Here is a 104,232-nt window from a genome sequence, read left to right as displayed (position 1 = left end):
GGCGACGGTGGAGTTGGGACAGGCATCGCTAACAACCGTGGCAGTCTGAATACAGGGAACGGAAACGACAGGATCACCGGCACAGGTACTGGCGGCAATGGTGGCTTCAGTGGAGGTACGATATCTGGAGAGGGTGGAGTTGGGACAGGCATCAGCAACAGTGGCAGTCTCAATGCAGGGGACGGAAACGACGCGATCGTCGGCACAGGTACTGGCGGCAATGGTGGTCTCAGTGGAGGTGGAGCTGACGATAACGTCATAGTAGGGGCCGGCGGATCTGCGACAGGCATTGCTAATAGTGGCATTCTAAATGCAGGGGAGGGAAAAGACACGATCGCCGGCACAGGGAAGGGCGGCAATGGCGGCGATATCAACGGTGGTAGTAACAACGGTGGAGGTGGGACTGGCATCGCTAACAGTGGCAGTCTCGATGCAGGGGATGGAGAAGACACGATCACCGGCACAGGGAAGGGCGGCAATAGCGGTAGAAGCTTCCGCTCCCGCAGCGGCATGGGTGGAGTTGGGATCGGCATCAGCAACAGTGGCAAACTGCTCACTGGGGACAGACAAGACACGATCACTGGCATCGGTACTGGCGGCCAAGCCGGTAGCGTTATTAATAGCAGCGCTGGCAACAGCGGAGATGGGACTGGCATCGCTAACAGTGGCAGTCTCGATGCAGGGGACGGACAAGACACGATCGCCGGCATCGGTACTGGCGGCCATGGCGGCAATGGCATTACCGGCCAAGCTGGCAATGGGACAGGCATCAGCAACAGTGGCAATTTTAATACAGGGGACGGAGAAGACACGATTATTGGCACTGGTAATGGCGGCGACCAGTACGTGGACATCATCGCCGGTAACGACGCTACTGGGATCGGCATCGCCAACAGTGGCAATTTTAATACAGGGGACGGAAAAGACACGATCACCGGCATCGGTACTGGCGGCAATAACGGCATGGGTGGAACTGGGATAGGCATTAGCAACAGTCGCCAACTGAATGCAGGGGACGGAGAAGACACAATCATCGGCATCGGTACTGGCGGCATCGGCAACGCTCAGTACTTCACCAACATCATGATCGGTGGAACTGGGACAGGCATTAGCAACAGTGGCATTCTAAATGCAGGGGATGGAAAAGATACGATCGCAGGCACTGGTACAGGGGGCAAGGGCGGCACAAATCAATTCAGTAGCACCGTCAATGTCTTGGGCGGAAATGGGACAGGCATTAGCAACAGTGGCATTCTAAATGCAGGGAATGGAGAAGACACGATCGCTGGCACAGGTACTGGCGGCAACGGCGGTGTCAACACCACCATCTACAATATTCAGGGCATCGGCGGCAACGGCGGAGTTGGGACTGGTATCACCAACAGTAAAAAACTGGATACCGGAGACGGAGAAGACACCATCTTCGGCATCGGTACTGGCGGCGACGGCGGCAAGGGCGGCGATGTCGGCGATGTCGGCAATGGTGGCAAGGGTGGCGAGGGCGGTACTGGCACTGGAATTGCTAACAGTGGCATTCTAAATACAGGGGACGCAAAAGACGCGATCGCTGGCACAGGTACTGGCGGCAACGGCGGCATCGGCGGCGGCAGAGCCAGCGACAAGTACATTCCCCTCCTTGGCACTAACGGCAACGGCGGTACTGGCACTGGGATTGCTAACAGTGGCGAACTGAATACAGGAAACGGAAACGACACGATCGCTGGCACGGGTAATGGCGGCAAAAGCAGCGACGGCGGCTTCGTCGGCTACGGTGGTGCTGGGATCGGCATCCAGAACCTTAAAGACGCCACCATCACTACAGGGACGGGCAACGACACAATTACAGGTTATGGGAATAGTTCAGGAACAAATGCCAGCGCCTATGGCATCGTTAACGATGGAATTATTGATACTGGCAATGGTTCTGACAAGCTTACCGGACAGGCTACAGCAACAATTGGTGGTACTGCCTATGGCATTTATGGACAAGGAATCATTAAGACTGGCAATGGCAATGACGAAATTATCGCCACCAGTATCCTAGATGGAGTTCAACAAAAAGTTTCTATCGGTGGCGGCATCAAAATTGCTTTGGGCAGTGGCAATGACTACTTCCAAGGGTTCGGTGTTGCTACGGTGGATGGGGGGGACGGTTTTGACACTCTCGATCTTAGAGCTTTCAATCGCTCTGAACTGATCGTATCTGGTGTTATTTCTGGCAATACCCTTAACTCTGCCAACATCAGTTTCAACAACAATGGAAACTCCATTACCTTGTCTACCACTGGCTTTGATAAATTTATCTTTGCAGATAGCTCTTTCTCTTACAGCACTCTCACAAACGGGGCATAAGTTTCTTAATTCGCCTATGTGATGTTTTACCCGCTAATTGTCTAACTGGCGTTGTTTGCTCTAAAGTATCTACCAGTAGATATACTCTTAGCTCCAAACTTGCATAGATTTACTGGAACTCAGAGATTATTCGGGGATATGCAGTTTATATGTAACAACCAAGTGACGAGAATCACATATATCGATGATTAGGATCGTCTCCTTGCGATCGCTAACTAGGCATAATTAGTGACAACTGAACTCTAGCCGAGTCATTAATAGGGAACACACTTAATTGCCGACAGCCTTAATCAAGGACTGTCGGTTTTTTGTATCTATATGCCCCATACCCCAATACGCTTGGGTTAAGGATTGTTGGTATTGATTTTAGGCATATAGAGACGTTGCATTGCAACGTCTCCACAAAGGATTTGGGACTTAACTGAACTGTACTGCCCCATACTCCACATCTATAAAATTTCCCCACAACTGGTTGGTAACTTGACAAAGATTTTGCCAGAGCCACTACCAAATGTGGGGAGAGTATGATCAAATTGGGGATCTTATGCCTATTGAGCGATAATATCTTGCACTGACTTTAGTAGACCGCAAGTATACTCCGAGAACTAGCACACACTTTGTATTAAGACATCGCTTGAATGATGTAATCAAAGTAGGGTGCTGCTTCGGCAGCATCTTCCGCACTCAGTAAGCCAAGGGAGGCTGTTTTGAGGGAATTGATCGCTTCTACCATTCCAGGCACGGGAACGCCCAATGAATTGTACATTTCCCGCACACCAATCAAACCGATTTTTTCAATTGGCTCTTTGTCACCGGCAAGCACACCATAGGTAATTAGACGTAAGTACCAGCCAAAATCGCGGATACATAGAGAGCGTTGGCGTTCTCCATAAGCATTACCTCCGGGGGAGATAAAGTCAGGACGCTTCTGCCAAAGTTGCTTGGTTGCTTCCTGAACTATCTTCTTTTCGTTTTCGGCTAAGGTAGCCGCAATCCGCGTCCGTTGTACGCCGGTTTGCAAAAAGTCTTTGATATTTTTAAGTTCGCCACTGCTGGGATAACGCAGTTCGTCGTCGGCTTTGAGAATAACTTGGCTAATTACAGTCATGATGATTGAAATCACCTGAAATATTATCTGTTAGTTTAGCGAGTTGGAGGTACACAAGTGAAGGGTTCGGAGCTACTTATGTATTGAATTTATCTGTTTGGGGGAGTGGAGACACTTCGACAAGCTCAGTGCATCGCTGGGGAGTGGGAAGATGAGGGAGATGAGGGAGAAATCAATTCAAAATTCACGCATTCAAAATTAAAGAATTTATTTCTGCCTCCTGCCTCCTCTTTCCCAATACTTCTCTTCTTAGGCTGCGCCAACGGCAACTCTTGGAGACGCTCCGCGTAGCAAGATCCCCGAAGGGGTACGCTCAGTACAAGTGCCCAATACTTCTCTGCGAGAGGCTGCGCCAACGGCAACTCTTGGAGACGCTACGCGTAGCAAGATCCCCGAAGGGGTACGCTCAGTACAAGTGACCAATGACAAATGACAAATGACTAAAATAATTTGGCAACAGGGTGAATTAATTGAAGTGACGATCGCTAACCTGAGTGATACAGGCGATGGTGTGGGACGCGCTGATGAGCGTGTAGTGTTTGTCCCGGATACTGTACCAGGCGATCGCGCCATTGTCCGCTTAGTTCATGTTAAACCCAAATATGCCCACGGTAAGCTCCAACAGCTATTGTCACCATCCCCCCACCGGATTAGACCTAGTTGTATTGTGGCGGACAAGTGCGGTGGTTGCCAGTGGCAGCATATTAATTATGATTACCAATTAGTAGCCAAGCAAAATCAAGTTATCCAAGCTTTAGAACGCATTGGCGGTTTTATCCAACCACCAGTAGATCCCGTACTCGCCGCCCCTTCTGCTTTCGGCTACCGTAATAAATCTACATATCCTCTTGGCACATCGGCAACAGGACAAGTACAAGCTGGTTACTATCAAAAAGGTAGTCACCAATTAATTAACTTAAATCAATGTCCAGTCCAAGACTCACGGTTAAATCCCTTACTTGCCGAAGTTAAGCAGGATATTCAACAGCAGGGTTGGCAAATTTACGATGAACAGCGCCATCAAGGAAAAATTCGCCATCTCGGTTTACGCATTGGCCGACACACAGGAGAAATGTTACTGACTTTGGTAGTAAAAGACTGGAATTTATCAGGAATTGAAACCCAAGCCCAGGAATGGTTAAAGCGCTATCCGCAGTTAGTGGGAGTATCACTCAATCGCAATGGCGATCGCACAAATGCTATCTTTGGATCAGAAACCCGTTGCATCGCTGGAGTCCCCCACCTGTGCGAGAACTTTGCTGGACTGGAATTTCAAGTACGCCCAGATACATTTTTCCAAGTGTATACAGAAACAGCAGAGGCACTATTGCAGGTAATTCAATCAGAACTCAATCTTCAAGGGCATGAGTTGCTAGTTGATGCCTACTGTGGTATTGGGACTTTAACTTTACCCCTCGCCAAAAAAGTGCGGATTGCTACAGGATTAGAAGTGCAAGCAGCAGCAGTAGACCAAGCTATTTTGAATGCCCATCGCAACGGAATTGATAATGTGACATTCCAAGTCGGGGCAGTAGAGAAATTGCTTCCCAAAATGGGCACAATACCAGAAGTAGTAATACTCGATCCGCCACGTAAGGGGTGCGATGGCGCAGTCATCGAAACTTTACGGCAATTGAAACCATCTCGAATCGTTTACGTCAGCTGTAAAGTAGCTACCCTCGCCCGCGACCTGAAATTGCTTTGTCAAGATGGGCAATATACCATCACACGGGTACAACCTGCTGATTTTTTCCCTCAAACTGCTCATGTTGAAGCTGCCGCCTTTCTTGCTCTATCACATTTGGACAATGATACTAAATCCTTCAAAAAAACTGAAATTTGAAATTTGTAGTCGAGTGCATACTAAAGATGCTAAAATTGAATTAGGATAAAAATAGAAATTCATTTTTTTTAAATAAATTCAAGTTGCATAGGTTCTTAAAAATATGAAGTGAATTGTGTGAATTATAAATCGGCAACTAACTAGAGTATGCTAATACTCTCTTAAATTAACAGCATCTTTTTAATTTGCTGACATCATTATCAAACTTATTCGAGCCGATATATATAACCAATTCCAACTCATACTATAGAGCCAATGCTCCCTAGCATTTTCAAAATTTAGTTTTAAAGACGCAAGTTTGAAGGCAGCATGACCACCTCAAGTTTTATCAGGGTGACTGTAATAGCAAACTGATGTCTAGCTAACTGAAAGCTATGGGGTTTCTCTTGTGATTACTATCTCACTCCGTCCAGTTGGACGTTATTGGGGCACTATTAGTTTTGCCTCAACCCTCTACCTTTGTCCCATCTTAGATTTATTGTTGGCAGAAATTCCAGCAAAATTACAAGCAGAACTGCGGTTAGGACTTCAAGAAGCCCTTGTAAACGCAGCTAAACATGGCAATAATCTTGATCCCAGTAAAACAGTTGTAGTTCGTTTTTCCTTAATAGATAATCAATATTGGTGGATAATATCAGACCAGGGTAGCGGCTTTACTCCTTCATCAACTAGTGATGAAGAACCAACAGACTATTTACCGCCAGATGAGGCAGAAAGTGGTCGTGGTTTATGTCTTCTGCATCAAATTTTTGATCAGGTGCAGTGGAACCGCAAAGGCACAGAATTGAGGCTTTGTAAACAAATGGAAAATCGCCGGGGATTATCTCTGCGACGATAAGATGAGTTAAGAGAGACGCGATTAATCGCGTCTGTACAGGGGTTAGGAGTTTAAAACTTTTAACTCATCACTCCTAACTCCTAACTTTTTCCATGACTTGGACAGGGAGGCGCAGAAATGGAGCGATCTAACCAACCAACTGCTTGTTCTAATCTAGCTTGAGCTTCTTGTGGCTGATTCTTTAAAAGATACACAATAGCTGCTGCCACTTGTTCATTAGCGCGGGAATTGCGGTTAGACTTGAGGCGATGCCAATCGTCAGGGGAAATGCTCAACCTTTCCATTAGGGCTTGAGCTAGTTCCAAAGTACTAAGTTCATTCAGTTGACTGGTTTTGGGCAGCTGGGTAGATTGAGACATGACTATTGGCAAAATTGCATTTACTTCTACTGTACTACTTGTAAATGAAGCCGCCAAAACAATCCCAACCGCCAGGGGAAACTCCAGAACCAGATTTTGAACAAGAACTAGAGGAAGTAGAGCGATCGCTCCTCTCCTTAAAAGAACGTTACGATCAAGTGCAACGCGATCGCCAGCAACAGGCACAATGGCAACAGCGTCGGGATCAACTAAAGCACAATAAATCTCAGATGCCAGAAATCAAAGCAGAGTTACGGCAAATTCAACGACAGTTGGAAATGCTAGAACTCAACTTAGAAAGTCAGTTATTTTCTTGGCGTAGCCTGAAAAAACCTTTCTGGCAAGTCGTCCGCTTTGGTGGAATGGGCGTTATCATAGGCTGGATATTAAAGTCTTATGCTGGATAAATCCAATTTTGGACCTCGGCTTTGCTCGGCACAAGTCCCTCAGTCGAACGATTTGAGATTTTGGATTGGGTTAAATGGTTAAGATTCTTTAATATTTGTACTCACAACGTTGACGAAATATAAGTTGTAAAATATGGCAAATCGACGGATTGCAGAAATATTGCGAAGTGGCCAACCTGATGAGTCCCTCCAAGTGCAAGGCTGGGTGCGGACGAAACGCGAATCCAAAGGGTTTGCTTTTATTGAAGTCAATGACGGCTCATCACTAGCTAATTTGCAAGTCGTCATTAATCAGGATTTGCCAGATTATGAAGCTATATTGAAAAAACTAAATACGGGTGCTGCTGTCGAAGCCACAGGGGTACTAGTGGCTTCTCTTGGTAAAGGACAGCGAATTGAGTTGAAAGCCGAGACAGTGAAAGTTTACGGCGAAGCTGATCCCGATACATATCCTCTGCAAAAGAAACGCCATTCCTTTGAGTTTCTGCGAACTATTGGACATTTGCGATCGCGGACTAATTCTTTTGGTGCAGTTTTCCGCGTCAGAAATGCTTGTTCGGCAGCAATTCACCAATTTTTCCAAGAAAGAGGCTTTTTGTGGGTACACACACCCATCATCACTGCTAGCGACTGCGAAGGCGCGGGTGAACTGTTTAGCGTTACCAGTTTAGATTTAAAGAATATTCCGCGCACAGATAATCAAGCAGTAGATTACAGCCAAGACTTTTTTGCTAAACCCACATATTTAACAGTTAGCGGCCAGTTGGAAGCGGAAGTTATGGCGATGGCGTTTTCTAACGTCTACACCTTCGGTCCTACCTTCCGTGCAGAAAATTCCAACACTTCCCGCCACCTAGCAGAATTTTGGATGGTTGAGCCAGAAATGGCTTTTTGTGACTTAGAAGGCGATATGGATTTAGCTGAGGCATTTCTCAAGCACATTTTTAAATATGTGTTGGAAACTTGCCCAGAAGATATGGAATTTTTCAATGAACGCATTGATAATTCTGTGTTGATAACAGCCGAAAATATTATTAATAATCAGTTTGAACGCTTAACTTATACAGAAGCCATCAAACTTTTAGAAAAAGCTGATGTTAAATTTGAATATCCTGTGAGTTGGGGTTTAGATTTACAATCAGAACACGAACGCTACTTAGCTGAACAATTATTTAAAAAGCCTGCGATCGTTACAGATTATCCAGCGCAAATCAAAGCTTTTTATATGCGTTTAAACGACGATGAAAAAACCGTCCGGGCAATGGATATTCTCGCACCTAAAATTGGCGAAATTGTCGGCGGTTCCCAGCGCGAAGAACGCTTGGAAGTATTAGAACGCCGCGTGTTAGCGCAAGGATTAAACCCAGAAGATTTGTGGTGGTATCTAGATTTGCGTCGTTATGGTACTGTCCCCCATGCTGGTTTCGGGTTGGGTTTTGAACGACTCGTGCAATTCATAACGGGTATGGCAAATATTCGTGATGTGATTCCCTTTCCCCGTACACCCCAAAGTGCTGAGTTTTAGTTTAAATTTTAGACCTGGCCATTAGAAATGGCCAGGTTTTTTACTTTTGTGGATAAAGAAAAATCTAGCTAAAAACAAGGGAGTCCAGATTTTCGGTAACTAACGCCCAAAGTCGCAAACCTTCATTTCTAATAATTATTGCAGCATTAATATCCCTGTCATGCTGCTTTTGACAGTGGGGACAATCTACAAACCTTACGCCCAATGAATCATAGCCTCTTTGTAGTATTGGGATTGGTAGTAGAGTTTCGCTACAAAGTTGAGAAGATGGGAAGAAAGGTTAGTCGAGGATCAACATTCTATAGGATTGCTTAAGGCAGTGCGTCAGCGACACCGACGCAACGCCTCAAGATCGTTTGACATCTGGGCATCGACCTTAACTTGACACCAATGGCAAGATACCCACCCCACAATCACATTCAAAAAATATTAGTGCAAATTAAAGGCGCAACAGCTTACTAGTACGACACGGCGTAAATAAAGCAACCATTTTAAATAGCCAGAAAGCCTACAAAATAAGCATTCTTTCTTTTTACTTTTGCCTTTTTACTTTTGCCTTCTTGTACTAGTCTTCTCTTTCGCCAAAAACCGTCTGTAAAACCACTGGAATACCACCGTCTTGGTGATATTTATCTGCCCAGGCACGGATAACTTCATCCAATTCTTCCATAGCCTGCTCCATTTTTTCTGGCAGTATATCAAGTTCTTCCAGTAAGCGCATGGCATTTCGTCGCCGTTCTGCCCAATTTTTCATCATGCGGAAATACCGAGCGGTATCTTCTACCATGATGTAGGTACGTTCTTGATCGTCTGCTGGGGCATAAAAAGGACGGGTAAGAGCGTAGAAAGGCATTCCCCAAGGAGAATCAATGCGTGTTACCGTGCCTGAATAGAGTAGACGGCGCTTGATATGCTCACCCAAGGCTTCACTCAATGGCATTTGGTGTTCGGTTGGCAAGTCTTCTTGCGATCGCCTGTGCAAAAACTCAATCAAATCCAGAAACTCAAAGGAACTTACTAACTGGGCATCAGGTAGATTACTTGGTAGTTTCTGCTCAATTTGTCTTTTTTCTTCACTTGTCAGATTGCTACCAGGAACACGCGATCGCCCCGGTTGCCAAGGGTACTTCTCTAGCCAGACATAAGGCAATTGAATCAAATAACGAGGTTCCTGAGAACCCAGCATTTTTAACAACTTGCCTTCTGTTAGCGCCTGTCTGACTTCTTCTACAATAATTTTTACTCGTTTCGGCTCTAGGTGGTGCAAATGCCCTGTCATCCGCAGGTTTTGTCCCTGCTCAAGATAGGTCATGTAAATTGCACACTTTGCTGCTGTTGCGGCTGCGTCTAAAAATGCCCCATGCCTGTGCCCACTCGTCCGCATGGCACTAAAAGCCAGATAAAGCATGATCTGATCCATCGCACTGGGGTCAAGACGTTTGATCAGATCTATATCGTTACTCATATTACAGACAATTGAATAGCACGTTTACACAATTTTTAATCGAGTGAGAATTAGGTAGTAGACACCTGGCTGAAAGCGATTTTTCCACTTCAGATTATATTAGTATGCGATAACTATGAGATCGGCGGTAGCGCAAACTACCATTTTCGCATATTTTCTGGGACATAAGTAGATTTAGTATTATTACTAATAACTGTCCCTACATTTGACCCGAAAATTACAAACATCGCCAAGTCTAGCTGAGGGCGATTTACGTCCCAAAAGTCATCTATGTTGCAATTAATCTACAAAGCCTTTGAGTTTTCTGGGGTTTTTCTCATCTTTTAAGAGCAACAACATCAAACCGATTACACCTAATTATGGCATTATGCCGACTGGGAGTAAAAAAAAGTTTGCACGGTTCATCTGGGATATCTGTTATTAGAAAAAGATGGGTTTTTCAGCTTTGGCGAATTATTTGTACTACACAGGTGGCTAGAAATAATTGGGAGTGGTCTAAAAAGAAATCGCTTACCAGGTGCAGCCACATTTAGAGGTTGAGCCACACGGCTCTTTGTGAACTATCATCCTGTTAACATCCTCCGGTGATGTCTCGGCATTATCAGCCGTTGGCTTGAGGGAAGATAGTAGGCATCAAGTAGAGCGAATAATTCCAATTTCAAAATACCTGTTTCTTTTCAAATATTGTTTATTATCATATCATTATTTTTTGGTTATGAAATAAAATTCTATATTTTAAAGTTTATAAATCATGCGTATTTAAATAGTTTATATTCTGCTTAAATCAAGGTTTGATGATATTTCATGTTGACTATTAAATCCAAGTCTGATTTATCATTTCTTTTGATAATTTGACACAGAATACCGCGATTAATTCTGACTGAATCGCGTAGCCATAAGGCTTTGTTGCTTTTGCTAATAACGGAAATATTAGTTACTAGACATACATATAATAAAACATCTTGGATTCCATCTGATGATTATGTAGAGACTTTTTTCAATGAATTTATATTTTTTTCATGAAAGAATTTTAATTTTTCATGATTTAACTAATTCACTGGCTACTTTCAAGTAGGTTTTTACTTCGCTGTTTTATATATTTGGGAGACTTGAATTACGTAGATAGTTTGTTGCTATAAAAGCAGGATAATCCTCAGGCGACTACGATATAAGCTGCTTTTTCTGGGCATCTGGGCGATACCTACGGTGGGCTACGCCTACGCAGACCAAATTGACTAGTCAAGATCGGCAGAAATAAAGATACCATCTCACGAAACACAAGAGCATAGAAATGAGGAAATTTGAATTTCGCGTTACTCCCAGGGTTTTTCGTAGGATAAAGGTACTAGCTGTTTCACGGGCAATCGCTCCAAATATTCATGTATCTGCAACTTCTTGATCTCTTCGTTCCAAAATGTGCTGCAATGGTCTTAACTCCTTACCAATATCCTCTCTGAGCAAGTACTCAAGCTCAACTGCTGGAGTCAGTACGAGTAGTACTGCTTATATATACGTGTTTTCCCTACCTGTATCAGGCTAAATCCCTAAAAATATATTACAAACTAGCCAGCAAGCGTAGAGCTACGTCACTTTAGTGCTGAGATATAAGCGATTCGTGCGGTAATAAAGGCATTCAGAATTAATTTTTGGTACGGGGCGTGGAATAATACAGTTAGGAGAAAAGTAAAAGTAGTCCCAGCGGCAGAAGCTTAGGGATAGGGGGCATTGCAGTTTGTCCATTCTGAATTAATATCGGGAAAAGTAATGATTAAGGACATTTGTCCATAAAGTTACTAACTGTTATCTGCACCTATACAGCAGTCCGAAATCATTCGTAAAAACTTAGATCCCCGACTTCGTAAAAGTTGTCGGGGATCTTGTTGATCGCAGATGATTTAGCGTCACGATTCATGCTGAGGGTGATGGGAGATAAAGTAGCTCGCATCACACTTAAGCTGATTGAACTCGTCATTTAGTTTGTGGGACTAGAGGGTTTAACCTGATTTCGCATTGTTTCAAAGCTGAAAGCAGCTGCGCCGAAGGTTACAAATAACACTCCTAGAATTTGCACAATATCTAAATTTTCTTGAATAATTAGCCCAGCGAAAATCACCGTTAAAACTGGGATGCTACCACCGATGAGCGCCGATCGCGAGGCACCTAGTTTACTAATACCAATATTATTGAGCAAATAGCCGGCAAGAGTCAGCACACCCAAAATAAATGCGCTTAAAACTAGTTCCAGCATTTTCGAGGGGTCAACTACTACCAAGTTCCAACTACTTGGCAAAGGTAGCATCAAGCAGATAAAGCTCAATAACAACATGGTAGCGAAGTTAATTAAAGTAAAAGTCACCGGATGCAGTTTGCTGGCACAAACCCGCGTCAGAATTATGTAAGCAGCAAAAGCTACGCCCGAAAGAATGGCGGTGCTGCTTCCCATTGAAGTATTGCTGATACCGATATTGGGAGAACCGCCTAAAACCAACAATTCACCGCAGCAAATCGCGGCGATCGCACCGATACGGAAGATGGTAGGGCGATCGCGGAACAGAAACCACGACAATAATCCACTAACCATTGGATAGATAAAGAACAGTGCGATGGCCATTCCAGTTGGGACTTGAGCGATCGCAATGTAGATTAGCACCTGAGACAAGAACAAAAAGCACCCACTCACAATGGACAATATCAAAATCTGCTTCGTAGCGGCATTGGCAGGTGTGGGATTTCCTCGGACTGAAGCGGCCAAGTTGTCCAAGTCTTGCCATAATCTTGGATGCAATATAGGAGACAACAATACCATCAGTGGTACCACTACCATAAACCGGAGCGTCAAAATTAACAGAGTATTGCCCAAAGTCGGTGGTAGCAGCTGCTCTACCTCTAATACTCCAAAAATCTGGGAACCTTCGTGGAAAATCACCTTAATGGCTACGTTGTAAAGTGACGATACCACTACCGATGAGACAATCAACAAGAAACCGATTTGGAGTGTCGAGAAGCTAGAGGAATTAGGCGATCGCGATTGTGGGGGTTTTGCTTCCGGCTGCGGCTCTAGCTCAGTAGTCGGTGAGGATTTAGCTTTGCTCTCTGATACGTTCTTGCGGCGGACAATAAGTGGTTCATTAGGATTCTTTGGAGAAGGCCGCATTATTCTGGGCTGTAGCAAAGATGTAATGGGAGGCTCTGATGTCGTTTCGTTTTCTGATAAGTCATTATTGAGGACAGAAATTGGTTCGGTAGCATCGTCCTTTGGCGGCGGAACTACAGCCGAGTTCGGTTCTGATGTCGTTTCCCTTTGGGACAACTCCTGGCTGTGGACAGAAGTTGGGTTCGCGGCGTTTTCTCTAACAACAGTCGCTTCTGATGTCGTTTCCCTTTGGGACAACTCCTGGCTGGGGACAGAAGTTGGGTTCGCGGCGTTTTCTCTAACAACAGTCGCTTCTGATGTCGTTTCCCTTTGGGACAACTCCTGGCTGGGGGCAGAAATTAGGTTTGCGGCATTTTCTCTAACAACAGTCGCTTCTGATGTCGTTTCCCTTTGGGACAAATCCTGGCTGGGGGCAGAAATTAGGTTTGCGGCATTTTCTCTAACAACAGTCGCTTCTGATGTCGTTTCCCCTTCTGAAAATTTATTGGGAATCGGGGGAATTGGCTCAGGGGAACTTCTTGCTACTTCGCCAAACGGTGGTGGGGATGTCTCAAAAGAACTGTTTTTTTCTGGCTCCGTAAACTGCAAAACAGTAGGTATACCAGCTGTTGGTGGCTTGCGGGAAGTTTCTTCTATAGTTTTTTCTAGTTCTCCATGCAGGCGATTAACAAACTCCGTCAAAATCGTTTCCCCTTGCTGCTGCTGGCTGTACATCCGTGACAACTGTTGGGAAAGATTACTTTGATAGTTTTTCAACTCCTGCTGCAATGAGTTAAAGGTAACAGTAACGGTGTCATCGAGACTGTCAAACATGTGTTCGACTTTTTCATTGATTTCACCTACTACATTGCTGCTCACTTCAGCAGACTTTAGCGCCGCTTGTTCATAAGATTTGCCCTCTATATTTTGATTAGCTAAAGTTGCCAGAGAGGATTGCAGTTGTGAAGATATATGCTTTGCCAGAACTTCTGCCAGTTGACGAATTAACACTTGCTGCTCAGTGATTTGGCGCACTTGTTGTAAATGCTCTTTTTCCTCTACCAAGCTTTGAATTTCATCAGATAACCGGTTTTTTTCGGACTGAAGCCGCTTTACGTCTTCCTGCAAGGCTCTGAGGACATTCTGCTGAAGATTTTCTAAATCTTCAACTACAGCCCAAAGAGCATTTTCTGCTGCTCTGGATAGCTCGCCTCTAACTCTTGGGTTTTCTGGTTGCTTCTCGAATCGCCCCATTAGCTTCTAACCTCTAACACTTTGACGATAAAGCTGCTTCCCGTACACTTGCTTGGCGGTCATCCTAATTTCCTGTATTTTGTCAGATAAATTAAAAATTTTAACAGCACTTCCGCATTTCAACGTAATTCTGTCATACTAGACACAGGTTAGCAAAGCATCAAGCTTGTCCCACGGCTAATTACACTGTGTTCTCTTCACCATTGACAAGCACTTAGCCATTGGATTTTAGATTTTAGATTTGGGATTTGGGATTTATCGCTACGCCTGAAACTCGCTTGAACTGAGACTTTTTTTGTTTTTGTCCAGTTGAATTTTCACCAATTATTTGCCAATGAGATTTTTTACTTTTAAAGAAATCTCACTCCAAATAAATATTTATTCTTTTGCTGCCAATAATAATTGTGGAAGACTTACAGATGCCTGTGCGTAGGCGCAAAGCGACTTGTCGTTAGACATCGCCACAAAATTGTCAGACTTGCGAAATTAGCTGTAAATTTGTGTGGAATGTAACTTGTGTGACAGTTTACATATCTAAATGGAGATTAAAGTATCTTTCTGTGGAAATTCAAAGTTACGCTATCCCCTGCACTACATTCTAATAGAATCAGCAGCAATTCTGCAAAAGCACACTTTTTTGGCGTTGTTGCAGTCTAAGTTTTACATTCAATACTATTAAAATAATAAAATCCGGGCGATGCTAAAGATGGCAGCGCTAAGTCCAGCACTCACGGGGATTGTAATTATCCATGCGGCAGCAATGCCTTTTAGTGTTTGGAACTTAATCGACTTGAGATTTTGCACTAGTCCAATACCCACTACAGCGCCGACGAGAGCGTGGGAAGTGGAGACTGGTAAACCGAGCCGGGAAGCGATGAGGATGGTGGTAGCCGTAGCAAGTTCGGCACAAAATCCACTACTTGGTTGCAAGGCAATAATGTTTTCGCCGATAGTGGCGATGACTTTTTTACCCCAGACGGCTAAACCACCAACAATACCAGCACCACCAAGGATTAAAATCCAAAGGGGGATAGTAATACCATCGATAGGTACGCTACCAGTACGATTAATGTAAACGATCGCAGCTAAAGGAGCGATCGCATTTCCCACATCATTAGAACCATGAGCAAAGGCTACGAAGCAAGCACTCAGCAGTTGGAATCGGGCGAATAATTTTTCTACTCGATTGGGGATTGGGGACACTTCGACAAGCTCAGTGCATCGCTGGGAACTGGGGACTGGGGATTGGGAAGTTAGAAACACTTCTTCAGTCTGTTTTAACTGTCGCCAACTAATGATTGTGAGTCCAACTGCTGCTACTGCACCGGTTAATAGGGGGATGTCGTAACCAGGGATTGTAAAACCAACTTGCTCAATTACAAAATTGGTTAGCGGTTCTGTCAGCGATGGTAATACAATCACGCCAAATACACCTAGCAGCAGAGTACTCAACCAGGGAATCCATTCTTGTAACTGCACTATTTGATTGGGTTGATCCAAAATCCAGTGCTTGATTTGACTGTAAAATAAAGCTGCGATCGCACCACTAATTAACGGTGTTAAGATCCAGCCAATGGTAATCAAGCCAATTGATGACCAATCAATCGCACCTGCTCCTAAAGCTACCCAACTGAATCCAGCGATCGCACCAACAACCGCATGAGAAGATGACACTGGTAAACCGCGTGATGTGGCAATTTGCAACCACACACCACAAGAAATTAGTACCGTTACCATCCCAACAACGAATATTTGGGGTGTAGCTGCGAATAAGGCGGGATTAGCAATTTTCGTTGCTAGAGTTTCCGTTACCTCATGTCCAAACAATACAGCACCCGTAAACTCTAAAACCCCGGCTATGATTATCGCTTGTTTGAGAGTAACAGCTTTGGAACCTACAGAGGTTCCCATCGCATTAGCGACATCGTTTGCTCCGAGATTCCAGGCGACGTAGAAAGCTAGTAGAGCTACGAAAAGTAGGGTAATAAGCATTTTGGGGAGATGAGGGAGATGAGACAATACGGTTCGGATAAGGTTTTTTGATGACACGCCCTAGATTGTAGAGACGGCGATTTATCGCGTCTCTTGCCTTAAACGAACCGTATTGGGAGATGAGGAAAATGAGGGAGACAAATTGCTTCCTTATTACCCTCATTTCCTTTTACGGATAAATTAAGATTTTATAAGTATCCGGTGTGGGTGCGATCGCTTGCTCCACTGCTGCTGATAAATCTTTTAAGGGATAGCGATCGCTAATCAACGCTTTTACATCAATCCTCTGATTAAATACAATATCAGCTGATAGATTCTGAAGCCGATAAGATGAGCTATAACTACCGATCAAATCAATTTCCCGACGGTAGAGGATATTAGGGTTGATGGGAATTTCCACTTCATCAGGGAATTCCGCAAAAAACAAGATTTTACCACCTTTGCGGGTACTATCAAGTGCTTGAAAGAAGGCTTTCTCACTAGGAACAGCCAGTAAGGTAACATCAACACCCAATCCACCAGTTAAGGCAGAGATTTTGGCGGGTAAATCGGCATCACGCGCATCAAAAGCCGCCTCTGCACCGACACTCAAGGCTTTATCAATTCTAGAAGGTAGTAAATCGGTAGCGATCGCTTTTGCTCCAAAATACTTCACCAACATGATAAACATTAACCCAATTGGCCCAGCACCAGTAACTAATACAGTTTGTCCGGGAGCAATTTGAGCTTTTTTCACAGCTTTCAAGCAGCAATTAGTCGGTTCGACAAAACTCGCTTCTTCAAAACTGATATTTTCCGGGATGGGAATTAACCCGCCGTTTTCCACAATATGTCCAGGAACCTTGACATAATCGGCAAAACCGCCACCACTGGCGTTAAAGCCTGCGGTAGTGGAGATGTTTTTGTAAACATTACACATGGAGAAATTATCATTTAGGCAGTAGGTGCAACGCATACAAGGGATATGGTGCATCACTGCTACCCGTTGTCCAACTTGCCAACCTTTGACATTATTGCCTATTGCTGCGATTGTGCCGGCAGTTTCATGTCCAAAAATGCGCGGCGGTTCATAAAGTGGATAACGAATTTTTTTTATATCTGACTGACACAACCCCACAACCCGCACCTGTACCAGCACTTCATCTGGTTCCAGAGTTGGAACTGGGATATCTTCGTAAGATAGTTGATTAACGCCTCTAAATACCTGTGCTTTCACGTTGGTTTTTCCCCGCTTAACGATACTAGATGTAACATTTAGTGGTTCAGGTTAGGTTATTAAGTTTGGGATTTAATATTGCTTGTAAATCTTGGTGCTTCTCTACTGAGTAATTCTAGAAGCTCAAAAAAACTTATGGGTGGCTTTTTGAGACTTTGAGACTGTCGCTGTAATACCTCAATCACTTGTTGCGGATAGAGATTATATAATTCAGTTAAAAACTCATCTGGAGATTTGGCTTGGACTTGCCAAGGTGCTAAATCCTGATCTTGAAAATGCTTCAGGTTTGAGGTGACAATTATATTAGCCTTAGCTACCACAGCAGCAGCCAGAACATGGCGATCGCTAGGGTGATTTGTCATTAATTGAACAATATTATCAGGAACTACGCTTAGTGCTGTGGGAAAGGCTTCTTTAATTCTCCCTTCCAGTCTCATCGCTTGGGTAGTTGTGAGTCTACCTGTATTTACTAGATTACGAGTTGCGCCATCAAGTATTTCTTGCGACCAATGTGGTACATATAACCCAGCCTCAGACATACACAATAGGGTATCTCGTAAATACATAGGAAACAGTACACAAGAATCCAGCACAGCAAGATACATAATACTCAGTAAATCATGAGAAAACTCTACTCATAAAATCCTAACTCTTGGCTTTCGGCTATTAATTCATCTAGCAATTGTCTACGTTTAGTATCCCTTTGCTGTTTATATTTGATTAAATCCTCAAATTTTACCCGTCTATGAGTTCCTACCATAATGTAAGGAAGCTCATCCTGCTCTAATAATTTAATCAGATAGGGACGTGATACATTCAACAAATCAGCCGCTTGTTGTGTTGTCAGTTCGGGATTATGTGTAACTATAGATACATTTTTACCTGATCCCATTGCCTGCACTACTTGGCGTAATACACGAAATACAGAATCAGGAATAGTCATTTCTTCGCCATTTGCTGCGACTAGTTTCAGTTGACTATTTTCCTTATTCAGTATGTGTTCAAGTTGCTTAATGGCTTCAGTTTCGGCTTCTGTAAGAATACTGGAATCAGTAGGCAGATTTTGGTTAGATAGGAAGGTATTCATAAAGAGGGTTAGCTTGGTATTTTATTTTAATTGTATTACACAAACGCAATAAACGAAATACAAGTCAAACACCTGTCTATATTCCAGGGCAGAAGTGTTGAATGTTAAGAAAAATCCGATAAAAATAGCCCAAAATATATTTAGGCTTTGGAGACTTAGTGTAACTAACGAATGGCACTAAGAAAAGCTATAAGCTTTGCCCTAACTGGTTCCCAGCCTGGAGGCTGGGAACCATCTCTGAGAGGCTCCGCCTCCTCTTTCTTGATGAGAGGCAGCAGCCCATTCAGAATACATTCCCAGCCTCCAGGCTGGGAACGAGGCTACATAAGTCTTTGGGCTTTTCTTAGTGCCATTCGTGTAACTAACAATGTAAAGTTTTCTATCAGTATTCAACATTTCTGTATTTTATACGTTGAGATGCCCAAAAAGGAAGTTATTTATACCTTTCTTTGGCAACGGATATTAAAACTACCTTGTCTGATGTAGCCTAACTGGGTAGATTCCAGCGAGGTGAAGCAATGGTTAATCAGACATACACGGCTGATGTCTTAGTTGTCGGTGGTGGAACCGGAGGCACCGCAGCTGCTATTCAAGCGGCGGGACGGGGAGCTAAAACCATTTTGGTGAGTGAATTTCCTTGGTTAGGAGGAATGCTAACTTCGGCTGGAGTATCTGCACCCGATGGTAACGAATTAGAAGCCTTTCAAACAGGGTTATGGGGCGCGTTTTTGCACGAATTGCGACAACGACAACCCGGAGGATTAGATAATAGCTGGGTAAGCTTTTTTAGTTACGATCCCCGAATTGGGGCAGAGATTTTTGCCGATTGGGTGCAGGAATTGCCCAATCTGCATTGGATTTCTGGACAAGTGCCAATAGAAGTGTTCCGTCAAGGTGATTTGATTACTGGTGTGCGCTTTGCTGATTTTGCTGTCACAGCCCAAATTATTCTCGATGGCACAGAATTAGGAGATTTATTGGCTTTAGCTGAAATACCTTACCGTTGGGGTTGGGAATTGCAATCTGAGTGGGGAGAACCCAGCGCCCCAGTGAGTTTTAACTCTTTAACCCAGAGATATCCTGTGCAAGCACCCACTTATGTAGTGATTATGCAGGACTTTGGTGAAGCCATTGCCCCAGAAATTCCGGCTGCACCTAACTATAATCCATCCCAGTTTACAGGTGCTTGGGATGGCTATGGAGCAGAGACATTTTTGAATTATGGACGTTTGCCTGGTGGCCTATTTATGATGAATTGGCCAATCTGTGGCAATGACTACGGCGAAGGAGTAGAGCGGTTGATAGAGTCAGATGTATCCAGAGGTGCATTCATCCAAGAATCTCGCTGGCACAGCCAAAATTTTGCCCATTTTATCCAAAAACAGCTTGGTCGTCGCTATGGTTTAGCAAAAAAAGTATTTCCTCACACGCCTACAGCTTTTGCACTGCATCCCTATTACCGGGAAAGCCGCCGCTTAGTGGGGCTAACTACTGTCCGCGAACAGGATATTTTGCCGATCGCTAAAGGTAGAGTTGCATCTATATTTAATGATGCGATCGCAGTTGGTAACTACGCCAACGATCATCATTATCCTGGTGTTCAATTCCCACTGCAACCTAAATCTATCCGTTGGGGAGGACGTTGGACGGGGACTCCCTTTACAATTCCCTACAGTTGTCTAATTCCAGCCACAACAGATGGTTTCTTGGTCTGCGAAAAGAATATTTCTGTCTCTCACATTGCCAATGGCGCTACAAGATTACAACCTGTAGTTATGGGCATTGGTCAAGCAGCAGGGATGGCAGCAGCAATGTGTGTTGAGTTAAACTGCCAGCCGAGAGATTTACCTGTGAGGGCGCTGCAAACAGCTTTATTGGCAGATAATCGCTCAAAAGCGCTAATTATTCCTTTATTTAATCTTCCACCCAATCATTCGGATTGGCGGCACTGGCAACTGTATTACTTAGATAACCCACAAGCCTATCCAGTTAGTGGCGATCGCCCTTGCCAATCCGGGAATGATTACCCTAACTCTGCTTTTGACAAGGCATTAATTGGGAAAAGTAACTGTTTCAAAGGCATTTTTCACCACTTGTCACAGCAAGAATACAGATTCACTGTCACAGCACCAGCCGCATATCTTGGGCAAAATTGGCAGCTTGTGACTTTGCGATCGCATATCGACGAGCAATTACGCGCTTATCCCCACGAACAATTAGTTACATTGTGGGGTCGTCAGAATCACTCTGGTAATTGGTTATTAGTCGAACATTTAAACGGAGGATAAAAAGAGTTTATTTTCAGTAAAGCAGAATACTTTTTGATTAATTGTCCGGATATTCATCAAAAAGTTAAGTATCAGTGAAGTGGAGAGTTCCAAAATAGACATTTGCTATGCGTGCTGCCATTTCACTTTTAATATCGAGTCTGGTGTTCGGCCCCTTAGCTTCTAACTGCCAACCAATGGTCAATCAATTATCAGCAGGACTGTCTTCCACGCCTGCTTCAGAACAGTGGCTGGCGGCATCTGAACAAAGTCCAGATGATGCGCCACGTCATCGCGGTAGTGGGCGCAGAGAAGTGACACAAAAACTCCGAAATATCTATGCTGTGGTTTAACTACTGTAGGGTAGTGCCTCTTTTCCTAAAGAAACAGAACTACCAGAAAATAGGATGTTGTGCTAACATCTTTTACACAGCTTTTCTGGCAGAGATATATACAGTTGACACACGAAAATCTTCAGCGATCGCTTAGTATTTCAACTGCAAGCTTTGTATATATAGTTGGTGTCAATCCTACCGATCAAAACGCAAATCAAATTAAGTGTCTTGATCAACAGCATTCCCAACTCCTCAAAAGCTATACAACTGTTGCTCATATTCCTAGAAAGCTTTGCGTCTCAATCCTCAACGCCTCTAGAAATGGATGTTACTTAGGCTATCAGTTAACCTAAAGCACATCTAATTCAGACATTTTGCTTGTTGAGGAAACAGTCTTAAGGCAACTTCACTTTATTCCCCAATAGATTTTCTTCTCATACATTGAGTAGCTGATGATCTACCTCAGCAATTAATTGCTCTTTGCTCCGACACCTGTTTAGCGCTCTTCTATGACTCTGGAGAGAGAATAATTCAGGCGATTAGAAATCGCTTGCGGCTACACAAGCAAAGTCCGCCTGCGCGGACTAACGTCAAAATAGGGTTTCAAATTTAATCTGACGAGAGTATTTAACTAAAGGGAGTAGGGAGCAGGGGAGAAATTGCAGTCAGTTTTTCCCCTCTCCCCTGGGCATCTCTACCTTTTGTGCCCAATACCCAATACCCAATACCTTTTACACCGTTGTTTTCTTACGGTTATTTTCTCTTCCCTGGATGCCGTTGAGGAACATTGGCACAAACTTCTCGATAAAGGTCTGTGGATCTTGCTGCCAAGCTTTTTGTGCAGCCTGAATCCTCGTAAATTGCAACTCAGGCGCTAGCAAAGTCTGGGGTAAGCGTTCCATGAGGTACTGGGGACGTTGCAAAAGCGGCATGGTATTTGCCACTTCCACCAGGTTGGCAACTCGCCGTAGTTCTGCACCCAAGGTGATATCCATTCCTGATTCAAATGCCGCTTGTTCAATTGCGGTATATTTTCGCTTGGCTTGCTCTACTTTTTGCTGATGTTCTGGACTCTGACGCGCGAGTTCTCCTAGCCAACGATTACCCCACCGGACGTGTCCCACTTCTTCTGGGAGAATTTTTTCAATGGTTTCCCGGATTTTGATGTTTTCTGCGGTTTGCGCTCCTTGCTTGAGTGCATAAATGTGAGCAGAGAAATACTCACAGCCCCGTTTTTCGGTGACGTTAATTGCAGCAAGGGAAGAAATCACAAAATCATCAAGGTACTGGACTGGATCTTGTTGCTCGCGGTCGAGTAGGCGTTCAAATTCATTGATGTAGGAGGAACCGGGCGGCTTACCAATATCTGCTCCCAGTTCTGCCAATAAGTCAGTTAGCCACATGGCATGACGAGCTTCATCTGAGATGTGATGAGACAAATCCCGCACTAATTCCCGTGGCTGTCCATTCAGTTTTTCAATTAACTCAGTCAGGTCTTTGCAACTGTGTTGTTCACTATAACGGTAGCGGTTGAGGGTAATTAGATGGATTTCGCGATCGCATACCACCTGTTTCAATACATCTCTGGCACTTAAAACATTCTGAAATTTACGTGGGTAAGTAACTGTCATAACCTATGTAATTTTGTAAATCTTTGTAAATCTTTATTTGATCGTAACTTAGTTTTTGCAACTGCTGTCTTTGTACCGCTTCACCGAAAAAAGAGTAAAAATTACAAAAATTAATCACTTGAGTTGAACATATTGTCAGCAAAACCAAACATTAAGTTTTAAAAAAGTATCTTATGCTACAGAATTTTTGTTATATTAGTCTTGTGAGAAAAGAAAAATTAGATATTCACCAAGGTAGAGAGGGCTATAGTTATGTCTATCGCAGATAAATCTCGTGCATTAATGGTGCGTGAACATCAGCAAGTCAAGAATCGCCAACAATCAATATTGATGAGGGCTGCACAAGAACTTGGTCTTCCTGAAGAAGCATCCCACTACTGGAATCCGATTCAAGGGAAGGTAGATGCTAGCGCTCGGATGATTTATGGGCCAAGTCACGCTTCCATGAGCTAAGTTTTAATAATTTTAATTTTCTGAGTGAATGTCTCAACTACCAACTCTGGAAAAAAAGCCACCCTCTACTTTAGGGTGGCCAAACTTATCAACTTAGTTAGATACGGTACTTAATTAAGCATCGTAGTAGAGGTAAAACTCGTAGGGATGAGGACGTAGCTGCAACTGCTTGACTTCGTTGCCTAGCTTGTAATCAATCCAATTTCCGATAAAGTCTTCGGTGAAAACGCCTGATTCTGTCAAGAAGGCGTGATCTTTTTCCAATGCTTGCAACGCCAATTCTAAAGAACCTGGAGTTGAAGGAACCTTAGCCAGTTCTTCTGGGGAGAGTTCATAGATATTCTTATCTAAGGGTTCACCAGGATGGATTTTGTTCTTGATGCCATCGATACCAGCACAAAGCATTGCAGCAAATGCCAAGTAGGGGTTAGAAGTAGCATCTGGACAACGGAATTCTAAACGCTTGGCTTTGGGGTTAGTGCCAGATAGAGGAATACGGATAGAAGCAGAACGGTTTCCTTGGGAGTAAGCCAAGTTAACAGGTGCTTCATAACCAGGCACTAGGCGCTTGTATGAGTTGGTGCTGGGATTGGTAATTGCCAATAGCGCTGGTGCGTGTTTGAGAAGACCACCAATGTAGTACAAGGCCATTTCGCTCAAACCAGCATACTTATCACCTGCGAACAGAGGTTGTCCACCTTTCCAAATGGACTGGTGACAGTGCATTCCCGAACCGTTATCGCCAAAAATTGGTTTTGGCATGAAGGTGACGGTTTTGCCGTGTTTTTTGGCAACGTTCTTGATGACATATTTGTAAATCATCAACCAGTCAGCCGCTTCGATCAACTTCCCAAACTTGAAACCTAGTTCGCACTGACCACCAGTAGCAACTTCGTGGTGATGCTTTTCAATGGGTACACCTAATTTTGCCATCGTCAACAGCATTTCTGTACGGATATCTTGAAAAGAATCCGTCGGTGCGACTGGGAAGTAACCTTCTTTGAAGCGTGGTTTGTAACCTAAGTTGGGTTTTCCTTTTTCAAATTTACCGGAATTCCAAGCACCTTCTTCAGAGTCTAAGAAGTAGTAGCCTTCGTTGGCGGTTTGGGCAAACCTAGCACTGTCAAAGATGAAGAACTCAGCTTCAGGGCCAAAGAAGACTGTATCACCAAGACCAGTGGAAACCAGGTAATCTACTGCTTTTTGAGCAATAACGCGTGGACAACGGTTGTACCATTCGCCTGTGCGGGGTTCTTTGATGCTACAAATTATACTTAGCGTTGGGACTTCCATGAATGGGTCGATCCAAGCAGTGTTGGGGTCGAGTACCATCGTCATGTCCGATTCGTTGATCGCTTTCCAACCCCGGATGCTGGAACCGTCAAAAGGTACGCCATCAGTGAATGCAGTCTCATCGATTTGGTCTTGGAACAGTGTGAGGTGCTGCCAAGTCCCTACTGTATCAATGAATTTGAGATCAATCAGCTGAATTTTCTCATCTTGAATTCTCTTCAAGACTTCTTGCGGTGTTGTCATTGTTACTCCTTCTCTACCAATTTCCTAAAGTAATACCAGAATCTTCCAAAGCATCCTAACCCTGCTGATCTCAATCAAGCCGTGACACACCAGAAATATCTTAAATACTAGACATTAGGGGATTTTGTAGTCTGTGTTACAGATATCTGGATTATCAGGTTATATTAACCTTTCGGCGCTCATCTGTACAAAACTGGAAAGTTCATCACATCAGGGGTCAACTTTGGCATAAAATCCTTAAATAGCGGATAAATTGTTTTTGTGCCAAATCTATTTTAAATAGCACAAAAGTTTACTGGTGCATAAGTGCAGCCAAATAAATATCAAACCATAAATAGCAAGGATTGGGAGAAAAAGGAATGCGCGATGCGGTAACAAGTTTAATTAAGAATTATGACTTAGCTGGTCGGTATTTTGACCGGAATGCAATCGATAGTCTGAAGTCTTACTTTGACAGTGGTACAGCAAGAGTCCAAGCGGCGGCGGCGATAAATTCTAATGCGGCGGCACTTGTCAAGCAGGCTGCTTTGAAGTTATATGAAGAACTGCCAGAATTGATTCGTCCGGGTGGAAATTCTTATACGACTCGTCGTTATGCGGCTTGTCTGCGGGATATGGACTACTACCTGCGCTACGCCACCTATGCACTAGTTGCTGGAAATACAAATGTATTGGATGAGCGTGTGCTGCAAGGGCTGCGGGAAACTTATAATTCTCTAGGAGTGCCTATTGGGCCTACGGTTCGCGGTATCCAAATTCTTAAGGATCTGATTAAGGAACAAGTAGCAGCCGCAGGTGTGGTTAATACTGCTTTTGTGGATGAACCATTTGATCACATCACACGCGAGTTGAGCGAACAGGATATTTAGATTTTAGGTGGGCAAGGTGTCTGCCCCACAACAATTATAAATAGCGATCGCACTTTGGTTTTATAGAGCGATCGCTTTTTTATCAAATCTACCAGGCGTTGAGAAGGGCTTTATTCAAATTTTCGCCGCCAAAGGGCAATATCGCGCCTCTGTAAAATACTTTTGCTAGATTAAAGCTGTGTTTTTGGAGCTATCTTTCGACTAATGCCAGCCAGAGACATCTACCACGCCGCAGTCATTAAAGCACTTACAGCAGATGGTTGGACAAGCTAATTCTTAATAGCATAGGAATAAACCTAATTGTCTTTGACGAGCAACTAGAGAGGATTATCAGATGGATAAGCTAGCTCGATATCGTGAAATTATTCGTCAGTTGATATTTGACTATGCTACTCATAAGCCTGCTAACGGTCAAATAGAGACAGAAACCGTCATTGACTCGGAACGAGATCATTACGAAGTGTTACACGTCGGTTGGGATGGAGTGCGCCGCGTACATGGTTCGGTGGTGCATATAGATATTATTGGTGATAAAGTGTGGATTCAATATGATGGTACTTCCCAGCCAGTAGCAGAGGCATTATTAGAAGCAGGTATCTTGCGCGAAGATATTGTTTTGGGTTTCCATCCCGTTGAACTACGGCAATACACGGATTTTGCTGTATCTTAATTATCTTGGGGACTTCCAAGAAATAAATTATCCAAAGAAACGAACCACAGAGACACAGAGAACACAGAGAGAGGAGAAATAGAGAGGCTTTTGGGTCAGTTTTTAGGACATTTTTTTATTTGGAAGTCCCTTGACGTCGTGCATTCCCAAAGAATAAAAGAGGCAAATAGTTTTAATTACTGACGATCTGCACTCTTCTATCCCCAAAAGCTTTTGCCGTAATGTTGTTATTTAATAGAAATTGTGAAATTGTATAAATGATTACTCGGCCCAGAGCCGCCTACAATATAGTAATCACCTGTGTTAGAAAGACGCAGGCGAAAACTCTTACCTTCACCGTTAGCACCGGCGAAAACTGGACTTAAAGGTTTACCATTAACACCATAGAGAGTAACACTGGCACGAGCGCCTAAACTATTAACTTTTAAAGTCAATGTTTGTCCAGCTTTAGCTCTTAATATATAGATGTTATTTTCGGCATTTTCAATTGTGGTACTACTTTTTCCTCTAGCAAAAGCTACACGGCTTGTAGTCAGAGAATTCAAATGCTGTTTGACATTTGCAAACTGTGCCATTGAGGGAGCTGGTAAAACATAAGCTCCGGCAGTAAAAAGTAGGGTTGATAAACTAGCGATTAAGAGATGTTTCATAATAAAGTTGAAGTTTTTAGTATCTGTAATAACTACTCGTCTCAGAGGTTTGTTTACGGAAAAGTTGAGTGTTTTTCCCTGAATTGTGAGTGTCTATACAATTTTGTAGATCGAAACTTCAAACTATTCAACTGTAATTATGCTTAAATGTCCAAAATGAAAATCTCGGCTTATTAAGAGAAGGCATATAGGACTAGTATTTGATTTTTGAAATGCACGTAGTGGACTGTCTACGCAAAATAGTGCATTAGACTTTTGTTGGGTGGAGCGGAGCGCAACCCAACATCTATCAGGATGTTGGAGTTGGCTTTGGCAAAGCCTCCACCCAACCTACAATTTTTTTGCCACATTTTAGCCATGACAGTCCATTACAAGACTACCGAGATTTTTTCAGAAATCAAATATGATTCCTATATCTTGTTGAGGACGTTTTGAGGTTGCGGCAGTCTCTTATCTTCTTTGGCTACGCTAAATACTTTGTCAGTAGCGGTAATTCATGAATTACTGCTAGGAAAAACTACGAGTAAACTACAACCGCCATAAGCCACAATAGAAGTTGCGGATGTTTGATGCGTTGATTATGGAAGAATTATTCACTCTGAAAGACTTGCTTGTTAAGGGCGATGTTCAAGGAGCATTGATTATAGTTGAAGAATTAACAGAAATGAGCCGAAATGACATAATCAAAACGATTCGTAGCTATGCAGTGATTTTGCTGTTGCATCTGATTAAACAACAAGCTGAAAATCGCACGACTCGCTCTTGGGAAGTCTCTATTCGGAATTCGGTTCGGGAAATTCAACGAGAAAATAAGCGGCGCAAAGCTGGAGGTTATTATCTCACGCCAGAAGAATTGTTAGAAATCTTAGCAGAAGCCTATCTAAATGCTATTGATGAGGCTTCCTTAGAAGTAGAAGAAGGTCGTTATGAACCAGAAGAGTTAGAAAAAGTTGTTAACCGCGAAGAAATTATTAATCGTGCTTTGACTTTAATTTTATCAGGAGAGTCTAATTAATTGGCGAAACAGCGACTCGATACACTATTAGTAGAGTTAAATTTATGTGCTTCTCGCACCTTAGCACAGAGGTTAATTCAGGCGGGGGAAGTTACTGTTAATCAGCAGCTAGTTGATAAACCTGGTACAGAAGTTGATATTACTGCTCAAATAAATATTAAGGTGCGATCGCCTTTTGTTTCTAGAGGCGGTGAAAAACTCTCCAAAGCTTTGTCAGTATTTGCCATTCCTGTAGTAGAGCGCATTTGTTTAGATGGTGGGATTTCTACTGGTGGTTTTACTGATTGTCTTTTACAAGCTGGAGCAACAAAAGTTTACGGAATTGATGTCGGTTACGGACAAGTTGACTGGCGGTTGCGAAATGATTCGCGGGTGATTTTGCGGGAACGCACCAATTTACGCCAACTACGACCAGATGAGTTGTATGGCGAAAATGACCCGATTCCTGATTTGGCGGTGGTGGATGTATCGTTTATTTCTTTAACGAAAATTTTACCTGCTTTGTGGCAACTAACTCAAGCTAACCGAGAAGCTGTGTTGTTAGTCAAGCCACAGTTTGAAGTCGGCAGATCCCGTGTGGGTAAAAAAGGTGTTGTGCGCGATCCAAACGACCAAGCTGATGCCATTTTCCAGGTGTTGCAAGTAGCCCACGAATTAGGATGGAAATACAAAGGCTTAACTTGGTCGCCGATCACTGGCCCGGCTGGGAATATTGAATATCTTTTGTGGTTGGCAATGGAAAGTGAAACACCACCAACTGATTTAGAGGCAATTAAGCAGATCGCGCAATCAGCAACAACTGATTTACGTAAGAGTTAAACGTCGTAGATTAGACATTCTACGGAAGCTGGATGGCGATCGCAGTAATTTTCCAAAGAAGTTTTCTTTAATTTTGCTTGCTGTTGATCGGCTTTTTCAGCTTGTAGTTCTTCCACAATGTCCCAGGCTACGGCACAACCAGCAGAATTACTGCCATCTAGCTCACAAGTTGTACGCGCTTCAGCAATGGCTTCAATAATGGCTTCTTCAAGATTTGCCGCCCCAGCAGTTTCAAATGAGTTTAGGGTAGTTGTCATGATATTGTCACCTTTAATTTACACAGAGAGATATTAGGGGATGGAGGATAGTTTTATTTCCTATCACCTCTTCCCTGTAACCTGTACCCTCAATCTTGCATCCCAAATTGGGAATGTCAGTCAATTGTCAGAAGAGCTTGATAGAAGTTGATAAAGACTGATAAATGGTAACAATAGGGAAACAAATCTTATTGATTCTCAATATTTTATGCCTAACTCTTGTCGTAACCGATACAGAATTGTATTTTGGTCAACTTGAGAGAGAATTTCTTGAATGACGCTGCTAGCGCCCAACTGTCCCCAGGTGCAGCCTTTTTCGAGATACACCTGAGCGGCTTTGCCAACGGAATATGCGCCATAACCGGCAATACCAGCTTGAGCGATCGCACTGCCAGCAAAGGCAGTAATATTGCTGGGATTGTCACCACTGGTTAGTGCAGCAGTACTTTTACCCAAACCGAGAAGGAAACTACTACCTAATTCTCCCAGTAGCAAGCCACCAGAACTAAATAAAATCGTTTTTAAAATTTTCCCGGCTTCATAGCTAGTCATCGGCAAACCATACAATCTAGCAAGAGCGCGAATTAAAGCTAAATCGGCAACAGTTCCGCCAAGGATATCTAAAAAAGCAATGGGATTGAGCATGACTGCCAAAGCTTTGTATTTGGTAAATTGCCAAATGATCTCTTCGGCTTCTTTTTCGCGTAAGTCGATAGTTTTTTGAGCGATGGCGGCTTCTGCATCCCGTGCTTGGATGAGTGCATTTAAAGCTAAAAGCGATCGCCCTTCCCGATTCAGAATATTCAGAATTGTCTCTTTGAGTTCGTCTACTTGCGGTGGTGGTGTCTCCCATTCATAACTGACACGCCCATCAGGCCACTCAACCCGCACTTCCATTGCTGCTGGTTCCGCCGCCACCATGACAATTTCATCAGGTAGTAGAGGTTTCGCTTGGGGATTACCAGCACCCAGTTGTTGCAAATTTTGGTAAATCGCTCCCTGATCTGTATCTGGGTATAAATCTATTTTGTTAAATACCAAAATCAGGGGTTTTTGCGATCGCCTTAATTCCAGCAGTGCTTGATACTCAGTGCGCGTGATATCACCAGACACAACAAACAAAATTAAATCAGCCTGATGTACCACTTCTCGCGCCATATCTGCCCGTGACTCACCCTCAATTTCGTCTAATCCGGGAGTATCAATTAACTCTACTAATACCTTACCACCGGGCTGCCACCGCACGGAACGAGGCCATTGGGTGACACCGTTTAGTGGTCCAGTTTGCAGAATTTTCTCTCCCAGTAAGGCATTTAAAACTGCTGACTTTCCCCGACTCACCAAACCAAAAGCGGCAATTCTAATGACGTTAGAATCCAGCTTGTTGAGTGTGGCGTTCAAAGCTTCCAATTCTGGTTTCATCAAACCTAGCAATTCTGGGTTAGATGAAAGCTGTCCTGATTTGCGGAGATATCCATACCAAGACAGCGCTTGTCTGAGACTGGCGCGGGCACGATTTAAATGAGTTTCTTGCAGATTTCGCACAAAGTTAGGTTGATTCAAGGTTGGACAAAAAACAGGCTACATATCCATTTTGATCTAATTCCCGGACTGTTAACCTGTTTTGTCTTTCCTAGGCAATTGTTCTAATTGTTTGCATACCCTCTGAGTGCAATCTCCATTCAGAACAGAGGATTGTGTCTATCATCCCAACACTTGCGATCGCTCCAATTTCTGCCAGTATGTTCACATTCAGATGCATCATTTATCCAAGGAATCGATGTAGAGTGGTACGAGTTTCCAATGGAAGCGAATAAGCTAGCAGTGAGTAAGGTCAATAAAAAACATAAAATTATCACTGTACAAATTGTGAAGGTGATTAAATATCCTCCGAGTAGCAGAATGTTACTATTTTTCCAAAAAAATGTGCCTTTTTTATTATTTTTTTGGCGAGTTTTTGAACTGGTTTTTGAATTCGATAAAAGCATAATGCAACCCTATTAATGTCAGTTAATATAGCAATACCATTTGATTTGTCAAAGCCAAGCTGACTGAGAGCTAACCAGATCAGGTTTTGGCTCTCAGTATATTTAGCAATAATCAAATAGGAGTCCTATATGAGTACGAATTTTTACGTAATAACATTATTGAAGCGATATACTCTGATGTCAAATGTGCAAGTAGCTACTTCTTAGAAGTTTTAATCTTTGGGCGCTAAAAAATATTTTTAATGAAAATATGTTGAAGTTGTGGCGATCGTTATTGCGTAAATTCTCGCAAATTTAACTTACAACTTTTCGCCATTGATGCAGCAAAAATACTGATACAGGAGATTTCAACTTAATACCCCACCTGCGCTATCGCGCACCCTCCCCTTACTAACTATGATGTACACACAAGTCTTGGAGAGTTGCCCCACAGCCTTTTGATCCCCCCAACCCCCCCTTTTTAAGGGGGATTTAGGGGGATCTCAAAAACTTCTCCAAATCTTCCTTTTTAAGGGGGATTTAGGGGGATCTCAAAAACTTCTCAAAGTCCCCCAATTTATCGGGGGATTTAGGGGGATCTCCAACGGTTTTGGTTTTGTACAAAGATGTGTGTACACCGTAGCTTGCTAAGGGGGGATAGCATTAGGCGGGGGGTGAATTTTCTGACAATAACAGACTATCGAGTATGGGTGGAGTCGGAAGACAAATTTAACCTACAGCCTGCTACCGGCGATGCTGTAAAAACCACTCATACAACTCTGGATTATTATATGTCTGCGTCCACGAGTCGTGCTCGGCTTCTGGGTAAACTGTAAATTTTACATTTCCGTTGTGGGCTTTGAGTGCAGAAACCATTATTTCCGACTCGCTTAAGGCAACCATACGATCCTTTGCGCCGTGAAATACCCACACGGGAAGGTTTTTGAACTGATGTGCTACTTCTGGGTTGCCACCACCGCAAATGGGCGCGATCGCTGCAAATCTTTGGGGCTGTGCTGCTGCTAAATGCCATGTTCCGTAACCACCCATGCTTAAGCCAGTCAGGTAAACCCGATCTGGATCAACCGGATAGGATGAGATAACCTGATCTAGAAGGTAGTTCAATCGCTCTACATTCCAATCTGCACCGCGCGGACATTGGGGAGAAATGACAATAAAGGGAAAATCCGGTTGCTTCTCTACAATCTGAGCAACGCCGTGCTTTTTCACGTTATCTAAGTTAGAACCTCGCTCACCCGAACCGTGTAAATATAGGATTGTTGGTAAAAGTGGCTGTTGTGTTTTGTTGCGTAGGCGTAGCCCGTCGTAGACATCGCTTCCAGTCGGGCGTAACCCATCGGGCAAGAATAGCAGGTAGTTGTAGGTGTCGTTGGAAGTAACTTGCTGTTGTGTTGACGGTATATTATTCATAACTATTGTTAATAATAGCCGATATTAATTAGTATCTATGCTCCCATGACGATCGCCACTTGATATACAACCTTGCCACAGGGATTATGTGAAATCAACTCTGCAAAATATCATAGGCTAAAAAACATCTAATTTGCATAACTGAATTAAAAATAAGTCTTGTGAGGTGGGCAACATGAGCGCCCTAATTATGCAAATTTAATACCGATTAGCTTAATTACAGCTATTTCCAGGTAAATAGACAATGCGGTAGGGGCAATTCATGAATTGCCCCTACCGCGTGTAGTTTTGCCTAAAGAAGTATTACCAAATTCGATTTCCATTTTCGTCAACTCGTGCTTGCCGAATTACATCGGAAATCTCTTCAGCATCTTTAACGTGGTGGAGTGCCTTCTTTTCACCATTGGGTTCATCTACAACAAAGTAAGTCGGGACTGTGATTCTGTCGCCTGTAATATCTGGTACGTCATCAATAGCTGTCTGTTTAGCCTTCTCTTCAACTGATTGAGGCTCATCAGAAATTCTATCTCCTGGATTTGCGGTTAAGTTTCTTTCTTTCACATTTGGCTCGTCACGAGAATCCCGATCTTCGCTGACTGGTTGATGAATTTGATTTTCTTGATTATTACTCATGGCTGTTTCCGGTATTAAAAAATGTGACTTGACTAAAAACAGCTTAAAAAATCAAAGGCATAAAGAGTTCTTTCTCTGGAGAGAGTTTGAGGATAGATTTTCTGAGAAAAATATCTGGGATTATATTTTAGCTCCGAGGTTTATAAATAACCTCTTACTCTAGAAAGAATTAAAAAAAGCAACCTTTATGAAAATTAACCCACTAAAGCAATCCTAAATGAGTTGTGAAAATCGAGAGACTCAGATCCCCGACTTCGTAAAAGTTGTCGGGGATCTTATTGTTCACGAATGATTTAGGACTGCTATATTACAAAATCGACCTCAACCACTTTCTTTAATGCGATCGCACCGTAGTATATTAGTAGACATCTGTCGCTAAATCTAATCATCATGGAACATTCTTCTACTAATGGCAAAATTCCAGCGAGGATAAAAACGCGCCGGGATTTCTTAACCTATATGCTAGGTACTACAGTTGCATCAGTAGCGATGGGATATCTATTTCCCAAAGTCAGTCAAAGTCGTGAGATAGACCTAGAAACCCTTTGCTCACTTTATCCAAAGAATTCACGCTGTCAAAATTATCTTCCAGGATCAGTAGCACTGGCTAAAGACAACAAAGAAATTGACGCTAATACACTATTAGCAACCGCAAAGCCGGGAATTCCGATTTTTGTAAAAGGCTTACCAGACAATAGCGTTGATTATCTGATTATTCAAGAGGGGCCAAAGATTGCAGAGTACGCGATCAATCCAATCTGCACCCATTTAGGATGTACAGTTGAATGGGATCTTGAGAAGAATCACTTTATTTGTCCTTGTCATGGATCTCAATACGATTCTCAGGGTCGAGTCGTTCATGGGCCAGCTAACCGTTCTTTACCACTAATCACTGTAGTAGTCAAGCAAAACCAAATTCGTTTAGTCGATCGCAAACCTGCCGTAGATCCTCGTTAACCTACCAGGATCAAATCAAATTTAACAATACCACCATAGTTTTTCAGCAATTTATAAATGATAAAATACTAACAAAAATTACCCCATGATTTAAATTTGTCGGATAAGCTGACAACAGCAGTTTAATTCTCAAAACCATGACCGCAAGTAGCCCCAAAATTTTAGCCCTGGACTTTGATGGAGTGATTTGCGACGGATTAATTGAATATTTTGAGGTAGCATGGCGTACCTACTGTGAAATTTGGTCTCCTAGTAACGATACACCACCAGATGATTTAGCTTTGAGATTCTATCGCCTACGCCCTGTAATTGAAACTGGCTGGGAAATGCCAGTTTTAATCAAAGCCTTGGTAAATGGAATTCCTGATGAAAAGATTCTTCATGAATGGGGAAGTATCACCCCACAACTGTTATTAGATGACAAGCTACAAGCAAAAGAAATTGGCGCGCAACTAGATAATCAGCGAGATGAATGGATTACCAGAGATTTATCTGGTTGGCTGAATCTGCATAGATTTTATCCGGGTGTAGTAGAAAAAATAAAATTAACTCTTGATAGTGGAGTTAAGCTATATATTGTGACAACTAAAGAAGGGCGTTTTGTACAGCAGTTGTTGCAACAAGAAGGGGTGAATTTACCACCAGCGTCAATCTTTGGGAAAGAAGTGAAGCGTCCTAAATATGAAATTTTGCGAGAATTAATCAAGTCAGCAGTAGACAAGTCAGTTGATCTCTGGTTTGTAGAAGATAGACTCAAGGCATTACAGTTAGTCCAACAACAAGGAGACCTTGAAGATGTGAAACTTTTCCTTGCAGACTGGGGCTATAATACCCAACCAGAAAGGGAAACAGCCCAAAATGACCCGCGAATTCGGTTGTTATCACTTTCTCAGTTTGCCAAAGATTTCTCAGCTTGGCTTTAATATATTAAACCTCTGATGAAAAACAATGCAGAGACGTAGCATTGCTACGTCTCTACAATAGACTTCTTGCATAAATCAAAAAAAAGAACCCCACCCCGCCTTTAACTTACGTCAAAGTCTCCTCTCCCCGCTTGCGGGGAGGGGTGTTAGGGGACTTTTGCAAGAGGTCTAATATTTCTCAATAATAAGAAATTAGGAAAACTCCTAACTCCTAAGTCCTAACTCCTAACTCCTAACTCCTAAGTTACTTTTATGCTTGATCTAACAAAACTAGCGCGACAAATGCAGGGTTTAAGTCAGCATCTTACCTTAGAAGCTGCTGCCAGTCGTCAGCGTTTAGAATTGGCACAACAACATCTCAAAAATGCTTACGAATGTCAACAAGATTTAATCGATCGCCAGGAAAAATGGCGCGATCGCATTTCCTTTGCTAATGCTACCCCCATTGAGCCACTAGAAACCTGCATTGATATCCCAGTTCCGCCAAAAATTCATACTGTCATCGCTACCGATGGTTCCCAAATTGCCCCCAACCATCACGAAATTGCTTACTGTTATCTGCTAAATATTGGCAGAGTTGTCTTGCATTACGGACAAAATCGCCATCCGTTACTCGATAGTTTGCCAGAAGTATTTTACCGCCCAGAAGATTTATATATGTCTCGGCAGTGGGGAATTAGAACCGAGGAATGGATGAGTTTTCGCCGCACTGCATCAGAAACAACGGTGTTAGCAGAACTTGCGTGTGGTGTAGCCCAAGGGGGAACGCCAGCCCTAGCGATGGTAGATGGTTCGCTAATTTATTGGTTTTTAGAACAATTGCCGATGGATGCACGCGATCGCATTTTACCCCCGATCCTGGAAGCTTGGCAGCAGATGCGTGATGCTCAAATTCCTTTAATGGGCTATCTTAGCGCCTCTCGCAGCATCGAAACAATGAACTTTTTACGGTTGTTAGCTTGTCCCCATCCAGCGCCAGACTGTAAAAGTCATTGCCCAAATCAGCTAGAAAAAGTACCTTGTAAAATTTTTGAACAATTGCGAGATACTTCTGTTTGGGCTACCCGACTTAAACCAGGACAACGCAGCACCTTATGGCGCAGTAATTCCCCCATTCTCGAACTCTACGGCGATCAAACCATTTACTTTTGTTATGTCCACGTTGGTACTGAAATCGCGCGAATTGAAGTTCCGGCATGGGTTGCCGAGAATGCAACCATGTTAGACCAAGCACTGGGACTGATGTTAGCACAAGTGCAAAAAGGATATGGCTACCCTGTAGCGATCGCTGAAGCCCATAATCAAGCAGTGGTAAAAGGCGGCGATAGAGCGCGTTTCTTTGCCCTTCTGGAACAACAAATGATTAAAGCTGGTTTAAAAAATGTGGGAACTTCCTACAAAGAAGCCAGAAAGCGCGGGAGTATTGCTTAAATGAGAGTCTGAAGCGAGACGCTACGCGTAGCTTGCTTCCGTGCGAGGGTACAATTTTGAATTTTGAATTGTTAAGGAGCTTTTTATGCAAACACAGACAGAAAAACGCTACTACACCCGTGAAGAATATTTAGCACTAGAAGAAGCAGCCGAATACAAAAGCGAATATTTAGATGGAGAAATAGTCCCAATGGCAGGAGGTACAACTAATCATAACCATATCATCGTTAATTTAGTTGCTCATTTAAAATTTGCTTTAAGAGGACAAAATTATAATTTATTTACTAGTGATGTGCGTTTGTGGATACCAGGCTACAGAAGATACACATATCCAGATATTATGGCGATCGCCGGAGAACCAGTGTATGAGATTGACAGCACTACCACTGTTACAAATCCCTTAATAATTATTGAAGTTTTGTCAAAATCAACCAGAAGTTATGACGAATCAGATAAGTTTCGTTGTTATCGTTCGATTCCTGAATTTAAAGAATATATCCTGATTGACCAATATAAATTTTACGTTGAGCAATTTGCTAAAAACTCAGATGGGAAATGGGTATTAACTGAATATGAATCTGCCGATGCATTGTTAACACTAGCTTCTATCAATTTCCAAATTTCATTCAGTGATATTTATGAAATGGTAAATTTTTAGATGAGCGAGAAGTGAAGCATCAGGGAATACAAAAACCTTAATAATTGTTACATTTGTTAAGCGAGTAATTCGCTGTTTAAGGAAAAAAACAGATAAAAGTCCTGATTAATTCAGGTTACGTAACACTTCTTATCTTAAATTTAAGATATAAATGTTTACTTTATCGCTTTTTAGGGAAACCTTTATTTAGTAGAGAACAGAGTCAACAGCTAGCTAGTTTACTCAGTACCTACTATCAAGTTAAATACGTTTTGATTCGTCAGATCAACAGTCTTCGTCATAACTGAACTGACATTAGGCAGTCTCTAGCTGAAAATATTCAGTCTCAGCTAAAAACGTCTGAACTTATTTAACTCAGAACAAAAAAAGATTCATACCTAAAAAGCTGATGAAACTACTTAAATTCACTATTAATAAACAAAAGCAGAACGAGATAGCTCTAAAAAAATATATCCAAGAACTAGAAGCTTTTAGATTTGCCTTAAATGCCCATTCACTAGTAGCTATTACTGACATAACTGGAGAAATAACCTATGTCAATGACCTATTTTGTGAAGTTTCTAAATATTCTAGAGAAGAACTTCTAGGACAAGATCATCGTATTATCAATTCTGGATATCATACAAATGAATTTTTTGCAAATTTATGGAAAACTATTGCCCAAGGAAAAATATGGAAAGGAGAAATTAAAAATAAAGCCAAGGATGGCGCTTTTTATTGGGTGGATACTTTGATCGCTCCAATATTGGACTCAGATGGAAAACCCTATCAATATGTAGCAATTCGCACAGATATTACACAGCGCAAGCTTTCAGAATTAGCTTTATTGGAGCGATCGCGCTTATCAGTTTTGAGTGCAGAAATCAGTTTAACCTTATCTCAAAGTGGCGCACTTCCAGAAATTCTGCAAAATTGTACAAATACTATTTCCCAATACCTTGATATCGGCTTTGTTTGTATCTGGACTTTTGAACGACAGACAAACCAACTACAATTACAAGCTGGCGTTCATTGCACAGGTATTACCTGTAGTGCGTTGAATGATACCAAAGATTTTCCAGATCATATCCTTTTAGTCGATAATATTATTAGCTTAATCATTCAAAATCATCAAGCTATTTTTAACGAAGAAATATCAATTAATAATTCAGAAAAACTTCTTGATTCTACATTTTCAATTTCTCGATTTTCTGCTTATCCCCTGATAGTAGAGCAGCAATTAATCGGCATAATGGCTTTATTTAGCAAGCAATTATTTACCGAACCTACTCATAACCTATTAAATTGGATTGCTAATAATATTGCTGTGGCTATTGACCGAATATGGGCGCGAGAAGAACTCCTCAGTCGTCGGGAAGCCTTATTACTGCGTCTAGCTAGCCAAATCCGCAGTTCTCTTGACCTAGATATGATCCTAGAAACTGCTGTTAACGAAATTCGCAGCTTATTACAAATTGACCGTTGCTACTTTCTTTCTTACTTACCATACCCATCCCAACCAAGCCTGACTATTACCTATGAAGCGCGAAACCCTGATTTCCCAACTATGTTAGGTACTATTCCACTGCAAAAAAGTGCTTTTTTAACTGAAATACTTCTCTCTAAAGAGCTAATTTGCATAGAAAACATTAATAGTGAATCACATCTTGATGAAGATATGCAAGAACTTTTAACTGAGTTTGGTATCACATCTCAATTACTGCTACCAGTTAAGAGTAATTCTGGGGAGATTGGGGCAATTGTGTGTAGTCATTGTAGTGGCGATCGCATTTGGACTAAGAGTGAAATTAACCTGCTACAAGCTGTTTGCGATCAACTAGCGATCGCCATCGATCACGCACAACTTTATACCCAAAGTCGCTCTGCTACTTTAGTAGCTCAAACTCAAGCCGAAAAACTTACTGAAACCTTGCATAAATTGCAGCAAACTCAATCTCAACTGATCCAGAATGAAAAAATGTCTAGTTTGGGACAATTAGTAGCTGGAGTTGCCCATGAAATCAATAATCCAGTTAATTTTATTCATGGTAACTTAACTTATGCTAACGAATACTTTCAAGAGATGTTAACTCTCTTACGCCTTTATCAGCAACACTATCCCCAGCCTCAAGCAGAAATTGAAGATTTAGCGGAAAAAATTGATTTAGAATTTATTACTAGTGACCTTTCTAAACTGCTATCTTCAATGAATGTGGGTACTAATCGTATCCGTGAAATTGTTTTGGGATTGCGAAATTTTTCTCGTCATGATGAAGCAGACAAAAAACTAGTTGATATTCATGAAGGAATTGAAAATACGCTATTAATTTTACATCACCGTTGGAAAAATAATGGCATTGGCTTAGATATATGTATCGTTAAAGAATATGGTAATTTGCCCTTAGTTGATTGCTATCCTGGGCAGCTTAATCAAGTATTTATGAATATTTTGACAAATGCGATCGATGCTTTAGAAGAGTCAAATCTCAACATCAAAACAACTGATAAACCGCAAATTTTAATTCGTACTGAAATTTTCGAGAGTAAATTTGTTGTCATCCGAATTATCGACAACGGATTAGGAATAGCGGAAGACGTTAGAAAGCGATTATTTGATCCATTTTTCACCACAAAACCCATAGGTAAGGGAACAGGTCTAGGACTGTCCATTAGCTACCAAATTGTTGTAGAAAAACATGGCGGAATTTTGAATTGTCTATCAGAACCAGGAAAAGGCACAGAATTCTGGATTCAAATTCCAATTTAGGGACTTCCAAAGAAAAAAATATCCCAAAACTGACGCAAAAACCTCTGTATTTCTCCTCTCTCTGTGTTCTCTGCGCCTCTGTGGTTCGTTTATTTGCATAATTTATTTCTTGGAAATCCCTTAACAATACTCTGCATTTAAAAACGTCACGATATTCGTATAAATTTTGACCTATCTACATTCAAATTGAATTTTATGAACAAGTGCTTAGTAGCACCGCGGCTCCTTACTAGATATCGCTTATTTGGTAAACAGAACTTACCAACTTTAAGAATTGGGGTGCTACCGACGCAAAGCCGGACAGAGCAAGAACGGATGATTAAACCCCATAGCAGTAGAGCATAACACATTAAAATTGCCCACTGATTTACAAGGGGCAATAATCTAGAGCAATTATTAATAAACAATAGCTAATTTTAATAATTACAAATTATGAATTATTTTTCATTCTTTCCACAGTGCCACTTGCTGTTTAACTTCCCTCATATCCAAATAATCGTGAGCAAAAGCTTTCCGTAAAAGTGAATGAGGAATAAATTCATCATATTTTTGAATTTCTGGTGCTTCTGAAGTACTAACTAAATGTTCTGGGGTAATTCTTTGTTCACACAAGGAAGCGATTTCAGTATAAAGATGTTTAAATTTATCCTTGCCTAATTTAATTGTTAAATAATAGGGATTTACCCCGCCAATACTTGTAATTTCCAACGATTCCCGACAGTAGGAGTTGAGCAATCTTTCTAAGGTGCGATAAGCAACCGTACCCATCCAAGGAAAAATGCAGCATTTACCTTTTTCCAATGGCAAAATATTGTGCTTATCTAATCCAACCTGCTGCGCCAAATGGCGAACTTGACGTAAACGTTGCAAAGCATTTTTTTGCAAATAACTATACTCGATATTTTCAAATAAAACTTGCTGCATTCGTTGCAAAACTTTGCTATGAATAGTACCACCACCACCACGCCAATAAATACTAGCTTTACCCTCAGCTTGTTTCACAAAAATAGCCTTCTTTTTAAAGTCAACTTCTATGACTTCCCAAGTTCTACCAGCTAAAGCAAATTGATTGCCAACAGGAAGTGGCGTGACGATACTGCCAATTTCTGTTGCACCTTGCTTAACAATATATTCTTGCTGTTCAGCAAAGACAGCATAAAACTGAAATTTTCTCACCACCTTTTCTCCTGCCAAACCCAGGATTAATTTACCTTGTTCAGTATGTTGAATATGACCAATATCAATTAAATAACGCAGCAATAGTTGTAAATCTTCTTTGGAAATTGCCGCAAAGGGTGGCAGACTAAAAATCTGTTTCGCTAAGGTATTAGCTGAAATTCCTCCTGCGGCTGTTAAAATACTCATTGTCTGGTGATAAAGCAAGCTCAAAGGATATTTAATTGGTCTGATTGGTTCAATCCATTTTTCCTCTAAATAAAGTTGAATGATTGCGATACACTGCAAAAGTTGCCAGGGGATTTGCTCTGGGATAGAAGCTTCTGGTAATGGCTTATCTTCAGCGCAGACAAAGCGCATATCAGCAGCTTCACCTCTTCTACCACTGCGTCCCAAGCGCTGTAAAAAGCTAGCTACAGATAAGGGCGATTCTAACTGAATAACTCGCTCTAAATGACCAATATCTATGCCTAATTCTAAAGTCAGAGTGGCGGCGGTAACAGCTGGATTGTTGGGTTCACGCATCGCATTTTCAGCAGTTTGCCGCAAGCTAGCAGATATACTTCCATGATGTACATGATATATATCTGGTAGTCCTTGTTCTGTAGCAATTTGTCGCAAAGATGCAATTACAGATTCGGTACGGGTGCGATTATTAGCAAATATCAGGCATTTACGAGACTTGCTGAGGTTGAAAATATATTGTTCATCAGCTTTTACCTCTGATTCATCTACTTCATCGGTAATATAAAAATGTTCCACAGCTAGTTTTATTTGCCGTTTTATACTGTCAATTTTCGGTGTAATCACTGGTTTATCTGTTCCTGAACGCAACCAATCTTCAGCTAGTGAGTAATCACCAAGAGTTGCCGATAAACCAATACGGCGCGGTTGTGTTTGTGTCAATTTTGCTAAACGTTGTAATTGGCAAATAATTTGACAACCACGTTCTGAACCCATAAAGGCGTGAATTTCATCAATGATCACAAACCTTAAATCACCAAATAAGCGAACTAGGTCATTATTTTTGTTAATTAACAAACTTTCTAGAGATTCTGGGGTAATTTGGAGAATGCCTTGAGGATTCTTTAAAAGTTTGTTTTTTCGACTTTGAGAAACATCACCGTGCCAGTGCCAAACGGGAATATCTGCTTCTTTGAGTAAGTCATTGAGACGCTCAAATTGATCGTTAATTAAAGCTTTGATTGGACTAATATATAATGCGCCGATGGTGGCGGCAGGGTTGCCATGTAATAGAGTCAAAACTGGCAGAAAGGCTGCTTCTGTTTTACCGGCAGCAGTTGCAGCCGTAACTAGCAAGTGAGCATCAGTGTTAAATATCACTTGACAAGCGGCAATTTGAACTGGTCGTAATTCAGTCCACTGGTGATGGTAAATATATTCTTGGATAAAGGGCGCGAGTCGGCTAAAAGCGTCGCTCATATTTTTTATGGTAATTACAGTAGATTCCAGGTAACTAGAGTACACTAAATTAATTGCGTCCAAGTTTCAAAATGAACCCTTACTCTATCGACTTTAGAGAAAAATATAGTTTAAGCTTATGAATTTAGAAACACTTCGCTTAGAAAATAAATCTGCTGTAATAAGTAAAGAGTTTCCTTAATAGCGAACCAGTCTTTTTCACATAACAGAATTGTATTACTGCCATCGCCTTCAGAGGTTGTTTGAAAAGTCCTCTTCTTGGTAGCAAAACGTTCTAGATCCCCCTAAATCCACACCACTTGCTCTACTTGAAGTCTCCCCAAGCAGAGCAAGTGGCTCCCCTTAAGAAGCAGGGCTGATTCATTCCATTTCAAACAGGATTTGTCAAGATGGTTAGCAAGAAAATTGTAAGTAAGCGTGACGAAGAGATGAACATTTAAGCACTGAAATATCAGTAAAATAGTTGGTTTCATCGGGATGTCGGTAACAAAATAACTAATTTTTAATCGCTAGAACCCTCTAATCTGAGCGGTGCTGATTTGAGAGTTACTCGTATGGAGGGCGTTAATCTTGAAAATGCTAATTTATTGGAAGTTAACTGGCACGGCGCAAAAATGTATGGGGCTTATTTCTCTAATACCGTTATGCCAGATGGTGAACTCGTAACTGAACCAAACAGCTATGAATGATTAGTACAAATATACTCGACTTTGGCAGCAGAGATTGTGAGGAGTTACAAAGTCTTCTACACTGACTGAAATAGGTTTCACTTCTCTCTGTTAGGCTCCTCATGACGGTCAACGATTCTGAATACATCAGGCAAACTGAAGCCACTCGTGTACGTGTACTAAGCGAAGCACTACCTTATATTCAACAATTCGCCGGTCGCACTGTTGTTGTCAAATATGGTGGCGCAGCCATGAAAGATAGCACACTCAAAGACAAAGTTATCCGCGACATTGTATTCTTATCCTGTGTGGGCTTGCGGCCAATTGTTGTCCACGGCGGTGGCCCAGAAATTAACAGTTGGTTAGATAAGCTGGGCATCGAACCACAATTTAAAAATGGTCTGCGAGTCACTGATGCCGCCACAATGGATGTGGTGGAAATGGTTTTAGTTGGTCGAGTTAACAAAGAAATTGTCGCGTTAATTAACCAAGCTGGTGGATTGGCTGTAGGACTTTGCGGTAAAGATGGTAATCTATTTACAGCCCGTCCCCAAGGTCAAGAAGGCATCGGTTTTGTGGGGGAAGTCAGCAATGTCAATATCAAGATTTTGGATACCCTCGCTAGCAATGGCTACATTCCGGTAGTGTCTAGCGTCGCCGCCGATGAGACTGGGCAAGCTTATAATATTAACGCCGATACTGTAGCTGGAGAAATCGCTGCTGCATTAGGAGCAGAAAAGTTAATTTTACTGACCGATACCAGTGGAATTTTAAAAGATTACAAAGACCCATCTACTTTGATTCCGAAAGTAGATATCCGCGAAGCCCGCGAGTTGATTGCCAATGGTATCGTTAGCGGTGGGATGATTCCCAAAGTTAGTTGTTGTGTGCGATCGCTTGCTCAAGGAGTCCGTGCAGCACACATCATTGATGGTCGCATTCCTCATGCCCTATTACTAGAAATATTTACTGACGTTGGGATTGGAACAATGATTCTCGGTTCGCAGTTTACTTCGTAAGTGTTAGGAGTTAGGAGTTATCTGCTCCCTACTCCTCACTTTACTGGGGATAGGTGATGAAAACACGCGATCGCCTGCCGCTAAATGGTGTACGATGCCATGAATTATTGATAATCACCGGATTAACTAGGGTTGAGTCTCGAATTACTGGATTAATCGGTGGGGAGTTTCTCACGTTCTGCCTTACCTGGGGATAGGAATAATCGGGGTAATTAGTGCGTTGTGGCATTAATCCCGTTGCTGGCTCTACAGGTATAGGTGTGGGAATCGGACTACCATAAATAAAGGAACCAACAGCAGGCGATCGCTGGGCGGAAGTTGGAGCAATGCTTACCCCCATAACAGCTAAAGTCATGCCAGCTAGAAGCCAATTCAGTTGCCAATGCTTGATTTTTAACATATTTTGCTCACCTGCATTTGATACCGGAATTTTTGATCAGAAAATAGTCGCAGCTACTTAGTTAAAATTTTAGAAGTTTATCCACTTTTAGATTGCCAGCTTTTGAAAAGATTCCAAAAAGATTGCTGGCATTGGCAAAATTAAACAAAATTAAAATAGTGCTGATTTTTGTATAAGACGTGAGTGCAGAAAGTTTAGACATTGCTAAAACCCGCTACCAGGCTGGAAAAGTTGCCTTTGAAAATGGGCAATACCGCGAAGCCGTAGAAAATTTAGAAAAGGCCAGCGCCCTATTAGCTCATAATTCTCGCCTTGGGGGAGAAGTAGAAATTCATCTAGTGACAGCTTATGAAGCGGCTGAACGCACGGATGATGCGATCGCTCTTTGCGAAAGACTCAAACGCCATCCCCATTTTGAAACCAGCAAACAAGCCAGGCAGATGCTTTATATCTTAAAGGCACCAAAGCTGATCAGACCCAGCGAATGGATGACTCAAATCCCCGATTTGGGCGCACTTCCCGATAATGAACTCAAAATTTCTGTAGCTGCTAAACCGACTAAATCTTCTGTGCAGCAGAAGCCTAAACCTACAGAGCCAGAATTTGTTGACCTCAGTCAGGTCAATACCAAAGATAATCGCTTTATCTGGGTGGCACTAATTGCCATTGGTTTAACCATCTCGTACTTGGTTTGGTTGAGTTTTTCAGGAACTCCTAGCTGATATAAAAAACTCCATCCCCTTGTGGGTGGAGTTTTTAGTCATTAGTCATGAGTACCAATGAACGGGAGGATATTTCCGTGCTGTGTTCCTTCCTACCCTTCTAGTACGTCGGTCACTCAGCAATATAGTTCGCAAAACATCCCCCGCCTGCGGCAACCTCCATAAAAATAGCCCCCCTTAAAAAGGGCAGGGCTGTTTAATTCCGTTACTTAGTAAGGGTAGTATCAAATCGACCTAATAAACAATCTGGATAAATTAATTTAGCACAATAGGATACTCTAGCCCTCTCTTCAAGGTTATCCCAGGGCTACCAACTGCGCTATAACCCCTTAGAATCGATTATATGTTCGCTTAATTATTAGTACTTTGTCAAGCTTCTTCTGGAAACTAAATTTTAAATATCTCCTCTAGCACGAAGCACTCTCTACGACACTTGCAACAAATAGGTCATACAGTGCCCCATCAAAAAGTAAACTACCAGCATGGCAGCAGCAGCCAAAGCAACCAATGTACCAGCTAACATGAGAGAAAATTCTTTACTCTCATAGGCTCTTTCCATTAAGTGCAGCGACCACGCTACCAAAGCTACATCAAAAAGTAAAATAGGAAGCAACATATTTCTTAATATTTGTTAATACTTGTAAAATAATATTAACACCCTTTTAAGGAAGTGTGTCTAACCTCAGATGGATGTCATAAAACGGAAAATGTTGGATCAAAACAGTGTTCTTACTGGCACATTGCGATCGCGCAAATAATTTTTGATTTCCGCTACACTTAACTGTCCGTAATGTAATAGAGATGCCAGTAGTGCTGCTTCCGCTTTGCCTTCAGTTAGGGCAGTGTAGATATGTTCACAATTACCTGCACCACCAGAAGCAATGACGGGAATTTCTACAGCGTCAGCAATTGCCCGTGTGATCTCGATGTCATACCCGGCTTGGGTTCCATCAGCATCCATACTTGTTACTAGCAGTTCTCCGGCCCCACGTTTTTCAACTTCTTGTGCCCAAAGTAGGGCATCTAAGCCTGTATTTTCCCTGCCACCCCGCACATACACATCCCAACCTGGATTTTCCGGGTTATTTCGGCGTCGGGTATCAATAGCAACAACTATGCACTGATTACCAAAGCGATCGCTTGCCCGATTAATCAAGTCTGGTTCCCGCACTGCCGCAGAATTAATACTAACCTTATCTGCGCCGGCTCGTAACAAAGCTTTAACATTTTCTAAGGATTGAATGCCACCACCCACAGTCAATGGAATAAAGACCTGTTCAGCAGTTCGGTAGACCACATCTAAAATAGTAGCTCGGTCTTCATGAGTAGCTGTAATATCCAGAAACACTAACTCATCAGCACCGGCTTCGTTATAAACCTTGGCCAGTTCTACCGGATCGCCTGCATCTTTGAGATTGACAAAGTTAACTCCTTTTACAACCCGTCCCGCCTTCACATCTAAGCACGGTAAGATTCTTTTAGATAACATAATAACTTTTGTACTTCTGGGTAATTGACCGGAATTTAAATTTTAAATTGGAGCGGGTATTCTAAACCGAAAATTTTCACAGATATTGGGCATTGGTTATTCTTTCTCCCCCTGCTCCCCCTGCCTACCCCTGCTCTCCTGCCTCGCCCAGTCCCAAAGTCTCAGTTCCAAGTCTCCAGTCTCCAGTTCCAAGTCCCCTTAACAGATAGCTGAATTATGGCGATAATCTCCTCGAAAAAACAGCCTCCAGAACCCAACGGAGAATCAAAGCAGCTTCGAGAGTCGGTGAAAGCACCATCCACAGAAAATATTTTGAAGCCTGAAGCTGCTATTGATGAACAAGAACAGCAGGAAGAGGGTATTCGGCCAAAGCGATTTGCTGATTACATTGGGCAAAAAGATTTAAAGGATGTACTCGATATTGCCATCAAAGCAGCCAAGTCTCGTGGTGAGGTGTTGGATCACCTACTGTTGTATGGTCCGCCGGGATTGGGCAAAACCACAATGGCAATGATTTTAGCATCGGAAATGGGGGTAAATTACAAAATTACCAGTGCGCCAGCGCTAGAACGTCCACGAGATATTGTTGGGCTACTGGTGAACCTCAAGCCAGGGGATATTTTATTTGTGGATGAAATTCATCGCCTCTCGCGGATGACGGAGGAAATTCTGTATCCGGCTATGGAAGATTATCGCTTAGATATTACTATTGGCAAGGGTTCTAGCGCTCGCATCAGAAGCTTGCCGTTGTCAAAGTTTACCTTAGTGGGAGCTACAACCCGTGTGGGTGCTTTAACTTCACCACTGCGCGATCGCTTCGGTTTAATTCAAAAACTCCGATTTTATGAAGTTGACGAACTGACTAAAATTGTACTGCGAACCGCTCAATTACTCAAAACCCCTGTTACAGAAGATGGTGCCGCAGAAATTGCCCGTCGTTCACGCGGAACGCCACGTATCGCTAATCGACTACTTAAGAGAGTGCGTGATTATGCGGAAGTAAAAATATCTGGGGAGATTAATGAAAGCATCGCATCTGAGGCATTGCAACTATTCCAAGTAGATCCCTGCGGTTTAGATTGGACAGATCGCCAGATGCTAAGTGTGATAATTGAACAATTTAACGGCGGTCCAGTAGGGTTAGAAACAATGGCAGCAACAACGGGTGAAGATACTCAAACAATTGAAGAGGTGTACGAACCTTACCTCATGCAGATTGGGTATTTAACTCGGACTCATCGCGGGAGGATGGCGACAAAGGCAGCATACAAGCATTTGGGATTCACGCCGCCTAATGAACAGTTGTCACTATTGTAATTATGAAGAGTAGGCAGTGGGGAGTAGGGAATGGGGAATGGGTATGGTTATTGCCCTTGTTCCCCTTATCTGTTCCTCCTCCTGACTCCCTATTCCCTACTCCCCATCTTGAAGATAAACGCAGGTTAAACCTAGATGATTAAGTTGATTAGTATTTTTCTCAGTGTGTTAATTGTGTTTGGCTGGACTGCTCCAGTTATGGCAGAATCTCAACCGCCCATTACACCGATTACTCAAGAACAGTTAAAACAAGGTGATGAGTGGGCAAATCAAGCATTTACGGCGACGAATCAAGGTGATTTTGCGACGGCTGAAACTTACTGGACAAAGATTATTGAGCAATTTCCCACTAATGCGGGGGCGTGGAGTAACCGGGGAAATTCGCGGGTGAGTCAGAATAAGTTACAAGAAGCTCTGACAGATTATAACAAAGCTATAGAACTAGCGCCGAATGTTACCGATCCATATTTAAATCGGGGGGCGGCATTGGAAGGGTTGGGAAAATGGGACGATGCGATCGCAGATTATAATCATGTTTTAGAACTCGATCCTAAGGATGCGATGGCGTATAACAATCGGGGAAATGCCAAAACAGGTTTAGGAAAATGGGATGATGCGATCGCAGACTACAAAAAATCTAATGAGATCGCCCCAAATTTTGCCTTCGCCCGTGCCAATTACGCCCTCGCTCTATATGAAACAGGTCAAAAAGAGCAAGCAATCCGCGAGATGCGAAATATTGTCCGTAAATATCCCAGGTTTGCTGATGTGCGTGCCGCCCTCACAGCAGCATATTGGGTAAATGGAGAACAAGGCGAAGCCGAAAGTAACTGGGTATCAGCTTATGGGCTAGATAGCCGTTATAAGGATATCAACTGGGTAAAAAATATCCGCCGTTGGCCTCCGAGTATGGTAATAGCTTTAAATAAGTTCTTGAAAATCAAGTAGAGGCATTGACTATGACTCATTTTGGCATCATCTGTCCTGGTGCAGCAACTGGCCCGCTCAACACTATGCTTCCCTTGGGGCAGGAACTTCAACGGCGTGGGCATCGCGTCACCCTCTTCGGAACACTCGATACTCAATCTAAAGCACTAGCAGCAGGAATAGAATTCCAACCAATTGGTGAAAAAGATTTTATCCCTGGCTCAACAGCAGAATCCTTTAGCAAGTTAGGTCAACTGCGTGGATTAGCTGCGTTTCGATACACTATTGATCTGCTGAAGCGTGTTTCATCTGTGACACTCCAAGATGCTCCAGCAGCAATTAAAGCAGCAGGCGTAGAAGCTTTGCTAGTAAACCAAAGTTCAGTAGAGGGAGGGACAATTGCAGAATTTCTCAAAATTCCTTTCATTACTGTGTGCAGCGCTGTGGTGCTAAATCGAGAACCTAGCATTCCTCCTTTTTTCACAACTTGGAAGTATAGCCCAGCTGCGTGGGCACGCTTACGCAACGAAATAGGTAATACATTACTTAATAGCCTCGTCAAACCACTTGAAGATTTGATCAATGAATATCGTCGAGAGTGGAAATTACCCCTGTATTCTAGTCTTAAAGATAGCTACTCTCCACTGGCTCAAATAAGTAATGCACCTGCTGAGTTTGAATTTCCCAGGGAAGAATTAGCTCCTTGGTTCCATTTCACGGGAAGCTACCATACTTCAGCCAATCGAATACCTGTTTCTTTCCCCTATGAAAAATTGACGGGGAAACCGTTAATTTACGCTTCGATGGGAACATTACAAAATCGTCTGATTTGGGTTTTTCAGACTATTGCTTCAGCTTGTGAAGATTTGGATGCTCAGTTAGTGATTTCTCTGGGAGGTTCTGCTAAACCAGAATCACTGCCAGACTTGGCAGGAAATCCTTTAGTAGTTGAGTATGCACCTCAATTAGAAGTGCTGGAAAAAGCCACCCTCATGATTACTCATGCGGGAATGAATACAACAATGGAATGTGTGAAAAAAGGAGTGCCAATGGTAGCGATTCCAGTTGCTAATGACCAGCCAGGAGTAGCAGCCCGGATTGCTTGGACAGGGGCGGGTGAGCTTATCACCCTTAAAAAACTGAATGTTCCCAGATTGAAAAATGCTATCAGGCGGGTGTTGACAGAAGAATCTTATAAACAGAATGCCCTCAGATTACAAGCAGCGACTCTCCGTGCTGGGGGGGTAAGTCGAGCCGCTGATATTATTGAGCAGGCTGTTTCTACGGGTAAGCCTGTCTTGGCTGAAACACAATAATAAGAATGAAGTTGATGATGAACTCGTTTTATCCGTTCCAATTTCCTGACCGGATTCTTTGAACATCCTTATAAATATCTGACTTAAACTCGTATCCTAGTAGCTGTTTTAGTTTAGGGGTAGCACGATCTATAACTTCTTGCTGCATATCATCCAATGGGTTTTTCATGGGACGTACAAACTTCGGAGCATAGTTGCCCAAAATCGATACTCTTGGCTTTTGAGAGTAGTTGACAGATGTATCATGCCAGCAAAGACCGTGGGAGATTACTCCTGAGCCAGCTTTTCCAATTACTTTCTCAGCAATTTTTGAAAAGTGTGCTAAGTCAGGGGGACTACAAAGCTTCTGGCTACCAGGAGCGAAAACAGGAGCGCCATTCTCCTGTGTGAAATCCTCAACCATCCAAATTACTTGAATTTCCAGCACAGGATAAGCTGGAAAAGGTGGTTTCATTGTCCAATAGGGGTAGTCTACATGTACCCCCATATTTGTTGCACCAGGGTTAAGGATATGAGCCGAGAAAGTGCCAAGAGTCATATCTTTTCCTACAATGGTTTCAATGACTTCGATGACTGTTGGGTGCTGCACCATTAACTCGAAGATTTTCCCCTTGTAGAGTAAACCGTATATTCGTTCTCTTTGGTCATCAAGCAATACTTTTCCTAAAGGCTTTTCTTTCTCAGCAAGTTCAAGAACAAGCGATCGCGCTTCTTGGGCTTGTGTTGGACTTAATAATTCAGGAATCAGCACATAACCTTTTCCTACAATGATTTCGTCTACCATATCTACAATATCTTTCATAGTAAATGCCTCCCTGGTAAGCTGCATTCTAAAACTCTTTAAACGGAAGTAGAGCTAATCTGAAGGATCGGCTGATTTTGAGGACCCTTTCCCTTCACCACCATCTTCACACCACCTGCTGGGCTAAATAGCAAACCCTTACGTACTGGTTGCACAGGGTTGCTATCAGCCAGTTCCATCTCCCAGTGAGATAGCACTTTTGCCAACACCAGTTTCATCTCAAACAAGGCAAATGCCATACCAATACAGCGACGGTTCCCGCCACCAAAGGGTAAATACTCATAAGGAGAAAATTGCCGTTCCAGAAAACGCTCTGGCTTAAATTGCTTCGACTCAGGATATAAATCTTCTCGATGATGGGTCAAATAAATAGAGGGATTGAGCAAAGTCCCAGGCTCAAAGTTGTATCCTCCAATTTGTAGCGGTGATTTGACCACTCGATTTAGTGCCGATACCGCCACTGGGTAAAGACGTAGCGTTTCAGAACAGACAGCATTCAAATAAGGCAATCGGAAAATAGCATTAGGATCTGGTAGTTCACCTAACTTATCTAGTTCTTGCAGCAGTTTTTCACGCACCTGTGGTACATAATGAATCCAGTACAGCGCCCATGATAAGGAAGTTGCAGTAGTTTCGTGACCCGCCACTAATAGCGTCATCAGTTCATCACGTAATTCCAAGTCTGTCATCGCCTCTCCCGCTTCATCACGAGCAGCCATCATCAAAGATAGAATATCAGTTCGAGATGGATCTGGTTGTGCTTTGCGTTCTCGAATCTGGGCGTAGATGAGTTGATCGATTTGCTGCCGTAAACGTAAGTATTTCCCCCAAGGACTCCACGCTCCTAAATCCCGTCGCATTGCTGGGAAAAGAAGCAAAACTGTTCTTAAGATAGAGATTTTGGGATTCAGGATTGTAATCAGGAGTTCATTGAGTTTCTCGTAACGTGGCCCATCTTCTAGACCAAATACAGCCTTCAAAATTACTTGAAAAGAGATTGCTTGCATAGACGGCAGAACTGCAAAGGTTTCTCCAACCTGCCACTGATTAGTCACTTGCTCAGTGATGTCGCAAATTAATTCACCATAAGCTAGCATTCGTTCGCCATGTAAGGGTGGTGTCAACAGCTTTCGTTGTCGCTGATGAGGCTTTCCTTCCAGCGCTAGTAATGATTGCCTTCCTAATAAAGGCGATCTAATCCCTGCTGGCTCACCAGAGTCTAACTGTTTGGGATCTGTAGTAAAAATCTGTTGAATCGCTTGAGGATTGCTAATGAAAACTTGAGGAGCAACATTTTGTCCGAGATGAAGGGTGAAGATATCACCATAGCGTTTAGCACAGTCTTCCAGGTATTCTAAGGGATTAGTCAGCCATTGATACGTCTGTACCCAAGGGTGAGTTTGAGGGCCGTTAGGCAGTTGAAATGCAGACATTTTTATTAATCTCCCATTAAACCAAGATTGTTATCAGCAAGTTATTCATACACCCCTAGCTTGATTAATCTTAGACCACAGATTGGGCAGATGAACTTACCAATTCTTGAATCTGCTTTGGAGTCAATTCCTGCACATTACGCAAAACTACTGCTGCTCCTGCTGCTATTAGTGTCTCACTGTATGCATCACTACGCGGTGCTGTTTCCTGGACATGAGGCGGTAAAACCCCCACTCCAATCCAAGTGTGAGCAGAATCTAGATTCCGCGCTTTCTCGACGGTATACATATCTGCTACCGTATCTCCTACATAGACGATCGCTAATCTTTGCTCAATTCCATTATCTAACTGACGAACTGTGGCAAAAAGCCCTGTGGGATCAGGTTTACCTGGCGCATCTTCCATCGCAATCAACACCGGAGATTCTAAGCCGAGGCGTTTTTGCAATACATAGTTAGCAGAAGCACGAGTTGCACCGCTAAAAAATCCCCAAGCAATCCCGGCTTGGGTAAGTTGTTCTAAATAGCTAGGTTGTAATAATAAAGGTTCATTACAGATATACCCAGTAAAATTATTTGGGTCTATCCCACGGTAGCGTGATTGAAAAAAAGCCACGATCGCACTGTAATCTAGTTGCAGTTGTTCGCGGCTCTGTTTTTGGGTTTCAAAGTAGCGATAAATTAATTCTTGGGATGCTTCCCAATCGTTATTCCACAAGCCTTCAGACTTGAGTTGGTCAATATCTAGTGGGGTTGGCCGATATGCTTGGGTAGTAAAATATTCTACGGTATCTGCGAGCGCCCGGTGATAGGAACCGCTAACATCGCGCACAACGCCATCAATATCGAAAACAACGATCGCTTTTGCAGAAATTGGTTGAGTCATGGGTAGAGAGGAAAAGAGTTTTATAGAACCCATTTGATATCTGTCAACCCCAGATTATCACCAAAATCCAATTTGAACTCTCAGCCAAACCATCAAAAGCTGAAAAAGAAGCTACTGGAAAATCTGGCTTTGTGTGAGGCGAAACTGCACTAAGTTGGTTCGGACAATGAACAGTTGGCGATGGCGTAAACTCTGCACTTACTCCACCAGGGTTTTGGTTTGATTGGGTGCATAGGTAATCTTGCCACCATTAAAATATTTGTCTTCCAGCGCTTTAATATTCTCCGCCGCTTTATAAGCTGCTTCTAGAACCTGAAGGTGCCTACGATTTAACCATTGATTCCATTGATTAAGATTGAGTGGATTGAAATTCATATTGTTTAGGTTAAAATTCTATCTAGTACAACAAGGCAAAATTAAAAATTAAATAAGTCGGAAGGACGCTCTCTACGAGACGCTGTGCGAACGCGGACTCGCTACCGCTGCGCTAACGGAAGTACAGTTTTGTAACGGGGATTTAGAACAAGACTTACATACTTGCTTATTTTTTGAACCGGGGGACTTAAACCCACCGAATTTGGTAAAAAGTAAAAAGAAAGAATACTTAAACCACGTTTATTTTGAAACCTATAGTTCTTCGGTGATGAAAAGGATTTGCCCTCATCCCCCAAGCCCTTATTCAAAATTTGGGATTCGGGGAGCGAATTTCAAAGTCCCTCTCCCAAGCTTGGGAGAGGGATTTAGGGTGAGGGCGAAAACTACAGTTCTCAACTTAGATAACGCGATGTGCAACTTATCCTTGGAACCCCACTTCCATTCCTCTCCCCCACTCCTGAGAGGCTTTGATTCTTGCTCCCCAACGCTAGTAGGGAAGGGGTTGGGGGTTAGGTCTGAGAGAAAGTTGCACACGGCGTTAGATAAGGTTTAATTATTTACGAACTAATCCTTGGGGAAATCCTGGTGGTAGCGACATGACGAAATAGACCTTGACTGGTTCATCCCGATTTGAGTTCTTCACATAAGATGTACTTAGAAACGGACGATATTGAGTCTGGTGAGCAAGATATACTTTCATGAAAGCTGTAGTAAAAGCCTGAAGATGAATGCGTCCCAATTCTGGGTCACGTCCAGAGAAACTGTTAGAAGATGGTAAAATTACGCTACTGACACCAGCAATCAAGTCAAAATGAGTTCCTTTGTCACCAATACCCAAATACTTGTCTTTGGTAGTCAACCAGGAAAATGCTTGTACTTGTTCCAACAAGACGGGAGTAACCGTGTCTGAGGCTCCACCAGCAATGACTACAGGAATTTCGATTCGGCTCATACCTGCTTGCCCAAGAATACTACTAGTAATTGGATTCAGAGCAATCACAGCTTTAACTCGGCGATCGCGTAAATCTAGGTTACTTAAGTTTTGTTGTATCTGTTCATAATCAGGAGAATTTTTTCCCAGTGCTAAAGCACGACACTGCAACAACAACGACATATTGACCGAATCAGATTCAGATTTACAATCTTTGTGCAACTGATTAATATTGATGCGTGCGCCAGCTAAGACTAAGGCTGTGTAACCACCGAAAGATTGTCCAATCACACCGACTTGTTGAACGTTGATTTTTCCTTGTAGCCAGGGATCAGATGTTGAACGCTGTTCTAATTGATTAAGTACAAACGTTACGTCTAAAGGTCGGTCAATTAATTCTGTGTCTGCAAATACTTGTTGGCTTTTCCCTGTGAGTAGTGCTTCCATTTGGAGAGAATCACTACCAGGATGGTCAGGAACAACAACAGCAAATCCATATGATGCTAAATTTTCTGCCAAGTAAGCAAAGCTATCGCGATCGGAACCTAGTCCATGAGAAATGACTACAACTGGTGCAGGTGTTTGACTTTGAGGTAAATAAATATCGGTTTGAATGACTCTATTTTTAATACTTCCAGTCAGGGATTTACGATTAGTATCCACAAAGGCGATCGTTCTTTTTTCCCAAGAAAACGATCCTGACTTGTTGTATAACTCCGGTAATTTTGAGATATCTACAGGTGGTTCAGTCGATGCTTCTATATTAGACTCTTGCTCAATTACAGAGAGAGCTTGACTTGTCTCCTTGTTCAGAGTAGAAAGTTTATTCATCAGTGCGAAAAGCTCTTGGGAGTTAATCCGAATACTCTGTGAAGGGAAGTAGCGCATCGTATTCAGGAGTGTTAATCCCTCTGGATCAGCCGCCGCTAGAATCAACGCCGCACGAATTGCATAAAAACCGTTTTGTCTGGAATCTGTTTGAATCAATTCACCCGCAGATTTTAACATCGATTCTCCAATTTCTGAATAGAGAAATTGAGAGACTGCTACGGGACTTAATTTTTGTTTTTCAGTCAAAACCTGACGTAGTTGAGCAATATCCTCTGGTTTGAGGTACTTTTTATAAGATGCTAGTTGACTGCTAATTTTACCTTCTTGAGCATAAGTTTTTAAATCAGTAACAGGAAGAGAAAATTCTAAAAGACTGTAAGAAAATTTTATTTGTTCAGCACCGAGAGCTGGCATCATTCCTATACTCAACAGCCCGATAGTGGTACCGACCCAAGAAGGAATTTTAAGTTTCATAGCATCGTGTGAATGAGTAATATGAATCACAAACAGACTCGTGTCTTCTAAAGCACGAGCAGTACTTGTATAGAAATGGTATTGGAAATCAAGCTTGAGAGCGATCGCATCCCAATCGCTTTCAAGAAACAAACCAGTACAACACGGCGTAAATAAACCAACCATTTAAAATAGCCAGAAAGCTTACAAAATAAGCATTCTTTCTTTTTACTTTTGCCTTCTTGTACTAGTAGTCCACCACACCAACTTTGATGGGTGAATAAGTTCGTAGTTAGGACTTTAGTCCTTAATTTGAGCGCTTTAGCGCTCACTACAAACCAAGCATTGTTGACTTGGCGGACTACTAGAAGGAAAAAGGATTTGACTTGTTTGTTTCATTTGTAGCGTGTGGTGCGCCGCTCTCAAACAGTTAAGCAGGGGCATCTCCCTGAAACTTGACGACTGTTCCTTGACTCTTTCCATTCAAAGAGGCTAATTCCCCAGATGGAGTAGGTTCAGGCGATTGGGGTGGCTTACCTTTAGAGCCAAAGTCTGTGAGGTTTTTGACCACTACATAAAGGACAGGCACCAGCAGCAGGCTCATGATCACGGAGATAAATAACCCACCAAACACCGCCGTACCAAGGGACGAACGGCTAGCTGCACCAGCTCCAGATGACAGTACTAGGGGAAGGAACCCACAGAGGGCGGCAATTGTGGTCATTAAAATCGGGCGGAACCGTTGTTCAACTGCATGGAGTGCAGCCTGGGTGATCGTCATTCCTTTCTCTCGCGATTGGTTGGCAAATTCTACAATCAAAATCGCATTTTTACTCGCCAGACCAATCAACATCACCAATGCCACCTGACAGTACAAATCGTTGACCAATCCGCGCACTGAGACGAATAACAGAGCGCCTAAAATCGCAAAGGGTACGGTCAGCAAGATGATGATTGGGTCGATGTAATTTTCGTACTGAGCCGCTAAAATCAGAAACACGGCCACAATACCGAGACCAAACAGCAAGATGGCTTGTCCGCCAGATTTGGTTTCTTCGCTGGAAATCCCTGTCCAGTCGTAACCCAGACCGGGCTGCTCAATCTCCTTAAAGGTCTGCTGCATCGCCGCAATTGCTTGCCCAGAACTGTAACCGGGGGCAGCATTGCCTTGAATTTTGATCGAGCGGAATAAGTTGAAGTGGCTGATTGTTTGCGGCCCTGTAATGGGAGTCACTTTTGCAACTTCATTCAGTAGCACCAGATTACCACTTCGGGAACGAACATTAATTTGACCAATATCGTCTGGAGAGTTCCGAAACTGTTCATCTGCTTGGATATATACCCGGTAGCTGCGCTGGGAGAAGATAAAATCGTTGACATACTGCCCGCCCATGTAAGCGCCCAGGGTATTCATTGCCTCACTAAAATCGACATTGAGGGCTTCTAAGCGATCGCGGTTAATGTCAATCTGGTACTGGGGGGTGCTGGCGGTGAATTGAGTGAACACTTGGTGTAAGGCGGGGTTCTGATTGGCTTTGGCAATTATTTGTTGCGCGATCGCCAGAAATTGATCGATACTCAGTTGTCCGTTGGTGCGGTCTTGAAGTTGAAATTCAAAGCCACCCGTTACCCCATAGCCAGAGACGGCGGGTAGGTTGGAGGTGAAGATCAACGCATCTTGATTTTGGCCAAAGATCCCATTCAGCCGTTGCACGATCGCCTTCACCGAATGTTCCTCACCCTGGCGCTCTTTCCAATCTTTCAGCTTAAAGAAAAACGTCCCCTGATTGGGTCCATTGCCATTCAGACCAAAGCCGGCAATGACGAGAGAGGTTTCCATCTCCGGCACTTCTTTTTGCAGGGTTTGAGACACAGTCTTAACAACTTTTTCGGTGGAGGCCAGGGAGACACCATCGGGAGCCTGAATCAAACCGACAATAATACCTTGATCTTCATCTGGCACAAATCCACTGGGGACGGAAATATATATAAACGCCGTTGCTGCCAGTCCGAGGATAAATAGCCCCAGCACGAACATCCGGATGCGGATCAGGAACTTGGTCAGACGCTCGTATTGCTCCAGTACCCAGCTAAAGCCCCGGTTGAACTGACGAAAGAACCAGCCTAGCGGACCTCGCCCTTCACCTTCGGTATGATGCAAGAACAGTCCAGACATACTGGGGGTAAAACTCAGGGCATTGAATAAAGAAATGCTGATGGAGAAGATAATGACCAGTGCGAACTGCCGATACATGATACCGGTCGCCCCTGGAAAAAAGGACACCGGGATAAATACCGCTATCAACACCAAGGAGGTGGCAATCACTGCCCCTGAAAGCTCCCCCATCGCCTCAAAAGCAGCTTGTCGTCGGTCTAAACCTTGTTCCATTTTAGCAGCAATCCCCTCGACGACGATGATCGCATCGTCTACCACCAAACCTGTTGCCAGTACCAATCCAAACATGGTCAACGTGTTGAGCGAGAAGCCCAGAAGATAGGCAAAGGCCAATGCACCAATCAGGGATACAGGAATAGCGATCGCCGGAATGATTGTCGCCCGCCAATCTTGCAAAAAGACAAAAATCACCAGCACCACTAAGGCGATCGCTTCCATCAGCGTCTTGACCACTTCTTCAATTGAGACTTCGACAAACTTGGTGGTGTCGTAGGCGATGACGGCTTTCAACCCGGGCGGAAAGTTTTTCTCTAGCTCTGCAATCTGGGCTTCTACGGCTTTGGCAGTATTTAGCGCATTGCTGCCGGGAAGTTGATAGATCAACATGGCGGCACCCGCTTTGCCCTGTACCAGTGCCGAAGTTGTATAGTCCTGTGCGCCTAACTCGGCTCGTCCTACATCCTTAAGTTTAACTAGCGTCCCGTCAGTTTCGCTCTTCAGTACCAGGTTCTCGAATTCCTTAACATCTTTTAATCTACTATTGATGCGGAGCGGGAAATTAGATTTCTGATCCGTCTTCGTGGGCGCTTGACCAATGGAGCCTACCCCCACCTGAACATTCTGAGAAGTTAGCGCACTGCTAACATCTGTTGCTGTCAAACCCCTACTGGCTAAAGCATTTGGGTCAAGCCACAACCGCATCGCATACTCGCGTTCCCCAACCAGTCTGGTATCTCCTACACCAGGGACGCGCTTGATGGCATCGGTGATGTAAAGGTCAACATAGTTACTCAAAAAGATGTTGTCATACTCGCTATTTTCGGCATAGAAGCCATAAACTAGGAGAATGCTGTTGGAACGCGCTAAGGTAGTTAACCCAGTTTGCTGCACAGACTCAGGTAGCGTTGGTTCAGCGATCGCAGCTCGATTCTGCACATTAACTTGGTCAATGTTGCGGTTACTCTCTGGGTCAAACTGAGTTGAAATGGTGCTGGAGCCGTCATTACCACTGGTTGAAGTCATGTACTGCATCCCCTCAACCCCGTTTACTTGCCGCTCAATCACGGTTGATACAGTATCTTCAACGGTTTGGGCATCTGCACCAATATAAGTGCTGGTGGTTTGCACCTGAATGGGTGCAATTTCCGGTAAGTTGTTGATCGGCAGCAAGGGAATACAGATACCACCAATCAGCAAGATTAAGAGGGTGCAAACCGTTGATAAAACAGGTCGCTTGATAAAGGTGTCTGCGATCGACATGATGATTAACTCTCAAGAAATACAGGGAATGGGGAGTAGGGAGTGAGGAGTGGGGGAAGAAAGATGTTTGTTTCACTCCTGGCAGGTGGTGCGCCGCCTGTCGGCCGCTTCTAAGGTTGTGGTTGAACGGGGACACCATCGCGCAGTTTGAGAATGTTAGATACCGCTAGGCGATCGCCTGGTTTAATTCCTTCTAAAATGGGATAAGCATCGCTTTGCACTTCACCCAACTTCACAGGTTTTTGATGCACTACGAATTGTGGTTTTTGTTTTGACTTGTCTTCTTCCACCACCTTTTTCTTTGACTTGTCTTCTTCCACCACATAGACAAAACTCTGTCCACCAATGCGATTCACCACTTGAGTCGGAATCAAAATCCCCGCCTGCTGGCTCCAGATAATCCGGGCGCGAACATATTGCCCATCTCGCAATTTGCCATTTGAATTAGCAAATCGGGCTTTGACTAAAATAGATTGGGCAGCTGTAGTTACTTGCGGCGAAATAAAGTTAATACTGCCAGTAGTTAGACGCTTACCTGTGTTGGCATCCAGTAGCTCTACAGGTAATCCCCGACGCAGTTGAGCCGCATTATTGGACGGCACTGAAATTCGCATATCCTGGATATCGTTTTTGGTAATCGTGGTTAAGGTTCCCCCAGCACTCACGTAATCGCCTACTTTGACTAAGAAATCGCCAACGATCCCATCAAGCGGTGCAAGCACCTGCTTCTGCTTCAGATTCACTTGATTTGAGGCAACTTGAGCCTGGGCTTGCTGGACGTTCGATAGTGCCTGATTGACACTTGCTTGGCTCGCATTTACCTGCTTTTTAGCAGCATTTAGGGTGGCGATCGCTGCATCTATGTTATTTTTAGCAATATCGAGTTCTTGCCTTGCCTGTGCGCCTTCTGTTACAAGCATCTTGGTTCGCTGGAACTGCACTTGCTGTAATTTCACATCTGCGGCGGCTTTAACTTGATTGGCTTGTTGTTGTTCAAGTTGTGCCTGAGCGGTTACTACAGCCGCCCGATTGGAGTTAACCGTAGCAATGGCGCTGGAGACATTGGCTGTAGTCTGATCCAAACTTAAAGATAGAATCGGCGTTCCCTTGCTGACGCGATCGCCACTGGCTACAAATATACGTTCGATTCGCCCTTGAATTTGCGGCTGAAGCGAAACGCGTTCCTGGGCTTCTAATGTGCCAACAAACTCGGAGGTAGATTGAACTTGACTCGATTCAACAGTCTGCACCTTAACCGGAAGAGGCGGTGGCGCTTTTGCTGGTGGGGCTTTTCGGTTGCCTAATAATTGCCAGCCCACAAAGCCCCCACCCCCAATTAGCAGAACTGCCAGTATGACCCAAAGCCATGTCTTGCGCTGTACCGGGGGTTTAGAAGCGGTTTCTTCAGTATTGATCGGATCTGTTGAGACTGTTGCTAAGACTGAACCAGAGACGTTTGCAGCACTGTTTTTCAGATCAACAGTTGGCTCAGAAGATACAGATTCAAATGGGCGATCGAGTGACATAAGATATTCAACTCCGTCAGACAATTTTAGATTTTGGATACTTCGACTTCGCTCAGTACAAGTTTTGGATTTTGGATTGACTATTAAGGAATCATTGGTCAAGATTCGTAATTCAGATTAAATCTGGGTTTCCAGGTTTGAATCTGTCGCAAATATTTTTCAAATTGGTATAAATTACACAATTTTCTGACTTACAGAAATGAAGCTTTAGACAATTCTTGACAGGACTTTAATCTCTGCGTTCAGCCGTCATTTGCCAAATTCTTTCTAAGGTTTGAATTTGCCGTAGCCGAATTGCTATTGGTTTATGATGTCTTGTATGCCGTCTGCCAACCCCAACTCCTATACAGAAGAAGATTGCTGCAACACAAAGACAAGCTACAAACAAAAGGTTGCCAGACAAATTATCAACCTGGTTGGGTGAATAGGTGAGGTCAACTTGATCAAGTTGTTCAGTAATTGGAGTTGCAAATTGAGGGCTTGCTGTGAGGTCCGCTGAAGAGAACCTGTTCATACTAGTATGCTTCTCTTAATAATTAGTATTACCAAAGGCTGAAGTTTGCTTTATAAAGTAGTAATCCGCTTCAATATGTCCTCGGTAAACCATCCCGTCCGGTTGATAAAGTTGCGGGCTGGAGTCGGCATGAGTTCGAGATAGGTTGCGAGGCGAATTGCCTGACCCAACTGGCCTTTGATTTCGTAGCGATCGAAGATTTCCACAGCGCTCTGGTGCAGTCCCAATTTCATCAACGTACCGCGCAGATTGACAGTTGCAGGGGTAGGAGATTTCCCAGCAATCAGTGCCTTGATATTATGAGCGATCGCGGCTCCTTGTTGATAGGCAACCTGAGCGTTAGCGGGCTGGAGATTCGACGGATCGATTGTTATGCAGCAATGCATCATACCGGGGACAGATTAACTCCAGTTTGACTTCGCTACTGAGCAGTTCATACAGCAACGGCTTAAAGACGAAGTTCCACGATTGGTCAATCAAAATAATCGGACAGGAATGTAAATCTCTCAGATGCAGTGCTGTGAACAATCCAGCAAAACCACCCCCTAGAATCACAATCGGTAGATCATTATTTGTTTCATCAATCTGTGCTGGCGATCACATAGTTCAACCTCCCTGGGAAAAAATTGGAAAATGCACAATCAGGTGAAATTGTTAGAGATGAGAATCAAATGGCACTAATAAAAGCTCTAAGCTATGCCCTAACTGGTTAAGAGCCTCCAGGCTAGGAACGAGGCGACATAAGTCTTTGGGCTTTACAAGCGTGCCATTCAGCTGAGAATCATTTCGATTTGATTAAATGCTCGTTAGTTGATGTTAGTAATGATGGCTCTGTCAAAAAACACCACAGAGCCTCATTTTGGTTTCGGCTGAGTTAGTCATCAAATACGAAACAGTTTCGTCTTGTCTTAACTTTATCCAAGATAAACAAAACAGTTTTGTCTTGTCAAGGGGGTATGATAGAAATCAGTCAATAGTTGGATGCCCAGCAAACCAGGAAATTAAGTGATGAGTAACCTTAAGAGTGTTGAGCGGGAGTTATCGCCCGAAAAAACTGAAGCGATTCTGCGGGGAGCGATGCAGGAGTTTATCGAGCATGGCTATGCAGGAGCCAGGATCGATAAAATTGTGGCCGCCGCAGGGGTTTCTAAAGCCACAGTTTACCGACGCTTTGCCGATAAGGAGACATTGTTTACCGCCCTAATCCAACGAATGGCAGAGAAAGTAAACTTTTTTGAGCAACAAGACTTTCCCTCATGCGAAGAAGAACCCGTTGTATTCTTGAAACTTCATGCTACAAAAATGCTGAACTGTGCTGCCCAAAACCCGCAAGATATAGCACTTTTCCGAATCGTCATTGGTGAATCAGGTCGCTTTCCAGAACTAGGACGCGCTTTTCTCCAAAATGTTGAGAAACCAAATCTTGATTTTCTCACCCAATACTTTGCTACTCATCCTAAACTTCAGCTTACCGACCCAGAAGTTGCAGCCCGAATGTTTATCGCAACGCTGCTCCATATTGTGACTACGCGAGATTTGCTGCATGGTGGAGATATTATGCCAATAGAGAGCGATCGCCTCATCAATGGCTTGCTCGATCTGATTATTCATCCAAGCCAGAGCGTGAGATGATGACTTCAGCACTCATGAATGTTTGGTCATTTGATAGAGTATTGCGTTAAAATAAGCGATCGCTATCCTAGTTAAGTAATGCCCGGAAATTCCCGGAGGTGTGATTGACCAAGTTTATTTTGAAAATTCTGTGGTTAGACGAAAACGTTGCTCTAGCAGTCGATCAAGTTGTAGGCAAAGGCACCAGTCCTTTAACTAAGTACTTTTTCTGGCCTAGAAATGATGCCTGGGAAGAGTTAAAGAAGGAATTAGAGTCCAAACATTGGATTACTGACGTGGATCGTGTCGAGTTGCTTAACAAAGCGACAGAAGTGATTAACTACTGGCAAGAGGAAGGCAGAAACCGTCCAATGGCAGAAGCTCAGTTGAAATTTCCAGAAGTTGCCTTCACAGGTAGCGCCTGATATGACAAAATTAGCGATCGCGCTGTTCTACAAGCTGCCACAATTTGATAGTCTTGTCCCGGCTGCCACTTGCAATTAATTGTGTAACTTTGCTTACAGCAACAGCAGATACTGAGTCTACATGACCAGAGAGAGTAACAATCTCTTCTGCTGTGCTTATCCTCCAAAGTTTAACTGTTTTGTCGCAACTTGCACTTAGGAGCGTTTCGCCATCGGCACTAAAAGCCACAGCCACCACAGACCAAGAATGGCCTACAAGTGTGCAAATTAGCTGACCAGTGTTTACCTCCCACAATTTAATAGTGTTATCATCACTACCGGTCGCCAAAATTTGACCATCGGGGCTAAAAGCGACTGTCAAAACCGCCCATGCATGACCCGAAAGGGTGCTTAACAAGCTATAGGATGGGCGGTTTTGAAGTTCTTTCTGGGAACTTTCTAATGCAGGTATTTGCCACAAGCGAATTGTTCTGTCATAACTAGCGCTAGCTAAAAGTTTTCCATCGGGACTAAATGCTACTGAATTTACCTGTAATTGGTGTCCAGCTATGGTAGCAATTTCTCTGCCAGTATTTACATCCCAGAGTTTGATTGTCTTATCCCAGCTACCGCTAGCAAGAATCTGCCCATCTGGACTAAAAGCAACTGATTTCACGGCGTGGGAGTGTCCCAATAAGGTGCAGATTTCCTCTAATGTTTCAACCTGCCACAATTTAATAGTTTTATCGTCGCTAGCTGTTGCCAGAATTTGACCATCAGGACTGAAGGTAACTGATTTTACAGCTTGGGAATGTCCTGAGAAGCTAGCTAGGACTTTTTTGGTATTTAAATCCCACAATTTGACGATTTTATCATCACTACCACTGGCCAAAGTGTGACTGTCAGGACTGATGGCAAGGGTGTTCACACTACTCAATGTCCCAGAATGTCCAGTTAGGGTGTGTAAGCATCGCCAAGGAGAATTTGGGATTTTGAGATTTTGAGTTTTACATTCCATACCCATTGCTTGCATAACTTCATCAGCCGATTGAAAGCGGCGGTTAACAGCATTTTGCAGCAGCTTGTCGAGGATTTGCGCCAAGCGTAGACTCTTTGAGTCTTGTCGCCAGACATCGCTAACTTTGGTAGTAAGATATTGTTGCCAGACCCAACAATCATTTGCAATATCAAATAAATCAAAGGGAGGAATCTGGGTAAGTAAGTAAATACAAGTAACACCCAAGCTATATAAATCACTAGCAAAAACTGCTTTTCCTTTCGTTTGCTCTGGTGCAGCGTATTCTGGACTACCGATATTGGTTGCAAATGTTAAGCGATCAATTTCTGTGACGATTTTCGCAGTGGTAAAATCAACTATGACCAAATCCCCCTTTTTGGTAATTGGGGATCTACGGATGATATTGTGGGGTTTAATATCGCGGTGGATGATGTGGCGATCGCTAATAAACTCCAAAACGGGCAACACATCTTCTAACAGTTGCCAAATCTGAGTTTCATTAAAAGCGCCTTCCTCTTCAACCACCTGAGCTAAATTAGTCCCGACAATAAACTCCTGCACTAAATAAAAATGCCCATTCTGTTGAAAATAAGCCAACAAAGTGGGAATTTGGGGATGATTCCCTAATTCCTCTAACTGTTGCGCCTTTTGCTCAAAAGTTTTAAATGTTTCGGATTCGGGCGATAATTCTTGAACGACGCAAGGAATTGGCGGAAACTCACCTTCATCTACAGCCAGGAAGGTTTTGCAGAATCCCCCTTTTCCAATCTGCTTGAGTAAACGATAACGTTCTTGTAACAGCAAAATTTCTCCGCCAGAGTTATAGAGTGGGCATCGTACCATTGGTGTCAAGTTAAGATAAAACGCCTTTAAAACCTCGTTTCCAGTCAGAGACTGGGAACGAGATCATCTTTAAGACAATACGGTTCAGTTAAGCATTTCTTTGTTCTCTCTGCGTCCTTGGCGTTCTTGGCGGTTCGTTAAAAAAATTTACTTTGACAAAGAGTTTTAGCCTTAACCCAAGCGTATTGATCTTTAAGAAGCTTGTTCTAGGCTGGCTTTCACGTTAAGTTGACACCAATGGCATCCTACCCACTTTACAAAAACAGAACTTACGGAAACAATAGCCGAAAAGAATTATTTTCAGGTAGGGGCAATTCATGAATTGCCCCTACCTGATGTTGCTAATGTTGCTTATCCACGGGAAAATTCAGAACTATCGGTGGAAGACCGTTTTCTGCGGTTGGTTCTGCTTTGCTAATTACTGGTTGTGGATGCAAAGGCGTTGGTGTCAATTCACCCTTACCAGCTTGATTCCATAAAATCAGGGATAGTAGTCCATCTACTAAGCCGTTATTGCTGCCGTTACCGTTAACTAAGACATCTGGAATCAAACGGACATGGCGATCGCCGATAATTTGCATCAGTTGCATTGCTGTATAACCTTGGGAACCCAAAGCTTCCACCCCAGCACTGTATGTTTCAGCTTTGGCGTTACCCGTAGCTCGAATCCCTTCAGCCTCAGCCATTGCCCGAAGTTTTGTACCCTCAGCTTCACCGTTCGCCTGCTTAATTTGGGCTTGGGCTTTCAAGTCAGCAATATGTACACTCTGCTCTGATTTCACCATTTCTTGCTGAATATCAGCCAGTGCGGTTTCCCGGACAAGTTGCTGCCGTTGGGTTTGTGCCATCTGCTGGACTTCATAAGTCTTGCGTTCTTCTTCGGCAATTTTCCGATCTGTCTGTGTCTGCATTAGTGATGCTGGTGGCTGAATATCACCAATGAGGGTGTCGATCGCTTGCACGTCATAAGCCCGCAATGCTGTTTTAATATACTCAGCAGCCTCAGTTTGTCGCTCACTCCGAGCAGTCAGAAAGTCTAGTACAGTACAGTTTTGGGCTGAGTTGCGGAAATAATTACCGATGGTCGGTTCTAATACATGGTCTACCAGATTTTGCATTGCACCAACGCGAGAAATTACCTTCGGGGCATCTAAAGCACCCACATGGATAATTTGGGCTACTTCCAAATCAAAGGCAAACCCATCACGCGATCGCACAGTTAGAGAAGCCAGTTTAGCATCATAGCTGTGGCGTTCAGTACGAGCTGACCAGTTTAAGACAATGTTGGTCGTTGGCACTAGTTCAATCTTCATAATCCGGGAGTTAATCGGGTGCTTACCAGGATATAGCGGTTCGACCCACACACCCTTATGTCCCTGATTCACCAAGTTCCCGTGGGTGAAAGCTGCACCACTGACATCTTGATGTGCCTTACCCACGAAAGAAATCACCACACCCACATACCCAATGGGAATTTCTGTCATCGGTACTTGCTCAACCTGCACAAACCAAGGATTCAAGTTCCAAGAACCAGAAAGCAAGGTCTGCTCTTGTAAACCTCGCCGCCCACCTCCATTAATAAATTTCTGACCATTTTGGAAGTTGTCGTGTTCGTCAACTATGGGGCCTGCGAGTTCACCAGCAGAAATTGGTACACCATCTAAAGTAGTAACGATGCCAACTTTGTCAGATGCCAAACTGTACACCCGCAACTGTTCTGGAGTCATGCCATGAGCGCTGGCATTTGATGCCATGATGACTTTAAACAGGGCAGTATTCATCCGGTAGGTACCAGCCGTGAGAAAACCCATTTGCCGCCCTTTTTCCCCGCCTTCGGTGAGGAATTTCCGAGCATCTTGGAAGTTGTCACAACCCACAATTTTACCTAAAATCCGCTCTGGTGGGTTGGATGCTCCATCTGCCGCCACAATCAAAGCGATTTCCCCTTGAGGAACGACAATTACTGATTCTTTCTTTACGGAATATTGCCAAGGCCAGTAGCCCCAGTGCCAACCAGGAGCTAAAGTGTCTGCCTGCAAGCCAGCTTCACCGTTGAGGGCAATCAAACTGCCGGCTGGGAGTCCACGCCCGGAAAGGGTGAATTTCCTCACCACAATGCCAACTTCACGTTCGCCAATAACCACCAGTCCGCCAAAGAATAGGGGGACAAATATGACTAAACCGCCGACAAGTAAGACCGGAACCAGTACAACAGGATTAATTCCAGCAGCTTGATATTGAGTCCTGCTAGTTTGTAACTGGGCAATATTTGGTGTAGTCTGATTTAGCTGGACTGATGCCGAAGTGATTTCTTTGGGAGTAGTTATGTTTACAGAAGTAGCATTAGCAGAGTGAACACTACCAGCTATCGCTAACATTGCTACGATAGATGCTGCAAAACGAGCTACCTTATTTTGTTTACAAGTACCAAGGGAAGAAGAAAAGCTTTTCATAACTTGTGCCCATTTGGGCAACTAATTAGTTAAGTTAACACTTCACCAGGGCAAGCCTTGATTTCTTAAACTTGACGTAATTTTTTTTTTAAATTAATAAACAATTTGTAGGTTGGGCAGTGTCCAACCTACAAAGTTGAAATAGAAAGTAAAATTTTAGACCAAACCGCCAGCCGCTTGAAACCGAGTGCGGGCGCGTTTGAAGGCTTGGGTTGCCTTGATTTGGGCTTGGCGATCGTCTCCTGAAACTTGATTCAGACTTGCTTCTGCTTGGTTGTAAGCAGCACGAGCTTCATCAAGGTTAATTTTGTCGCCACGTTCAGCGCCGTTAACCAGAATTGTCACTTCATTTTCTTCGACTTCGGCAAAACCACCCGAAAGAGCGATCGCTTGCCAATTCTGATTTTTAGCGGCGCGGACTCGCATCACACCAATATCCAGGGCGGTCAAAAGTGGTGCGTGTCCAGTTAGGATACCTAGTTGACCAGTAGTGCTAGGCAAAACGACTTCTTCAGCTGGGGCATCCCATACTGTTTTATCTGGGGAAATTACACGAACGGTTAATGTCATTTATCTTTTGTCCTTTATCCTTAGCCATTAGCCATTAGCCATTAGCCATTAGCCATTAGCACTTGAACTAATGACCAATGACCAATGACCAATGACTAACCCTTCATTTTTTCAGCTTTGGCGATCGCTTCGTTAATATCGCCAACCAAGTAGAAAGCCTGTTCTGGCAAAGCATCCAACTCACCAGACAGAATTTTTTGGAAGCCTTTGATGGTATCTTCCAACTTCACGTACTTACCAGGAGAACCGGTGAATACTTCTGCCACAAAGAACGGCTGAGACAAGAAACGCTCAACTTTCCGGGCCCGCGCTACGATGAGACGGTCATCTTCAGACAACTCATCTAGACCAAGAATAGCGATAATGTCTTGGAGTTCTTTATAACGTTGCAGAGTTGATTGCACCGCCCGTGCCGTATTGTAGTGTTCGTCACCAACAATGTTGGGCTGAAGCATGGTGGAAGTGGAATTAAGCGGGTCAACTGCGGGATAAATTCCCTTCGATGCCAAACCGCGAGACAGCACTGTTGTACCGTCTAAGTGGGCGAAGGTGGTAGCAGGTGCGGGGTCGGTGAGGTCATCCGCAGGTACGTATACTGCTTGAATGGAGGTAATGGAACCCTCTGTAGTCGAGGTAATCCGCTCTTGCAATTCACCCACGTCGGTTCCCAGTGTAGGCTGATATCCTACTGCAGAAGGCATCCGACCTAGTAGCGCCGATACTTCCGAACCTGCTTGTACGAACCGGAAGATGTTGTCAATAAACAACAGCACATCCTGCTTGCTCACGTCCCGGAAGTATTCTGCCATTGTCAATCCTGACAGACCAACCCGCATTCTCGCTCCAGGTGGCTCGTTCATTTGACCATACACAAGAGCAATTTTGGAATCATTGAGGCTCTCGTTATTGATTACCCCAGATTCGATCATTTCGTTGTAAAGGTCATTGCCTTCACGGGTGCGCTCACCCACGCCAGCAAAAACGGATACTCCACCGTGCTGAGTAGCGATGTTGTTGATCAACTCCATCATGATCACGGTCTTACCAACACCAGCACCGCCGAATAGACCAATCTTACCACCGCGTCGATAGGGAGTCAGAAGGTCAACAACTTTAATCCCAGTCTCAAACACTGAAGGTTTGGTTTCCAGGTCGGTGAATTTGGGAGCAGAGCGGTGGATGGGTAGAGTTGTCTCAGCATTTACAGGACCCCTGTTGTCCACAGGTTCGCCAAGGACGTTGAAAATCCGACCCAAAGTGGCTTTACCAACTGGTACGCTGATGGAAGCGCCTGTATCGGTGACTTCAAAACCGCGCACTAAGCCTTCGGTGGAACTCATCGCCACAGTCCGCACCTGGTTGTCGCCCAGCAGTTGCTGTACTTCAACGGTGATGTTGATTTCCTGTCCAGCTTCGTTGGTGCCTTTGATTTTCAAAGCGTTGTAGATTTGTGGCAATTTCCCGCCGGGAAATTTAACGTCTACAACTGGCCCAATGATTTGGGTAATGTAACCAATGTTTGTTTTTTCTGCGGTTGTGACCATGCTGCGCCTAATGAGTGAAGCTAGATTTCAGATAAGGTCGGAGAAGACATAATAATAAGCAATGTCACCTTTCAGATTAGCACTGAACGCCCCCACCTTCGCCTTAAATTGATCCTTAAGACTGGGACTTGGGGATCAAAATTAGGCTAGGTTCCCAAACTGCTTAGGAGACTCAAAATCAAAAACTGCTGGATCTTGCAACAACAGACACAGCAGTTATCAAAATAGGTTAAAAATGAATTTTAGGCTTTAAATGCGGCTTTGTGCTGTTGTTTGCGTTTTCGGAGCGAAGTTGCACCGCAAGCACCGAATGCAATTAAACCTAATATAGATCCAGGTTCGGGAACTGACTTACTTGCAGGAGTTAAAAAATATAAGTATTATTACTTAAATTTACCAGAATTTTACAAGAGTAATTTGTATATTTCTAAAACAGACAAACTGCCAAAAGCCTAATTCTATAAAGCTTGTATAGTGATTTTCAGGCTATTAGATTAATAATAAGTATATAAAAACTGTATAAAATTATAGTAAAGTTATATATGGTAATATAACTAAGTGTTATGTTATGTCCTTTGCATAGGCGCAGCCCGTCGTAGACATCGCAGATACAGCATTCACTAAAAGTTAGTTGGCGGTGATTGTAGTTATACTCTAGTCAATATCGAAAATATACACTGACCTATTTTTATACCCTGAATAGATACACATTATGAAAGCTATGTACAAACTACATTTCTAAAACTTCTGAATATCCCTAAGATAAAGATAGATACAAAAAACTGCTTTTAGGCAAGCCGCGATGCCTGAGTTGGGCGTAGCTGCGGCTTCATCCTCACACTTCCACCGAACAATAGCTTATGAATTTCTCGTCAGCGCGACAATATTTTTATCAGGAGATTCAGCAGTCTGACGAGCACATTGACTTAGCAAAGGCAGCTTTGTATATTGCACTAGAAGAATATCCCAACCTAGACCCAGAGGAATATCTCAACGCCCTTGATACAATGGCATGGGAGTTACAAGAACGTCTACCTTCTTCAAGATATCCTTTGCGGATAGTTCAAAGTATTAATCAGTATCTCTACGATGATTTAAAGTTTTCTGGTAATAAAATTGACTATTATGATCCCCGCAATAGCTTTTTCAATGATGTAATTGACCGCCGATTGGGGATTCCCATTACCTTGGCGTTGGTTTACCTGGAGGTTGCTAGACGGATTGATTTTCCGATGGTGGGTGTGGGGATGCCAGGACATTTTCTGATTCGCCCAGATATTCCAGATATAGAGATTTTTGTGGATGCTTTCAATGGCGGTGAAATAATATTTGCCCAAGATTGCGAGGAACGGCTTTCTCAACTTTATCAGCAAGCGGTGATGCTGCAACCAGAATTTTTAGCTGTAGTTGGTAATCGGCAATTTTTGGCACGGATGCTGACAAATTTAAAATTTATTTATATGAAACAGCAAGAGTTAGAAAAAACGCTAGCAGCAATTGAACGAATTTTGTTACTGTTTCCTGGTTTAACTTTAGAAATGCGCGATCGTGGTTTGATCTATTATCAACTCGGTTACTACCCCCAAGCCGTAGACGACTTACAAAATTATTTAACAAAAGTTCCTGATGCCCACGATGCAGCTGTGATTCGGCGGTTACTTACCGAATTAGGGAGTAGGGAGTAGGAAGTGGGGGGGTGAGGGAGATAGGGGGATAATCATGCTCGATTACGAATTACGAATTACGAATTATAGTTGTTCTTCTGCGACTCGTTTGAGGCGGCGCAGTTGGGCTTGCATATCTTCTTTTGTCCAAGATGCGGCAAAGGTGTTGAAGCCCCAACTAACTAAAGGGTTAGGGATATCGTACTCAAAACGGTTGAGTAAGAGTGTTCCCTTTTCCGTGGGTTGACATTCCCAGCGATCGCGCCCTTGAAAAAATCCCTGAAATTCCCAGACTACCAAACCGGGTTGTCGTTCTACAACTACGCTGTTCAAGGTGGGTTTCAGTAGAGGGATTTGAATGATAAAACGGCTTTTACTGCCGATATCGGTACTCCAAGCTTCGCCCACAGGTTCGCAACGGAGGACGGGATTGAGCCAACGGTGCATGAGAGTTAAATCGCTAATACAGCGCTCCACCACCGTAGCTGTAGCATTAATTTGAATCGATTGTGACAAAACTTGGGACATTCCACATCTTTGGTGCTGTTGCTGCAATTAGAGTAACGCAAAATTTAGGGGAGTTAGGAGAGACGCGATTAATCGCGTCTGTACGTTTGGAGTTAGGAGTTATTCTCCCCCATGCCCAATGCCCAATGAATTGATATATATGTATGTGTTTACTGGTAAATTGATAGGCAAAACACTGACTCAGTGTTTGCGGCGAATACTTAAGCATAATTCCCGAAAACCATGAACACAACTTGGCAAGGAATAACCCAGGTGATAGAAGTTGATTTGCCCATAAGGGTGCAGCAATTTTTGGCACAATCACCGCCCAGCCTGCAACCGATACAACCAACAGTGAATCAAGGAATTGCTGATGTGCAAGGTATTGTTCAACAGTTGATTCTGTTTACGCCTCGTATACTAGGGGCAGTGGCAATTTTGTTAGTAGGTTGGCTAATTGCAGCGATCGCAGCAGCAGTAACGCAAGGAGTTCTCAAGCGCACAAACATCGATAACCGCATTGCCGCAGGGGTAACGGGTCGTCAAGATGTTCCCCAAGTTGAGAAGTTAATCTCCAGCTTAGTCTTTTGGAGCATTATCCTGTTGACGGCGGTAGCTGTTTTACAGACATTGGATCTAGAGGTAGCCTCTCGACCCCTGAATAGTTTTCTCGATCAACTTATTGGCTTTTTGCCAAAGTTGGTTGGTGCGGGAATCCTTTTGGCAGCTGCTTGGTTTTTAGCGACCATTGTCAAGATTATCACTGTGCGCTCATTACAGGCATTCAATCTGGATGAGCGTTTGAATCCAGAACCAGAAGACACAGTACCTAGCCTCAATCAGTTGTCTCTGAGTGAGACCATTGGCAATGCTCTGTATTGGTTTATATTTTTACTGTTTCTCGCCCCAGTTTTAGATACTCTCGGACTGAGACAGGCTCTACAACCAGTACAAGCTCTAATTACCCAAGTTCTGCTAGTTCTGCCGAACATTTTAGCGGCGGCTTTAATTGCTGTAGTTGGCTGGTTCATCGCTAATGTAGTACGGCGGATTGTGACGAACTTGCTGGCGACAACTGGTATCGACCATTTAGGTAGTCGGTTGGGATTATCTGCAAGTGCGGGGGTGCAACCTCTGTCGAGTATTCTCGGCACAGTTGTCTATGTTTTGATTTTGATTCCTGTAGCGATCGCAGCCCTCAATGCTTTGCGAATTGATGCGATATCAATACCTGCGATCGCCATGCTGCAACAGGTTCTCAACGCCCTACCTGCCATCTTTACAGCCGTAGCAATTTTGATTGTGGCCTATTTCATCGGGCGGTTTGTCGCGGATTTGGTGACAAGTATCCTCACCAATTTAGGCTTTAATAACATTTTCACTATTTTGGGTCTGACAACACCCAGTAGACGAATCGTAATTTCCACAGAATCAACAACCCCCCAGACTCCCAGCCGCACTCCATCGGAAATTGCAGGCATTGTTGCCTTAGTGGGTATCATGTTGTTTGCAACGGTGGCGGCGGTGAATATCTTGAATATTCCCGCCCTGACAGCATTAGTGTCTGGTATTGTGATTGTATTCGGGCGGATTTTGGCGGGATTGGTAATCTTTGCCATTGGCTTATTTCTGGCAAATCTGGCTTTTAACATCATTACCAGTTCCGGCGATCGCCAAGCCCAGATTTTGGGTCAGGTGGCGCGGATTGCCATCATTGGTTTAGTCTCGGCAATGGCACTGCAACAGATTGGCGTTGCTAGTGATATTGTGAATTTAGCCTTTGGACTTTTATTAGGTGCGATCGCAGTTGCTATTGCCCTAGCCTTTGGTCTTGGGGGACGCGATATTGCACGAGAGCAAGTTCAAGAATGGCTAAACTCTTTCAAAGGTAGAAACTAAAAGTTGACGAAGGTGCAATTTCCTTTGTAAATCTCGGGAAGTGCAGCCCCAAGCATCAATAGTCAAAAAAATCTATCGGCAATTGTGCTTAAAAGGTTGAAAATTAGAGTTTAGAAGCTCGGAGTTTAAGTGTAAAACTTGACGTTTCAAGTTCTACACTCAAGTTCCGAGTTCTGAGGTTGAAGTTCCAGGTTAAGAGTCGCACAATCTCGTTTCCAGAATATTTTTTAAATTAACATACACAAAAGATATAAACCGATTACTATCTCTTTAAAAAATTCGCAAGTAAATTCATTATTAATGCTGAGGTGATTATCAGTTTTAGAAAGAGAAACTGGAGCAAACACTTCACACCAGAAATGAAAGGTTAGTGACATACTCCACACACTCCCCTTCTCTGCGAGACGCTACGCGAACGGGTGAGTGTGGGCTTCTCAACGACTCTTCTATGAAGACATTAGTTGAGCTTTAAGATCGTGTGTCCCACGATTCTTTATATTTATACTTGCGTTTAGATCCCTACACAAACTAATTTTACAATTAGGACAATTGTGTATTCTTTCTGACAGAGGTTTCTTTACCTTAGTCCCACAGCTAGAACACTTTTGGCTAGTACCTCTTGGGTTTATAGCTATCACTTTTAAACCAGCATTTTCGGCTTTGTTTATTAGTATTGTTATAAATTGTCCCCAAGCTGCGTCATTAATACTTTTAGATAACCATGTTTGAGTGAGTCCTTTGATATTTAGTTTTTCTACTGCGACTACATCATATTTTTTGAGCAAGTTATTAGCAGTTTTAAAATGAAAATCTTTTCTAGTGTCACATACTTTTTTATGTTGTTTCCTTAATTTTTTAATAGCTTTTTTACGTCTGTTAGATCCTTTCTTCCTTCTAGAAACTCTACGTTGTGCTGATTTTAGTTTTCTCTCAGCTTGACGTAAAAATTTAGGTGCGACTATTCTCTCATTATCTGAACTAACTTTTTGCTACGCATAAAATTAATAAAAATGATGTTGAGTTTTTACCTCGTATTCATCCCACACTCCGTAAGCGTGAGTGTGGGGCTTCTACTGTTCAAGCTAAAAAATGGATTTTATCAACCAAGCACATAATTTTGCAGATAGTGTTAATACTTAATCGAAACAATGATGTTTTGTAGGATTTATTGAAGTATTAAGGTATGACATTTTGAAGTACGGAATGTGCTAGACACTCACTCCATGAGCGCAGCAAAGTCAATCTCCTAAAACCAGAATCACAAAAGTACCAGGGATAATAGAAGGTCTAGATCGCACCTGTCCTGGGACGGGGGTAGACGTTGCTTGAAACTTAGCTGTAGCCAAATATAACTTATGCGTCTTCAAATCTAACGCCATTGTCCGCGCTCCCGGCTCGGTGACGACGTTATTCACAATACTAAATTTGTCGGCAGAGTCCTCATGTACAACTGTCAGCGAACCTGAGCCGTTGGAGCTGAAAGCTAATCTAGTCACTGGGTCATAAGCGATCGCATCTGTCCCCTTACCAATTGGCAGTGTCGCTTTCATACTGAGAGTGTTTGCATCCACTACAGTCATGATTTGGTTTCTACAACCAATAAACAACCGCCGATGCTCTTGATCTATATCGATTCCAGTTGGTTCTGAGCAAGGTTTGAGCGGAGAATGTTTCTCAACTTTGAGGTTACTAGCATTTATGGCTACGATTTCGCTTTTGTCCTCTAAGTTCACGTCAATTCGCCCTAAGCCATCAGCCACCGCAAATTCTGGTTTACCATCCAAGGCAATTGTCCCCAAGACTTTCGTAGTTTTAGCATCAAAAACAGTTGCTGAGTTGCTCAAACCGTTAAAAGTGAACACTTTTTGGGACACAGAATCATAGACGATGGCATCTGGGTTAGAACCAGTTTTAACTTTTCCTATAACTTTTAGTGTCTTTAAATCGAAAATAGTAGCTGTTGCTGCCTTACCATTACTGGTAAAACCACGATTCAATTCTGGGGCAATGGCAACACCATGTACTCCTGGAGTATCACCAATTTCCCCCACAACCAGCCCAGTGTCAACATTTAATACTATTACCCTTGTGGAGCGCGTAATGTATAGGCGACGAGCAGCACTATCCAATGTCAGGTAATCCCATCCTCCTTCTCCACCCAGAGGAATTTTTTTGACTACTTGGTAGTTGGGAGTTGGTGATGTGCCACTAATTACCGCATTGTCAAAGCACAAGCTAGAACCAGTGATTAACACAGAGGCAATAACTGTGCCAATCCTATGATTAATTATGGTGTTCAAAAATATATTCCTTTTTTGTTACAAGTATTAGAGCAGAGAGCGATCGCACCCTATATCTTCTAATTAGGGGGCTTTGGGTTTGACAAACTTAAGAGTCATACGATCGCTCTCTCCAATGGTGAGGAAGCGTTGCCTGTCCTTTTGACCTTGGCTCAAGGTTGGAGGTAGTGTCCAAACTCCGCCCGGATAGTCCTTGGTATCTTTTGGGTTGGCGTTAATTTCTGATTTGCCCACCAATTTGAAGCCTGCTTTCTCCACAGCAGCAATTACCCCGTCTTCAGACATATAGCCAGTTCTGATACTCTCTTGTAAAGAAGTCCCCACTTTGGCGCGGTGTTCTTCCACTCCCAAGATGCCCCCTGGTTTGAGTGCTTTGTAAGCTGCGGCATAAACCTGCCCGTCATAGCCAGCTTTAACCCAGTTGTGAATATTGCGGAAGGTAAGAACTAAGTCTACAGAATTGTCTGGGGCTAGGGTAAGTTCATTTGGGGGATTGATTTGGGCTACTTTGACCTTACCAAAAACCTCTGGATTAGCTGCTAGTTTCTCTTGAAAAGCCAAAGCGGGTTTACTTGTGCTAGGAGCAAAGTTAGTAACTATGAGTTGTCCCTTTGCCGCTAGAAATGGGGCTAATATCTCAGTATACCAGCCGTTCCCTGGCCACAATTCAACTACGGTCATATTTGGGCGCAGACCGAAGAATTCGAGGGTCTGGGCTGGGTGGCGGTACTTGTCTCGGAGGCGATTTGGCTCTGAGCGATGACTGCTCTTTAGTATGGTTTGGAGTGTAGTTGTACTGTTGAATGTCGCTTTTTCGCTTTCGTTGGCTAGAACAGTTGGGGGCATTACAGATGCCAATACAAGGATTGCTAGAGTCAAGGCTTTCAGTAAGCCTTGGCGGTGGGTGAGATTTTGTGCAAATTTCATAACTGTTGTTTTTACTTTCCGCTTTAGCATAGGACAAATAGTGTTCTCATAAATGGGTGCATTACCCGAACGCATAGAGCGTCTCCAAGAGTTGGGTTTGTCGCAGACATCGCTCACTCCAGTTTTGCGGGAACACAAGATAAAAACTGACAGTAAGAGTGTGTATTATAATACCTTAATTTTATTAGGAGTGAAAATTACCAAACTATTTTTTGCTAGTATAATTGCTCTCGCTCCCAGCGTAGCTATAGCGCAAAATCAGTTACCTCAAGTTATTAGTGTCAGTGATGGGTTTTTATGTTTGAACAACAAAGAGAAGATTTACGATTTTATGTCAAACAGTTAGCAAGCGTTGCTTTACAAAAATCAGAACCATCGGCATGGTTTGAAGTTTTATATTCCAAAGCTAAAGGTGATACAGCAAAAATTCCTTGGGCAAAGTTAACTCCTCACCCTTATCTACAAGATTGGTTGACGAATCATCAACTGTTCGCTTCTGGGCAAAAGGCACTAGTCATTGGTTGCGGCTTGGGAGATGATGCCGAAGCTTTAGCAAATCTGGGATTTGAAGTAACTGCTTTTGATATTTCACCGACAGCGATGTCTGACGACAAGCTGCTTCGCATCTACGCTTGGTGTCAAGAGCGATTTCCCGATTCGACTGTTAACTATGTAGTTGCAGATTTGTTAGCAATTCCCCCACAATATTCACCACTCTCTACCATCTTCCATAGTGTCTCCCTCCGTAGAACCCTCTTCCAAATCCGAAGTTAATGCCAAAAGTAGGATAGGGCGACCCATAGATGGCATAAGGGTTGTAGACGTAAGGGTAAGGAGGTGCTGGGGTATAATAACCATCTCCGTTACAAACAGTAGCAGTATGTTGTACAATTGTTTTCGGTACAACAGTCTCTTGCCCAGCATAAGGTAGATTAAAGTACCCATCCTCAAAACCACGGGCAAATTCACCTCCCACAGCCCGAGGTTTATAAGCAACTCTATTCCGAGCGGTTTGTTCTCCTTCTCGATAACCATCTGCATAAGCATGCGGATGATCCGCCGCCGATTCTTTGATCACCCTGTTGTAAGTAACAGGATAACAGGAAACAATAGGATCAGCTTTAGCGGCTTGGGTAAAAAGTAAAGATGTTGAGCCAGCGATGAAGCTGAATATTGCAGCAACAACTATTTTCTTCACAGCCTTTAACCTCATTTATGCTTAATACTCTAAGCCCTTTAACTTTAATTATAAAACCTGAATTATCAGGTGACATGAGCCAAAAATCATAAATCCCCTGTCAACACCCCTAGCCTTTAGGAATGGGTATTCTAGCCTCAAGTCTTAGGAATACCACGGCGCAATAGTTTATTGTTCCGGTTCCGGTTTCAAAGAATGCGATCGCCTAACTGCACTATCTTCTTCAACAGCAGAATAGTTGGTTGATTATTATTGATATTAATAGTTATTATTCTGGTTTGCCGAACCGCAACATTAGAGTAAACCGTAATCTTTTTTTAGTTCTACTTAAGTGCGGTAATCACCATATTATTAGGTGATGAGAACCGAATTTACAGAAGTTTTAACCATACTTATTATGAATACATAAGCACTAAACCAAGTGCAAAAACGATTAAACAAGAACTAATTAATGCGAGAAAGAGTTATGGCACTAGTTCGTTACAACCCCTGGCAAGAATTGAACGCTTTAGAACGTCACATCAACGGCTTACTTGGAGATACCAGAGTAGCACCTGCACGGTTTGACAGAGATTTTATCAAAGTTCCTGCTGCTGAGTTGCACGAAACTGATGATGCGATTCATCTCAAAGTAGAACTGCCAGGACTGTCAGCTAAAGACCTAGATATTCAAGTCACCCAAGATGCTGTTCACATTAGCGGTGAGCGCAAGTCTGAAACTAAAACCGAAAACAATGGCACTACCAAGAGCGAATTTTACTATGGTAAATTCCAACGTGTAATTCCTTTATCTGCTAGGGTTCAAAATGCTAATGTCACCGCAGATTATAAAGACGGCATTTTGAATTTGACACTGCCAAAAACTGAGCAAGAAAAGAACAAAGTTGTCAAAGTTAATCTGGAACAACCTGCTGCATAGTGCGAAACTACGAATCCTCCAATAATTGATTGAGATAGTTAAGAGCTTGGTTATGAGATGACCAAGCTCTTTTGTAGCAATTGCCTGTGAGGGAGCGATCGCTCAGAAATTTTCCTCTAAGAATAAAGAGCGATGTCTCCGACTGGCTACGCCTACGCAATCAAATTACTTTGCCTAATACTGTCTCTAAACGGCTGGTGAATTCAACAGGAGCGTCGCCAGTGTTAATCAAACAACGCTATGGCTACCAAGAATTTCACTCCCAACCCGAGCATTGGAAACTGGTGGGTTTCCTAACCTTCCCATGCGCCACTATTACAAAGGTCATAGTATAAATCATGACTTTTAGCTCATTCAGTTTTGATCATAGATTCCTATGATGATGACATACACAAAAAGCAAATTTACCTCTAAAGTATGATGAAACTTAATAAGTTCATGTCTGTTCTTGCAAGTCTTGTAGCAGTAAGTGTTGTAGCAGTTCCCTTTATTGTTAAAGCAGATGCGATTCATAATGGACAGCCATTGCTAGCACAAGCTCAACAAAATTCTCACAAAAAAGAAGGCGGTCGCTGGGCAAAATTAAATCTGACTGACGCGCAAAAACAACAGCTGCGTCAAATTGAAAAAGATAGCAGGCAGCAAATCGAAGGTGTTTATACACCACAACAACTTGCACAGCTGAAAGCAGCAAGAACACAGCATCAACAAGGGCAACATACTAATCGTCGTGATGTCATGAAATCTCTAAATCTAACTGACAGTCAAAAGGCTCAAATCAAGCAGATTATAACAGCGCAAAAAGCGAAGATGGACTCTGTTTTCACTCCCGAACAGAGGCAGCAACTCGAACAGCAACGCGCACAATGGCAGCAACAGCATCAGTAAGAAGTAAAAAGTAAAAAGATAATCCCCATAAATAAATTTAGGGGATTTGACAAGGACGTATTAATCCCAAACCGTTTACCAGAAAAATCTCAAAATTCTTTGTAGGATACCTTTGTGGTGGTGACGTGGTTCGTAGTACTCTAACTCACGACGATGACCTTCTTGATGGTGGTGATTTTGTCCGTGGTTGTGTCCGTGATTTTGTCCGTGGTTGTGTCCGTGGTTGTGTCCGTGATTTTGTCCGTGGTTGTGAGACATGATATTAACCCATATATTTATTGATTTGGAATACAAGGCTAGTGGCACAGATTTCGGAAATTGTATATTGCCAATATATTCTGCATAATCAAGAAAAGATATCTAGCAAATGTCACCACTTAAACATGACTAAAGTCACTAAGCGCCCCATCACTCCCCATCCCTAACTTGGAGTTGATAAATCTTCATTGATGGGTGTTCGTCCATCATCCGCCAGTAGTAGCCCTGGGGCGGCATTGTTCTACCACCACAGCGATACAGAAAAACTGGCTCACAAGAGTACATAGCTTTCTTGATTACCTTCTCTACACTGGGGTCTGGGTTGTCGCTGTTGTACCAAATTAAATGTGACCTGCCAAAGTACCCAGCATTCAGCAGACTTGCAAATAGCCATTCCATCAGCGATTGAATTTGCTCTTGGCTAACGCCGCAGCCTTGTTGCCCGTAACTGTCAATTGTTGGCTGTGCTGGTTTGGGTTTGAGGAAATTCAGGATTTTCATGATGTTGGGGAACACAACTATTAATAGGGTTCCCATTTGATGGGGTGGGGCGTAGTTTACCGCCGTAGGTCTTACCCTGAGCCTGCGCCGTACCCCGGAGGGGAAGCAAGCTACGCGGAGCGTCTCTAAGAGTTGGGCATCGCTGGTAAATTATCCTCGCTTGAATTAGAGCGATTGCACCCCTGAACAAGAGAATTACCCAATTCGCGTTAGCTTTGGGGCTTGGTCTAACCCGGATTTTTCACCCCTATGATAGATACATTGGCGAAAGTAAAGTTAATTACAAACAATAGTTAGTGGTCAATAGTCAACAGTTATTGACTGTTGAGGACTCTTTGACTTTACTATAGGCCAATTATTACTTATTTTCAAAAGGGAGTTGAGTCAAATGTCAGATCCAAATTTTCCAGAGCAAGCAGGGGAGTTCGGCGTTGATGCAGCCATCGACACAACCGCAGATAACCTGATCAACCCAATTTTTGACGGTGTAGCTTCTCACGTTCCTGGCGCTGAGGGATTTGAGCAAATGCTAAACACAGAAGTTGACCAAGTTATCAATAACGAGATCAATACTGAAGTTAACAAAGGCTTCGGTGGAATGATCCAAGACTCTGAAAATCTGTTTAACAGAGAATAAGTGTGAACTACCCCACGGATAAATCTGTGGGGTAGTTCAGTTAGTTAAAAAGCGTACTAGTACTCCACGTAAACCCGCACCAAAAACCGCTTAATTTGTGATTTTTCTACTTTTTTGCTTTGCTTCTTCTCAACTCAGCTTCTCTGAGTTATTTTGTGCTTCTTAGTCTAAAGTCCAGTTATTAAACTAAAAGTCTTGCGCTGCCTGCTTGTTTGACGGGAGGCAGCAGCCCACCACAAGAGCATTACAAGGCAGCAGCCCAGGAACGAGAGGTTATTCACAGTTGGCTGTCTCTGTCAATGCGTAAGTCCTACAAAACTTGGTTGATGTCTGAATCCCCTTCCAAGTTTTCCCAGTCCCCAGCGATGCACTGAGCTTGTCGAAGTGTCCCCAGTCCTTTTTCAATCTATCAAAATAGTGAATTTATTTAATAACTAATGACGCAAAAACTTCTATCTAGAGATCGATATGGCTAATCAGCCAAATGAAGTAAAAATAGTATACTAAATCACAACGAGATTGTATTCTATGAAATTGAACTATGTTACCAAACAGCTTTCCACAGTAAAACGCTGGATGGCTACAACACTGTTTTGTATGTTAGCGATCGCTTTCCTTTGGCAAGGTGCATTTTTCTCGAACACCTCAGCAATGGCTGATCCGGCTGCAACCTTGATCGCATCATCAGACGCAGGCGATCGGGTTCAAGAAAAAGCCAGTGAAGATGCTGGACGAGCCAAGAATTTCATCCAAGATGCGGCAGATAAAGTTAAGCAAGCTGCTAAGAGTAATGCCAATAAAGTTGACCAAGCATCAGACAATGGTAGCTTTTTTGAGCGCAAAGCCAAGAGAGATGCGGCGACAATTCAGAAAAGAGCAAACGAAGATGCAGATCGGACTCAAAAAGCAGTAGATAAAACCAAAAATGCTGTTGAACGCACTGTTGATAACATCAAGGATGCTTTTGGTAAATAGAGAATAGATATAGAAATTCTATTTGGTGAGAATTTTAACCCGCAGATCCCCGACTTCGTAAAAGTTGTCGGGGATATTTTTGTTTAGTTGCGATCGCTCACAAAATTAGCTGCTGTTACCGAAGAATAGAAGAAACTATTGTTAAATATTTCCCAGTAATTATGCTAGATATATAGTTAGAAATGAGATATTTAACTTTCTTTTGTACTAACTTTAAAAGGCAAAAGTGAGTAATTTACTTAGGAAACTTCCGCAGCTTGCTTCATGAAAACTTGTTTTTCTATACCGACTACAGACTATTTTTAAGTAGCATCACTAATTGACAAATGTGTTATAACTTTAACTGATTGTAACCTGATTTGACGAATTGTGAATGGATGACAAATTTTTCACCATTATCAATTAAGAAGTTATACTTTCCACTACAACTTAGTAACAATGTAAGAGTTTGATTCTGTGGACAACCCGACCGTGGGAAAATCAAAATACCGAAACTCGAAGTTAGAGAGGAAAACCTTATAATATGCATCTGAGCGAAATCACCCATCCTAATCAGTTGCACGGTTTATCTGTTCGCCAACTGCAACAGATTGCCCGTCAGATTCGAGATAAGCATCTCCAAACAGTAGCAGTTAATGGTGGACACTTAGGGCCAGGGTTGGGTGTTGTCGAATTAACACTAGGACTTTACCAAACACTGGACTTAGATCGGGATAAAGTAATTTGGGATGTAGGACACCAGGCTTATCCCCATAAACTGCTTACAGGACGCTACGATCGCTTCCACACCCTCAGACAAAAGGACGGAGTTGCAGGTTATCTCAAACGCAGTGAAAACAAATTTGACCACTTTGGGGCTGGACACGCTTCTACAAGTATTTCAGCCGCATTAGGTATGGCTTTAGCGCGAGACTTAAAAGGGGAAAAATTTAAAGCCGTTGCTGTGATTGGCGATGGGGCACTAACTGGAGGTATGGCTTTAGAAGCCATCAACCATGCCGGACACATGCCGAAAACTAATCTGTTAGTTGTTCTCAACGACAACGACATGTCTATATCTCGCAACGTCGGCGCGATTCCCCGCTATCTTAACAAAATGCGCCTCAGCCAACCGGTGCAATTTATTAAAGATAATCTTGAGGAACAGTTGAAGCAAATTCCCTTCGTGGGTGAATCCCTGTCTCCCGAACTCGGACGCATCAAAGAAGGGATGAAGCGCTTGGCTGTTCCCAAAGTAGGCGCAGTTTTTGAAGAACTTGGCTTTACCTACATTGGACCAGTGGATGGGCATAATCTCGAAGAATTAATTGCCACCTTCCAACAAGCACATGAGATACCAGGCCCAGTCTTGGTACACGTAGCAACAGTCAAGGGCAAAGGCTATGAAATTGCCGAACTAGATCAAGTTGGCTACCACGCCCAAAGCCCCTTCAACGTAGCAACTGGTAAAGCCATTCCTTCTAGTAAACCTAAACCCCCAGCTTATGCCAAAGTCTTTTCTCATACTCTAGTGAAACTTGCCGAACAAAACCCGAAAATCATCGGCATTACTGCGGCTATGGCAACGGGGACAGGCTTAGATAAACTCCAAGCAAAACTGCCCAATCAATATGTTGATGTTGGCATTGCTGAACAACACGCAATTACCCTAGCAGCAGGACTTGCAACCCAAGGGATGCGCCCCGTTGCTGTTATTTATTCTACCTTCTTACAACGCGCCTACGACCAGATAATTCATGATGTCTGCATTCAAAACCTGCCAGTATTCTTCTGCTTGGACAGGGCAGGAATTGTTGGTGCTGATGGACCCACCCACCAAGGTATGTATGACATTGCCTATATGCGTTGCATTCCCAACATAGCAATAATGGCACCCAAAGACGAAGCAGAACTGCAAAGTATGATAGTAACTGGTGTTAACCATACCAGTGGGCCGATCGCCATGCGTTATCCTCGTGGCAATGGCTACGGCGTTCCCTTGATGGAAGAAGGTTGGGAACCTTTGGAAATCGGTAAAGGCGAAATTCTGCGTACAGGCGATGACGTGTTAATCGTCGGCTATGGCACAATGGTTTATCCAGGAATGCAAGCTGCGGAAATTCTCAGCGAACATGGCATTGAAGCAACTGTAATTAATGCCCGTTTCGTTAAGCCTTTGGATACCGAGTTGATTTTGCCTTTAGCTAAAAAAATTGGCAGGGTTGTCACTTTAGAAGAAGGCTGTGTGATGGGTGGGTTTGGTAGTGCGATCGCTGAAGCTTTACTGGATGCAGATATACTAGTTCCTGTCAAGCGATTCGGTGTACCAGATGTATTGGTAGATCATGCTGAACCCAATGAATCTAAGACAGAACTAGGCTTAACTAGCGATCAAATAGCAGAGAAAGTGTTGCAAGCTTTCTTTAAGCAGCAAGTATCTGCTGTGGTTTAGTTAATTCTTTGTATAGGATTACTATTTGATTTTTGAACAACACGTAGGGTGTGTTATCGCCGAGAGTACGGCACCATTTTCAAGGGTTTGGTGCGTTAGACTCAAGTCATAACGCACCCTACAAATACTTAATTTTTTTCAGAAATCAAACCGGATTCCTATAGAATAAATCGGTAGGGGCAATTCATGAATTGCCCCTACTAAAAATCATTATTTTCGGCTATTGTTTGCGTAAGTCAATCAGGATTGGTAAGACATCTAGGAAACTTTTCGATCTACTGAAAGTCAGATAGTTGGTTCCTGGTATTTGACTCCTCGTTTTTGATGACGGTCATTAGCAACAATCGGATAAACAATGCTGCGTAACCGATTAATCGCACCGACAGGACGATGCACTGCTAGACCATTCCCAGGAGAAAAACTGAGATTTTCCCCAAAGTCATTATCTTTAGCAGAATTAACCTTCTGATGCTTAACTGTTAGGCGACCAACTGTAATGAAGGGTGATTCCTCTTCATTCCAAACAATGGTGGTATCATCAATAGACATTTCTGGGCTAGTTTGAAATTGAATTTGAAAGTCCCAACTATATTCAGCATCAGGCTTTGCTAAAGCTTGAATGATATCCTCTCGGTAGTAGTTGTCCTCTGAACCTGAAGCTTTGGCACGCTGAAGCTCACTTTCTGGTCTGGATTCGAGAGGAAGTTGTTGATGAGGTGGTTGACTAGAAACTGGAGTAAATGCATATTTAATCACAACCGGATATTCCACAGGAACTCGACCTGGTTGGGATGGGTCAAAATCAGATTTTAGTCCCAAAGAAAACGCTGAAGCACTCCAATAGCGTTCTCTGAGCAAACTCTTGGGAAAGCGTTTGAAACTGGTTTGCAAAAGAGTGGATTCGTAGGGATGCAACTTTAGCCAAAAAAGCACCAACAGCTTAAAAAGCGGAAACAGCCCTGCTCGATAAACCGTCAAGAAAAAGCTGTGGAAGTCTTTGATGGTTCTAACAAAAAAGAATTCGGTATTGTGGGTGATAATATCTTGGGTTTTTAATTCGTGACTTTGCGGTAGTCGTTCTCCTTCTACCCCGATCACCTTTACGGCCATGGAGCGCGTATCTCCTTCATAATCATTCTTGACTGAAAACGCACCATTTGCAAATCGTAGCCAAACCGGATATTGTTTGGGTTTGGCAAATAAACCTTGTTTTAGGAAAATGGCTTGAAGTTGAGCTTCAGTTAATGAGGTGCGTTTGCTCAATTCTTGCTTAATTGCTGCTTCATCAAAGTCAAAGATTTCTAGAGTTCCTTGTACAGCAGCGTTGGTTTTAGAGTGGGTATCTCTCTTTGCAGTTTTTTTCTTCTCACCTCCATAAAGATTTTCCATGTTCTTTTTGACTAGCTCACTCATGAGAGCGGAATATTTAGCTTCGTCTTTTTCTGGATACTCGGTAAATAGATTCATTTTTTTTAGTAGGATTAATTAATCAATTGAGTTTATTTGAAGGCGCGTAGACATCGCTTGTTTGCTGTTATTTTCCAGTCAACATTGAGTGACAGATTGAAAAGTGTCCACATAACACATCAACTTTGACATTACCCCCCCAACCCCCCTTGTAAAGGGGGGCTTTAAGAGGCTATTTGCCCCCCCTTGTAAAGCGGCACTTTAAGAGGCTATTTGCTCCCCCCCTTTACAAGGGGGGGTTGGGGGGGTATTAGACTTTTGGTAACAAAAATAGCTTTTCAAACATCCTCTTAGGGTGCGATCGCACTAAAAGCCAGTGTTTATTCAAGGTAAAAAGTAACTTTGTACTTTTTGTCTGATGGCGGAACATTACGATTAACTAAATCTGAGACAGTGTTGGTATTTTGAAGAATTTCCCAACCTACAGGAGAAAAAGTCTCTTTGTTGTAGATATTAGGTGCTAGTAAAGGATTAGTTAGCGCCTGAGAAAAGGCATCAATCCCAATTAAGCGTGCTACTAGGGAAGGAATAGTTGAATTTTTCCGCCCATCCTCGGCGTAAAGTCCTACAAAGAATTCAATATTATCCACATGACCATATAATTCTTTGAGTTTCTCTTGAGCAAATTCATTACCAGTAACTTGCTCAAACCTCGTCACTCTAGGGAAACCACACATTTCTCGATAATCGTTGTAGCTTGCTAATTGCAGTTTTCGTCCCAATCTAATTGAGGGTAACTCAGTTAACTCAACCAATATCTCAGGTGTGTTAAATAAACCAATTTTTGTACCCGCTTGAGAACAAGTTTCTTCCATCAATGCACCTAAACCTCGATCGATAAACATCTTATTGTTCCAGAGGGATGTAGCAATGTTGGTAGGTTTGCCGTTATAGTTAAAAGTTTCTGGAATCGCACTATGCCAGCGATAAACCAAGTCAAACTCAATTGCCATATAGTTGGGACGATGCCAACTTTCTTTAGTAAAAGCTTCGGGATCAGCAAACAACTTAAAGTGATAAGGAGTGATGTGGTTAATGTACTCTTGCATAATGATTTTGAGAATAATCGCCATGAGAATATTTCTCGATGTTTGGAAGAGGCGTTCATCATCCCAATCTGGATAATTGCTGGCTAATTCATCACAAAGACGATTATGCTCACGCAGACATAGAGTATTGAGCATTACATAGCCAATTTGTACATTGGCTCGTTCTACTCCCATCGCAAACAGATATTGTTTTCTCTCTGGGGGCAGTCTTTTTTCATCATTCAGGGGTTGATAAAGACCGTCAAATTCCGGCTTAACTTTACCCTCTGCTGGATCAGCATAATAAAACAAGGGATATTCTTCTTCTACGCCATCTTGACGTTTGAGTTTCTGAGTTTTTAATTTACCTCCTTGAAAGCTTCTTAAAAGATGTGACTGTTTTCTGGTTAAACCATAAACATTACACAAATCAATCTCATGGTTGGAAGTATTTTTTAGTTGATTGTAGTGATCGAGGCGGAGAAAGCTATCTGTAAACCACTGTACCCAATAGGGAAACAGCATAGTTGATTTGGGAGAATAAATGGTTTTACCATCTCTTTTACGGAATAAAACAGCTAAGTCTTCAACTTTTGGTAGATTGCCCTCAGCGTTGAATTTTGGATCGGGTGGTAGATGTCGTCCTGTATAAGTGCGATCGTTGAGTGATTCCCAGGAAGTATAAGTATCAGTTTTTTTAGGAATTTCCGTATCAGGAATATGCTCATCTAGAGTCATCATACTGAAGCGATTAGGACGAGTCGGAATTTTATAGATCAGGCTGTTAATCAAAGCTTTATTAACTTTACGGGCAATTGATTTATTACTTTGGAGAAGTTGCCAAATCGGTTTAAAATTTGTTAAAACGAATGTTTGAAGTTTGTTCTCAAAACCGTCTTTGGATGTGTCTCTTTCGGCAGCCATAATTATTTTTCCTTTCTTTTTCCAAGTTCTGTATTCTATGCGCCCTCAATTTCTCTGCTTCGATTCCCCAAAGTAATTCAAATTAATCCAGTTTGGAGATAATCTTCTGTAGATTTTTGGGTCGATAGTCTTTCCGACTTTTCAAACGCTTGATCGTGCTTTCATGAATATCTTCAATCACATCGCCGACATCACGAAGCTTAATTCCTGCTAATTTAAAGAATCCCGCATCGTTTTTAAAGTCGCATTCATAATTAGGGTTGATACCTGTGGGAATCACACTTGGATCTAAGTCAAGTCCTAATCCTAGTACACCGATGGAATCAATCATCCACTGTAAGGCAGCATCCGATAACCCACTGTGTTCTTGGGTTCCACCGCCAACGCAACCGTGTACACCTGGAAACCACTTTTGAATCACCCTCTGATTTTCAACCTCAGGATGCTTTGTCATGGGAGTGACATCAAAGATTTCACGAATTTCGTCGATGGCCATCGCGTGCAATGCATTGGCAATACATTTGTTTAAAGTCGTGTCATGAAATCTGTAGCGCTTATTCAGTTGCTCACTCAACCGACTGAAGGCGGGTATTCCAGGAATTCCCAGGGCACCAACGGTGTCAAAACAACCAAGTAAGGTGATGGGGACGCGATCGCCATAAGTTTCACGGTATTCTACTGCTGTATTATCCTTGGGTTTAATACCTCGGTTACGATAAAGCTCGTAGGCTTCATGTGCTTTGGTAACGTGGGGGCGATCTAGAAGACCGGAGCAATAGATCATCCCTGCTAAACTTCTAACTGTGTAAGCTCCGCGACTGAAGCCGAATAGATAAATTTCGTCACCCTCAACATAGTTGAGACTCAGAAATCGGTAACAATCTTCTATATTTTTATCGATTCCTAGTCCGGTAGCTCCGCCTAAAACCTTTTGATTCTCAGTTCCAATACCCTCGTCATAAAATATTATTTGTGTAACCCCGTCACTGGCGGTTGATTTCACAGATTGAGCCAGCTTAACCACATTGCTTGGATAAAGACTCGTTAACTGTTGCCAAGTTCCATCACAGCAAATAACAAGACGCTTCATAGTTTTGCTTCAACGGTTTTGAGTAATTCAATCAACTTTTTCTGAAAATGTGGGTTCGTCCAAAGGCATCTAATATCTCAACATATATCTAGTTTCATCAATGCGTTAGCAAAAATTGCTTAAAATTAACATGGACATCCTCTCACTTTCTTAATGAGAAGGCAAGGACAGTTAAGACAGTTAAACAGGAAAAATATTAAGTTTTAATAAGGCCATCAAAATGTAAACTGAAGATAAATTAGGGCAATGGCCAGAAAATAATTAGGAAAGGGATTTTGGAAGAGAAGGGCTTGTGGTTAAACATTGCTGCTAGGCTAACAACTTTGGTCAGATTTGCTTAGGGATTTCCAAGAAATAAATTATCAAAATAAACGAACCACAGAGACACAGAGAACACAGAGAATAGAGAATAGAGAGGGTTTTTGGGTCAGTTTTGGGACATTTTTTTATTTGGAAGCCCCTTAACTTGGGCAAAATTGAAAAAATCCAATGTCTTGAGAGATATAGATTTCAGGGTTTGCGATCGCAGTTTTGCTAAATGCATAAAGTCGATCTTATGGACACAGTATTTAACAAAATTTGTTTTTATGAAATACTGAAGTAAGGCTATGATATTTCTGGCAAATTTTTTGTGCCAGTTAAGTATGCCCATGTACTAACTACCTTTTTCTATGACACATTCCCCAAACCAGGTTTATCCCGTTATTTGGCACAACAACTCAGTGTCATTAATCGATCAAACGCGCTTACCAAACGAATATGCATTTGTAGAAATTCATCGTAGTGAAGATATGGCGCGGGCAATTAAAACCATGATTGTGCGAGGTGCGCCGGCAATTGGTGTAGCTGCGGCTTATGGAATGTATCTGGGGGCGAGGGAAATTGAGACAAGCGATCGCACCGAATTTTTGCAACACTTAGATAAAGTAGCCCAGTTGTTGCGTTCTACTCGTCCAACGGCGGTAAATTTATTTTGGGCAATTAGCCGGATGATCAAAACTGCCTACGAAACACTGGGAACAGTAGAAGATATCAAGCAAACCCTTTTGCAAACAGCCGAAGCAATCAACGCTGAAGATTTGCAAACCTGTCAAGCGATCGGCGACAATGGTTTGGCAGTGTTGCCCACTACCCCAGAAAAGCTAACGCTACTTACTCACTGTAATGCTGGGGCGCTAGCTACGGCTGGTTATGGCACTGCTTTAGGTGTTGTGCGTTCGGCTTGGAGAGAAGGACGTTTAGAACGTTTATTTGCCGATGAAACCCGTCCCCGCTTACAAGGTGCAAAACTCACCACTTGGGAATGTGTGCAAGAAGGTATTCCAGTGACATTAATTACTGATAACATGGCAGCCCATTGCATGAAACAGGGTTTGATTCATGCTGTAGTTGTGGGTGCTGACCGAATTGCGGCTAATGGGGACACTGCTAATAAAATTGGTACTTATGGTGTGGCGATCGCCGCTAAAGCTCATAATATCCCCTTCTTTGTCGCTGCACCCCTTTCCACCGTTGATTTTGAATTAACTGATGGCAGCAAAATTCCTATTGAAGAACGCGAACCAACAGAAATCTATCAAGTTGGTGATACCATTCTCACACCTGCGGGTGTGGATTTTTACAACCCAGCCTTTGATGTGACTCCGGCTGAGTTGATTACAGCCATTATTACAGAAAATGGAGCGATCGCACCTCATCATTTAGTAAAATCACAGCTAAAGCAAGTAGTGTAATTGACACTCTCCGGTCTAAAGACGCAGAAATTATGATTTTATCTTGGTGATGCAAAACTGTGGCTACAAGAACCCTTAAGAAGACGTTTCCTCATCGGCAACGACCAAATCCACTCGACACCTTGTAGCCGCTTCCGCTAGCCGAGTATCAATTGTTGCCAATGGCAATCCCAACCGCAATGCTAATTCTAAATAAGCTGCGTCATAAGCTGCTAAACCTTCCTGTCGCCCTAGCACTAGGGTTGCAGTTGCACCCAATGCGTTTGCATCTGTAGCAATATCAACCTGGATTAATAGTGACTGTAACAAAGTAATAGCTTCCTCAGATTGTTCTTGAGTTATGCGGTTACGCCGTTCAGCCACCAGTAGAACATTAGCAATCTCCAATGACCAGATTCCCGGTACAAATGCTTCAGCATCCGGCATTATTGCTAGTATGGCATTTGCAGTCGGGTTATTTTCATCCACCAAACACCAGCTAATTGCTACAGAACAATCCAAAACAAACTGCATTAAAATCTTCGCCCCTCTTCAATCATGGAGCGGATTGACGTTTTATCCAATGCTACTTCTCGCCGCAGTTGTTGCATCTTGGTAATTGTATTTCTTATTGATTGTTTTGTTGTGGGTTTTCCCCAAGCGTTATATTGTGGTTTCGCTTCCTCAGATGTTACAACTTCTGCATCAGCTAACGGCTGTATAACTACCACTACCTCAACAGAAGTATCTTTTAAATCAGTGGGTGTATGGATTTGTAATATCCCATCTGCCCCAATATGCGATCGCAACTTCATCGTTTTCATGTCCCCATCCAGTAACTCATACTTAATAATTTTGGGAAATACCTTAATTATGCTGCTACTCATAGGGGAATTATGAAGCAACTAGGGCAAAGAAAGCATCAACAAGGGGGAACCACCCACAAGGGGTGGTTCTGGAATCTTCCTCCAAAAATGTCAAAACTGCTACGTTAATACGAGCTAGAGGATGTAGAAACCTCTAGCTTAGGAGTTCGTGCAGCGTGTCGCAGACAAGCCAGCTAGAGATAGTTCATCCAAAATGCTGAATAATTGCGTCGGCAAATTCCGAACATTTTAAGGGTTCAACTGGCGGTTCTAGCAACCGAGCTAAATCGTAGGTGACTTGACTATTTGCGATCGCATCGCTTAAACCTTTCTTAACTAAGTCTGCGGCTTCTTGCCAACCCAGAAATTCCAGCATCATCACCCCAGATAAAATCAGTGAACCGGGATTAATCCGATCTAAGCCGGCGTGTTTGGGGGCGGTGCCGTGGGTAGCTTCAAATATGGCACTAGCATCGCCAATATTTGCCCCTGGTCCCATTCCCAATCCCCCAACAATGGCAGCAGCAGCATCAGATAAGTAATCGCCGTTCAAGTTCATTGTCGCCAAAATCGAATACTCATCCGGTCTGGTTTGGATTTGTTGAAAAATACTGTCAGCAATCCGGTCATTTACCAAAACTTTCTCTTTCCATTTACCATCGCCGTGGGTTGCCCAAATTGTGTTAAGAACAGTTTCAACTTCCTTGACAACTTGCGCTTTCTTGTCTGGAGTCAGACTATCAAACCCAGGTTCAATCTGGCGGGCGTTTTCTTCCAAGGAAATATTCGGATTTTTTTCCTTGTTACTCAAAATCCAAGATTCTTGTTCTGTAACAGTTTCTTGGCGAAATTCACTGGTTGCTAGTTCATAACCCCAATCACGGAAAGCGCCTTCGGTGTACTTCATGATGTTGCCTTTATGCACCAAAGTCACTTGTTGCTTGTTTTTGGGCAATAGCAAAGCGTGTTTGATGGCACGTCTAACTAGGCGCTGGGAACCAGTTTTGCTGATGGGTTTGATACCAATACCAGAATCCAGAGGAATGCGTTTTTTCCCATGTTCTGGGGTGGCGGGGATTAGTTCTTCGTTAAGAATCTTAATTAAGCGATCGCCGATTTCGCTACCTTGTCGCCACTCAATGCCTAGATAAATATCTTCCGTATTTTCCCGATAAACAATTACATCCAGCTTTTCGGGATTTTTGTGGGGTGAGGGTGTACCTGCATAGTAACGGCAAGGACGCACACAGGCATACAAATCAAAAATTTGCCGTAATGCCACATTTAAAGAACGAATTCCCCCCCCAATGGGAGTAGTCAAAGGCCCTTTAATAGCTACACCATATTCTTCAATTGCCGTGAGAGTGTCTTGAGGTAAATACTGATAAGTACCGTATAAATCACAAGCTTCGTCTCCAGCGTAAACCTTGAACCAGCTAATTTGACGCTGACCCTTATATGCTTTGGCTACAGCAGCATCGAGAACTTTTTGGGTAGCAGGCCAGATATCTATACCTGTGCCGTCGCCGCGAATAAAGGGGATAATTGGATTGTCCGGTACGATTGGTTCACCATTTTTGAAGGTGATTTTTGCTCCGGCTGTGGGGGGGGTAATCTTTTCGTACATCGTTCACACACTCCTAATCGATACGCTGCTAGTCAAAAAATCTTTATGAGGCAGGCTTGTATATTTTGCTATGTCTTTTGTTCACCAAGCCAGAAGGCACAGATTTTCCCCCTATTCCCCTTGTACATTATTTGGGGATTAAGTGTGGGATTTGAGTGAAGCGATCGCAATTTTGTACGATCAAAAATAGTAAACTACTTTTCGCTATCACTGCTTCACCTTGGAGAATCCCCGATAGCTTACCGCTCTTTCACTGACCGCTAAAACGAGAATGGCATGACAGACCCAATGATTTTATCAGGCCCTGCTAATGACATCGACTCCTTGCGACGACCGTTAATCGCTGGGTCTGAAAAAGTCCAACAGCAGATAATCCCACAGTTAGCTGAGTTGGGTAATGAGGGATTAGACGTGTTGATGGAATTTTTACTGAAACGACGTGAGAACCCAGCTACTTGGATTGATGGCAAAGCTTACCAAGTCCTTTATAACTCTGATGCACCCCAAGCCAAAGAATTTTTGCGCTCTTCTTTTCCTGAAGGAATTGTACCTCTAAAATCAGAGTGCGGGATTAACTATAATTCTTTGCAACAGCTACTTGCAGTTCAAGACTTCCAAGCAGCCGATCGCGTCACCATCGAAAAAATGTGTGAACTATCAGGGACAACGGCTGTACAACGAAAATGGTTGTATTTTACTGAGGTAGAAAAGACCTCGGCTGTTGACTTGCAAACCATTAACAACCTTTGGTTAGTCCACTCGGAAGGTAAATTTGGCTTTTCAGTGCAGCGAGAAATCTGGTTAAGTTTGGGTAAAAATTGGGAGAATTTCTGGCCAAAAATTGGCTGGAAAGCAGGTAATACCTGGACGCGATACCCCAACGAGTTTACCTGGGATTTGAGCGCCCCTAGAGGTCACTTACCCCTCTCCAATCAACTTCGGGGGGTACGAGTATTTGCTTCTTTACTCTCTCACCCTGCTTGGTCGAAGAATCCAGAAAAATGATTTGGAGTCTACGTATAAAGAGATTATGATCAATCCCAATAACCGAGAATTCTACGTCATCATTGAACGGGATGAAGATGGCTACTATGTCGGAGAAGTCCCTCAGCTAAAAGCCTGTTACAGTCAAGGAGAAACAATTGATGAGTTGATGGTCAATATCAAAGAAGTAATTAAACTTTGTTTAGAAGCAAAAAGTGATGAAGAAATACCAGAATTTAGAATTTATAGGTATTCAAAAGGTAGTAATCTAATAATTCCATGAAGTTTGAGTGGGACGAAAACAAAGCGGCAATAAATCTTTTAAAATATCAGGTTTCCTTTGAAGAAGCCAAAACTGTTTTCGATGATCTGCTCTATGTTGACTTCTACAATCCAGACCACTCTGATGATGAGGAGCGTTACCTTATTATTGGAGAATCAAATCGGGGACGCTTACTAATCATGTCGTATACAGAAAGAGGAAATTCGATTCGTCTCATTAGGGACTTCCAAGAAATAAATTATCCAAATAAACGAACCACAGAGACACAGAGAACACAGAGGAATAAGGAGGAGAGAGTTTTTTGAGTATTTTTTTATTTGGAAGTCCCTTAGCGCCAGAGAAGTAACGCGATCCGAGCGAGAAGTCTATGAATAAGGGTAAGCCAGAAATGGAAGATGATTTGCGATCGGAGTATGACTTAAAGAGCCTAAAAGTCAGAAAGTTTGGTTCTGAACGAAAGAGCTTTGGTAAGACAACAATTCGTTTAGAACCTGATGTTGCAGAGGTTTTTCCTAATGCCGATGCTGTCAATGAGGCTCTAAGATTCCTGATTAGAGTTGTGAAGTTTCTGCACTTGCAAAGCAGCCTCACAGTTCCTCTGAGGGGGCGGATCAAACCTCCTAGTGCTGAGTTGGAAGTGCCGCAGATCCAAAACTGAAAATATCAAATTAGATAATGGCAAACGTTCGTCTAGAAGATATTAAGCGTAGATTCAATAATGTCACCGCCATTGAGGATATTACCTTTGAAATTCCTGATGGCGAGTTTTGGGTTTTAGTGGGACCATCGGGTTGTGGTAAATCTACGATTTTGCGAACGATCGCAGGTTTAGAAACCGCTACATCAGGTAAACTCTTCATTGGCGATCGCTTGATGAACAATATCCCCGCCAGACAACGGGATGTGGCGATGGTGTTCCAAAACTACGCCCTCTATCCTCACATGAGCGTGGCGCAAAACATCGGCTTTGGCTTACAGATGCGAAAGGTTGACCGCAAAATCATTCAAGAACGGGTGATGAATGTGGCGCGATCGCTTTCTCTGGATCACCTGCTGGATCGTAAACCCAAACAACTTTCTGGAGGACAGCAACAACGGGTAGCATTAGGGAGAGCGATCGCTCGTGAACCTCAAGTGTTTTTACTTGATGAACCTTTATCTAATTTGGATGCCCAATTGCGCGATGATACCAGGGCAGAATTGAAACAACTACATCAAGAATTAGGGATTACAACTGTTTACGTCACCCACGATCAAGTTGAAGCCATGACTTTGGCTGATAAAATTGTCGTGCTAAATCGCGGAAGGATTCAACAAATCGGCGATCCCCAAACTATTTATGCAAGTCCTGCTAATCAGATGGTGGCAAGTTTTTTAGGTAGTCCACCAATGAATATTTTGCCTGCAATCTATGAAAATAACGGTTTTGATGTGAGTGGACAGTTATTAGCAATTCCAGCAGATGTGAAAGAAAAATTACGGTTGCGTCACGGACACAGTTTTGATTTGGGGATTCGACCAGAGCATATAAAAATTAATCCTGACTCAGAACCGGGTGAACAACAGCTATCCGCTAACAGTACTCAAAACTCAGGATTGTTATCCGTTGAAGTTAAGGTGGTGGAACCTTTGGGAAGGGAAACTTTGATTCGTGCTAGTTTACCTGGTTCGACGGTGGGATTGAATATTCAAGTGGGTGGGGATGTGCGTTTGCGTCCAGGCGATCGCCTTTCTCTACAACTCGATTTAAATTACTTGTTTATATTTGATCCCAAAACTGGGGACAGAATATTATAAGCGCTTCGGAGTGTAAAATATAATTGTTTTGTGTGCGATTGTTGTAATTGGTGGCGAGGGATAGGTTAGCGATCGCATCCAGAATCATCACCACACCGCCGTTAATCCAATTTTTGACCGTAACTCTGACCTTGCCCTTGCGTCGTGCGATCGCGGTCATTTGTTAATCAAATAGCGAAAATTTGCTGTATCTCTTGCTGAGTAAGAACCTTGGCGGGTCAATGCCGATTTACTTTCACCTTTGGCCGCTACACCCCGTTAACTCTTAATTTTCAGGTTACAGCGGTGAGAAGTGTTTATATCCATAATCAGGATGAAATAATGATTCAATCACTACAAAAACTATTTACATTTGATGAATACTTTGAGTTTTTAGAAACACAACCGGAAAACATTCGTTATGAATTACACGATGGAGATATTATTCAAATGCCGCCACCATCAGGGAAACACGAGCAAATAGTAGCATTTTTAACAATGATGTTAGGGTATGAGTGTCTTCGTCTTAAACTTTATTACGGCATACCTAAAACCGCCACAGTGAAGCCAGAAAATAAAATGTCAGGGTACTATCCTGATGTTTTATTAATGAATTTTTCTAACTTGGATAATGAACCATTATGGGAGAAACAATCTATCCTTAGTAAACCAGCTTCAATTCCATTAGTGATTGAAGTCGTCAGTACTAACTGGAGAGATGATTATCATAAAAAGTTTGCCGATTATGAAGAAATGGGTATTCAAGAATATTGGATTGTGGATTATGCTGCTTTGGGTAGCAAGGAATTGATAGGCGACCCCAAACAGCCAACAATCACAATTTACTCTTTAAGTGATGAGGGTGAATATCGTGGTAAACAGTTTAGAGGAGACGACCGTATAGAGTCGCCAACATTTCCAGATTTAAATCTAACTGTTGAACAAATTTTTTCAGTGCGTTATTGATGAATTAGACCGTAACCGCCACAGGCAAGGTACTGAAAGATGCTCTAAAAATCCTGTAAAAAATAAAGAATCACACCAGTACTGTCTAAAATCGTCACTAGGCAGTTATAAGTCACTAAAGGTGCGATAATATTTGAAAGTTTTCAATCGGTTTCTGAATTTTAGTATGAAACGTAACTTAGTACTGGTAAAAGCTATATTAGAAGCTTTTGAAGATGACGAAGATAGTATTATTGCATTTTTGGTGGTTGGGTGCGAACCTATGATTAGTTGTAAAAAGATAGTTTAAGTAAAAATACATAATGTTTTGAATGTTAGTACTTAATATTACAAGTATAAAAAAAGTTTCTTAAACTGCCAGCAATAATCGCCAATTCCCAATTTTTTGTAGCCAGAATCTAAGAAAATGAAAACTGCAATAGAGAGTTAATGGATTCGCTGCAAAAACTTATATGACTATTAATCGACGCCATTTCTTGTTCTTACTCGCATCAGGTGCTGGTGCTTTTGCGTTAGATGCTTGTGCATTGGCTGAGAAATCTCCTGATGGAAACACTGCAACTCCCAACACAACACCAAATACAACACCAGAGAAAACAGGGGCTATCCAACTACCGCCTTTACCTTACGCCTACGAAGCATTGGAACCACACATCGATGCCAAAACGATGCAGTTTCACCATGATAAACACCATGCAACTTATGTGAAAAACCTGAATGCTGCTTTAGACAAACACCCAGAACTCAAAGGCAAAACTGTTGAAGAACTGTTGCAGAAACTTGACAAAGTACCACAAGATATTCGCAAAGTAGTACGCAATAATGGCGGTGGTCATGTAAATCACTCAATGTTCTGGCAAATTATGAAGCCGAAAGGTGGGGGAGAACCAACAGGAGATATAGCCTCCGCGATTAATCAAAATTTTGGTAGTTTTGCAGCTTTCAAAAAACAGTTTAACGAAGCTGGTGCTGGTCGTTTTGGTAGTGGTTGGGTTTGGCTAGTACGTAACAAAGGTGGCAAGTTGGAAGTGGCAACTACAGCCAACCAAGATAGTCCCTTAAGTGAAGGCAAATATCCTATCCTGGGTAATGACGTATGGGAACATGCATATTATCTCAATTACCAGAATCGCCGCGTCGATTATTTAGATGCTTGGTGGAACGTGGTTAATTGGGATGAGATTAACAAGCGATTTGCAGTAGCCAGTAAACTTGCTTAAACTTTGAGACAGGCAAAGATAGAAAAAATAAAAAGTTTATCTTCCGCTACTGTCAAAGTAATTCGTAATTATAATAAGTGTGGGCTGCTGTACCCTTTATAATTACGAATTACAAATTATAGGACTCATATTTGATTTTTGAAATATACGTAGTGGCGTGACAAGGCTAAAATGTTGCAAAAAAATTGCTTTGTTGGGGAGCCACTGCGTTGCGCGGGTTAAGAGCGTTGTAGCAAGTGGCGTTGGAGGCTTTGCCAAAGCCAACATATATCAGGATGTTGGGTTGCGCTCTGCTCCACCCAACCTGCGTCTAATGCACAATTTTTTTGCTTGCCACGCCACTACACATATAGGACTTACGCACAGGTAACGGAAAACGAACCACAGAGGACACAGAGGTCACGGAGGAATGAGAGTTTAAGAGGGTTTTTGCGTAAGTCCTAACATACTTAGATTTTTTCATAAATCAAATCGGATTCCTATATATCATGTCCGCATAAATAGTTATGATTCCCACAGTCATTGCACCCCACCCCCAACCCCTAAGAGCTTGTGGGGAGGGTAGACAAAGCGTAGCTTTAGCGGGGTGGGGTTCTTCGGGTTTAATAAGTAATCAAGCGGACATGATATTACGAATTACGAATTACGAATTAGTTAAAGAGGCTTTTGAGTAGGTATACCAATAGCACGAGGAAACTCAACTGGTGTGGTGGCTACCTTACGCAAATACACACAATGTCGGATGCTGTGACTCAGAGGTGTTGTAAATTGTTCGATTGATTCAATAACGCCACCTAACTGGTTCACAGCATTTTGTAAAGCAGTTGTTTCATCCTCTGTCCAATTACCGCGATAAATTATGGCTAAACCTCCCTGTTTGAGCAGTGGTAGGGTATACTCTGCACAGACAGAGGCTGCCCCTACAGCACGGATCAATGCAATATCGTAAGCTCGTCGATGTTGGGGGTGCTGACCGATTTCTTCAGCCCTACTAACAATAGTTTTGGCATTGGTAAGGGTAAGTTCAGTTAATATATTGTCGAGAAAAGTAATTTTTTTTCGAGTGGAATCGAGCAGAGTAATTGTGCAATTAGGTACAGTAATTGCCACTGGAACACCGGGAAAACCTGCACCTGTACCAATATCAATGAGAGTAGGGGAAGCAGGGGAAAAATTTGCTGATAACAGAGGTGCAATTCCTCGCAGAGAATCCCACAGATGTTTTTCCCAAAACTCTTGGGGGTCAGTGATGCGAGTTAAATTTAGTTGGCGATTACCTTCTAGGATTAACTCATAAAGTTTTTGAAATTGCGCTTGCTGTTGGACATTTGGTTGCCAATTGAGAGTTTTCTGCCAGATTTCTACCATCTCAGGCAATAAGTTTGTCATTGGGTATTGGGCATTGGGCACTTGTACTGAGCGTTCGCGTAGCGTCTCCAAGAGTTGCCGTTGGCGCAGCCTCTCGTAGAGAAGTATTGGGCATGTGGCATGGGGCATGGGGCACTTGTACTGAGCGTACCCCTCCGGGGATCTTGCTACGCGTAGCGTCTCCAAGAGTTGCCGTTGGCGCAGCCTCTCGTAGAGAAGTATTGGGCATGGGGCATTTATTCTTTCTTCCCCCACTCCCCACTCCCCACTCCCCACTCCCTACTCCCCCTTTCATACTGTTGGTAAAGGTTCTTTAACTTTGGCTTCTAGTGTCTTTGGGTCTACTGATTCTAGTTCACCGTGGTTGAGTGTCCAACAACGATCTGCGATCGCTAACAGATCCCCAGCATCGTGTGTCACTATCAACAGTGTCCAATCTTGTTTCAGTTTCGCTAATAAATTTACCAGTTGCCGACGCATTGACCAATCTAAACCAGCTGTGGGTTCATCTAATAACAGTAAATTTGGTTGGCGAATCAATTGCACTGCCAAAGCTAAACGTCGTTGCTGACCACCACTCAAAGCATGAGGGGCAGCAGATAGCGATAAATGCTCTAATCCCACCTCACTCAGCGCCTGCCTGACTCGTTCTGACCCTAACTCAGGATGTCCTAAACGCAATTCTTCTAAAATCGAACCGCCGCAAAAATGCCGCTCTGGAAACTGAAATACCAACCCAGCCAATTGTTGTAGCTGTTCGGCTATCAGTTCTTGTTCCCGCCAGAAGAGTGCGCCGGTAGTAGGTTCAGCTAGTCCCGACAAAATTTCTAGTAAGGTACTTTTTCCCGAACCACTGGGGCCAATAATCAAACCTAGCTGCTGGGGTGCTAATTCCAAGTTGACCGATTTGAGAATCGCTGTTGGGCACGCTGTGGGATGATAATTTACATTTCTGAGATAGAGCATTTGTTAAGATTACCAAAAAGTCAGCAAATTACTGATTAACTACACTGAGAGTACTGAAAAATTCTGGAAAAATTTCTAGCGCATTACCTGGATTAACACCTTAATCTAGCAGCAAGAATCATTTACTTTTTCTTCATTGTGGCAGACTCACCCTTAAAACTTTGGCTAGAGCAAGCCTGGAAACATGAAAAAATTACCAATAATATAAGAAAATTTTGCTTGAAACAGAGGCAAGTTAACACTTCGACTCCTTTCGACTGCGCTCAAGGCAAGTCGCTCAGTGTAAAAATTGACCATTTTTGCATTCTAAATAACACATACGACTATTTCAACCGCAAACATTCTGAGGGTTCAAATGACTAAAAGGTTTTCTTCGCCTCGATTAGTAGTGTCTGCTAAACTCACTACCCTTGCTCAGACTGCTTTTGCTGTTGCGATCGCCTTTGGCATTGCCCCTTGGGCAATCGCACTTAATTTAGGGGTGAATCCCTCCCTGGCTGGCGATCCCTTTCGCAGTAGCGAACCTCATCAAATTGGCGACCAAACAGAAGCAGCTTTTAAAGCGATTTTCCAACAGGGTAACTATCCAGCAGCAGAGCGTTATCTAGAACAAGCAATATCCAAAGAGCCAAATGAACCTCTAGCTTATGCCATAAAAGCGTCTTTAGCATACGGAAATAAGGATTGGGCTAAACTAGACACTTACAGTCAGAAAACTCTAGAAACCGGACAAAAACTGATTGCCAACGATCCATTGCGTGGTAATTTATACACTGCTGTTGGTCATTTTTTAGAGGGTGCAGTAGTTATCACCCGTAAGGGTACTGTCAACGGAGTGCCAGAAGCCTTTAGTCAGTTGCGGCAGGTTTATGAATATTTAGACAAAGCCGAAACAATTTCCGCCAACGATCCAGAACTGAATTTAATCAAGGGTTACATGGATTTATTGTTAGCAGTTAATTTGCCTTTTGCTAGCCCAGATCAGGCAATTGGACGGTTAGAACAAAATGCTGCTCCTCAGTATCTAGTGGATCGAGGTGTTGCTCTTGCTTACCGCGATTTAAAACGGTATTCACAAGCACTAGATTATGTCAATCGGGCGATCAAAAGCACATCCGATAATCCAGAAATTTATTATCTCAAAGCCCAAATCCTGAAAGAACTGGGGCAAAAAGAAAAAAGCCCACAGATGATCCAAGAAGCGATCGCTAATTTTGACAAAGCATTGACTAAAAAATCCCAACTTCCAGGTGATTTAGTCAAACAAATTGAAGGTGAACGCAAAAATGCTATTAGCCTGAAGAATCCTGGATAATTGGGCATTGGGCATTGGTTATTAATTCATCTCCCTCATCCCCCCATTCCGCATTCCCTATGCCCTACTTTGATATGCTTATTTGCAGAAGAGTAATTGAGATATTAGACCAAAATGGAGATTCAGTTCCGCGAAATTAATCCTTTTGATGTGTGGATCTGGCTGAAATTCAGCACAAATCCTTCTGCGCGTGAAAAGCAGTATGTAGAAGAAGTTTTCAATTCCTGGTTTTATCTGGGTAAATTGGGTGCATTTAATGCAGAGAATCTTCAGGTGCAGGACACTGGACTCGATATCAACTACATGAATTATGATGCACAAGGGTATGATAAAAGCTTGCTAGCACTGATGCACAACATCGGTGAGTTTGAATATGAGGGTCAGTGGGGACGTTGTTGGTTTGACTTAGGAACCAGTGATGCGATCGCATTGGATATTTTAATCAACGCCCTCAGCCAGCTAAGTCAGGAATATGTCACCATTGAAGAATTGTACATCGGTGGCGAAAATTCCGATTGGCCTATTGAGGATAGCGAAAGTCGCCCTCAGTCTATCTACGATAATTAACAAAAATGAATAAAGCAGGAGAAATTCGGGTAATAGCCTTGGGACTAATTCGCAATGGCGAACGTATATTTCTTTCTGAAGGCTACGATCCCGTAAAGCAAGAAACATTTTATCGTGCTTTAGGCGGTGGTGTTGAATTTGGCGAAACCAGCCGCGCCGCCTTAGAACGGGAGTTTCAAGAGGAAATTCAGGCAGACTTAACGAATATTAGATATCTCGGTTGTATAGAGAACCTGTTTATATTTAATGGTAGGCAAGGTCATGAAATTATTCAGCTTTATCAATGTGACTTTGCTGATTCAAAATTTTATCAACTAGAAAGTTTAATTTTTTCAGAATCACAACATCATAAACATAAAGCGTTATGGATAGATATCTCTCGCTTGAAATCTGGGGAATTCAAATTAGTACCTGAAGTCTTTTTTGAATATTTATAAATCATCTGGAAATCGCACTCAACAAAGACACAATATATTGGTTGAGACTAACGCCTTCCCGTTCAGAAGTCTCAGCTAAACGTCGATGTAAAGATTTTGGCATCCGTAGTAGTAGTTTACCGCTATAGCTATCATTATTACTTGGTAAGGGAATGCGATCGCTCTCAATAGCAGAACTAGCAGAGTTTGAGACAGTTCTACAATAAAAGCAAAGACGTTGAGGTTGAACTAACCTAATGGGTGTACCTGAAATAAACCCGAAGATACCAATGCTTTCACCAAGCCTGCTTAAAAATACTTACCTAAACCTGCCTAGACCTGTTTAGAGATTTCTTCTCCCTTCAACCAAGGCAGTCGGCTGCTTCTTGTCCAGGAGCGT

At 42.8% G+C, this 104,232-nt stretch carries 96 protein-coding genes and 2 pseudogenes; 46 read left to right on the top strand and 52 right to left on the bottom strand.

The genetic code is table 11. The features are described 5' to 3' along the window. A partial coding sequence (locus V7K97_RS26470) for a beta strand repeat-containing protein (RefSeq protein WP_442938928.1) occupies nt 1-2,352 on the top strand: 2,352 nt, incomplete at its 5' end. A gap of 622 nt (nt 2,353-2,974) precedes the next feature. On the opposite strand, the gene V7K97_RS26465 is transcribed toward V7K97_RS26470, so the two are convergent. Then, nucleotides 2,975-3,460, bottom strand: coding sequence for an allophycocyanin subunit alpha-B (locus tag V7K97_RS26465; protein ID WP_012407637.1), 486 nt, complete (start codon nt 3,458-3,460; stop codon nt 2,975-2,977). Between the two features lie 436 nt (nt 3,461-3,896). Here V7K97_RS26465 and rlmD point away from each other — a divergent pair, with 436 nt between their 5' ends. After that, a complete protein-coding gene (rlmD, locus tag V7K97_RS26460) occupies nt 3,897-5,303 on the top strand; it encodes a 23S rRNA (uracil(1939)-C(5))-methyltransferase RlmD (RefSeq protein WP_334803948.1) in 1,407 nt (468 codons plus the stop codon). A 388-nt stretch (nt 5,304-5,691) separates the two neighbouring features. Beyond that, nucleotides 5,692-6,141 carry an ATP-binding protein gene (locus V7K97_RS26455; protein ID WP_334803947.1) on the top strand — a complete coding sequence of 150 codons (450 nt, stop codon included), beginning with the start codon at nt 5,692-5,694 and terminating at the stop codon, nt 6,139-6,141. Nucleotides 6,142-6,221: 80 nt separating this feature from the next. Here the strand turns inward: V7K97_RS26455 and V7K97_RS26450 are convergent, their stop codons facing one another. Continuing rightward, nucleotides 6,222-6,500, bottom strand: coding sequence for a DUF6439 family protein (locus V7K97_RS26450; RefSeq protein WP_334803946.1), 279 nt, complete (start codon nt 6,498-6,500; stop codon nt 6,222-6,224). A gap of 44 nt (nt 6,501-6,544) precedes the next feature. Here V7K97_RS26450 and V7K97_RS26445 point away from each other — a divergent pair, with 44 nt between their 5' ends. Both V7K97_RS26445 and asnS read left to right on the top strand, forming a co-directional pair. Next, on the top strand, nt 6,545-6,907 hold the full coding sequence (locus V7K97_RS26445) for a hypothetical protein (RefSeq protein WP_334803945.1): 363 nt from the start codon (nt 6,545-6,547) through the stop codon (nt 6,905-6,907). 133 nt (nt 6,908-7,040) lie between these two features. Beyond that, a complete protein-coding gene (gene asnS, locus V7K97_RS26440) occupies nt 7,041-8,432 on the top strand; it encodes an asparagine--tRNA ligase (RefSeq protein WP_334803944.1) in 1,392 nt (463 codons plus the stop codon). A 64-nt stretch (nt 8,433-8,496) separates the two neighbouring features. Here the strand turns inward: asnS and V7K97_RS26435 are convergent. The 8 genes and pseudogenes from V7K97_RS26435 to V7K97_RS26400 form a co-directional block, all read right to left on the bottom strand. After that, nucleotides 8,497-8,709 (bottom strand): annotated as a pseudogene (locus V7K97_RS26435) (zinc ribbon domain-containing protein); the annotation flags it as partial. Nucleotides 8,710-8,997: 288 nt separating this feature from the next. After that, nucleotides 8,998-9,897 carry a heterocyst differentiation master regulator HetR gene (hetR, locus tag V7K97_RS26430; protein WP_334803943.1) on the bottom strand — a complete coding sequence of 300 codons (900 nt, stop codon included), beginning with the start codon at nt 9,895-9,897 and terminating at the stop codon, nt 8,998-9,000. Nucleotides 9,898-11,725: 1,828 nt separating this feature from the next. After that, on the bottom strand, nt 11,726-11,869 hold the full coding sequence (locus V7K97_RS26425; RefSeq protein WP_334803942.1) for a hypothetical protein: 144 nt from the start codon (nt 11,867-11,869) through the stop codon (nt 11,726-11,728). Continuing rightward, on the bottom strand, nt 11,870-14,284 hold the full coding sequence (locus V7K97_RS26420) for an EamA family transporter (protein WP_334803941.1): 2,415 nt from the start codon (nt 14,282-14,284) through the stop codon (nt 11,870-11,872). It lies immediately after the preceding gene. Nucleotides 14,285-14,959: 675 nt separating this feature from the next. Beyond that, entirely contained in the window at nt 14,960-16,276 is a 1,317-nt protein-coding gene (locus V7K97_RS26415; RefSeq protein WP_334803940.1) for an inorganic phosphate transporter, read from the bottom strand. A gap of 169 nt (nt 16,277-16,445) precedes the next feature. Next, the gene (locus tag V7K97_RS26410) at nt 16,446-17,492 is read right to left on the bottom strand and encodes a zinc-dependent dehydrogenase (protein WP_334803939.1); all 1,047 of its coding nucleotides are present in this window, start codon (nt 17,490-17,492) and stop codon (nt 16,446-16,448) included. 59 nt (nt 17,493-17,551) lie between these two features. Next, nucleotides 17,552-18,058, bottom strand: a complete 507-nt coding sequence (locus V7K97_RS26405; RefSeq protein ID WP_442936897.1) for a PIN domain-containing protein — start codon at nt 18,056-18,058, stop codon at nt 17,552-17,554. Nucleotides 18,059-18,123: 65 nt separating this feature from the next. Further along, on the bottom strand, nt 18,124-18,579 hold the full coding sequence (locus tag V7K97_RS26400) for a helix-turn-helix domain-containing protein (protein ID WP_334803937.1): 456 nt from the start codon (nt 18,577-18,579) through the stop codon (nt 18,124-18,126). A gap of 518 nt (nt 18,580-19,097) precedes the next feature. Here V7K97_RS26400 and V7K97_RS26395 point away from each other — a divergent pair. The 3 genes from V7K97_RS26395 (at nt 19,098) to V7K97_RS26385 (ending at nt 21,534) form a co-directional block, all read left to right on the top strand. Then, nucleotides 19,098-20,867: an FAD-dependent oxidoreductase gene (locus V7K97_RS26395; protein ID WP_334803936.1), complete on the top strand. Its 1,770-nt coding sequence runs from the start codon at nt 19,098-19,100 to the stop codon at nt 20,865-20,867. 107 nt (nt 20,868-20,974) lie between these two features. Beyond that, nucleotides 20,975-21,199 carry a heterocyst-inhibiting protein PatX gene (patX, locus tag V7K97_RS26390; protein ID WP_334803935.1) on the top strand — a complete coding sequence of 75 codons (225 nt, stop codon included), beginning with the start codon at nt 20,975-20,977 and terminating at the stop codon, nt 21,197-21,199. A 59-nt stretch (nt 21,200-21,258) separates the two neighbouring features. Then, nucleotides 21,259-21,534 carry a hypothetical protein gene (locus tag V7K97_RS26385; protein ID WP_334803934.1) on the top strand — a complete coding sequence of 92 codons (276 nt, stop codon included), beginning with the start codon at nt 21,259-21,261 and terminating at the stop codon, nt 21,532-21,534. A gap of 378 nt (nt 21,535-21,912) precedes the next feature. Here the strand turns inward: V7K97_RS26385 and V7K97_RS26380 are convergent, their stop codons facing one another. Next, nucleotides 21,913-22,812 carry a ferritin-like domain-containing protein gene (locus V7K97_RS26380; protein WP_334803933.1) on the bottom strand — a complete coding sequence of 300 codons (900 nt, stop codon included), beginning with the start codon at nt 22,810-22,812 and terminating at the stop codon, nt 21,913-21,915. Nucleotides 22,813-23,064: 252 nt separating this feature from the next. On the opposite strand from V7K97_RS26380, the gene V7K97_RS26375 reads away from it, so the two are divergent. After that, nucleotides 23,065-23,265, top strand: a complete 201-nt coding sequence (locus tag V7K97_RS26375) for a hypothetical protein (protein ID WP_334803932.1) — start codon at nt 23,065-23,067, stop codon at nt 23,263-23,265. Between the two features lie 114 nt (nt 23,266-23,379). Here V7K97_RS26375 and glnA read toward each other — a convergent pair whose 3' ends face one another. Next, nucleotides 23,380-24,801 carry a type I glutamate--ammonia ligase gene (glnA, locus tag V7K97_RS26370; RefSeq protein ID WP_334803931.1) on the bottom strand — a complete coding sequence of 474 codons (1,422 nt, stop codon included), beginning with the start codon at nt 24,799-24,801 and terminating at the stop codon, nt 23,380-23,382. A 359-nt stretch (nt 24,802-25,160) separates the two neighbouring features. On the opposite strand from glnA, the gene apcB reads away from it, so the two are divergent. Together apcB and V7K97_RS26360 are read left to right on the top strand one after the other, a co-directional pair. Continuing rightward, nucleotides 25,161-25,670 (top strand): allophycocyanin subunit beta, encoded by a 510-nt coding sequence (apcB, locus tag V7K97_RS26365; RefSeq protein ID WP_334803930.1) that lies wholly within the window; start codon nt 25,161-25,163, stop codon nt 25,668-25,670. 334 nt (nt 25,671-26,004) lie between these two features. Then, nucleotides 26,005-26,340, top strand: a complete 336-nt coding sequence (locus V7K97_RS26360) for a XisI protein (protein WP_334803929.1) — start codon at nt 26,005-26,007, stop codon at nt 26,338-26,340. Between the two features lie 227 nt (nt 26,341-26,567). On the opposite strand, the gene V7K97_RS26355 is transcribed toward V7K97_RS26360, so the two are convergent. After that, nucleotides 26,568-26,990 (bottom strand): hypothetical protein, encoded by a 423-nt coding sequence (locus tag V7K97_RS26355; RefSeq protein ID WP_334803928.1) that lies wholly within the window; start codon nt 26,988-26,990, stop codon nt 26,568-26,570. Between the two features lie 580 nt (nt 26,991-27,570). On the opposite strand from V7K97_RS26355, the gene V7K97_RS26350 reads away from it, so the two are divergent. Together V7K97_RS26350 and V7K97_RS26345 are read left to right on the top strand one after the other, a co-directional pair. Beyond that, entirely contained in the window at nt 27,571-28,005 is a 435-nt protein-coding gene (locus V7K97_RS26350; RefSeq protein ID WP_334803955.1) for a DUF29 family protein, read from the top strand. Further along, nucleotides 28,006-28,824: a TlyA family RNA methyltransferase gene (locus V7K97_RS26345; RefSeq protein WP_334803927.1), complete on the top strand. Its 819-nt coding sequence runs from the start codon at nt 28,006-28,008 to the stop codon at nt 28,822-28,824. On the opposite strand, the gene V7K97_RS26340 is transcribed toward V7K97_RS26345, so the two are convergent. From V7K97_RS26340 to V7K97_RS26325, 4 genes are all read right to left on the bottom strand, one after another. Further along, nucleotides 28,821-29,081, bottom strand: coding sequence for a Calvin cycle protein CP12 (locus V7K97_RS26340; protein WP_334803926.1), 261 nt, complete (start codon nt 29,079-29,081; stop codon nt 28,821-28,823). The two genes, V7K97_RS26345 and V7K97_RS26340, sit on opposite strands and share 4 nt — an antisense overlap. Nucleotides 29,082-29,279: 198 nt before the next feature. Next, nucleotides 29,280-30,626: a GTP-binding protein gene (locus tag V7K97_RS26335; RefSeq protein ID WP_334803954.1), complete on the bottom strand. Its 1,347-nt coding sequence runs from the start codon at nt 30,624-30,626 to the stop codon at nt 29,280-29,282. A 1,166-nt stretch (nt 30,627-31,792) separates the two neighbouring features. Then, entirely contained in the window at nt 31,793-32,479 is a 687-nt protein-coding gene (locus V7K97_RS26330; protein WP_334803925.1) for a prolyl oligopeptidase family serine peptidase, read from the bottom strand. Nucleotides 32,480-32,782: 303 nt separating this feature from the next. Continuing rightward, the gene (locus tag V7K97_RS26325) at nt 32,783-33,112 is read right to left on the bottom strand and encodes a hypothetical protein (protein WP_334803924.1); all 330 of its coding nucleotides are present in this window, start codon (nt 33,110-33,112) and stop codon (nt 32,783-32,785) included. Between the two features lie 390 nt (nt 33,113-33,502). On the opposite strand from V7K97_RS26325, the gene V7K97_RS26320 reads away from it, so the two are divergent. From V7K97_RS26320 to V7K97_RS26300, 5 genes are all read left to right on the top strand, one after another. Next, nucleotides 33,503-34,069: a Rieske 2Fe-2S domain-containing protein gene (locus V7K97_RS26320; RefSeq protein ID WP_334803923.1), complete on the top strand. Its 567-nt coding sequence runs from the start codon at nt 33,503-33,505 to the stop codon at nt 34,067-34,069. A 137-nt stretch (nt 34,070-34,206) separates the two neighbouring features. After that, on the top strand, nt 34,207-34,992 hold the full coding sequence (locus V7K97_RS26315) for an HAD family hydrolase (RefSeq protein ID WP_334803922.1): 786 nt from the start codon (nt 34,207-34,209) through the stop codon (nt 34,990-34,992). Nucleotides 34,993-35,244: 252 nt separating this feature from the next. Beyond that, the gene (locus tag V7K97_RS26310) at nt 35,245-36,423 is read left to right on the top strand and encodes a DNA double-strand break repair nuclease NurA (protein ID WP_334803921.1); all 1,179 of its coding nucleotides are present in this window, start codon (nt 35,245-35,247) and stop codon (nt 36,421-36,423) included. Nucleotides 36,424-36,508: 85 nt separating this feature from the next. Further along, complete coding sequence (locus V7K97_RS26305; protein WP_334803920.1) at nt 36,509-37,081, top strand: Uma2 family endonuclease; 573 nt, start codon at nt 36,509-36,511, stop codon at nt 37,079-37,081. A gap of 388 nt (nt 37,082-37,469) precedes the next feature. Beyond that, nucleotides 37,470-39,827: a GAF domain-containing protein gene (locus tag V7K97_RS26300; RefSeq protein WP_334803919.1), complete on the top strand. Its 2,358-nt coding sequence runs from the start codon at nt 37,470-37,472 to the stop codon at nt 39,825-39,827. A 444-nt stretch (nt 39,828-40,271) separates the two neighbouring features. On the opposite strand, the gene V7K97_RS26295 is transcribed toward V7K97_RS26300, so the two are convergent. Further along, on the bottom strand, nt 40,272-42,446 hold the full coding sequence (locus V7K97_RS26295; RefSeq protein WP_334803918.1) for a DEAD/DEAH box helicase: 2,175 nt from the start codon (nt 42,444-42,446) through the stop codon (nt 40,272-40,274). A gap of 524 nt (nt 42,447-42,970) precedes the next feature. Between V7K97_RS26295 and V7K97_RS26290 the strand changes: the two genes are divergently transcribed. Further along, nucleotides 42,971-43,135, top strand: coding sequence for a pentapeptide repeat-containing protein (locus V7K97_RS26290; protein ID WP_334803953.1), 165 nt, complete (start codon nt 42,971-42,973; stop codon nt 43,133-43,135). A 101-nt stretch (nt 43,136-43,236) separates the two neighbouring features. Beyond that, complete coding sequence (argB, locus tag V7K97_RS26285; RefSeq protein WP_334803917.1) at nt 43,237-44,133, top strand: acetylglutamate kinase; 897 nt, start codon at nt 43,237-43,239, stop codon at nt 44,131-44,133. Nucleotides 44,134-44,173: 40 nt separating this feature from the next. Here argB and V7K97_RS26280 read toward each other — a convergent pair whose 3' ends face one another. Then, nucleotides 44,174-44,533 (bottom strand): hypothetical protein, encoded by a 360-nt coding sequence (locus tag V7K97_RS26280; protein ID WP_334803916.1) that lies wholly within the window; start codon nt 44,531-44,533, stop codon nt 44,174-44,176. A 179-nt stretch (nt 44,534-44,712) separates the two neighbouring features. On the opposite strand from V7K97_RS26280, the gene V7K97_RS26275 reads away from it, so the two are divergent. Then, nucleotides 44,713-45,255, top strand: a complete 543-nt coding sequence (locus V7K97_RS26275; protein ID WP_334803915.1) for a hypothetical protein — start codon at nt 44,713-44,715, stop codon at nt 45,253-45,255. A 424-nt stretch (nt 45,256-45,679) separates the two neighbouring features. Here V7K97_RS26275 and V7K97_RS26270 read toward each other — a convergent pair whose 3' ends face one another. After that, complete coding sequence (locus tag V7K97_RS26270; protein ID WP_069071057.1) at nt 45,680-45,871, bottom strand: hypothetical protein; 192 nt, start codon at nt 45,869-45,871, stop codon at nt 45,680-45,682. Between the two features lie 99 nt (nt 45,872-45,970). Further along, complete coding sequence (gene hisF / locus V7K97_RS26265) at nt 45,971-46,744, bottom strand: imidazole glycerol phosphate synthase subunit HisF (protein WP_334803914.1); 774 nt, start codon at nt 46,742-46,744, stop codon at nt 45,971-45,973. Nucleotides 46,745-46,960: 216 nt separating this feature from the next. On the opposite strand from hisF, the gene ruvB reads away from it, so the two are divergent. The 3 genes from ruvB to V7K97_RS26250 all read left to right on the top strand — a co-directional run bounded on the left by ruvB (nt 46,961) and on the right by V7K97_RS26250 (nt 50,304). Beyond that, a complete protein-coding gene (gene ruvB / locus V7K97_RS26260) occupies nt 46,961-48,061 on the top strand; it encodes a Holliday junction branch migration DNA helicase RuvB (protein WP_334803913.1) in 1,101 nt (366 codons plus the stop codon). 135 nt (nt 48,062-48,196) lie between these two features. Further along, on the top strand, nt 48,197-49,009 hold the full coding sequence (locus V7K97_RS26255; RefSeq protein WP_334803912.1) for a tetratricopeptide repeat protein: 813 nt from the start codon (nt 48,197-48,199) through the stop codon (nt 49,007-49,009). 11 nt (nt 49,010-49,020) lie between these two features. Continuing rightward, the gene (locus tag V7K97_RS26250) at nt 49,021-50,304 is read left to right on the top strand and encodes a glycosyltransferase (RefSeq protein ID WP_334803911.1); all 1,284 of its coding nucleotides are present in this window, start codon (nt 49,021-49,023) and stop codon (nt 50,302-50,304) included. 28 nt (nt 50,305-50,332) lie between these two features. Here V7K97_RS26250 and V7K97_RS26245 read toward each other — a convergent pair whose 3' ends face one another. The 9 genes from V7K97_RS26245 to V7K97_RS26205 form a co-directional block, all read right to left on the bottom strand. Beyond that, the gene (locus V7K97_RS26245; protein ID WP_334803910.1) at nt 50,333-51,106 is read right to left on the bottom strand and encodes a phytanoyl-CoA dioxygenase family protein; all 774 of its coding nucleotides are present in this window, start codon (nt 51,104-51,106) and stop codon (nt 50,333-50,335) included. A gap of 38 nt (nt 51,107-51,144) precedes the next feature. Then, nucleotides 51,145-52,539: a cytochrome P450 gene (locus V7K97_RS26240; RefSeq protein ID WP_334803909.1), complete on the bottom strand. Its 1,395-nt coding sequence runs from the start codon at nt 52,537-52,539 to the stop codon at nt 51,145-51,147. A 70-nt stretch (nt 52,540-52,609) separates the two neighbouring features. After that, entirely contained in the window at nt 52,610-53,425 is an 816-nt protein-coding gene (locus V7K97_RS26235) for a TIGR01548 family HAD-type hydrolase (protein ID WP_334803908.1), read from the bottom strand. 198 nt (nt 53,426-53,623) lie between these two features. Further along, nucleotides 53,624-53,800 (bottom strand): hypothetical protein, encoded by a 177-nt coding sequence (locus tag V7K97_RS26230; RefSeq protein ID WP_334803907.1) that lies wholly within the window; start codon nt 53,798-53,800, stop codon nt 53,624-53,626. 553 nt (nt 53,801-54,353) lie between these two features. After that, the gene (locus tag V7K97_RS26225) at nt 54,354-56,201 is read right to left on the bottom strand and encodes an alpha/beta hydrolase (RefSeq protein ID WP_334803906.1); all 1,848 of its coding nucleotides are present in this window, start codon (nt 56,199-56,201) and stop codon (nt 54,354-54,356) included. Between the two features lie 244 nt (nt 56,202-56,445). Next, nucleotides 56,446-59,670, bottom strand: a complete 3,225-nt coding sequence (locus tag V7K97_RS26220; protein ID WP_334803905.1) for an efflux RND transporter permease subunit — start codon at nt 59,668-59,670, stop codon at nt 56,446-56,448. Nucleotides 59,671-59,780: 110 nt separating this feature from the next. Then, a complete protein-coding gene (locus V7K97_RS26215) occupies nt 59,781-61,196 on the bottom strand; it encodes an efflux RND transporter periplasmic adaptor subunit (protein WP_334803904.1) in 1,416 nt (471 codons plus the stop codon). A gap of 229 nt (nt 61,197-61,425) precedes the next feature. Continuing rightward, the gene (locus V7K97_RS26210; RefSeq protein ID WP_334803903.1) at nt 61,426-61,710 is read right to left on the bottom strand and encodes a hypothetical protein; all 285 of its coding nucleotides are present in this window, start codon (nt 61,708-61,710) and stop codon (nt 61,426-61,428) included. Nucleotides 61,711-61,760: 50 nt separating this feature from the next. Continuing rightward, nucleotides 61,761-62,099, bottom strand: coding sequence for a hypothetical protein (locus tag V7K97_RS26205; protein ID WP_334803902.1), 339 nt, complete (start codon nt 62,097-62,099; stop codon nt 61,761-61,763). 619 nt (nt 62,100-62,718) lie between these two features. Here V7K97_RS26205 and V7K97_RS26200 point away from each other — a divergent pair. Together V7K97_RS26200 and V7K97_RS26195 are read left to right on the top strand one after the other, a co-directional pair. Continuing rightward, nucleotides 62,719-63,342: a TetR/AcrR family transcriptional regulator gene (locus tag V7K97_RS26200; RefSeq protein WP_334803901.1), complete on the top strand. Its 624-nt coding sequence runs from the start codon at nt 62,719-62,721 to the stop codon at nt 63,340-63,342. A 104-nt stretch (nt 63,343-63,446) separates the two neighbouring features. Beyond that, on the top strand, nt 63,447-63,746 hold the full coding sequence (locus V7K97_RS26195; protein WP_013190996.1) for a 30S ribosomal protein PSRP-3: 300 nt from the start codon (nt 63,447-63,449) through the stop codon (nt 63,744-63,746). Nucleotides 63,747-63,756: 10 nt separating this feature from the next. Here V7K97_RS26195 and V7K97_RS26190 read toward each other — a convergent pair whose 3' ends face one another. The 5 genes from V7K97_RS26190 to V7K97_RS26170 form a co-directional block, all read right to left on the bottom strand. Further along, nucleotides 63,757-65,586 carry a serine/threonine-protein kinase gene (locus tag V7K97_RS26190; RefSeq protein ID WP_334803900.1) on the bottom strand — a complete coding sequence of 610 codons (1,830 nt, stop codon included), beginning with the start codon at nt 65,584-65,586 and terminating at the stop codon, nt 63,757-63,759. Nucleotides 65,587-65,927: 341 nt separating this feature from the next. Further along, nucleotides 65,928-68,039, bottom strand: a complete 2,112-nt coding sequence (locus V7K97_RS26185) for an SPFH domain-containing protein (RefSeq protein WP_334803899.1) — start codon at nt 68,037-68,039, stop codon at nt 65,928-65,930. Nucleotides 68,040-68,195: 156 nt separating this feature from the next. Continuing rightward, nucleotides 68,196-68,609: an ATP synthase F1 subunit epsilon gene (gene atpC, locus V7K97_RS26180; RefSeq protein WP_334803898.1), complete on the bottom strand. Its 414-nt coding sequence runs from the start codon at nt 68,607-68,609 to the stop codon at nt 68,196-68,198. Nucleotides 68,610-68,704: 95 nt separating this feature from the next. Further along, complete coding sequence (gene atpD / locus V7K97_RS26175; protein WP_334803897.1) at nt 68,705-70,153, bottom strand: F0F1 ATP synthase subunit beta; 1,449 nt, start codon at nt 70,151-70,153, stop codon at nt 68,705-68,707. A gap of 242 nt (nt 70,154-70,395) precedes the next feature. Next, entirely contained in the window at nt 70,396-70,482 is an 87-nt protein-coding gene (locus V7K97_RS26170; RefSeq protein WP_334803952.1) for a hypothetical protein, read from the bottom strand. Nucleotides 70,483-71,013: 531 nt separating this feature from the next. On the opposite strand from V7K97_RS26170, the gene V7K97_RS26165 reads away from it, so the two are divergent. After that, nucleotides 71,014-71,838, top strand: a complete 825-nt coding sequence (locus tag V7K97_RS26165) for a SirB1 family protein (RefSeq protein WP_334803896.1) — start codon at nt 71,014-71,016, stop codon at nt 71,836-71,838. Between the two features lie 63 nt (nt 71,839-71,901). On the opposite strand, the gene V7K97_RS26160 is transcribed toward V7K97_RS26165, so the two are convergent. Then, nucleotides 71,902-72,345, bottom strand: a complete 444-nt coding sequence (locus tag V7K97_RS26160) for an SRPBCC family protein (RefSeq protein WP_334803895.1) — start codon at nt 72,343-72,345, stop codon at nt 71,902-71,904. Between the two features lie 222 nt (nt 72,346-72,567). On the opposite strand from V7K97_RS26160, the gene V7K97_RS26155 reads away from it, so the two are divergent. After that, entirely contained in the window at nt 72,568-74,223 is a 1,656-nt protein-coding gene (locus V7K97_RS26155) for a mechanosensitive ion channel (protein ID WP_334803894.1), read from the top strand. A gap of 446 nt (nt 74,224-74,669) precedes the next feature. Here V7K97_RS26155 and V7K97_RS26150 read toward each other — a convergent pair whose 3' ends face one another. From V7K97_RS26150 to V7K97_RS26140, 3 genes are all read right to left on the bottom strand, one after another. Continuing rightward, nucleotides 74,670-75,185 carry an RNA-guided endonuclease InsQ/TnpB family protein gene (locus tag V7K97_RS26150; RefSeq protein WP_334803951.1) on the bottom strand — a complete coding sequence of 172 codons (516 nt, stop codon included), beginning with the start codon at nt 75,183-75,185 and terminating at the stop codon, nt 74,670-74,672. A 276-nt stretch (nt 75,186-75,461) separates the two neighbouring features. Next, nucleotides 75,462-76,523 carry a YncE family protein gene (locus tag V7K97_RS26145; protein ID WP_334803893.1) on the bottom strand — a complete coding sequence of 354 codons (1,062 nt, stop codon included), beginning with the start codon at nt 76,521-76,523 and terminating at the stop codon, nt 75,462-75,464. A gap of 63 nt (nt 76,524-76,586) precedes the next feature. Further along, nucleotides 76,587-77,450, bottom strand: a complete 864-nt coding sequence (locus V7K97_RS26140; RefSeq protein ID WP_334803892.1) for a class I SAM-dependent methyltransferase — start codon at nt 77,448-77,450, stop codon at nt 76,587-76,589. Nucleotides 77,451-77,502: 52 nt separating this feature from the next. On the opposite strand from V7K97_RS26140, the gene V7K97_RS26135 reads away from it, so the two are divergent. Continuing rightward, nucleotides 77,503-77,796 carry a hypothetical protein gene (locus V7K97_RS26135; RefSeq protein ID WP_334803891.1) on the top strand — a complete coding sequence of 98 codons (294 nt, stop codon included), beginning with the start codon at nt 77,503-77,505 and terminating at the stop codon, nt 77,794-77,796. Next, nucleotides 77,748-78,224 carry a class I SAM-dependent methyltransferase gene (locus V7K97_RS26130; RefSeq protein ID WP_442938926.1) on the top strand — a complete coding sequence of 159 codons (477 nt, stop codon included), beginning with the start codon at nt 77,748-77,750 and terminating at the stop codon, nt 78,222-78,224. Before V7K97_RS26135 ends, V7K97_RS26130 begins: the two co-directional genes overlap by 49 nt. Here the strand turns inward: V7K97_RS26130 and V7K97_RS26125 are convergent. Next, complete coding sequence (locus V7K97_RS26125; RefSeq protein WP_334803890.1) at nt 78,169-78,648, bottom strand: hypothetical protein; 480 nt, start codon at nt 78,646-78,648, stop codon at nt 78,169-78,171. The two genes, V7K97_RS26130 and V7K97_RS26125, sit on opposite strands and share 56 nt — an antisense overlap. A 466-nt stretch (nt 78,649-79,114) precedes the next feature. Here V7K97_RS26125 and V7K97_RS26120 point away from each other — a divergent pair, with 466 nt between their 5' ends. Beyond that, nucleotides 79,115-79,567 (top strand): Hsp20/alpha crystallin family protein, encoded by a 453-nt coding sequence (locus tag V7K97_RS26120; RefSeq protein ID WP_334803889.1) that lies wholly within the window; start codon nt 79,115-79,117, stop codon nt 79,565-79,567. Between the two features lie 438 nt (nt 79,568-80,005). Further along, a complete protein-coding gene (locus V7K97_RS26115) occupies nt 80,006-80,455 on the top strand; it encodes a P pilus assembly/Cpx signaling pathway, periplasmic inhibitor/zinc-resistance associated protein (protein ID WP_334799200.1) in 450 nt (149 codons plus the stop codon). Between the two features lie 75 nt (nt 80,456-80,530). Here V7K97_RS26115 and V7K97_RS26110 read toward each other — a convergent pair whose 3' ends face one another. Beyond that, complete coding sequence (locus V7K97_RS26110) at nt 80,531-80,713, bottom strand: hypothetical protein (protein ID WP_334803888.1); 183 nt, start codon at nt 80,711-80,713, stop codon at nt 80,531-80,533. 150 nt (nt 80,714-80,863) lie between these two features. After that, nucleotides 80,864-81,214, bottom strand: a complete 351-nt coding sequence (locus V7K97_RS26105) for a hypothetical protein (protein WP_334803887.1) — start codon at nt 81,212-81,214, stop codon at nt 80,864-80,866. A 388-nt stretch (nt 81,215-81,602) separates the two neighbouring features. Between V7K97_RS26105 and V7K97_RS26100 the strand changes: the two genes are divergently transcribed. From V7K97_RS26100 to dxs, 3 genes are all read left to right on the top strand, one after another. Further along, nucleotides 81,603-81,851, top strand: a complete 249-nt coding sequence (locus V7K97_RS26100) for a hypothetical protein (RefSeq protein ID WP_334803886.1) — start codon at nt 81,603-81,605, stop codon at nt 81,849-81,851. Nucleotides 81,852-82,379: 528 nt separating this feature from the next. Further along, nucleotides 82,380-82,826 (top strand): hypothetical protein, encoded by a 447-nt coding sequence (locus tag V7K97_RS26095; protein WP_334803885.1) that lies wholly within the window; start codon nt 82,380-82,382, stop codon nt 82,824-82,826. Nucleotides 82,827-83,349: 523 nt separating this feature from the next. Further along, the gene (dxs, locus tag V7K97_RS26090; RefSeq protein WP_334803884.1) at nt 83,350-85,257 is read left to right on the top strand and encodes a 1-deoxy-D-xylulose-5-phosphate synthase; all 1,908 of its coding nucleotides are present in this window, start codon (nt 83,350-83,352) and stop codon (nt 85,255-85,257) included. Between the two features lie 285 nt (nt 85,258-85,542). Here the strand turns inward: dxs and V7K97_RS26085 are convergent, their stop codons facing one another. The 3 genes from V7K97_RS26085 to V7K97_RS26075 all read right to left on the bottom strand — a co-directional run bounded on the left by V7K97_RS26085 (nt 85,543) and on the right by V7K97_RS26075 (nt 89,766). Then, nucleotides 85,543-86,724 (bottom strand): catalase, encoded by a 1,182-nt coding sequence (locus V7K97_RS26085; protein WP_334803883.1) that lies wholly within the window; start codon nt 86,722-86,724, stop codon nt 85,543-85,545. A gap of 320 nt (nt 86,725-87,044) precedes the next feature. After that, nucleotides 87,045-88,676, bottom strand: coding sequence for a peroxidase family protein (locus V7K97_RS26080; protein WP_334803882.1), 1,632 nt, complete (start codon nt 88,674-88,676; stop codon nt 87,045-87,047). A gap of 82 nt (nt 88,677-88,758) precedes the next feature. Then, nucleotides 88,759-89,766: a DUF2235 domain-containing protein gene (locus V7K97_RS26075; RefSeq protein WP_334803881.1), complete on the bottom strand. Its 1,008-nt coding sequence runs from the start codon at nt 89,764-89,766 to the stop codon at nt 88,759-88,761. A 671-nt stretch (nt 89,767-90,437) separates the two neighbouring features. Between V7K97_RS26075 and mtnA the strand changes: the two genes are divergently transcribed. Continuing rightward, complete coding sequence (gene mtnA, locus V7K97_RS26070) at nt 90,438-91,499, top strand: S-methyl-5-thioribose-1-phosphate isomerase (RefSeq protein ID WP_334803880.1); 1,062 nt, start codon at nt 90,438-90,440, stop codon at nt 91,497-91,499. 75 nt (nt 91,500-91,574) lie between these two features. Here the strand turns inward: mtnA and V7K97_RS26065 are convergent, their stop codons facing one another. The 3 genes from V7K97_RS26065 to V7K97_RS26055 form a co-directional block, all read right to left on the bottom strand. Continuing rightward, nucleotides 91,575-92,012 (bottom strand): type II toxin-antitoxin system VapC family toxin, encoded by a 438-nt coding sequence (locus V7K97_RS26065; protein WP_334803878.1) that lies wholly within the window; start codon nt 92,010-92,012, stop codon nt 91,575-91,577. Beyond that, a complete protein-coding gene (locus tag V7K97_RS26060) occupies nt 92,012-92,302 on the bottom strand; it encodes a hypothetical protein (RefSeq protein WP_334803950.1) in 291 nt (96 codons plus the stop codon). Before V7K97_RS26060 ends, V7K97_RS26065 begins: the two co-directional genes overlap by 1 nt. Nucleotides 92,303-92,549: 247 nt before the next feature. Next, on the bottom strand, nt 92,550-93,971 hold the full coding sequence (locus tag V7K97_RS26055; RefSeq protein ID WP_334803877.1) for an NADP-dependent isocitrate dehydrogenase: 1,422 nt from the start codon (nt 93,969-93,971) through the stop codon (nt 92,550-92,552). A gap of 276 nt (nt 93,972-94,247) precedes the next feature. Between V7K97_RS26055 and V7K97_RS26050 the strand changes: the two genes are divergently transcribed. The 5 genes from V7K97_RS26050 to V7K97_RS26030 all read left to right on the top strand — a co-directional run bounded on the left by V7K97_RS26050 (nt 94,248) and on the right by V7K97_RS26030 (nt 97,035). Continuing rightward, nucleotides 94,248-94,976: a GUN4 domain-containing protein gene (locus V7K97_RS26050; RefSeq protein WP_334803876.1), complete on the top strand. Its 729-nt coding sequence runs from the start codon at nt 94,248-94,250 to the stop codon at nt 94,974-94,976. A gap of 25 nt (nt 94,977-95,001) precedes the next feature. After that, on the top strand, nt 95,002-95,238 hold the full coding sequence (locus V7K97_RS26045; RefSeq protein WP_442936898.1) for a type II toxin-antitoxin system HicB family antitoxin: 237 nt from the start codon (nt 95,002-95,004) through the stop codon (nt 95,236-95,238). Further along, nucleotides 95,235-95,543, top strand: a complete 309-nt coding sequence (locus tag V7K97_RS26040; RefSeq protein WP_334803875.1) for a BrnT family toxin — start codon at nt 95,235-95,237, stop codon at nt 95,541-95,543. Before V7K97_RS26045 ends, V7K97_RS26040 begins: the two co-directional genes overlap by 4 nt. A gap of 62 nt (nt 95,544-95,605) precedes the next feature. After that, nucleotides 95,606-95,896: a hypothetical protein gene (locus V7K97_RS26035; protein WP_334803874.1), complete on the top strand. Its 291-nt coding sequence runs from the start codon at nt 95,606-95,608 to the stop codon at nt 95,894-95,896. A gap of 17 nt (nt 95,897-95,913) precedes the next feature. Then, the gene (locus tag V7K97_RS26030; RefSeq protein ID WP_334803873.1) at nt 95,914-97,035 is read left to right on the top strand and encodes an ABC transporter ATP-binding protein; all 1,122 of its coding nucleotides are present in this window, start codon (nt 95,914-95,916) and stop codon (nt 97,033-97,035) included. Here V7K97_RS26030 and V7K97_RS26025 read toward each other — a convergent pair. After that, nucleotides 96,998-97,195, bottom strand: coding sequence for a hypothetical protein (locus V7K97_RS26025; RefSeq protein WP_334803872.1), 198 nt, complete (start codon nt 97,193-97,195; stop codon nt 96,998-97,000). The two genes, V7K97_RS26030 and V7K97_RS26025, sit on opposite strands and share 38 nt — an antisense overlap. 161 nt (nt 97,196-97,356) lie before the next feature. Between V7K97_RS26025 and V7K97_RS26020 the strand changes: the two genes are divergently transcribed. Then, on the top strand, nt 97,357-97,980 hold the full coding sequence (locus V7K97_RS26020) for a Uma2 family endonuclease (RefSeq protein ID WP_334803871.1): 624 nt from the start codon (nt 97,357-97,359) through the stop codon (nt 97,978-97,980). A gap of 452 nt (nt 97,981-98,432) precedes the next feature. After that, nucleotides 98,433-99,200, top strand: coding sequence for a superoxide dismutase (locus tag V7K97_RS26015; protein WP_334803870.1), 768 nt, complete (start codon nt 98,433-98,435; stop codon nt 99,198-99,200). 654 nt (nt 99,201-99,854) lie between these two features. Here V7K97_RS26015 and rsmG read toward each other — a convergent pair. Together rsmG and V7K97_RS26005 are read right to left on the bottom strand one after the other, a co-directional pair. Then, the gene (gene rsmG, locus V7K97_RS26010; RefSeq protein ID WP_334803949.1) at nt 99,855-100,589 is read right to left on the bottom strand and encodes a 16S rRNA (guanine(527)-N(7))-methyltransferase RsmG; all 735 of its coding nucleotides are present in this window, start codon (nt 100,587-100,589) and stop codon (nt 99,855-99,857) included. A 270-nt stretch (nt 100,590-100,859) separates the two neighbouring features. After that, the gene (locus V7K97_RS26005) at nt 100,860-101,534 is read right to left on the bottom strand and encodes an ABC transporter ATP-binding protein (RefSeq protein WP_334803869.1); all 675 of its coding nucleotides are present in this window, start codon (nt 101,532-101,534) and stop codon (nt 100,860-100,862) included. A 355-nt stretch (nt 101,535-101,889) separates the two neighbouring features. Here V7K97_RS26005 and V7K97_RS26000 point away from each other — a divergent pair, with 355 nt between their 5' ends. The 3 genes from V7K97_RS26000 (at nt 101,890) to V7K97_RS25990 (ending at nt 103,853) form a co-directional block, all read left to right on the top strand. Next, nucleotides 101,890-102,849 (top strand): Sll0314/Alr1548 family TPR repeat-containing protein, encoded by a 960-nt coding sequence (locus V7K97_RS26000; RefSeq protein ID WP_334803868.1) that lies wholly within the window; start codon nt 101,890-101,892, stop codon nt 102,847-102,849. A 114-nt stretch (nt 102,850-102,963) separates the two neighbouring features. Beyond that, nucleotides 102,964-103,416, top strand: coding sequence for a DUF3531 family protein (locus V7K97_RS25995; protein WP_334803867.1), 453 nt, complete (start codon nt 102,964-102,966; stop codon nt 103,414-103,416). A 5-nt stretch (nt 103,417-103,421) separates the two neighbouring features. Next, the gene (locus tag V7K97_RS25990) at nt 103,422-103,853 is read left to right on the top strand and encodes an NUDIX hydrolase (protein ID WP_334803866.1); all 432 of its coding nucleotides are present in this window, start codon (nt 103,422-103,424) and stop codon (nt 103,851-103,853) included. Between the two features lies 1 nt (nt 103,854). On the opposite strand, the pseudogene V7K97_RS25985 reads toward V7K97_RS25990, so the two are convergent. After that, nucleotides 103,855-104,013 (bottom strand): annotated as a pseudogene (locus V7K97_RS25985) (toxin-antitoxin system HicB family antitoxin); the annotation flags it as partial. Nucleotides 104,014-104,232: the final 219 nt, after the last annotated feature.

It is taken from the genome of Nostoc sp. (genome assembly GCF_036917815.1).
Lineage (GTDB): Bacteria > Cyanobacteriota > Cyanobacteriia > Cyanobacteriales > Nostocaceae > Nostoc.
This window is presented reverse-complemented; position numbering and strand designations above follow the sequence as displayed.

What these genes read in the sequence shown, in the direction of transcription:
- V7K97_RS26465 (WP_012407637.1), bottom strand. Translation starts at nt 3,460, where the DNA reads ATGACTGTAATTAGCCAAGTTATTCTCAAAGCCGACGACGAACTGCGT.
- rlmD (WP_334803948.1), top strand. Translation starts at nt 3,897, where the DNA reads ATGACTAAAATAATTTGGCAACAGGGTGAATTAATTGAAGTGACGATC.
- V7K97_RS26450 (WP_334803946.1), bottom strand. Translation starts at nt 6,500, where the DNA reads ATGTCTCAATCTACCCAGCTGCCCAAAACCAGTCAACTGAATGAACTT.
- V7K97_RS26445 (WP_334803945.1), top strand. Translation starts at nt 6,545, where the DNA reads ATGAAGCCGCCAAAACAATCCCAACCGCCAGGGGAAACTCCAGAACCA.
- asnS (WP_334803944.1), top strand. Translation starts at nt 7,041, where the DNA reads ATGGCAAATCGACGGATTGCAGAAATATTGCGAAGTGGCCAACCTGAT.
- hetR (WP_334803943.1), bottom strand. Translation starts at nt 9,897, where the DNA reads ATGAGTAACGATATAGATCTGATCAAACGTCTTGACCCCAGTGCGATG.
- V7K97_RS26425 (WP_334803942.1), bottom strand. Translation starts at nt 11,869, where the DNA reads ATGACGAGTTCAATCAGCTTAAGTGTGATGCGAGCTACTTTATCTCCC.
- V7K97_RS26420 (WP_334803941.1), bottom strand. Translation starts at nt 14,284, where the DNA reads ATGGGGCGATTCGAGAAGCAACCAGAAAACCCAAGAGTTAGAGGCGAG.
- V7K97_RS26415 (WP_334803940.1), bottom strand. Translation starts at nt 16,276, where the DNA reads ATGCTTATTACCCTACTTTTCGTAGCTCTACTAGCTTTCTACGTCGCC.
- V7K97_RS26405 (WP_442936897.1), bottom strand. Translation starts at nt 18,058, where the DNA reads ATGTATTTACGAGATACCCTATTGTGTATGTCTGAGGCTGGGTTATAT.
- V7K97_RS26400 (WP_334803937.1), bottom strand. Translation starts at nt 18,579, where the DNA reads ATGAATACCTTCCTATCTAACCAAAATCTGCCTACTGATTCCAGTATT.
- V7K97_RS26395 (WP_334803936.1), top strand. Translation starts at nt 19,098, where the DNA reads ATGGTTAATCAGACATACACGGCTGATGTCTTAGTTGTCGGTGGTGGA.
- patX (WP_334803935.1), top strand. Translation starts at nt 20,975, where the DNA reads ATGCGTGCTGCCATTTCACTTTTAATATCGAGTCTGGTGTTCGGCCCC.
- V7K97_RS26380 (WP_334803933.1), bottom strand. Translation starts at nt 22,812, where the DNA reads ATGACAGTTACTTACCCACGTAAATTTCAGAATGTTTTAAGTGCCAGA.
- V7K97_RS26375 (WP_334803932.1), top strand. Translation starts at nt 23,065, where the DNA reads ATGTCTATCGCAGATAAATCTCGTGCATTAATGGTGCGTGAACATCAG.
- glnA (WP_334803931.1), bottom strand. Translation starts at nt 24,801, where the DNA reads ATGACAACACCGCAAGAAGTCTTGAAGAGAATTCAAGATGAGAAAATT.
- apcB (WP_334803930.1), top strand. Translation starts at nt 25,161, where the DNA reads ATGCGCGATGCGGTAACAAGTTTAATTAAGAATTATGACTTAGCTGGT.
- V7K97_RS26360 (WP_334803929.1), top strand. Translation starts at nt 26,005, where the DNA reads ATGGATAAGCTAGCTCGATATCGTGAAATTATTCGTCAGTTGATATTT.
- V7K97_RS26355 (WP_334803928.1), bottom strand. Translation starts at nt 26,990, where the DNA reads ATGAAACATCTCTTAATCGCTAGTTTATCAACCCTACTTTTTACTGCC.
- V7K97_RS26350 (WP_334803955.1), top strand. Translation starts at nt 27,571, where the DNA reads ATGGAAGAATTATTCACTCTGAAAGACTTGCTTGTTAAGGGCGATGTT.
- V7K97_RS26340 (WP_334803926.1), bottom strand. Translation starts at nt 29,081, where the DNA reads ATGACAACTACCCTAAACTCATTTGAAACTGCTGGGGCGGCAAATCTT.
- V7K97_RS26330 (WP_334803925.1), bottom strand. Translation starts at nt 32,479, where the DNA reads ATGAATAATATACCGTCAACACAACAGCAAGTTACTTCCAACGACACC.
- V7K97_RS26325 (WP_334803924.1), bottom strand. Translation starts at nt 33,112, where the DNA reads ATGAGTAATAATCAAGAAAATCAAATTCATCAACCAGTCAGCGAAGAT.
- V7K97_RS26320 (WP_334803923.1), top strand. Translation starts at nt 33,503, where the DNA reads ATGGAACATTCTTCTACTAATGGCAAAATTCCAGCGAGGATAAAAACG.
- V7K97_RS26315 (WP_334803922.1), top strand. Translation starts at nt 34,207, where the DNA reads ATGACCGCAAGTAGCCCCAAAATTTTAGCCCTGGACTTTGATGGAGTG.
- V7K97_RS26310 (WP_334803921.1), top strand. Translation starts at nt 35,245, where the DNA reads ATGCTTGATCTAACAAAACTAGCGCGACAAATGCAGGGTTTAAGTCAG.
- V7K97_RS26305 (WP_334803920.1), top strand. Translation starts at nt 36,509, where the DNA reads ATGCAAACACAGACAGAAAAACGCTACTACACCCGTGAAGAATATTTA.
- V7K97_RS26300 (WP_334803919.1), top strand. Translation starts at nt 37,470, where the DNA reads ATGAAACTACTTAAATTCACTATTAATAAACAAAAGCAGAACGAGATA.
- V7K97_RS26295 (WP_334803918.1), bottom strand. Translation starts at nt 42,446, where the DNA reads ATGAGCGACGCTTTTAGCCGACTCGCGCCCTTTATCCAAGAATATATT.
- argB (WP_334803917.1), top strand. Translation starts at nt 43,237, where the DNA reads ATGACGGTCAACGATTCTGAATACATCAGGCAAACTGAAGCCACTCGT.
- V7K97_RS26280 (WP_334803916.1), bottom strand. Translation starts at nt 44,533, where the DNA reads ATGTTAAAAATCAAGCATTGGCAACTGAATTGGCTTCTAGCTGGCATG.
- V7K97_RS26270 (WP_069071057.1), bottom strand. Translation starts at nt 45,871, where the DNA reads ATGTTGCTTCCTATTTTACTTTTTGATGTAGCTTTGGTAGCGTGGTCG.
- hisF (WP_334803914.1), bottom strand. Translation starts at nt 46,744, where the DNA reads ATGTTATCTAAAAGAATCTTACCGTGCTTAGATGTGAAGGCGGGACGG.
- ruvB (WP_334803913.1), top strand. Translation starts at nt 46,961, where the DNA reads ATGGCGATAATCTCCTCGAAAAAACAGCCTCCAGAACCCAACGGAGAA.
- V7K97_RS26255 (WP_334803912.1), top strand. Translation starts at nt 48,197, where the DNA reads ATGATTAAGTTGATTAGTATTTTTCTCAGTGTGTTAATTGTGTTTGGC.
- V7K97_RS26250 (WP_334803911.1), top strand. Translation starts at nt 49,021, where the DNA reads ATGACTCATTTTGGCATCATCTGTCCTGGTGCAGCAACTGGCCCGCTC.
- V7K97_RS26245 (WP_334803910.1), bottom strand. Translation starts at nt 51,106, where the DNA reads ATGAAAGATATTGTAGATATGGTAGACGAAATCATTGTAGGAAAAGGT.
- V7K97_RS26240 (WP_334803909.1), bottom strand. Translation starts at nt 52,539, where the DNA reads ATGTCTGCATTTCAACTGCCTAACGGCCCTCAAACTCACCCTTGGGTA.
- V7K97_RS26235 (WP_334803908.1), bottom strand. Translation starts at nt 53,425, where the DNA reads ATGACTCAACCAATTTCTGCAAAAGCGATCGTTGTTTTCGATATTGAT.
- V7K97_RS26230 (WP_334803907.1), bottom strand. Translation starts at nt 53,800, where the DNA reads ATGAATTTCAATCCACTCAATCTTAATCAATGGAATCAATGGTTAAAT.
- V7K97_RS26225 (WP_334803906.1), bottom strand. Translation starts at nt 56,201, where the DNA reads ATGGTTGGTTTATTTACGCCGTGTTGTACTGGTTTGTTTCTTGAAAGC.
- V7K97_RS26220 (WP_334803905.1), bottom strand. Translation starts at nt 59,670, where the DNA reads ATGTCGATCGCAGACACCTTTATCAAGCGACCTGTTTTATCAACGGTT.
- V7K97_RS26215 (WP_334803904.1), bottom strand. Translation starts at nt 61,196, where the DNA reads ATGTCACTCGATCGCCCATTTGAATCTGTATCTTCTGAGCCAACTGTT.
- V7K97_RS26210 (WP_334803903.1), bottom strand. Translation starts at nt 61,710, where the DNA reads ATGAACAGGTTCTCTTCAGCGGACCTCACAGCAAGCCCTCAATTTGCA.
- V7K97_RS26205 (WP_334803902.1), bottom strand. Translation starts at nt 62,099, where the DNA reads ATGATGCATTGCTGCATAACAATCGATCCGTCGAATCTCCAGCCCGCT.
- V7K97_RS26200 (WP_334803901.1), top strand. Translation starts at nt 62,719, where the DNA reads ATGAGTAACCTTAAGAGTGTTGAGCGGGAGTTATCGCCCGAAAAAACT.
- V7K97_RS26190 (WP_334803900.1), bottom strand. Translation starts at nt 65,586, where the DNA reads ATGGTACGATGCCCACTCTATAACTCTGGCGGAGAAATTTTGCTGTTA.
- V7K97_RS26185 (WP_334803899.1), bottom strand. Translation starts at nt 68,039, where the DNA reads ATGAAAAGCTTTTCTTCTTCCCTTGGTACTTGTAAACAAAATAAGGTA.
- atpC (WP_334803898.1), bottom strand. Translation starts at nt 68,609, where the DNA reads ATGACATTAACCGTTCGTGTAATTTCCCCAGATAAAACAGTATGGGAT.
- atpD (WP_334803897.1), bottom strand. Translation starts at nt 70,153, where the DNA reads ATGGTCACAACCGCAGAAAAAACAAACATTGGTTACATTACCCAAATC.
- V7K97_RS26165 (WP_334803896.1), top strand. Translation starts at nt 71,014, where the DNA reads ATGAATTTCTCGTCAGCGCGACAATATTTTTATCAGGAGATTCAGCAG.
- V7K97_RS26160 (WP_334803895.1), bottom strand. Translation starts at nt 72,345, where the DNA reads ATGTCCCAAGTTTTGTCACAATCGATTCAAATTAATGCTACAGCTACG.
- V7K97_RS26155 (WP_334803894.1), top strand. Translation starts at nt 72,568, where the DNA reads ATGAACACAACTTGGCAAGGAATAACCCAGGTGATAGAAGTTGATTTG.
- V7K97_RS26140 (WP_334803892.1), bottom strand. Translation starts at nt 77,450, where the DNA reads ATGAAATTTGCACAAAATCTCACCCACCGCCAAGGCTTACTGAAAGCC.
- V7K97_RS26135 (WP_334803891.1), top strand. Translation starts at nt 77,503, where the DNA reads ATGGGTGCATTACCCGAACGCATAGAGCGTCTCCAAGAGTTGGGTTTG.
- V7K97_RS26130 (WP_442938926.1), top strand. Translation starts at nt 77,748, where the DNA reads ATGTTTGAACAACAAAGAGAAGATTTACGATTTTATGTCAAACAGTTA.
- V7K97_RS26120 (WP_334803889.1), top strand. Translation starts at nt 79,115, where the DNA reads ATGGCACTAGTTCGTTACAACCCCTGGCAAGAATTGAACGCTTTAGAA.
- V7K97_RS26115 (WP_334799200.1), top strand. Translation starts at nt 80,006, where the DNA reads ATGTCTGTTCTTGCAAGTCTTGTAGCAGTAAGTGTTGTAGCAGTTCCC.
- V7K97_RS26110 (WP_334803888.1), bottom strand. Translation starts at nt 80,713, where the DNA reads ATGTCTCACAACCACGGACAAAATCACGGACACAACCACGGACACAAC.
- V7K97_RS26105 (WP_334803887.1), bottom strand. Translation starts at nt 81,214, where the DNA reads ATGAAAATCCTGAATTTCCTCAAACCCAAACCAGCACAGCCAACAATT.
- V7K97_RS26100 (WP_334803886.1), top strand. Translation starts at nt 81,603, where the DNA reads ATGTCAGATCCAAATTTTCCAGAGCAAGCAGGGGAGTTCGGCGTTGAT.
- V7K97_RS26095 (WP_334803885.1), top strand. Translation starts at nt 82,380, where the DNA reads ATGAAATTGAACTATGTTACCAAACAGCTTTCCACAGTAAAACGCTGG.
- dxs (WP_334803884.1), top strand. Translation starts at nt 83,350, where the DNA reads ATGCATCTGAGCGAAATCACCCATCCTAATCAGTTGCACGGTTTATCT.
- V7K97_RS26085 (WP_334803883.1), bottom strand. Translation starts at nt 86,724, where the DNA reads ATGAATCTATTTACCGAGTATCCAGAAAAAGACGAAGCTAAATATTCC.
- V7K97_RS26080 (WP_334803882.1), bottom strand. Translation starts at nt 88,676, where the DNA reads ATGGCTGCCGAAAGAGACACATCCAAAGACGGTTTTGAGAACAAACTT.
- V7K97_RS26075 (WP_334803881.1), bottom strand. Translation starts at nt 89,766, where the DNA reads ATGAAGCGTCTTGTTATTTGCTGTGATGGAACTTGGCAACAGTTAACG.
- mtnA (WP_334803880.1), top strand. Translation starts at nt 90,438, where the DNA reads ATGACACATTCCCCAAACCAGGTTTATCCCGTTATTTGGCACAACAAC.
- V7K97_RS26065 (WP_334803878.1), bottom strand. Translation starts at nt 92,012, where the DNA reads ATGCAGTTTGTTTTGGATTGTTCTGTAGCAATTAGCTGGTGTTTGGTG.
- V7K97_RS26060 (WP_334803950.1), bottom strand. Translation starts at nt 92,302, where the DNA reads ATGAAAACGATGAAGTTGCGATCGCATATTGGGGCAGATGGGATATTA.
- V7K97_RS26055 (WP_334803877.1), bottom strand. Translation starts at nt 93,971, where the DNA reads ATGTACGAAAAGATTACCCCCCCCACAGCCGGAGCAAAAATCACCTTC.
- V7K97_RS26050 (WP_334803876.1), top strand. Translation starts at nt 94,248, where the DNA reads ATGACAGACCCAATGATTTTATCAGGCCCTGCTAATGACATCGACTCC.
- V7K97_RS26045 (WP_442936898.1), top strand. Translation starts at nt 95,002, where the DNA reads ATGATCAATCCCAATAACCGAGAATTCTACGTCATCATTGAACGGGAT.
- V7K97_RS26040 (WP_334803875.1), top strand. Translation starts at nt 95,235, where the DNA reads ATGAAGTTTGAGTGGGACGAAAACAAAGCGGCAATAAATCTTTTAAAA.
- V7K97_RS26035 (WP_334803874.1), top strand. Translation starts at nt 95,606, where the DNA reads ATGAATAAGGGTAAGCCAGAAATGGAAGATGATTTGCGATCGGAGTAT.
- V7K97_RS26030 (WP_334803873.1), top strand. Translation starts at nt 95,914, where the DNA reads ATGGCAAACGTTCGTCTAGAAGATATTAAGCGTAGATTCAATAATGTC.
- V7K97_RS26025 (WP_334803872.1), bottom strand. Translation starts at nt 97,195, where the DNA reads ATGACCGCGATCGCACGACGCAAGGGCAAGGTCAGAGTTACGGTCAAA.
- V7K97_RS26020 (WP_334803871.1), top strand. Translation starts at nt 97,357, where the DNA reads ATGATTCAATCACTACAAAAACTATTTACATTTGATGAATACTTTGAG.
- V7K97_RS26015 (WP_334803870.1), top strand. Translation starts at nt 98,433, where the DNA reads ATGACTATTAATCGACGCCATTTCTTGTTCTTACTCGCATCAGGTGCT.
- rsmG (WP_334803949.1), bottom strand. Translation starts at nt 100,589, where the DNA reads ATGACAAACTTATTGCCTGAGATGGTAGAAATCTGGCAGAAAACTCTC.
- V7K97_RS26005 (WP_334803869.1), bottom strand. Translation starts at nt 101,534, where the DNA reads ATGCTCTATCTCAGAAATGTAAATTATCATCCCACAGCGTGCCCAACA.
- V7K97_RS26000 (WP_334803868.1), top strand. Translation starts at nt 101,890, where the DNA reads ATGACTAAAAGGTTTTCTTCGCCTCGATTAGTAGTGTCTGCTAAACTC.
- V7K97_RS25995 (WP_334803867.1), top strand. Translation starts at nt 102,964, where the DNA reads ATGGAGATTCAGTTCCGCGAAATTAATCCTTTTGATGTGTGGATCTGG.
- V7K97_RS25990 (WP_334803866.1), top strand. Translation starts at nt 103,422, where the DNA reads ATGAATAAAGCAGGAGAAATTCGGGTAATAGCCTTGGGACTAATTCGC.